Source organism: Aurantibacter crassamenti (assembly GCF_016811105.1).
In the GTDB taxonomy this organism is placed as follows: Bacteria; Bacteroidota; Bacteroidia; order Flavobacteriales; family Flavobacteriaceae; genus Aurantibacter_A; species Aurantibacter_A crassamenti.
The window spans coordinates 1,406,168-1,487,125 of record NZ_JAFBGM010000001.1 but is presented as its reverse complement, the minus strand read 5'-3'; the positions used below and the strand labels follow the sequence as shown (position 1 = coordinate 1,487,125).

Here is an 80,958-nt window from a genome sequence, read left to right as displayed (position 1 = left end):
TCATTATGCACACGATATTGTGGTCCTACAACCCCGATTTTGCCGAAACAAAATCGGTTTGGACTAATCCAGTTTCGCTCGCCGCTACTCCCGGAATCACTTTTGTTTTCTCCTCCTCCGGCTACTTAGATGTTTCAGTTCACCGGGTTTGCTCCCGCCTTACGGCGGGTACTATGTCTTCAACATAGTGGGTTGCCCCATTCGGATACCTGCGGATCATATCGTGTGTGCCGATCCCCGCAGCTTTTCGCAGCTTATCGCGTCCTTCATCGCCTCTGAGAGCCTAGGCATTCCCCATACGCCCTTTTCCAGCTTGTCGCCAGACCTTTTATATTCTAATTCGTACTTCTTACTTAAAAAATTCGTGTTTCTTTTTTCAAAATAATATTAATCACCTAAATGATTTATATATTCTGTCCCAATATGTCAATGAACGTTGTGGTGAGTCACCACTAATATTTAAATTAGTGACTTCTCTATGCAATACGATGGAGATAAATAAATATCTCCAGGCATTGCCTGGTGGAGAATATCGGAGTCGAACCGATGACCTCCTGCGTGCAAGGCAGGCGCTCTAGCCAGCTGAGCTAATCCCCCATTTTCTATAAGTTGGCAGTTGCCAGTTTATAGTTGACAGATCACAACTTCTAGAATTTCCAATACTTTTATTCTCAATGAACGTTTTTCAAATCTAAACTCAAACCAATGAACTAACAATTTGAAAATTGTAGTCCCGGGCAGACTCGAACTGCCGACCTCTACATTATCAGTGTAGCGCTCTAACCAGCTGAGCTACGGGACTGTCCCGGATGCACTATAAAGCACACCGTTCCTTTATATTATGATTATAGAGACATACAGATAAAAGTTTAATATAAATCGAAAGAACAGGACTGTTAGACTTTCAAAAGTCAGGTCTATGTCTTACCGGATGGTAAAACAATGCTCTAGAAAGGAGGTGTTCCAGCCGCACCTTCCGGTACGGCTACCTTGTTACGACTTAGCCCTAGTTACCGATCTTGCCCTAGGCCGCTCCTTGCGGCGACGGACTTCAGGCACTCCCAGCTTCCATGGCTTGACGGGCGGTGTGTACAAGGCCCGGGAACGTATTCACCGGATCATGGCTGATATCCGATTACTAGCGATTCCAGCTTCACGGGGTCGAGTTGCAGACCCCGATCCGAACTGTGACCGGTTTTGTGGATCCGCTCTGCGTTACCGCATGGCTTCCCGCTGTACCGGCCATTGTAGCACGTGTGTGGCCCAGGACGTAAGGGCCGTGATGATTTGACGTCGTCCCCACCTTCCTCACGGTTTGCACCGGCAGTCCCGCTAGAGTCCCCATCATTACATGCTGGCAACTAACGGCAGGGGTTGCGCTCGTTATAGGACTTAACCTGACACCTCACGGCACGAGCTGACGACAACCATGCAGCACCTTGCAAATTGCCCGAAGGAAAATCTATCTCTAGACCTGTCAAAATGCATTTAAGCCCTGGTAAGGTTCCTCGCGTATCATCGAATTAAACCACATGCTCCACCGCTTGTGCGGGCCCCCGTCAATTCCTTTGAGTTTCATTCTTGCGAACGTACTCCCCAGGTGGGATACTTATCACTTTCGCTTGGCCGCCCAGATCTCAAGGATCCGGACAGCTAGTATCCATCGTTTACGGCGTGGACTACCGGGGTATCTAATCCCGTTCGCTACCCACGCTTTCGTCCATCAGCGTCAATAAATAGTTAGTCACCTGCCTTCGCAATCGGTGTTCTATGTAATATCTATGCATTTCACCGCTACACTACATATTCCGGCAACTTCACTATTATTCAAGACCATCAGTATCAAAGGCAGTTCCACGGTTGAGCCGTAGTATTTCACCCCTGACTTAATGGCCCGCCTACGGACCCTTTAAACCCAATAATTCCGGATAACGCTCGGACCCTCCGTATTACCGCGGCTGCTGGCACGGAGTTAGCCGGTCCTTATTCTTACGATACCGTCAGCCATCTACACGTAAATGGGTTTCTTCTCGTATAAAAGCGGTTTACGACCCATAGGGCCTTCTTCCCGCACGCGGCATGGCTGGATCAGGCTCTCGCCCATTGTCCAATATTCCTCACTGCTGCCTCCCGTAGGAGTCTGGTCCGTGTCTCAGTACCAGTGTGGGGGATCCCCCTCTCAGGGCCCCTACCCATCGTAGCCATGGTAAGCCGTTACCTTACCATCTAGCTAATGGGACGCATAGTCATCCTTTACCGTAACCTTTAATATTTCTATGATGCCATAAAAACATACTATGAGGTGTTAATCCAAATTTCTCTGGGCTATCCCTCAGTAAAGGGTAGATTCTATACGCGTTGCGCACCCGTGCGCCGGTCGCCGGCAAGTAGCAAGCTACTCCCGCTGCCCCTCGACTTGCATGTGTTAGGCCTGCCGCTAGCGTTCATCCTGAGCCAGGATCAAACTCTTCATTGTCGATTCTTAAATATGTTAAAGCTCCGACTTCTGATTAATTCTCCCAGCCCTGTTTCTCGATCTAATTCTTATCCTAAAAATTGAATTTTTAGAATTACTTTTTATCTCTTAACCTAACCTTATATTACTATATAAAAATTAAGTTGTCTCTACAATATGTGAATGAACTTCTTGAAATTTGCCTCGACACGTTTGTCTCAAAGCGGGTGCAAATATAAAACTGTTTTTTAAACTGCCAAACTTTATTTTGAAAAATATTTATCCTCCATTATTAAGCCAATTTAACAGTATTTTTATGAACGTTTTTTTACCCCTTTTCCACATTCTCGATAGCTACCTATCTCGCTTGCGGGGTGCAAATGTAACACCCTTTTTCAGTTATCAAACAAGTATTCTCATTTTTTTTAAAAATAAAATTCAATTAACTGCGATCCAGATCATTACAAATCAATAAATTTTAAATAATATTCACCCAGCAGCTTTTATGCCTTTTCATAAGGCGATTTCAATCTTATAACAGCAAACTCAATCATTACAAAACAACCTACTAATCTTATTCAAATCACCCTTCTTTTTCTTGCCTTAAACAATCATTCAGAAAAAAAACCTCAAACTAATTATAATGAAGGTGTTATTTGGGAGTAGAAAAACGCTAGTACAGAAGAAATATTTATGAAAAGAAATTCCAAACAACACCAAAACGGATTACAAAATCTCGATATGGATAGTTGGGCGCAGCATAAAATTTATTGGTTTCACCAAAACTTGAATTGAAATGTTCGGCCTTAAGGTAAATTCGTGTCTGCTGTACTCTTGCATTTATAAAAAAGTCTAACATAGGGAAATCACCTAACTTCTCATTGTTCTGAATATAAAACTCACCAAGCACAGGATTGTATGAATCCATAGTATAGGCCGTGAAATATTTTAAAGTAATACCTGTTTGTAAATACATCGCCTTCTTAAAAACATTAGAAGAGAAATACAGTGTGTTTCTCGTTACTAATTGTGGCAAGTTTAAAACTTGATTTGCTTGTGAGACATTCTGATACATTACTGTATTGTTTAAGGCAAACCCACCCAATCTAAATTCTTTACTGTATTTAACCTTTGTATGATTGAGCACATTATTCTCTTGAAAAGGTTTTATGGCTGATTGCTCAAACCCCTCTTCTATTTCATTTTGATCCACTCCGAAATACGAATAATTATCAACGGTACTGTAATCAATTGAAAGATTACCGAAGAATGTAGATTCTAAATCTAATTGAATACCATTGATTTTCTCATTTTCAAAAACCTCTGTATTCTGCCAATTATAATTTGCGTACTCACTCTGATATAACAAGAAGTTAAAATCAGGCATTCTTGCAGAAGCATGTACTGTTGCTTTTATCTTGTTGTTTTCATTTAATTGATATTGCGCAGTTGCCTTCATTATATTATTGGTCAATTGACCGGAAAGTGTATACTTGACTTCTGCATTCAATTTAAAACCACCGATTTGGTTTCTGTACTTAGCACCCAAAATAACCTCTTCTCCTTTCAACTGATTCTGTATAACTTGATCTTCTGTAATCAACTTACTATTAAAGTAATAATTATAGTTATATAAGGATAGACTACCTTCTAACATGCCTAGTGTTGCATTACTAAATTTTACATTGAATTCATTATTCATTGTCTTCAGCCTTGCCCTATCACTAATCGCCTCTAAGAAAGCAGAACCAAAATATTCATTTTGAACAGCATCATCAAATTGATAATAGCGTGTTTCATAATTAAAGACATGCCCTAAAGCCAAGGAAGTTTTCTCAGTTCTACTCGAATCTTTTGTTTTTCTTACTAGCTTATATTGATGATCCCAATAATATCTTTTACCTAATATTTTATTACTCACATCTGCAAATAGTATATCAATTCGCTTGCGATCAGAAAACTCTGTATTACCAGACTCAAACTGCTCAACCTTGCTGTTAATACCACCGTTTTCTTCTGCTTCAATATCTTGTGCAACAACATGCCCTCTTAAACTGTATCTCCTATTTTTGGTTTCATAATTAAAGGTCGTTCTAAAATTACCAGACTGTGCTTGATTGTATTGATACTTACCTAACGACCGAAATCCTTTGTAAGCTATTGAAAAATTCAATCGAGGTGAGGTATTGAACGTTAAAAGCGCATCAAGCAATTGACCTTGTTCTAGTGTTGTTTTAAAAAACAAATCTGACACTGGAGTTGGCACATTATAATAAGTAATATCTTCAGTTTCAAAATAATTATAATGCCTACCCTTTGCTCCTATCTGCGGAAACATATTTGTACGTTCAAAGTCTACCCCTAACTTATTATAGGGTTGCCCTATATTTGCAAAAGGCATCAACTCAAAGAGATCTTTTCTTAAATAGTTGTATTTATACTCCTTTTGAATAGTCAGCGTGGTATCAAGAAAAGTTGTGTCACGCGCGTGGGAAATAATCTTATAATCCTTAATAGAAATTTCTATTTCTTCTTTCTCATCTGCAGCAGCTGATGTTGGTCGGTCTCTTCTTTCTAGTTGTGTTGAATCTTTTTCTTTTCTCGGCGGACGTGGACCTTCTTGCGCGAAAAGAGAAACTCCGAAAAAAAAGGAAATAAAGAATAAGAAATATCTCATTAATATAAATGAATCCTCAGTTGGAGGAAATTAGACTCGACCTGATTTTCAAACAGGTTTTCATTCAACAGCACAAATACTTTCAAAACATAAATTTCGAAATGCTCTCTAGAGAACAAAGTTAATTTTTTTGATGTTAATGCGGTGTGAAAGTTTAATAACTAAATAATTAAGATACTATTAATCTTATTCTGTAATTACATAATCACCATGCACTAACATAAATTAACATTAACAAAGACCAAAGATAACCCCTCATTTACATAGCAAACAATTACAAATCACTATTAATTAAATATCATTCAACATCAAATCTGTTTTGTTTTAAACTTATCTTGTGACTTTTACCATAAACCTATAATTTAGTCTTCTCGAAATAATCACCCTTATATTTGAGTATATAAGAGCATTATCTTTAATCTCCAAAACAGATAGAATACATGAAATATATTGTTTGCAAAGAACCTGGTACATTTTTATTAGAAGAAACAAACGTTCCGGTTCGCAAAGCGGGTGAGGCTTTACTAAAAATTACAAAGGTTGGCATTTGCGGAACAGACCTGCATGCCTTTCAAGGTAACCAATCATTTTTCACATACCCTAGAATATTAGGACACGAATTGGCGGCTGAAATTATAGAGATTGACGAAAACGAGCAAGGCTTAAAAACTGGAGACCATGTTATCATTATGCCATATTTAAGTTGTGGTACATGTGTTGCTTGTAGAAATGGAAAAACCAATTGCTGTACAGATATAGCTGTTTTAGGAGTTCATACTGACGGCGGAATGCAAGAAATTATTAGTCTACCAACTGACATTCTAATAGCTGCAGGCACATTAACAGACAAAGAAATTGCAATAGTTGAACCTTTAGCCATAGGCGCACATAGTCTTAGAAGAGCAGAGATAAAAAAAGGCGAATCAGTTTTAGTTATCGGCTGTGGCCCAATTGGTTTTGGCATCATAAAACTAGCGCAAGTTGCTGGTGCAAATGTCATCGCCATGGATGTAAATAATCAGCGCTTAGAATTTGCTAAAGAAGCATTTGGCGTTGAACACTTAGTAAATGCAATTGATAATCCGTTAGAAACATTACTTGCGTGTAATAACAATGAACTACCAACCGTAGTGATTGATGCAACCGGCAATAAAAAGGCATTAGAATCTGGAGTGAATTATATGGCGCACGGTGGCAAGTATGTGCTTGTTGGCCACCACAAAGGCGAACTTACTTTTAATCATCCTTTTATACATAGTAAAGAAACCACTTTAATGTGTAGCAGAAATGCAACCATGGAAGACATGCTCAAAGTAAAAGAAGTTCTTGAAAGCGGTGCATTTCCAACAGATGCTTATGTCACACATGAGGTTCCTTTTGAAGAAATGATTGAGAATTTTGATTCTTGGTTAAAACCTGAAACTGGTGTCGTTAAAGCAATGCTAACCTTATAATAAAATAATAGTCTCGTTAAATTCGCGGCTCGTTCAACCATTTAATTATCATTTTTTTGACATGATTGAAAATGGTTTCACTATTAAAATAAAACATAATGGCTCTTGTTACCTATAACAAATTGATAGAAGTTTTTGAACAGATACTTACTGATACAGGATTTACTAAAACCGAAGCTGAACTTTGCGCAAAGATATTTGCTGATTCTACTGCCGATGGATACCTGTCACATGGTGTAAATCGTTTTGAGGTTTTTATAAACACGATTACTGATGGATATGTTCAATTGGGAGTAGAACCAGAAAGAGAACTAGCATTGGGAAGTTTTGAAAGATGGAACGGAAAACTAGGTGCTGGACCATTGAATGCAGATTTCAGTATGAAACGCGCAATTGAACTTGCAAAAGAATCTGGAATTGGGTGCGTAGCATTACGAAATGGAAGTCATTGGATGCGTGGTGGAACCTATGGCTGGCAGGCTGCAGAGGCAGGATGTATTGCCCTTTGTTTTACGAATACTATGCCAAATATGCCATCATGGGGAGCTAAGGAAGCTAATACAGGCAACAACCCTTTAATTGTAGCTGTGCCCCAAGAAGAAGGTCATATTGTTCTTGATATGTCTCTTTCTCAATTCTCATATGGCAAAATGCAGCAACTTGAAATGGACGGCAAAGACCTGCCGTTTACAGGAGGATATACTGCTGAAGGTGAACTTACCACAAATCCGAAAGCTATTCTAGATTCTAAAAGACTATTACCAACAGGATATTGGAAAGGCTCTGGACTTTCAATATTAGTTGATTTATTAGTAACCTTATTATCATCTGGAAAGTCAACCGCAAAAATTGGCGAAATGGAAGCAGAATACGGTCTTTCTCAAGTGTTTATTTGTTTTGATGCAAAACAAATGAATAGTGACAATAGACACAAAGAATTGGTTGATGAAATCATTAATCATGTTACAAGTGTTGCGCCAGTAAAAGAAGGGGGCACCATAGAATACCCAGGTAGTCAGACGAGAAAAAGAAGAGAACAGAATATGAAAGACGGCATCCAAATTAATGATGAAGTTTGGAATACCCTATTAGCAAGAATTTAAAGTGCTCTTAATTACACATGCTTAAAAACTATTTTAAATTCTTTGATGAAGCAGGTACGGATGAAGCAGGCCGTGGTTGTCTTGCTGGTCCCGTAACCGCTGCGGCAATAAAGCTTCCTGAAGATTTTTTAAATGAAATACTCAACGATTCAAAACAACTTTCTGAAAACAAAAGAAATCAATTACGCCCACTGCTTGAATCCTTAGCAATTGAATTCGCTGTAGCTCATGTTTATCCCGTAGAAATTGATACCATAAATATTCTGAATGCATCTATTTTAGCAATGCATAAATCAATTGATCAATTCAAAACAAAAACAAAATTCATTGTTGTTGACGGAAACAGATTCAAACCCTACAAAGAAATTCCGCACGCATGTATTATTAAAGGTGATGCAAAATATATGAATATTGCTGCCGCATCAGTTTTAGCAAAAACCTACCGTGATGCATACATGGAAAAAATACATTTAGAATATCCCATGTATAATTGGAAACAGAATAAAGGGTACCCAACTAAAGAACATCGCGCAGCTATTCGTGAATTTGGCATCACAAAATATCACAGAAAAAGTTTCAGATTACTTCCAGAACAACTTGAACTTAAACTGAATCATTAGGGCAACATTCTTACATGTAAGAAAAAGTGCTTTTTTACCATTTATACAATATCTACTACCAAATAGACAATTTTCAGGTCCAATAAATACATAATTTTATAATTAAAAGCTGGGTTCAATTAGTTTTGATGTTAACCTTTTATGGTTTTTATCATTAAAGTATTGTAGCGATTACTCTTTAATTCAAGAATAATATGTCATTACTTATTTACTAAACCCCGTTTGAAATGAAAAAACATAGCATACTATTAAAACAATTATTACCAATTATTGGCTTTCTGTTCTTTTGCCAAACTGGTGAAGCACAATTTTTAAAAAAATTAGGAAAAGCTGCTGAAAGAGCAGCTGAAAGAACTGTTGAACGCAGAGTAGAACAAGAAACTTCAGAAAAAACTGATCAAGCTTTAGATAGTATTTTTGAATCAGGAGAAGGTAAAAAAAACAAGAAACAGCCTATTCCAAAAGAAAGTGAGAATCCTACACAAGTAGATACGAATTCTGAAAATGACCAGAACAATTCTACTTCTTCAGTAGAAAAAAAAGAAAACACTCCTCAGACCATAAAAGTTTATAGTAAGTTTGACTTTGTGCCCGGTGACACTCCAATTTTTGTTGATGATTTCTCTGATGACTTTATTGGTGATTTCCCGGCCCGTTGGAATACCAATGGTAGTGGTGAATTGGTAACCGTTGACGGACAACCCAACAAATGGCTAAAAATACTACCAGGGTATAACTCCGCATATATTCCTGATGTAACAAATTTACCAGAAGAATTCACTTTTGAGTTTGATGTTATTGCAACTGGCATAGACAATAAAACTTCGTCACAATCCTATATTGGCATTGTAGTAAGTGATAACAATACTTTTAAAAAAGGTGCAAATTTTGGAATGGTTGAATATTCTTTTTGTCAATTTATTGCTCGTGGTGTAGTTGTCGAAAATAACATTGATTCGAAAAGGATTATTCGAAACGATGTAAACGCGGATATTCGAAATATTGTTAAAGAAAAACATCATATCTCTGTAGCAGTTAATAAAGAACGATTTAGATTGTGGATAAATGAAAACAAATTTATAGATGTGCCACGCTTATTACCCTCTAATAAACAAATGCAGGGTATTAAATTCAAACTTCGTGGCACCGACACCGAAAAAGAATCTATACTTATTGGAAATATAAAAATTGCAAAAGGCGGTGTAGATTTACGTAGAAAATTACTTTCGGATGGGAAAATTTCAACAAATGGTATTTTATTTGATAGTGGTTCAGCTAATATTCAACCACAATCTATGGGTATAATTCGTCAAATTTACCAGGTGCTTCAACAAGATAGCTCACTAAAATTAAAGATTATCGGTCACACAGACTCCGATGGCGATAATGGTAAAAATATGCAGCTATCCGAAAAAAGAGCCGAAGCTGTAAAAAATGCATTAGTTTCTGTTTATAATGTATCTTCCGAAAGACTTTCAACTGATGGGAAAGGAGAAACAGAACCTGTAGGAGACAACTCATCTACAGATGGCAAGGCACAAAACCGACGCGTCGAATTTATTAAACTATAAAAAACACAATAACATGAAAAATTTTGCACTAACTTTCTTACTAACCATATTATTCATAGGAACAACTTTTGCCCAAGACAGTTGTAGTAAATTCTATCCACTTAAAGAAGGTAGCTCATTTGAATACACGAATACGGATAAAAAAGGAAAAATTGATGGCACAATAAACTATACTATTAGTGATGTTCATTCTGACGGATCGGCTACCGTCGCGACCTTCAACCTAAACCTAAAAGACAAAAAAGGAAAAGAATTATTTGAAACCAATTATTCTTTTAGCTGTGAAAACGGATTGGTCAAAGTAGATTACAAATCACTTTTCCCTTCACAGATGATGAAACAATACACCGAAATGGGCCTAGAAATGGATATTACAGGTACTGATATAGAATTACCTAACGATTTGTCTGTTGGGCAAGAATTACCAGACGCAAATGTTACTGTTGCCATGAGTATGGCTGGCATCAATATGAATGTTTCTGTAAGTCAAACGAATCGAAAAGTTGAGAAAAAAGAAAGTGTAACTACATCTGCAGGTACTTTTGATTGTTATGTTCTTTCAGAAAATAGCACTTCAAAAGCAATGGGTGCAAATTTCGAATTTCAAACAAAGACTTGGTTGGCCGAAGGTGTTGGAATGATAAAGAGTGAAACTTATAAGAAAAATGGAAACTTAGAGAGTAAATCTGAATTGACTAAGTATAGTAAATAGATGTACTAGACATTTCGTTTTCTAACAAACACAAATACTGCAGCTACTATAAGAAGGACTATAATCACCCATTTTAAATTACCATTTAAGAGACCCACATTTTGAATGGGTGAATTATCACCAATAACAATTAATGCACCCCAATAGGCCGGCGAAATATTCGTACCTCTATATTTGTTTATATAAGCAACTTTAGCATTTCTAAGCGCAGCTGATTTTGTTAAGCCTTTATCCAATTCTTTATAAAAGGCAGTCATAATATCTTTACTGGCCTTGTCATTGGTTGTCCAAAGTGATGAGACCACACTTTTTGCTCCAGAGTGAAAAAATCCTCTAGCGAGACTCATAACCCCCTCTCCTTTTTTAAGCTCACCTAAAGAAGTATTACAGGCACTTAAAACCACCATCTCAGCCTGATTTTTATTTGCATATATTTCATTTAAATAAAGTTTTTCATCATTCAGAGCTATCCAGTGGTTTTGCTTTTCACTAATATCGGCGTGGGTAGAAAGATGAATAATGCGATAATCATTTAAATTATCTAAGAGTTGTCGTTTAGTGGCTTCATCTCTTAATAATGACCGGCCCTCAAATATTTTTTCAGCCTCCGTAATTTCTTCTCCACTAAAAGTTAAATCTGGCAATTGTAATGCGGCAAAACTAACAGGGGCTACACCCAGCATTTCATTTTTCGCCTGCCCACTTATTTGATTTTTAGCTTGTAAATAGGAAATGGAATATGCATATCGAATATCAGTATCTTCAATTAAATAATGACTTGTATCAATATCGGTAACCATAGTTTCTAAAGGTAGTTGCTGCAAAATATAGTCACTAACTACGGTTAATTTTTTCCCTTTTATTTGTTGATAAACCTTATCGGGAATTAACTTATTAAATACAAAATTAGAGTTTGTATTAAATTTTTTAATTTTCTCTCGACTAGAAACCAAATCGGTTAATTGCCCATACAATTCTATTATTCTCTCATTTAAATTTTCGACATTTTCTAACTCATAAAAAACAGTTTGGGTATCAGAACTTAAAAGTCCATATCCTTTTTCGTCGTTTAAAATAAATTGTAAGACTACCTCATCTTTAGAAATAAATTTTTTTTTAAAAGATTGATGTGATAGTATTTCTACGTTTTTTTTAAGATTCGCGTAATTTGGAAAATTCGCTATCATCGAATCTGAAAATTGTTCGAACCGTCTTTTGCTTTTATAAATTTCATCTTTCATCTCAGTTTTCTTTTCCTCAGCCAATTCACTATTTTGTAGTTCATTCTCAGCCAAAAAAATAGCCCTCTTCAATTCATATTCTTGTTTGGCTATAGAATCTGGTAGGCTTGCAATTTCTTTAGCTTGTTCGTTGGTTACATTTTCTAATAATAGTAGCGCCTTATTACGTTCCATAAAGTAATATGCTCGCTCTGGCTTTTTCAAATGATAACATGCTTCAACAGCCTTCATATATAATGAAGACCCTTTTTCACGCCAAAATAATTTAGACTGTTCTTCGGAACTCTCTGAACGAATAATATCAACCAATTGATCCGCAAGATTAAAAGTTTTTAAGGCATGTTCGAGATGGTCTCTATTATCATCATGCTCATAGTATTGCATCCAACCATTTGCTTTTGTTACAATATGATTTAAAAGTGAGACTTTATTCGAAGCAAGTTCTAATTCACTTTTTGTGAGTAGTTCGTCATACAAGATTTCCTTTTTCTTGCTAGACGCCAATACTATTGCCTTTTGATAAAAATAAAGGCCCTTTTCATATTCATTTTGGGCCAGATGCCAATCACCTAAGTTTTCATATGGATCGCTATAGGTTGTATCAAGTTCAATAGCTTTAAGTAGGTTTTCTTTGGCTAAATCGAAATTCTCAAGCTTCATTTGAGAAAATGCAATACTATTGAAAACTCGTGCTAAATCATATGATGACAGCTCTAAATGTTCACCAAGCATTTTTGAATGGTATTGAATTGCTTGATTGTAATTGCCTATACTCAGCAACCGATTCCCTTCAATTTGCATTGTCTGAAGTTGTTGGTAAATATCGCTATCAACCGCTTGAATTTTAAACAAAGCATCTACCTTTTCAACTTGAGTTTTTATTTCAACTGAATATTCTTCATAACCCATTTTTTCATAGGTGCCGGCTAAATCTATATTGGCATCAATATACTTATAGCTATTATGTGAATCATTTTTATAAAAATCGGAAACCTTTTGAAAATTCTCAATAGATTTATGAAAATCTCCAATTAATCGATAACACCTTCCAAGTTCACGTCTTGCATTTTGTGTTCTTCTCTCATCATTCCCTAAATCAATCAAATCAGTATAAGCGTCAATAGCCTCAAAAATATTACCATTTACTGAATTAAAATACCCTAGATTATACAACGTCTTCTTTAGGGAATCGTAGTCTAAACTATCTAAGTTCTTTTTTAAGGCGGATGCCTTTTCAGTAACTTCAATAGCATTCTGAATATTCTCAATCTTCCCATTTTCGTGCCAAATTGAATAGTACCATTTACTACCTAAATCATGGTAGCAGTCTGCCAAAACACTTTTTGTCATACTTGCTTGATGCACAATGAAAAACGAATCTATTTTTTGCTGTATCACATCAATTTCAGCATCCGAATCAATAATGCTTAATAACTCGTCATGTTGGCCATAACAAACAGTTGATATAAATAAAAAACACAGCATTAAGTTCTTCATATGTTAAATATAATAAACGTAAAAAGCCCATGCAATTTGCACAGGCTTAATACTTTGTATGAAAGCAATTAATTTACAATAATTGCTTTGTTGTCCTTAATTTTTCCATCTAAACCAGGTTCAATATCCGTGAAGTTGCCATCATCTAAGATTTCATTCTTTAGTTCTACGCCTACAGGTCCACGCATTATAGAATAATTACCTGCAAAACCACTAATATATGCTGCACCATACGAAGTTCCGTTTAATGTGGCCTGTACAATTTCGTTTGAGGCATTTATAAGTTCTATCCCATAGCCTCCAAAAGGAACAGCTACGTCAATACTTTTATTACCATAATTTGATTCTGACGATACTTCTATGGTTCCACTAGTATCATCATAACCACCAACTGCGAATATATTGTCCGCAGAATTACCTGAAATAAAATGCCCCATTGTACCTGCATCATTATCTATTCCTTTATTCCCAGCCGAAGCAACAACTAAAACATTTTTATTCTTCAAATCCTCTAAAATTTGATTCAAAACAACATGATTTTCAATGTCTTCTTGTAACATGGCACCACCAAAACTAGCGTTTACAATATTAATATCACCCCCTTTATCTTGTATGTCACGCACATACCCTAGGGCACAGATTACATTAAATAACGAGCCTTCTCCACTACCATTAAAAGCCTTTAGTGGTAAAATATTATATCCGACCCCCGCGTCTTCCAAAACGGACATCGTTAACTTGGTAACATAAGTACCATGCCCATGCTGATCCAAAACATTATCCGTTCCTTCAGTAAAATTCCATCCTGAAAAAGTATCAAAACAAACTGAATTTGGTACTCCGTATAACAAATCAGTACCAAAATCATAATTCAAATAATCAAGGCCTGTATCAATTACCGCAATATTCACATCATTTGCACCGGGCACAAAATTGACTATTCCCTCCTGTTCGTTTGGATCAAAGTCGTTTGCTGTGGCGAAAGTCCCTAATACTCGTGGTAAAACAATTTCAAAATCTTGATCACCTTCCACATCATTTCCACCAGAACTACCTCTTAACCTACTTACGGCTCTTTCAATTTCAAGCACATCAGTATCAATGGTCCAGCGCTCAATATTGGTATCACCACAATTACAACTCTCTGTTACGGTAACAGAAAATTCTTCGCGTATTGCTTGACGTTCAGGGTCGCTTAAAGATGGATCAAAACTAATGACTAACTTATTTGGTGACATAATGATATTTGGACCTTCGTCTTCTAATCCTTCATCAACAACAACTCTAATAATATCGTCGTCGTCATGACCGTGACCGTGTCCATGATGTTTCCAAAAATCTTTGGTACAACTTTGTAGACATATAGCCCCAATTGCAAGTACTACTAATACACTCTTTCTCATAATTTAATTTTTAAGGTTGACTAATTATAACACACTTAAAATGATATACTTTTTCTTTACAAAAATGCGAGGTTGTGTTTATAGAGTACCACGACTCCATCCGCTATTTTGCAGTTCTATATATAGTTAATTTTAAGAATGCTACTACTTAATGGGAGAATCTTTGTGGGGTTAACAAGTAGTGCAGTGAAATATATGAATTTAATTTTAAATACACCTTGCTACGGCCTTCTTTTAAAGCCATTTAGCCCGTTTCGCAGTTGGCTGTAAGAAATAACTCCAATTTATTATTATCCAATAAAAAGGCTTTTCTTAAGAATACAAATATGTTAAATACAATTAATTGAAAAATGAATTTTAAAACTAGTTTCAATTTAAAACCTATTCCAGTTCTTGAAGTAATACCAATGCCTTTTCTTTTTGATAATCATATTCAGAAGTAAGAATTTTTAAATGCTGTTTGGCATTCTCTTTATCCTTTTCCTTTATTGAAATCAATGCTAGGTACCAATGCGCTTCAGGTGTAAATTCAGTATCTGAAGAAATAACACTATTGAGAAATGTTTTACTTTCTACTTGTTGTTCAAGATTCATATGTGACAAGCCCAAATAAAAGTCATAATAATCTTTTCTATCAGTTTCTGGTATTTTATTAAAATTCTCAATTGCTGTTTTATAATCGCCAGATTCATACGCAGAAAACGCATTCCTTTCAATAGATTCAACTGATTCGCCACGTGTAATTGCATACACGGTATTAGGGTATTCACTAAAATTAGATTCGTAAAGTTTTCCGTAATTGGGTCCAGAGAAATTATTATATCCTAACCAACCCATTGCAATCAATAATGCGATTGATGCAGCCATAGCCCATTTTTGGTAATTAGGTCTTAAGGTTCGAACTGGGACATCTTCTGTAATATCTTTTTCAAAACCGACTAATTTTGATTTTAGCGCAGAAGCTTCCTTGTCGCGAATTACAACCTGAAGATTCTTTTCAAAATTAAATTGCGCTTTGAATTCAGCATCAGTAGCTAATAATTCATTGAATAGCTGTTCCTGCTCCGGTGTCAGGTCCTTTGAAAAATAATTTAATAATAACTGATCTTTATCCATCACTTACCTATTTTCTGTAATTCGTTCTTTTAAGGTTTTCATGCAACGCGATTTCTGGCTTTTTACCACATTTTCGCTATTGTATCCGCCGGTCTCCATAATTTCTTGTATGGTTAATCCGCGATAATAAAACAGGGTTAACAATTCTTGACATTTCTTTCCAAGCGTTTCGAAATATTTCCGCAAAAGTTGCTGCTCGGTGGTAAGACCTGGCTTTTCTATTTCAAAAGTACTTACCAGTTCATCAGACTCACCTACCCTTGAAAGGTCAAAATTATTACCTACTGTTTTCTTGTTCTTTCTCATTTGATCAAAAATCAAATATTTACCGATTCCGAACAGATAGGTAGAAATACTACTTGTAAAACTTTCTACTTTTCCACTCATTACATTATCATAAAAAATGACGTAAGCATCTTGATACACATCTATATTCTCTTCTTCTGTAAGATTGTATCGTTTAGCAAAATTTAAAAACTTCTCTCTATTCTCTTCATATACTTTTTTAAGTACAGAATCAGAACCTTTTCTTAAGTCTTCTAATGTTACTACTGCCGTTTCATTTTCCATTTAATGTGTTTCAATTGAGAAGGTTAACAATGGATGAAGCTAATTTAATATTTTTTGTTGGCGATAATCTTCATAATATGTGATAATTGCAACGAATACTGATACTTGTAGTGTTTTTACTACAATAAAAATTTCAATTTTAATTCTAAATAATCATAATCCATGTTAACCCTATAGTATATATCTACATAAAAAAGCGAATTAAAATATACTACAATGGAAAATTATGAAAAACTAGAAGTGCTAAAACATTTACTTTTTGCTGCCCTAGGAGCAATACTATTACTATTGCTAATTGTATTGACTACCTAAATACTAATCGAAGACTAAATTATTTAAATATGAAAACCACAATAACAGTATTACTAGTTTGCTTTTTAGCGGCTTTCTCAGCCTGTAATGCGCAATCAACGAAGGATATTTCTACACCAGACACCTTAAAACAAATGAATTTATTAGATGAACAAATCAAAATGTATGGACAGGTTTTTACCCTTGCAGGCATGAGTGATGATGAAAACCCAACTGGAGGTGCCGATAATTATCTTGAAATGGTAGAGAATATGGATGTATCAGAAGAACTAAAAGAACAAATTAGAGAAATGTATGATGTCTACGACACTAGCTTAGACCCTACAAAAAAAGAAGAACTAAAAATTAAGGTTTCAAAAATGTTAAATAAAGGGGTTGTGGATGCACAAAGCGAATAATAAAACATTTAAATTTTAATAACCTCGGTTTAGTGCCGAGGTTTTTTATGCCTAAATGTTAACCTATAAATTTTATGCTCATTAAAGCGCTATAATCTTTAAAAATAAAATAAGATGAAAACAAAAATGAAATTTATGATGAGTCTAATTATGGTTTTATCCATAGCAATTACTTCATGCTCTAAAGAAGGAGATATTGGACCTGCAGGAGTAGCAGGAACAAACGGAGCTGATGGCACCGATGGTATAGACGGAGTTGATGGCGCTGATGGAATTGATGGTGTAGACGGAACTGATGGTGTTGATGGGGCCGATGGCAATGCCAATGTAGAAACTTACGTGTTTGACACATCAGATGTAGCTGGCACAATAATCAGTCTTTCCGTTCCTGCCATCACGCAAACTGTGCTTGACAATGATGTTATTTTATCATATATAGCCGCAAGTAATAACTTTACTTATCAAACGCCTGGTGGTGGACCTACGGGTGACTATATCACAAGAGCTTATGAAGAAGTAGGTAATTTTTATATTAATTTCCATAATTGGGATGGAACAAGTTATTCTATTGTTGCAGGTGATATTTTAGCTGTAAAATTAATAATCATAGAATCTAGCAATACAATTGCTGGCAAACAGTCTTCGTCTAAACAAACAGTGCTAAATGAATTAGCTAATGCAGGTGTAGATGTTGATGACTACCATGCTGTTCTTGATTACTATGAACTTAATAATTAAACAAATTATAATTCAAAAAAACCTCGGTCTATACCGAGGTTTTCTATTTTACTATTTCAGCCTCAAAAAGCGTCCCAAAATGTTTTAAAAGCTTTTGCTTTACCTCTTCAACATCTACTTCTTTTTTTCCTAATTCTACATTTAAAGAAGTAACTGCTTTGTCCTTTATGCCACAGGGTATCATTAAATCAAAATAGCCCAAATTCGTATTCACATTTAAAGCAAACCCATGCATGGTTACCCAACGCGAAGCCCGAACACCCATCGCACAAATTTTACGTGCAAACGGAGTACCAACATCAAGCCAAACACCGGTTTCTCCTTCTGATCGCTCTGCTTTAAACCCATATTCTGCCAACGTAAGAATCACCATTTCTTCTAATAACCGCAGGTACTTATGAATATCAGTAAAAAAATTATCTAAATCTAAAATAGGATAGCCAACAATTTGTCCAGGACCATGATAGGTAATATCTCCACCTCTATTGATCTTATAGAACTTCGCATTTTTCTTTGCCAATTCAACCTCATCAACTAAAAGATTATTTATATCGCCACTTTTACCCAATGTATACACATGTGGGTGTTCAACAAATAAAAAATGATTGGGAGTTTTATGCTTTGTATTCTCGTGACGATTTTTAATCTTAAGGTCTACAGTTTTCTGAAAAAGGGCTTCTTGAAAATCCCAAATTTCTTGGTAATCTTTCAAACCTAAATCTTGTAATTGAACCTTCTTATTCATTAAAACAAAGATACAGTGATCAATTCGGATTATTTAATATGATAAGGGCAGCAATGACTCCAGGAATCCATCCGCAGAAAGTCAACAGCAAAACAATTAAAAATGAACCACATCCTTTACCAATTACAGATAACGGTGGAAAAATTATTGCTAATAGTACTCTAAAAAAACTCATAATAGTAGGATTTTGATTGATGATGTACTTATTGGTCGTTAGCACCTTTATTTTGTTACAAAAACCAGTTGTAATTAACTTTAATGTATTTTATACTTGAATTAAAACCTATTGCATTAATTTACGTAGATAATGCATGAATCGAGTTAAAATGACCTTAAACAACATCAATATTATAACAATATTACTGCTTTTATTCGCTTGTAATGTTCAGGAAGAAGTAGCACCCATAACTACTGTTAAACAGGAACAAAATTCAGCAGCAAAATTATCGTATTTGGCTTTGGGCGATAGTTATACGATTGGAGAAAGTGTATCGAATAACAAGAATTTTCCGAAACAACTTGAAAAAACCTTAGAAAGTACCCTAAATTCTAGCATTAAAACTACCATAATTGCCCGAACTGGTTGGCGTACCGACAATTTATTAGAAGCCTTAGAAACAGCCGACTTAGAAAATTCATATAGCTTTGTAACCCTATTAATTGGAGTAAACAACCAATACCAAGATGCATCATTTGCGCAGTATGAAAAGGAGTTTCCTGAATTATTAGCTAAAGCAATCGCACTTGCAGGCAATAACTCAAAACGTGTTGCTGTAGTTTCTATTCCTGATTGGGGTTTTACCCCGTTTGGCGAAAATCGTAATCGACAAAAAATAACTTCAGAGATAGATAACTATAATAGTTTTGCGCAATCTAAAGCTAAAGATTCTCAAGTTAGTTTTGTTGAAATTACAGACATTACGCGTGAAGGTCTTGACAAACCAGAATTGGTAGCAAAAGATGGTTTACATCCTTCAGCAGAAGCCTATAGATTATTTGCCGAAAGAATAGCTCCGATTATTTCGAATGGATTGAAAGATTGACCTAGACTACCTATATTTGCAGCCTTAATTCAAGGCATATGCAACTTTCGGAACAAGAAATAATCAGAAGAGAGAAATTATCCAAATTACGCGAAATGGGTATTGACCCATATCCTGCGGCTTTATATCCTGTGGATGCGACTGCAACACAGATTAAAGAAAATTACACGGAAGGAAAGAAAGTTGTTATTTCCGGAAGATTGATGTCTCGAAGAATTCAGGGTAAGGCTTCTTTTGCTGAGTTGCAAGACAGTTCTGGTCGTATTCAAGTTTATTTTAACAGAGATGAGATCTGCGCAGGTGATGACAAAACCTTATACAACGACGTTTATAAAAAGTTACTTGATATAGGTGATATCATCGGTATTGAGGGTGAACTATTCACCACCCAGGTAGGGGAAAAAACCGTTATGGTTAAAAACTTCACTATTTTATGTAAAACATTACGTCCGCTTCCGTTACCTAAAAAGGATGCTGATGGTAAAGTTTTTGACAAGTTTAATGACCCTGAAATGCGTTACCGTCAACGGTATGTTGATTTAGTTGTAAATCCGCATGTAAAAGAAACTTTTGTAAAGCGCACAAAAATCACCAATAGTATTCGCCAGTTTTATAATGAAAAAGGATATCTAGAAGTTGAGACACCTATTCTTCAACCGATTCCTGGTGGTGCTGCGGCTCGTCCTTTTTTAACACATCACAATGCACTAAACATTCCATTGTATTTACGAATTGCGAATGAGCTATATTTAAAAAGACTCATCGTAGGTGGTTTTGATGGTGTTTATGAATTCTCTAAAGACTTCAGAAATGAAGGAATGGATCGTACACACAACCCAGAATTCACGGTAATGGAGTTGTATGTTGCTTACAAGGATTACCATTGGATGATGGATACAACAGAACAATTGCTTGAAAAAATTGCAATTGATTCAAACGGAAAATCAAAAATCACAGTTGGTAAAAATGAAATAGAATTTAAAGCACCCTATGCAAGAGTTCCTATTTTAGAAGCCATAAAAATTCATACGGGTGTTGATGTTGCCGGCATGGATGAAGTTGAACTGCGTGCTGCTGCTCGTAAATTAGGTCTTGATGTTGATGAGACAATGGGTGTTGGTAAACTTATTGATGAAATTTTTGGTGAAAAATGTGAACACCATTATGTACAGCCAACTTTTATAACGGATTACCCAAAGGAAATGAGTCCGTTAACTAAAGAACATCGTGATAACCCTGCGCTTACTGAGCGTTTTGAATTGATGGTTAATGGTAAAGAATTAGCAAATTGCTACTCAGAGTTGAACGACCCTATTGATCAACGTGCGCGTTTTGAAGACCAATTAAAGCTTTCTGAAAAAGGTGATGATGAGGCCATGTTTATTGATCAAGATTTTCTTCGTGCTTTAGAATATGGAATGCCGCCAACATCTGGTATCGGAATTGGTATTGACCGCCTAGTCATGTTAATGACTAACAATTCATCTATTCAAGAAGTTCTTTTCTTCCCGCAAATGCGGCCTGAGAAAAAACAAGTAGAATTAAGTGATGAGGCTAAAGTGGTTTTAGAATCGCTTAAAAAATCGCCAAAAATTCTATTAGACGACCTAAAATTGCAGTCTGGTTTATCCAATAAAAAATGGGATAAAACCATTAAAGAATTGACAAAAAATAATGTAGCCAAGGTCAGTAAAACTGACGAAGGGCTTTTTGTGGAGATAGTTTCATAAGAACTGTAAACTATTTTATTCCTGACTTGTAGTTTAACGAAGTTCTCTTTAGTTTAGAGTATGAACTTCAAGAAAAAACAATGCCTATTTTTGACGATGTTTTTCTTTGCAATAATTCTGCAAGGACAAACCACTCGTAATCTTAAAAAGTCACCACACGACCTACATTTTGACAACCTAGCCAGCACTTGGGATGAAGGCATACCCCTAGGCAATGGAATGATTGGCGCCTTAATTTGGAAAAAAGATGGCAAACTTCGATTTTCATTAGATAGAGCAGACCTTTGGGATTTACGCCCGATGAAAAACCTTCAAACACCAGAATGGAAATACGATTGGGTCTATGATCAATGGAAAAACAATACGTATAAAGAAGTTCAAGACCGTTTTGACGTACCCTATGATAAAAGTCCAGCTCCTTCTAAAATTCCTGGTGCAGCCTTAGAATTCGATATTTCAAAACTAGGTGAAATAGAATCAGTGCACTTATATATTAACGAGGCTATTTGTGAAATTAAATGGAAAAACGGTGTTCGGTTATTGACCTTTGTACATGCCACCGAACCTACTGGCTGGTATCGTTTCGAAAACATTGAAGAACAACTTGAATATCAATTATCACCTCCGGCTTATACCGTAAATGGTGAAAACGCAGATAATAATCCGGTATCTGGGCAAGATTTAAGAAGACTGAATTACCCTTCTGGAAAAATCTCAAGAAAAGACAATACAATTACCTACAACCAAGAAGGTTGGGGTGGTTTTAAATATCAAGTGCATACTGCACAAGTAATTAACAAAAATAAAATTGAAGGCGCGTGGAGTATTAGTTCAGAATTTCCTGATTGGCCTAAAGCTGAAAATGCCACAACTTTAGTTACAACCCAATTACAGAAACAATTTAACGGTGCGATTGAAGCTCATTTAGATTGGTGGAAAAATTTTTGGTCAAAATCATCAATTCAAATCCCCGATACAATACTAGAAAAACAATGGTATTTAGAGCAATACAAATTTGGCTCAGTAGCCCGAGCAACCACTCCTCCAATTTCTCTTCAAGGGGTTTGGACAGCTGACAACGGAAAATTACCTCCATGGAAAGGAGATTTTCATCATGATCTTAACACACAGCTCAGTTATTGGCCTGCCTATTCAGGTAATCATCTAGATGAAGAAATAGGCTTTACGAATTGGTTGTGGAAATATAGAGATACCTTTAAAAAATATACTTCATCATATTTCGGAACAGAAGGCTTAAATGTTCCTGGTGTTACAACTCTTACAGGCGAACCCATGGGTGGATGGATTCAATATTCATTCGGCCCAACCGTATCTTCTTGGCTAGGACATCATTTTTACCTGCATTGGAGATATTCAATGGATAAAGATTTTTTAGCGCAAAAAGCATATCCATGGATAAAAGATGTAGCAACTTATTTAGACTCCATCGCTGAAAAAGACGAAAACGGACAGTTTAAATTACCCATTAGCTCAAGCCCAGAAATACACAACAATAGTAGAGAAGCTTGGTTTAAAAAAACTACTAATTTTGATTTAGCTTTAATCCGATGGACTTACGAAAAGGCCACTGAACTCGCGTTGGAATTAGGAAAAAATGATGAAGCCGATAAATGGGAAAAAACACTTTCAAGTTGGCCTGAACTGGTTTTCGATGAAACCGGCCTTCTATTTGCACCCAATGCTCCTTTTGACGAATCACATCGACATTTTTCACACCAAGTTGGGTATCATCCATTGGGCATTATTGATTTCTCAAAAGGTGAAAAAAATAAAAAAATTATAGAAAATACTATTTCAACATTAGATGAAATGGGATCATCACAGTATGTGGGTTATTCATTTAGCTGGCTGGCAAATTTAAAAGCGCGAGCGTTTGATGGTAAGGGTGCTGCAGAAGCTTTAAAGATATTTGCTACAAGCTTTTGCCTGCCAAATAGTTTTCATGTAAATGGTGATCAATCAGATAAAGGTTACTCTAACTTTAAATACAGACCATTTACCTTAGAAGGAAATTTTGCTTTTGCTGCTGCCGTACAAGAAATGTTACTACAGAGTCATACAGGTATTGTACATATATTTCCTGCAATACCAGAAGAATGGAAAAAGATTTCATTTGATAAACTAAGAACTGAAGGTGCTTTTCTAATTTCTGCCACCTTAGAAAAAGGAAAAACAAAAAAAATAACAATCATTTCTGAAAAAGGAGGTCCTTTGAAACTTAAAAACCCTTTTAATAATTCAAATTTTAAAAGCACTTCTCAATTTGAAATCGAAAAAGAAAACATCATACATATTGAAACTAAAGTTAACGAGGTCATAGTTTTAGATTTGAATTGAATTGATAAAATACAACTTAGTGTAAAGCTTGTAAATCGCATTGCCGTCTGAACATCACACAATTTAGACACTACCTATGTACTATTGGGCAAAACTGAAAATTGCCTATATTTATGAACACTAGCATCACAAGCTTTACTTATACATGAAACACAAAATTTTCGAACGATATATTCAAATACTTTTCTCAGTATTTGGACTTATTATAATACAATCGTGCCAAACATCTGACCCAGTTGATTTTAGCACGCAGATAAAACCTATACTCAACAATAAATGTATTACCTGCCACGGTGGGGTAAAGAAAAATGCCGGGTTTAGTTTGCTCTTTGAATCTGAAGCTTTCGCTGACACCAAGTCGGGTAAACCTGCTATTATTCGTGGAGATGCTTCGGGCAGTGAATTTATTAAGCGTTTGCATGAAGAAGACCCAGAGCTTCGTATGCCTTATGAAAAGCCTAAACTTACTGACGAAGAAATTGATTTACTTACAAGATGGGTAGACCAAGGTGCAAAATGGGGTGAACATTGGGCTTATTCATTACCTGAAAAAGTGGCGGTGCCAGCATTACCTTCTGAAGCTGGTTTTACCCCAAATACCACTACTGATTTTTTTCAAAATGATATTGATTATTTTATTGCTGCTCGTTTAGAAAGCGAACAAATTACACCTAACCCACCAGCCGAAAAAAATAATATAGCTAGAAGAGTAGCATTGGATATTACTGGATTACCACCAAGCCTAGATTTATTACAACAATTTGAAAAAGAAGAACTAACCTATGAGGTCTATGTAGACTCACTTTTAAACCAAAAAAATTATGGTGAAAAATGGGCAACATGGTGGCTAGATTTAGCGCGCTATGCCGACTCTAAGGGCTATGAAAAAGATATGGGACGTTCTATATGGCAATATAGAGACTGGGTAATCAAAGCATTAAATAATGATATGCCGTATGACCAATTTACAATAGAACAATTGGCAGGCGACCTTTTACCTGAACCCTCAATGGATCAGTTAATTGCCACTGCCTTCCATAGAAATACAATGAATAATGATGAAGGTGGTACTGACGATGAAGAATATCGTGTTGCTACTGTAATGGATCGCATAAATACTACTTTTTCGGTTTGGCAAAGTACAACAATGGAGTGTGTTCAATGTCACAGTCATCCGTATGATCCTTTTCTACACAAGGAATATTATAATTTGATGGCATTTTTTAATAACTCTAGAGATGAAGATACCCCCAGCGAATCTCCTGTACTCAAATTTTACACGGCAGAGCAACAAAAGAAAGTTGATCAAATTCTTAATTGGGTTAAAAAACATGGAAACGAAGAAACGCTTTTAGCCTACAAAAACTTTATGCAATATACAGAACCCGTTTACAAAGCACATTTTTTCAAAGAATTTAAGAATAGTGTTTATGACGATCATGCATCCGTCGTTTTTTGGGATAACGGAAACTTAATCATAGAAGATGCATTTACCAATAATGCCAATTATGTGTATTTAAATTATCGTTCACATTTTAACGGCACCAAAATGGTAATTAAAGAAAACAATGCGGAAGGGGATGTTCTTGCTGAATTTATCATTAATAAGGCTAAAGAGAATACTACATCTCAATTTCCTATAAGAAAAATAAACAAAAAGACTAAGCTATACATTGAAACTCAAAACAATGCTGCAGCAAAAGAAGAAAACATTCTCAACTTATATTGGGTAGGTTTTATTGATGGTATACCAGGTTCTAACCAACCCGGGTGGTTTAAAATCAACTCAGATTTCATCACACTTCTCAATGCACCAACTGAAACTGTACCCATAATGTCTGAAAACCCTGAGTACATGAAACGTACATCACAGGTTTTTGACCGTGGTAATTTTATGTCTAAAACAGACACTGTAGAACCTGGCACTCCGGCCACACTTAATTCATATAATCAAGAATGGCCTAAAAATCGTTTGGGATTGTCTAAATGGATTGTGGATAAAAAAAACCCACTTACAGCGCGCACCCTTGTAAATCGTGTGTGGCATCAAATTTATGGACGCGGTTTAGTTTCAACCATTGAAGATATCGGTTCGCAATCAGACGCCCCTTCACATCCGGCGCTTCTAGATTGGCTTTCACTTCGTTTTATGAATGAACACAATTGGAGCATCAAAGAATTAGTCAAAGAAATTGTACTATCTGGCACATACAGACAGCAATCTGAAGGCACACCTGAATCCTATCAAATTGACCCTGAAAATGAATTATATGCTCGTGGCCCTAGAATACGATTGGGTGCAGAAGCAATTCGCGATCAGGCTTTAGCTGTATCCGAACTTTTAAGTCAAAAAATGTATGGGCCCGGTGTTCGACCTCCACAACCTGACGGTGTTTGGCAAGTTGTTTATAATGGCGAAAAATGGAATGAAAGTAAAGGTGAAGATCGCTATAGAAGAGGTATTTATACTTATTTAAAAAGAACAAGCCCCTACCCTTCTTTTTTAACTTTTGATGCTGGCAGTAGAGAAGTTTGCACCATAAGACGAACAGTGACCAACACCCCATTACAAGCACTAGTCACCTTAAACGACCCGGTGTATATCGAAGCATCATACCACTTAGCTAAAAACACACGAATAGTAGATCAAGTTGAAAAAAGTATTTCACAGGCGTATGAAAGAGCTACTTTTTCAGAAATTGATCCTACAACCTTAAATGCGCTGCAAGAACTTTATCAGAATTCACTAAAAACCTTTAATGAAGACCCTGAAGGAACCGCACTTTTTCTGCATTTTGATGAAAAACCAACACCCGAATTGAGTGCTTTGACTATTGTGGCCAACGCCATAATGAACTTAGATGAATTTTTAACGAAGGCATAATGAAAGACCTAATAGACAAACTCATACAAGAAAAATTAGCTCGTGAAACTGAAGCTAAAACTCGACGGCATTTTATTAAAAATTGCGCTCAAGGGCTTGGTGGCCTTGCACTGAGTTCAATTTTTGCTGGCTGCGACCCATTGAGTAGCCCACCTAAAAAAACACTAGCTAATTTTTCTGAACGTGACTTGAATCCTTTAGCAACATTGGCGCCCCCGTTTAGTTCAAAGGTAAAATCTGTAATCTACTTACACATGGCTGGGGCTCCGTCTCAATTAGAAATGTTTGATTATAAGCCTGAACTTCAAAAGTTAGATGGACAAGATTGTCCACAGTCATTATTAGAAGGTAAAAAATTCGCCTTTATTAAAGGTACTCCCAAATTATTGGGATCACAGGCTGAATTTAAACAAGAAGGTGAATCAGGCAATTGGGTTTCTAGTTACATGCCCCATTTCAAAAAAGTTGTTGACGATGTTGCTTTTCTAAAGGCAGTCCACACAGATCAATTTAATCACGGACCAGCGCAGCTCTTTATGCATACTGGAAGTGCGCGTTTAGGCAGACCTAGCATAGGCTCGTGGGCCACATATGGTCTAGGTTCTGAAAATCAAAACCTACCTGGATTTGTAGTTTTAACTTCAGGAGGTAACACACCAGATGCTGGTAAAAGTGTTTGGGGAAGCGGATTTTTACCATCGGTTTATCAAGGTGTACAGTGTCGATCAAAAGGTGACCCCGTATTGTATATTGAAGACCCTGATGGTGTAACGCGCGATTTAAAGAAGAGTACTATTGATGCCATAAACAAAATCAATAAGCAGGAATACTTAAAATATGCAGACCCAGAAATTCTAGCCCGCATCAACCAGTATGAAATGGCGTATCGCATGCAAATTGCAGTACCTGAGGTCATGAATATTAATAGCGAACCGGAAAATATCAAGGAAATGTATGGCGTTGAACCGGGCAAAGAATCTTTTGCCAACAACTGCCTATTGGCTAGAAAATTAGTTGAAGATGGTGTGCGTTTTGTGCAACTTTTTGATTGGGGATGGGATAGTCATGGCAACGCTGCTTCTGTTTCACTTAATCACGGATTACGAAATAAATGCCGTGAAATAGACCGACCTATCACTGCACTAATTCTTGATTTAAAACAAAGAGGACTTCTTGATGAAACATTAATAGTTTGGGGTGGTGAATTTGGCAGAACACCAATGCAAGAAAATAGAGGTAATAAAAAAATGGCATTTAAAGGTCGTGATCATCATGGAGACGCTTTCACCATGTGGATGGCTGGTGGTGGCATCAAAAAAGGAGCTTGCCACGGAAAGACTGACAATATTGGTTTTTCAGGTGTTGAAGGTAGAGTTTCTGTACATGATGTGCATGCCACAATTTTACAGCAACTCGGTTTTGACCACGAGCAATTTACCTATGAATTTCAAGGAAGACCCTTCCGCTTAACGGATGTTGAGGGCGAAGTAATTAAAGAAATTCTGGCCTAAATAGTAACATGAAAAATGTATCAACCTACAACCACTAACTATTCATGGACGTTTTAAAACAACTTTTAGGCAGACTGCATCCGCTCTTAGTTCATTTACCTATTGGCTTTATTGTCTTCGGATTACTGATGCAATGGCTTGATCGAAAAAAGAACGAATACGACAAATTGATTCCTGTTGTATATTTCTGGGGAGGTATTAGCGCTATTGCTGCATGCATAACTGGGTACCTTCAATATTTAGGTGAAGGCTATGCTTTTGAAACCATTAAATGGCATTTATGGTCAGGTATTGCAACCGCCTTGTTTTCTTTTTTGATGTATTTTAAATTGAGTGGCTTAAAGTTTTCTACAACACTTACCAAAATACCTATCGTTGTACTTTCAGCTATCTGTTTATTGTTGATATCCTTCACAGGCCATCAAGGTGGTAACATTACACATGGTGAAGATTATTTAATTGAACCGTTACCAAATTCTATAAAATCAGCATTAGGATTCGAAATTTTTGAAATAAAAGAGATTCATCTTACTGATGAAAATTGGGAGTCTGCTCTACTATATGATGATGTAATTCAGCCAATCATAAACAATAAATGTGTTAGTTGTCATAATCAAAAAAAATCTAAAGGAGAATTGCTTTTACACACAGCTGAAGGTATTTTAAAGGGAGGTGAAAGTGGCGAAGTTATGCAAGCAAACAATGCTGCAAATAGCGACTTATTTGTGCGCATGAAACTCCCTATTGAAGACGACAATCATATGCCCCCGGAAGGAAAAACACAACCAACAAAAGAAGAGATTAAATTAGTTGGCGCTTGGATAGATGCTGGCCATCCGTTTGAAGGAACCATTAAAGAATCAGGACTAGAGAAAGATTTGTTTTTGTCATTTTTCCCCAATGTAGAAGACAATGACTATCCTGACATTGAGATTACAGCAGCGTCACAAGATAGTATTATTGCAATTGAAAAAACTGGTGTGCATATAGATATTATTAGTAAAACATCTAACTTTTTAAGTGCTTCTTGCATCAACAAACCTGATTTCTCAGATGCCGATTTTGAAAGTCTTCTACCCATAAAGTCGCAAATCGCAAGATTAGATTTAGGCAACACGCAAGTAACAGATGCTATTTTTAATAAATTGGCTTTACTATCTAATTTAACCATATTAAAATTAGACAATACATCTATTAGTGGAAAAAACATAGAGCAGCTGGCTACCTTAAAAAATTTAAAAACAATTAACCTTACCGCTTCTGATTTTAATGGTGAATATTTAAATCAATTTTCAAGTTTTGAAAAATTACAACAAATCTATCTTTATAAAACCAATGTTGTTTCAAAAGAAATTAAATCGTTAAAAGATGGACAAATACAAATCGATTATGGCGGTTATGAAATTCCCCCATTACCATCTGACTCAATTGTATATTGACAATTTCAATAATTATCATGAACGTCATTATTTGACTTTCTAAAACCAAAGAAAAAACATAGCTTAGGGCTTGTTATATTTAATCTTATGGAATTCAGCAAAAAAGCTGGCTTATTTATTGGCCCAATACTTTTTCTTATTCTTTTAAATTTACCCTTCAACCTTATTTCTGAAAAAGGTGACGCAGTAATAGCTGTGGCTGTATGGATGGTTATTTGGTGGATTACCGAGGCCGTTTCTATTTCTGTTACCGCACTATTACCATTGCTGCTATTTCCAATATTAAAGATTATGGATATAGGAGAAGTAGGTGCGAATTATGGCAGTCCCATTATATTTCTCTTCTTTGGTGGTTTTGTTTTAGCACTTGCATTAGAAAAGGTAAATCTGCATAAACGTATAGCCCTTAATATTATAAAATTAACAGGTACAACCCCTAACAAGGTAGTACTCGGTTTTATGATTGCTACAGCTGCTTTAAGCATGTGGATTAGTAATACCGCCACAACGGTTGTTATGCTACCCATTGCCATGTCAGTAATTGGTTTATTGGTAAATGATGCTGACGGATTCACCAAAAGTGATCAAAATTTTGCGTTATGTGTTATGCTAGGTATTGCATTTTCGGCTAATGCAGGTGGTATCGCCACAGTAATTGGAACCCCCCCAAATTCGGTGATGATCGGACTTTTAGAGAATGAATATAACATTGAAATCTCTTTTTTAAAATGGATGGTGATTGGTGTACCCTTTGCTGCAGTGATGATATGGATAAGCTATTTGGTTTTGGTAAAACTGATGTACCCAAATAAACAATTAAAATTTAGTGCTTCAAAAGAGGTAATAAATGACGAGTTGAAAAAATTAGGTGCTATGAGTGGTAAAGAAAAAATGGTGCTTATCATTTTTGGAATCACTGTTTTTCTCTGGATTTTTAGAACTGTGATAAATGGCATATTTCCAGAACTCAAATTAAACGATACTATTATTAGTATCATGGCAGCTATAGCTATGTTCTCAGTCCCTTACAATCTAAAAAAAGGAGACTTTATTATTAATTGGAAAGACACACAAAAGCTTGCATGGGGTATTTTGATACTTTTTGGGGGCGGACTCGCTCTTGCCAAGGGAATGTCTGTAAGCGGTATCGTTGACTTAGTATCTAATGCTATTGCAAATAGTAATATCAGTATCTTATTTACGGCTATTCTGTTAATTACATTAATGCTTTTCATGACCGAATTAATGAGCAACGTTGCACTTGTAGCTGTGTTGGCACCGGTTGTAGCCGGTATCGCAATCGGACTTGAAATTCCGGTATTGTATCTTTTAATCCCAGTTACCATGGCTAGCAGTTGTGCTTTTATGTTACCAATGGCCACGCCACCAAATGCCATTGTTTTTGCAAGCGGCTACATCAAAGTAAAGCAAATGGCAAGAGCAGGTATTCTACTAAATCTGATTGCAATTGGTTTACTGATATTAATGTTTCAATTTGTAGTGCCGTTTTTCTTTTAAAAGTTCTTTAAACAAAAAAGCCGCGACAAAATGTCGAGGCTTGACTACTAGTTGTTCTTTTATTTATTTGAAGGCATTGAAACCTTTAGGTAAATATTGTTTTGTATTGAAACCTATTACGATCTCATCATTTAAATCAATATAATTAACACCTTCTATTCCTTCTGGATTAGAATATGCATCAAATTCTGAAGGTAAATTATTTTCAACCTCAACATTTTCAACCTTTGACTCATCAACATACTCAACCCAATTAAGGTTAAAATAATAAGTATTAGGATTAAAATCTTCAGGAAGATAATCAGCTGTATTAAAGCCTAAATCTATCACTTCTTCATCTTCTATATATAGAATTGAATTAAGGTCAAACTCTTCTACTTCTTTTTTGATATCACTCGCGAAAGCACCTTGAATTAACAATCCAATAAATGCAAAACTTAAAATTATATTCTTTTTACTCATAACACTAATGGTTAAATTCTATTACTACAATAACAGGCCTTATGTCGCAATATTGCATCAACCTTAATGCACACCAATGCTTAAAATTGATGATTTTATCAAATTCGTAATTTCAGAGATAAAACACTGATCATTTGGTATTTTAACACTTATACTCTTATGGAGACACCACTTTAAGCGCTTGATTTTTATCACCTAATATCAGAACTTTTTTTCAAATCAACGCTTTGACATTAGGGTACTTAAGCCGTTCACCGACAATATTGCATTTCATCCGATTTTATACGAATCACAATTAATCTAATTCTGATTAACATTCTGCTAAATAGGCAACTACTTCTGATTTCATTTCTATCAATACAAATTGATTGCTACTTCTACTTAAAAGTCAACTTAAAAAAATACTACAGTTTTTATTAAAGCTAATGCAGCTCAATCATCCAAAAAAAATAATAACTTCGCAAAAAGTAATTTTTTGAATCGATTAATCGCCATTCTACTACTAGTAAGTTTTCATGCCCAACCGGCCATGGTTATTTCTGTATGGGCTGATTACTGCATGAATAATGAATATATAAGAGAAGTACTTTGCATCAACAAAGAAAAGCCAAAATTAGAGTGTGATGGCAAATGCTATCTTGCTACTATGCTTAAGAAGGAGTCGCAAAAAAAAGAATCTGATGAAAAAATGCTTTTCAGTGAAGTAAGTGTTACCCCTGTTTTTTTTGTTACCAATCAAGATATTACTTTCAATACAATAGAATTTCTGACAACTGTTGAAAATTTCTTTTATTCAGATCATTATCATTTACTATCACACACAGATAGAGATAGACCACCTATTGTCGCATAATTTCTTCTAGTTTCCGGAATCTTATCCGGTCAAATAACATCCGAATACTTTTAAAATTTAAACAAACACATCTGTGAATGGAGGTTCGTACGACTTCTTACCACTTATCTATAATATTTATCCAAATGAAAATCACTAAAATTTTTATAACCCTTTTGCTATGCGCAACTGTTATCTCATGTTCAAATGATGATAATATGGTTGAATCATTAGTAGGACAAACTGGAGATTTAATCGTAAAATTTGATAATGGTGTTGGTGACCAAGACCTCATCTTTGACGTATCTTATGACAAATCATCTAACGAATCATACAAACTAACATCGGTTAAATACATAGTTAGCAACATCGAATTAACAAAATCAGACGGTTCAACTTTTATGTATCCTGAAATTGAAAATGCATTTATAGTTGACGAAGCAGATGCAAATAATGCCGGAGAAATCTATATTACTTTAAATGATGTTCCTGCAGGAGATTATACCAAAATTTCTTTTGGTGTAGGTATCGACCAAGAAAGATTTCAAAAAGGTGCTGATGGTCAAGGCAATTTATTAGCTGAAGCACAAGAGAAAGAAATGCTTTGGTCTTGGGCTACAGGTTTTAGATTTATTCGTCTAGATGGTGTTTATTCTGATGCTACAGTAACTGATGAGGCCTTAAATATACATATGGGTAGTGTAGGCACAAGTTTAGACAACTATCGTGAAGTAAGCCTAGACGCGCCAAATACTGTTATTGTTAGAGAAGCAAGCACCCCTGAAGTACATATCAAAGCTGATATTGCTAAAGTATTTGACGGGCAAACTTCGGTACTCTTTGCAGATGGTTACAATCAAGTTCATACTGATGAAACAACTACACCCGTTATTGCAGACAATCTCATGGGTATTTTTATGATTCACCATGTTCATAACGAATAGTTATTTAAATTTTGTACCACAAGGCTTTACCTTGTGGTACTTTTTCCTTTTTCTATGAACAATAAAATCTATTTAGTAATAAGCTGTTTGGCTATTTTATGGAGTTGTGATTCTGATTCACCAGAAATCAGTTATACACCTACATATTTACAAGTAGAACAACCAGCAAATTTTCCTGAAATACAATATAACTTAAGCAACAACCCTGTCACACAAGAGGGTTTTGATTTGGGTAAAGCATTATTTTATGATGGAAAATTATCAGCTAACAATTCAATACCATGTGCTTTTTGTCATGAGCAGGCTTTTGCGTTTACGCATCATGGTCACACCCTAAGTCATGGCGTGAATGGCGGAATAGGATTTCGCAATTCACAACCTATGCAAAATTTAGCTTATTTCTCTGAATTTATGTGGGATGGGGCTGCTTCGCATCTAGACCTACAACCTATTATTCCCTTAACTAGTGAGCTAGAAATGGGTGAAACTTTAAGTAACGTTGTCGACAAATTAAAAGCTGACACCTATTATCAATCGCAATTTCCGCTCGCATTTGATGATGGTGAAATTAATAGTGAGAACATTCTTAAGGCGCTTTCTCAATTTATGTTAATGATGGTATCATCAAACTCAAAATATGATAAGTATGTTAGAAATGAAGAAGGTGTCACTTTAACCGAGGTTGAATTACAAGGGCAAAATATTTTTGAAAATAAATGCTCGTCATGTCATGCTACTGATTTATTTACAGATCAAAGCTACCGCAATACAGGTTTACCGATTAATGCGAAGTTAGACGATACAGGCCGTTTTAAAGTACTTGAGAATCCTGAAGATTTGTACAAATTCAAGGTACCTAGTTTACGAAATGTAGAGAAGACTTTTCCGTACATGCATGATGGCCGATTTGCAACATTAACAGCTGTTTTAAATTTTTATGATAGCGGTATGGTAGACAACGGAAATGTAGATGAGAGCCTAAAAAGAAGTGACGGGAGTTTTGGTATTTCTCTTACCGAAAATGAAAAAGTGCAGCTCATTGCCTTTTTAAAAACATTTACTGATAACGAATTTTTAAACGATACACGTTTTGCAGAATATTAAAATATACATACCCACATTTTTATTGTTTCTTATTGGTTATTGTGGCTTAGCGTCAGAACCTGACCCATGTAATTACAATCATGAATTCATGCTACTAAAACCTTTTTGTGATTTGTGTGGTTGCGCCACTAGTAGCGGAAGTTCAGGATTCGGCACACTTGCTAATTCGAATTTTATTGGTCTTCGTTATACGCACCAGAGTTTTGAATCGAAAGACGGAATATTCGCAAACTCCCCAAGCAGTCATGAATATTTAAACACTTATCAGCTATGGGCACAAATACCAATCACACAGAAATTCTATGCTTCAGCAAGTTTGCCCTATCAAGATTTAAATAGAACATTTGAAAGTGGATCAGCAAATGAAGCTTTAAACGGTATTGGCGATGCTAGCGTAGTAGGCTGGTTTAAATGGCAATTTTACTCGAATAAAGAAAACGACTCTATACCATATCCGGTTACAAGACCACTTTCCAAACACTCTATACAAATAGGTGTTGGTGCAAAATTACCAACTGGCGAATTTGAAGAAAGTTTAACCGATAGAGTTAATCCTGGATTTCAAGTTGGCACTGGTAGTCTAGATGGAATTTTCTCTTTAGGTTATAATTATGGAGGAGACAAAATAGGATTCAGCTCTATGCTCACCTACTATTTAAAAGGTGAAAACAAGAACGATTATCGCTATGGCAATCAGTTCAATTATTCAGGTAACGTCTATTATAAAATACCATTTACACGCTCTTCATTAATGCCTTTCGTAGGTGTTTCAGGTGATTCATATCAATCTATAGAACAGTATGAAGAAGCACAGGCAGATACTGACGGACGCCTCTTAAACGGAACATTTGGAACAGAATATGCCACAGGCAAATTCATATTAGGGGCTAATGCTGCTATACCCATCTCACAAGACTTATTTGGTGGAAATGTAAAGGCAAGTGAACGACTGACTATTTATGTAAATTTCGCACTGTAAAATTGTATACCCTTAGAACCTAATGTTCATTGTTTTAAACACTATTTTGGTAGCACAGTTACAATAACTCGCTTATACCTAGATAAGGATGGTGTGCCTTTATCAGAAAGTTTAAGAATAAAATGAAGTGTTTCCTTTTTGGCTACTTCTGGTGCTTTTAGATTCACAATATGAACATTTTGTGCACCTAAATCAATTTCCTTTTGATATGAACTTTCTTCAGGATAATGAAACCACAAATAACTTAGATTATCGCCATCAGGATCTGTAGAATTGAACGCATCCAAACTAAAAGACTCCCCTGATTTTACGGTAAATTTATCAGGATGCAACAAACCAGGAACGGGCGGATGATTGGCTTCTTCATAAGACATTAAGCACCAATCCATTCGAGCAGCAAAATCATTTTGAAAATCATCTCGCCAACGCCATAAAGTAGCCTTAAAATCATTAAATGTTACGGTATCTTTTTTTGTAGTTCGCCCATATTCTTTTGCTACATATGGTGTATAATTATCATAAGCATTTGTCCATATTGGTCTGGTCTCAGGAGCTATCTCTACAACCGACCCACCTTCTTTAGTCTTTGAAAAATCGGGTTTATACAACTCATATCGACCACCCCATGCACCCCATTCTGGATGTTCAGACTCATTAAGACCATTGGGTATTAACGATAAAAAAGCTGGTGTATCACCTTCTACGCCCCATGCCACATCGGGGTATTCTGCACCTAAAGGACCATGCGATTGTTGTATATTATCTGCAATCCACTGGTTGCTAATTGTAGTATTGTCAATTCCTTTAACAAAGGTGTTCACACCTGTCCATGTTGCATTAGCATAATAATCACCCGGACTAACAATGTAAAATAAATCAGGAAAATTATTTCGAATCCAAATACCACTATCATCTTGGTCTGAAATGGTATACACCCGTAACTTAGAAATTAGTCTTTTAGCCTCTTTCTTACTTTTTGTCTTCTTTATTTTATCCAGCGATTGGGCTAAGGTATTTACACCTCCCCAAACAGAAATCCATAATGGACGATCATCATCCTCTTCAAGCGTTTTAATAATCCATTCCGAACCTTCTGAATCTTTTCCATCACCTACACCTTTCATTCCATAAATAGGTAATCCTTTTTTAATTAATGCACTTAAATTTTCTGATGTAGGATAACCTTCTTCATGTTTTATAAGATTTGGTTGTACCTTTCCATAAGCCTTTACTACTCGCTCGATAGATTCTGGAAAAATTCTGCTTTGTAACCAACACGACGTGGTCGCAACAATGCCCTTAATGTCAATTTGATTTGAATATAAAAATAAGCGCACCAATGATTGTGTATCATCTGGATCAGCTTCAATATCGGTTAAAATAATTACACGTTCTTTCTTCACTTCTTGTGCCATAAGAGTAAAACAAAAGAAATACAACACACTAAAAACGAGTGTTGTTTTAAAAAAAACTGAATTTGAAAAGCACGTTTTTGATGTGATCATTAGGTTGTGTGATTAAAAAAATGGTGGTCTTAAATTTACATTGTTTTTTTGAATTGATTTTAACTAAATCTATATCCGCCTAATTTTAATTTCGTTACAAAATAGAAAGCCAAATAAACAAACTTTAAAAACAGCTGTTTCTTTGGCTTTCCTTTGCGAAGATTTTCGCATTATATGGTTTGACTATTTATTTCCATTTAAATGCAAAATACGAACATGTTTCATCCGTTGCATTTCTTACTCCATGGAATAATTGCGAATCCATAAAATAAAAATCGCCAGCTGACGCCTCGTATTCTTTACCATCTATTGTCATTTCAGTTTTACCCGAAAGCACCATTATTATCTCAGTTTCATCATGTGCATGTGGTTTATGACTAGGTCCTTTTTCATCCAATTGTGTTATATGCATTTCAAATCTATCGCACATTGCCGTCGGTCGATCAAAATAAGCAATACCCCCACCACGTTTGCTTGGCTTGAATGTTAATGAATCTTTATTAATTGTAAGTGAACCTCCTGCAGCCACACCTCTTTCAATATTCATTTTCTTTTTTGACTTATACTTCATCACTGTGTAAGTTAAATTGGTATCGCCAACATTTGCCAGTGAATGCATTTGCTGCGGCATTAATAATATTACTCCACCTGCCTCTAATATGGTACTTTTTCCTTCGATTGTAACCTTCATTTTCCCTTCTTTCACAATAATGCATTCTTCATATTCTGCATTTGCATGGGCTGTACTTGGCTCTGCTCCAGGAAATTTAGTTGTAGCATGCATTTCTAGATATTCAAAATGAGGTGAAGTACCTTCCATTATACTTCTAGACTCACTAAGATTTCCATATTTCACCGGATAGTCTTTCCACTTATAAACACCGGACCTTACTGGTTTCAACTCTTTCATAATATTGCTTTTTTCATTATCCACATTGTGGTTTTTAAATGCTTTTACTGATTGTGAATTCGAATCATTTAAAGCTAATGGCATTGTTTTTACAATGTTATTCAAACTTTCATCAAGATGATTTTTGGATAAATCTTGAGCAAAAACCAAACTTGATGACAGGGAAAGAAGTACTATCGAAACAAAATTGATATTTTTCATAATCTGTAGTGATTAGTGTTTAATGGTTATAGCGATTAACTTTAATAGTTTTAATTTCTAAAATACTATATATTAAATCTTAAAAAAAATAGCGTTTGCAACTCATTCTCAGAAAATTAAAACGTTTTAAGATACGTACTTTTCACTTTCTCACAAAAAATATTTAATTACCACACTGGCTAATTAAAAAAGGTACCAATCAAAATAGTAACTATTTAACGCCTTAGAATTTTAACAATACGATTAATTATAATCTCAGACAAATTCCAGTTATACCCATTAAAATCTGTAGTATTCATAAATTGAACAACAACCGTATCAATATCTTCATGATACTCTGATAAACTTTGGTAGCCAGGAATTAATCCACCGTGTTCGTAAACATAAATACCCGAATAAATTTCTTTTTCACCTTCTTCAAAAACAGAACCATCATTTAGCGCCCTCAAGAATATACCTACATCTTCCGCCGTCGCAATCATACAACTATAATCATTTGCCTTTAAATCTTGGTCATAACCAACATAATAACCACTCATTAAGTCATCCATATTTATTTCACTCAGGGAAAAAAAGGTGTTATTAAGTTTAAGTGGTCTTAAAATTTCTTCTTTTATAAATTGATGATGACTATACCCTACTACTTTTTCAATTAACCTAATGAGTAACAAATAATTCGTATTACAATATTCATAACCTTTATCGGGTTTAAAACTAGCTGGTAAGTCTAGTGCATATTCAAGCACATCTATATCGCTTTCTTGTGGGTTATCCCAAAATCCGGGATGATCTGTAAAATTTGGAATACCACTTCTATGCTGCACCAGTAATTTTAAGGCTATTTTATCTGCATACTCTATTCTTCCAACCAATTCCGGAAAATAATCTGCTACGGTTTTATCTAAATCCAAGCGTTTGTCTTTAACCAATTTGGTTATTGCAACGGCCACATACAACTTGTTTATACTACCTATTTTGAATAAACTTTTAGGATTGGCTGGTATTTTTTGCTCCCTATTATTATAACCAGCAGCATAGAAAGCTGGTGGTTTCCCTGCTTGATCTACATATACAATCATACCATCAAATCCATAACTAATAGCCTCATCCAATTGTTCTTGAACAGTTTCTGGCAAGGGTAAAATCCATGCTTTCACCAAAACCCAAGGCACAAAATACAACGAACCTACACTAATCATAATAAATACTATTCGTAGTATTCGTTTTGTCTGATTTTTCATTATTTAATATTTAATTGTTTTAAACTGGTACCATTACTCAGTCTGTTTTCTCGTTTTAATAATTGGATTAAATATCCATTTCAATCCAAATAATGGTCTTAAAAAACCAATTCTTCTGATGATAAATTCATAAATAAGATAACATGTAAGGCAAGTAAATGCAACGATACAAACGAATTTTACTAGTACGGGGATTTCCAGCGGCAATATTAACATTGCACCGGCAAACAAAGCAAACATGTGAATAATATACACAGGATACGCAGCTTTACTTAGGTAATTTAATAATTTACTCGATTTGTTTAAATATTTATATCCAAAACCAAACACCCCAAAAATCCAACAATTAGATTCCAAAACCATAAGATAGCCAGGTGCTTCAGTCATAAACATCACCAGTCTTAATCCATATAAAACGATTGCAAAACCAACATATAACCACTTCCATTTTAACACAGTAAGCCAAAATGCTTTACCACTGTACATTAATAGAAATCCAAAAAAGAAGGCAATAAATCCATAAAAAAATCCGTGCCATGTTTGTGCGTATAGTGCAAATAATTGAGGAGTTACCAATTGGATTTCAATAACAAAAAAGAGTGTTATTACTAAGGGTCCACCAACGTGGCTCATTAATACGGATAAGGCTTTGTGTAACCGACTACCTTCCTGTTTTTTTAAGTAGTTAAAAAGAGGCAAAAGAAGAAGAACGTAAACAAAAATATTTCCTAAAAACCACAAATGGCCTTGATGAGGAAAATAACCCATGGGCATATTATAATATTTTTGAAAAATAAACATATGTATAGGTGTTATTACCAAAATACCAAAAACGAAGGGTAATAAAATTCGTTTTGTACGTTCAACAAGCAATTGCCTCCAGTTTCTCTTGCGCATAGCAAAATAAAGTCCCATTCCCGACACATAGAATAATAGTGGTATTCGCCAAACATTTAGCATTGTCATAGGCTTCCAAAGCACTTCTGCGGTTTCCTCACTTTTTATAAAACCAATGAACATAGCCCATGGCTGAAAAATTATTGCTATATGATAAATTAATAACAAGCCAATTGCAATAACCCGTAACCAATCTATATCGTATCTTCTTTCTAGTGTCATTTTGGTGAATTTTTAAATTAATTATTGCAACATCATTGCGACAACTGGTCTCGCTTTTTCAATTTCGTTTAAATCTATTTGCAAACCTATAGGTTGCAATTGTTGCTTTAGCATTTCATAGACTGGCTTTATCTCTGTAAATGAACTCATAACAGACTCTCTAGCCGTTTGCCCAAAATTGTTTTTTATAGATTTATCTACTTTGGCGTCAATAAGTAATTGTACAATCTCGATTCTACAGAAAAAAGCAGCAGTATGTAAAGCTGTTGCTCCGTCATTATTTTTTGCATGCAAATCTGCACCCGCCGCGATAAGTTCCTGCGCAATTTTACTTTTACCAAAGCTGGCCGCAGTAATTAAAGGTGTGGATCCGCTCATAGCATCTCGTTGATCTAAATCAGTACCGTATGCAATGTGTTGTTTTACTGATTCTAAATCATCCGACAAAATAGCCGTTTGAAAATCTATAAATGGTTTATCTACAGCCGCATTATTATGAACTATTGCTTCATCTCCTTTCAACTTCTTATTCGTTTGACCACAAGCCACACAAAATATTAATGACATAGCTGAAGTGAATACCCATAATTTTGATACTTTAATTCTTAATGTTTTCATTTTTTTTAAAATTTAAATTATTGTTTACATTTTTGTTTCTACAAAGGTCTTTCACAACATGAAGCAACGTTTATGAGCTATGCGGACAAATCTGTAAAGTTTCGTGAGGGTATATAAATTATGACGCAAGGCATAACAATTATGATGCAATGGACAAATAGGTGCTGCTAAAATAGGGTAAGTAGATAATGTATATTTCTTTACATTTTACCTAAATTAGTACAAGTTAAAATCCGCATGTCTGACCAACCATTAAACAATTCAAACTTTATTAAACAAGCAGAGTCTATTCTTCTTGAAAATATATCTAATGAACAATTTGGAGTATCGGAGTTAGCAAATGCTATGCATATGAGTAGATCTAATCTGCTCAGAAAAATTAAAAAACAAACACAGCTTTCAGCCAGCCAATATATTCGACAAATTAGACTGAAAGAAAGTATTGCGCTACTTAATGAAAATTCATTAACCATTTCGGAGATTTCGCATCAAGTTGGTTTTGGTAGTACCTCTTATTTTATCAAATGTTTTCGCGAGCATTATGGACATCCACCAGGTGAAATAGGAAAAGTAGCAAAAATTAATACTGAAAAAGTTGAGGCAAAATCGATTAACAACTACAAATGGCCCCTATTAATTCTTGTTTCAGTAGGAATTTTAATAGGCCTCTTTTTACATTTTGGCAAAAATGAGACAAAAGAACAAGTAACTATTGAAAAGTCAATTGCTGTTTTACCATTCAAAAATGAAAGTAATGATTCTACCAATATATATTTTGTAAATGGATTAATGGAATCCGCTTTAAACAACTTGCAAAAAATTGAAGATCTTCGAGTAATTAGCAGAACCTCAGTTGAAAAGTACAGAGCCTCTTATAAAGGTGTTCCTGAGATTGCTAGCGAACTAAATGTAAATTATATTGTTGAAGGCAGCGGACAACGCATAGACAATCAAGTATTATTAACGGTACAGTTGATTGAGGCCGCTACGGATACACCGATATGGGCAGAGCAGTATAACCAGGAAGTGGTCAACATTTTTACCTTGCAAAACGATATTGCTAAAAAAATTGCTGCAGCAATTAAGGCGGTTGTCACCCCAGCGGAGTTGGAACAAATAGAAAAAAAACCAACCAATAACTTATTGGCGTATGACTTATACCTTCAGGCTCTGGAACCTTATAATTCGAGAAGTAAAGAAGGTTTAGAAAAAGCAATTGAATTACTTAAAAAAGCTGTTGAACTTGACTCTCAATTTGCTCATGCCTATGCTAAATTGGCTATATCTTATTATTTTCTAGATGAATTTCAGAAGCAAAAACACTACACAGAGATTATTAACAACTATGCAGATAAGGCATTGTTATACGATACAAAATCTGACGTGAGCCTCATCGCTAAAGCACTGTATTATATGCATACGGAAGAATATAGATTAGCATTGCCTCATCTAGAAAAAGCGTTGGAATATAATCCTAATTCTAATGCTGTAGTTCAAGTGCTATCGAGCCTATATTCTAATTTTATTCCGAATACAGCAAAATACCTAAAGTATGCACTAATGGGTGTTAAGCTAGATATTGCCGCTAATGATTCCATTTCAAAAAGTTACATTTATCTAAACCTGAGTAATGCTCTAGCTCAAAGTGGTTTTACTGAAGAAGCTATGACTTATATCAATCAGTCGTTAGATTATGACCCTAATAACTATTACGCACCTTACGCAAAAGCTTACATTCAGTACGCTAAAGATGGTAATCTTGAACAAACTAAAAAATCTTTAATTAGAGAATTATATAAAGATAGTACTCGATTAGATATCATGCAGGAAATTGGAAAACTTAATTATTTCCAAGAAGATTATAAGAGTGCATATAAGTACTATGATAAATTTTCTAAGACAAAAGAAAAGCTTAATTTAAATATTTACCCACATGAAAATCTAAAAATTGGATATGTATATGAGAGAATGGGTTTTAAAGATAAATCAGCTACATTTTATAATGCTTATGCGGCGTATTGCAAAAATGACAAATCTATTTATAAAAGTGCCAGCACAGCAATGCTTTATGCCCATGAAGGTAAAATTGATGAAGCCATTGAACAACTCAACATTTTTGCGACACAGGACCATTATCAATATTGGGTTCTTTTATTTATAGAAAAAGACCCACTTATATCACCTTTAAAAAGTCACCCAAATTATAACAAGACAATTCAAAAAATTAAAGATCGTTTTTGGGAAAATCAAGCCAAATTAAAATCTTCACTTGAGAAAAATGATCTTCTTTAAAATTTTTGATTTACTCAACCTTCATTTCCTAAACAAGATGCTGCATAAAGGGCAGCACCAACAATTCCGGCATCGTTTTCGAAATGTGCAACTCTTGTAGGTGTATCAATAGAAAGGTGCTTACTAAACTTATTAAATTTCTTACTTAAACCTCCACCAATTATAAAATAATCAGGAGACATTATTCTTTTTACATGCGTAAGAAAATAATCGAATCGACTTGCCCATTCTTTCAATTTCAAATTATTTTTTTTCCTTGCCAATCCAGAAGCAAAAAATTCAACGGGTAATCCATCCTTGTATAGAACACGACCCATTTCAATATTCGGAATTAAATTACCATTGTAGAAAACTCCCGTACCCAAACCAGTACCTATAGTAACCATGATTACTTTACCTTTTAAACCATTCCCAACACCTAATTTCATTTCTGCTAACCCGGCCAAATCTGCATCATTACCTATATAAAAATTGGTATTCACACATTTCTTTTGAAAGAGTTTAGCTATTTCTATATCAACCCAATTATTCGTCATATTTCCTGCAGTTTTACAGGTGTCGTTAACAACTACCATTGGAAAACTACATCCAACAACACCTTGCCAATTTAATTGACGAACTAATTGTTGAACTGTTTTAGCTACTTCTTCTGGGTGTGCAGGTTGCGGTGTTTCGAATCGAATTCTCTCGGTAACCAATTTACCATTTACTGTATCAACTACAGCACCTTTTATTCCAGACCCACCTATATCTATTCCTAATATTTTCATTTTATCTAACAGAAATTCATGAAAAAAGCACGGGAAACAACACCCGTGCTTTCAAAAACCAACTCAACTAATTCAGAACACTGAATTTTCTCAATTTATTTAATACCCTGGGTTTTGCGCGTACACGCCACCTGTAAAATCAATTTCTCTTTGTGGTATTGGGTAATACTCATCTCTACCAGCAGTAAATTGTGCACTCGCTAAGAAATCTCTTTTAGTCTTTTCCGTAGCTAAATAAGCATTAAGCACTTCAGCTGCTTCGCCCCACCTAACCAAATCAAAGAATCTTGGTCCTTCCATTCCAAACTCTAGTCTTCTTTCAAACTTTAATGCCTTAAGCGCAAACTCTTTACTTGGAAAATCTGTATAGGTACCAATGTTGTAAATATCATCTGCACCAGCAGCAATAGGCCTTGCGGTACTTGCAGCAGCACGAGTTCTAATCTGATTTATTATTGGCAATGCTTCATCCCATCTGTCTAACTGAATTAAAGCTTCGGCCTTAAATAAAAGCACATCGGCATAGCGTATAAAATCAACATTTTTAGATGTACCAACAAACGGGCCTTCTTTAACATAACAAGAACAATCGGGTGCTTGTTGTTCTTTCATATTACCAAAGTATCCATATACCCCAGGATCTCTAGCCCAACTAAAATTATACACCATATCACCCGTTTCGTTAACCGTATTTCTATATTTAAATGGTCTTCCAGGTAGTCCAACAGTATGGTCGAGCCTCGGATCAATAGTAAGACCTGCAGCAGGAACAGAAGTTCCATCATCTTCTACTGTATTAAAAATATCCTCATCATTAAAAGTATCTAATAATGGAAGCCCGCTTGCGTCTGTTCTAAAGGCATTAACCATGTTCTGACTTGCCAAATGGAAACCACAACATCCGTATAAACCAGTTCCGTGCGGAGAATTTAGACCAGTTACAAAACTTACACGACTAACTATTGTACCATCGTTTATTGAGAATTGTGCTGCCCAAATTGATTCTGGGCCATTGTCAAAACCATCTAAATAATTATTTGCATAATCTGGTTCTAAGCTGGCAGTTACTGCATCAGCAAAAGTGATAACTTCTTCTAACCGAGCAGTGTTGATATTTGTAACTTGGTGCGTTTCATTTTGCTCATAAGCTTGATACAAACGTAGCTTGGCTAGATATGCCGCAGCTGCATTTTTATCAGCTCTTCCAACTTGATCTTGCGATTGAGGCAAATTATCAAATGCGAATTGAAAATCTTGAGCTATGGTATTCCATAATTCATCATTTGAAAGATCATTAGAAACTGAGGCAATTTCATCTTGTGTTAGCTCTTCAGTTATATATGGAATTTTCTTGAACAACTGCTTCAAAATAAAATGCGAATGAGCCCTTAAAAAACGAAGCTCTGCTTGTCGAATGGTTTTATTTGGGTAATCACCATCAGGAATTTCGTTAATTACAGACAATGCAAAATTTGCTCTCGAAATTGCAGCATAATAGTTGGTCCAAGTCCTTGGTCCCATCCAATCTGTACCATTATCGGCTTCCGTTAGGTTGTATTGTTCGTATTTATCCACAATATCCACATCACCACGGCCACCTCCGCCTTTATATGCATCATCAGATCGAACGCTACCATAAACCCACATTTGCGTAAGTGGACCAATCATATCATCATTCGCGATTCCTGCATAAGCCGCCACTACTAAGGCCTCTGCATTATCTGCTGTAGCCACATTTTCGTTGGACAGCACACCTTCTGGCTCATACTCTAAAAAGTCATCTTCACAAGAGACGAAGAGTATTGAAACCAACATTACTAATAAATATATTTTTCTATTTTTCATGATTTCAATTTTTAAAAATTCACGTTAAGTCCTAGTGATAATACAGTTGGTACTGGAATTCTATTTACATCAGTACGCTCTGGATCAGATCCGATATAATCGTTAGGAGTAAACCAAAAGAGATTCTCTCCTTGAAAATAGATTCTTAACTTACTCATACCTCCCCATTTGTTAATTAAATCTTCTGGCAAGGAATATCCGATTTGCATATTTCTAATTTTGAAATAAGAGTTATTTCTATATAAATAATCGGACACTCTTAAATCGTTAAATGCTAATGAAGTTGATGGAATATCAGTATTCGTGTTAGTCGGTGTCCAAGAATTTAAGACTCCTAGACCAGCATTCTCACGACCTTGCACAAAATTGTTCCAAAGGATATATGGATCTTGACCAATTCTTCCGGTTACCCCAGAACCAAAAACAGAAAAATCAAAGTTTTTGTAGCCTAAATCTATACGTACACCATATTCCAAATCTGGTAAAGTATTACCAATGAAATCTCTATCTTCAGTACCAATGCTTCCATTTCCACTTATGTCTTTGAATTTTAATCCACCTGGTCTAGCACCAACTTGTGTAGGGGAGTTAGCAACATCTTCTGGGCTTTGGAAAAGACCATCTGTTTGATATCCGAAGATTGAAAATTGCGATTGACCAACAATAGAGTTCTCGGCAGTTCCTGGAAAAGCAGGTCTAACTTCTTCAGGTAAGGCAGTTATCTTATCTTTAAATGCACCAAAATTTGTTGAAACCCCTAAAGAAAGGCCATTGTCGAAAGTTTTTGCATAATCTAACGATAGTTCCCAACCTTTGGTTTCTGTAGAAGCTCCGTTCAACACACGTTGTTGTCCTTCACCAATGGCAGAAGCTATAGGTGGAGTTGTTAATATATCGTCTGTTTGTCTAGTAAAATAATCGAAAGATCCCACAATTTTATTTTGGAATAAGCCAAAATCTAGACCTACGTTAATTTCTTTTGTAGTCTCCCATTTTAAAGCTGGATTTGCTGCTTGTGTAGAAACAAAACCAGAAGGAAGTGTACCTCCATTATTTCCATTTAAATCATAGGCTGTACCTACATTGTAATAGATCTCAAAGAACCCAGGTGTAAATTGCACCTCATTATCACCATACCTTGCTTCATAAATTCCAAAACGTGCTAAATCACCAATATTTTGATTACCTACCTCACCGTAACCACCTCTTAACTTTAAATTGCTAATTAGCTCATTGTCCTTTAAAAAGTTTTCTTCACTAATTCTCCAACCTAAAGAAACTGCTGGAAAAATACCGTATCTATTATCTGATCCAAATCTTGAAGAACCATCGCGACGTACCGTAACAGATGCAATATATTTATCGGCATATGAATAATTAAATTTACCGAATTGAGATAGTAGTCTACTTCCTGTTGAACTACCATTTGAAGTTCTTGCCCCTGTAGCAGCACCGAGTACAAAATAATTTTCAGTCTCCACTGCAAATCCGTCAGCGGAAGCAAATACATTATCAGAATCATTTCTAACAGATTCAGTACCCACAAGTAAACCAAATCGATGATCTCCTAATTCCAAATTATAATTCAACGTGTTTGTAAAAATTAAACTTGTAAACTTATTAGAATCTATTATTAACCTATTATTACCTCTTGTTACAAATCCATTATTAACAGTGGTTTCAATGTCTTTACGTTTAATATCATTATAATCAAGGCCAACACTTGTTCTAAACGTTAGGTTCTTAGCTAAATCTAATTCAGCAAAAACATTACCAAAAATTGAAGTACGTTCGGTATTATCCCAACGGTTTAAGAACTGCATTAACACAGGGTTATTACGATCGGAATATCCAGCTCCAAGAGGGCCACCATATTCACCATCTAAACCAAATAGCGGAATAGTTGGCGCACTTGTAATTGCTAAACCTGGTGTGGGGGCACTTCCAACATCAGGAGAAGCCAAGGTTTCATCGGAGGTTGAAAATTGTGTATTTACACCGACACGTAACTTATTGTTAAAGAAATTGAAGTTCGAATTTAATTTTGCACTGTATCTATCATAATTTGTGTATTGTAGTATACCGGTGTTCTTTAAATATCCAATATTTAATAAATGAAAAGAATTTTCTGTACCGCCAGATACACTAACATCGTTATTAAAAACATATCCAGTTTTATAAGTCTCATCTTGCCAATCTGTATCGCCTGCAGGAAAATTCGGATCTCCACCAACAAATGGTTGAACACTAACACTGTTTAGTACAGGGTTATTAAAATCTCCGTTCCAATCAAAATTATATATTTCACCGTAGCCTCCATTAGGATCAGCTCCGTCATTAACAGATGCTTGCCATAAAACCTCACCACGTTGTTGCGCGTTTAGCATATCATAGCGCTGTTTCTTCTCAGATAAAACAGACATGTTTGAATTAATAGAAATACTTAATTTTTCGCCACCTGCTGCTCTGGCTTTGTTTTTGGTAGTTACTATAATAACACCATTACCTGCTCTTGCACCATATATAGAAGATGCGGATGCATCTTTTAATACTTGAACCGATTCTATTGCACTAGGATTTAAACTTGAAAATACTTCTTGACGTACCGTTGGTACTCCGTCAATAACATAAAGTGGATCATTGTTACCCAATGTAGTAACACCTCTAATGAGAATACGATTACCATTACCTGTAGGGTCGCCAGATTTTTCGATAAAAAGCCCTGGCACTCTACCTTGTAATGATTGTACAGCACTACCAGAACTCATGCTCTGACCTTCAACGGGACCTAATTTTACTACAGTTACCGCGCCTGTTAAGTCCGCTTTTCTTTCCGTAGCATAACCTGTTAGAACTACTTCATCTAATTGCTGCGCATCTGCTTGCATTGCTAAATCTATAGTAGTTTGCCCATCAACGGCCATTTCTGTAGTTAAAAATCCGATATAACTAAATATCAAGATTGCATCTGATTCGTCAGTTTCGATGGTATAGTTTCCATCAAAATCTGTGGTTGTTCCTGTGGTTGTTCCCTTAACAATGACCGTAGCGCCCGCCAAAGGCATTCCGTCATCGGCAGAAATCACCGTACCTGTTATTTGATCCTGAGCTAATAGCCCCAACGGAACAAATGATAGAAATAATAATAAGAGTTTTAGTTTCATAATAATTGAGTTTTAGTTAAAGTTAAATTCATGAATTTCAAGTTTATCAAGTGTAAAGTTTTTAATATCCGACCATGTAGATAGGGTTTGAAAAGGTACTTTCGGAAAGAAAATTTCTGTCATTACTGTTTCACCTTCATCAAAGAATATTTCAATAGAAGTTTTGTCTAGTATAATTTTACCGGTCAATGTATCTGAGTTTGCAGTTCTCACTGCTTTGGAAATTCTATCAGAAAATTTTTCTGAAAAGCCATTTTCACCAGTTTTATTTCGATCTACGAAAAAACTATTTTCAGTAGCTTCATAACCAAAGGAAAGCTCGTCTCCTTTATCATTTGACAACACAAAAGTGTATGTACCATCAGCTAAATCGGGTATTTCGAAATTTATTTCAGTCTTTGTTAGATTAACCGTTTTGGAAGTAACCAAAATTGTTTCGCCTTCAATAGCTATATTCTTATCTGCTACTTTTTTTCCGCGGTAGCCCTTTAATTCATTTACTGGGTTTGATATTAACCTATAGGTACCATTAGACTTAATCAAGCTAAGTTCGCGTGCTATGGTCATAGCACTTCTCCAATTATCAGTGGGTACATTATTTGCATAAAGCCAATTGGACATCCATCCAATAAAAAGTTTACCACCATTGGCAGTTGTTACATTCGACCATGTAACACCAGCATAATTATCTCGTCCATGATCTACCCAAAAAGTATGATCATCTGCTTGCTGCTCTTTAAAATTTTGGTCAATTGTAAAAACTTTACCATCAAAGTCACCAACAAAATACTGGGTTGCCGAACCTCCATTCGGACCACCGGGATTAATGCTAACCAACAAGACCCATTTGGTTTCTTCGGAATCTTTAACCGGTAGTTGAAAAAAATCGGGGCATTCCCAGACGCCACCATGGTTTCCAATTCCTTCTCCAAATGTGGAAATTAGCTCCCATTCTTTAAGGTCTTGCGATGCATAGAACATAATTTCTTGGCCTGCGGCCAGAACCATGGTCCATTGCTTGCGTTCTTCGTCCCAATTAACCTTAGGGTCTCTAAAATCTCGAATATCAGGATTTTTCACTACTGGGTTTCCTTCATATTTTTCATAGGTTAACCCTTCATCTAAAGAATAAGCAATAGCCTGAGTTTCAACATCTATTTTATCTGCTTTTTCTTTTTTCATGTCGTGATATGTAAACATTGCAACCACTGGAGTTTTACTTTTTTCAGAAAATCCCGATGTGTTATCTACATCCACAACCGCACTACCAGAAAAAATATATCCCTTATCATCTGGGTAAAGTGCTATTGGTTTTTCAACCCAACTTATTAGGTCTTTACTGATGGCATGACCCCAATGCATTGGCCCCCAGGTTGTACCATCTGGGTAGTGTTGATAATAGAGATGGTAATAACCATTATAATAGAACATACCATTGGGGTCGTTCATCCATCCTTTTTTTGGAGTAAAATGAAAATTAGGTCGGTATAACTTTTCGTTTTCACCATTTGGTACTGAATCAGTTACTATACTCACGTTTTTACTATTTTTTGGCTCTCCCTTACATGAAACAAGCATGCAAAAGACTGTTATAAAACCTATTAGTATTGAAAGGGTATTTTTCATTTTTGTTGATTTTTTAAAGCTCACGCCTTCTTTTTAATTAGTTTTTCACTTAATACTTCGAGGGAAACCCCTTTTGTTTCGGGCATGGCAACTGCCACAAAAATCAATTGTAGAATCATCATAAAGGCAAAGAATGCGAATACCGCGCCGGCACCAACCGAGGAAAATAACACTGGAACCAATGATGGTATAATTGCGGCCAAAACCCAATGAACAGAACTACCGAAAGACTGACCCGAACCCCGTAAATGATTTGGAAATATTTCTGAGATAAATACCCAAATAACCGTACCCTGTCCGATAGCATGGGCGGCTATAAAAAGAAACAAGAAAATTGGCACCGCCATGCCTGTCCAATTAAAGAAAAAGGCACAGGCAACTAATGATAAGGAAATTATATATCCAACTGAACCTATATACATCAGTTGTTTTCGGCCTAGTTTATCAATAAGAAAAACTCCTAAAAGAGTAAATATCATATTGGTGACACCTATGCCAATACTGCTCAACAGTGCAGTGCTTTCACCTAGGCCTGCTTCTTCGAATATTCTGGGTGCATAGTAGAGAAATGCATTTATTCCCGAAAATTGATTGAACAAAGCAATTAAAAAAGCCAACATAAGTGGAAACCTATATTTTTTAATAAAAAGTGTTTCCCCAGAAACTGTATTCTCACTTTCTGTTTTTAATGCCAACATTAAGACCTCTGGGTCTTGTCCTGGATTGATGAGCTGTAGTACTTTTTTCGCCTCATCATTTCGCATTTTAGTTAATAGCCATCTTGGGCTTTTTGGCACACTAGCCACAAATAGGGTATATATTAGTGCAGGAATTGCCTCAACGCCAATCATCCATCGCCATGCATTCTCACCAATACCACTCAATAAATAGTTTGATAAGAAAGCTATTAGAATGCCAAATACTATATTAAATTGATAAAGCCCGACCAATTTTCCTCGGTCTTTAGCTGGAGCTATTTCTGATATATAAGCTGGGGCCGCAATTGTTGATGCGCCAACACCAAGACCACCTATAAATCTAAAGACCGCAAATGTTATGGGATCATTTGCAAATGCCGAACCAATTGCAGATACTGTATAGAATATTCCTATCCATAATAAGGTTTTTTTTCTGCCAATTTTGTTGGTTGGAATACCACCCAATATTGCTCCTATTACTGTTCCCCATAGTGCCATTGCCATAACAACTGTACCATGAAATACATCGGAAGAATTCCATAATGATTGAAGTTTTTTATCGGCACCCGAGATTACAACGGTATCAAACCCAAAAAGGAATCCTGCTAGTGCAGCGGTTATAGACCAAACCCATATTTTTTTCATAATCGTAATTCTCTAGTATGGCAGCTAAAGTATTCGTAAAAAAAGAGGGTGTATTTTGATGATGTATCAATGTGTTATGATTTCGTTAAGAATTACGTCTAAAAATCATAAATAATTGAAATACAGTTGTTTATGTAAAAAAATTAACATGCTCTATAAAAACACAAGTATAATTATGTTACATGATGTTTAAAATTGTTACATGTAAATAAGTACATACAATACAAAAGAAACAGCGTGTGGTATTTTAAATGGATTTGCGAAAGGCAGCAGGAGAAGTTCCGTACTTGTTTTTAAAAGTTGTAGAGAAATAGTTTGGGGAAGAATAGCCGTTGGCATATGCAATTTCTGCTACTGTCAATGTACTTGTTTCAAGCATTAATTTGGCTTTCTCTAATCTAATATTACCAATATAATCACTTATACTAATACCCATCATAGCCTTAACTTTTCTGTATAATTGAACTCTAGAAATATTAAGGTTTTCGGCAAGATGTTCAACTGAATAGTCTGAATTACCCAAATTGTCGTTTATAAGGGTGTTAAGTTTACTTACAAATTGCTGCTCTATATTACCAAAAGAACCAATCTCTTCAATTTTATGAATGTTGCTGGTATAATAATAGCGAAGCTTCTCTCTATTATAGAGTAATGATTTAATTGACTGAACCAATATTGCGTAACTAAACGGCTTAGTTAAATATAAATCGGCACCCGATTGCAACCCTTTAAGATATGATTCTTTATTGCCTAAAGCAGTAAGTATTATTGTGGGAATATGCGATGTACGCAAATCTTTTTTTAGTAGCTCGCAGATTTCAAAACCATTTTTATCGGGTAAATTGATATCACAAAGTATAATATCTGGAATAACTTCAAATGCCTTTTCAATAACATCTGTTCCGTCTGACAAATGTATCTCATATTCAATTTGTAATTTGTTTTTAAGAAAAAGGGATAAATCTCTGTTATCTTCAATAATAAGCACCGAGTATTTTTCATTGTCTGTACTTGGAGTTTGCAACAAATAATTATCATCCATTAAATGTTCTGATGTAAAATCGATAATATTAGTATCTACCAAATCTTGCTCGGTAACTATTTCCGTTTCATTAAAATGTGCTTGTCCTTTATAGAGGCTAATACTAAATTCGGCACCATGTATAGATTTCACTTGTATTGTGCCTTTGTGCATTTCAACAAACTCTTTGCTTAAATGCAACCCAATGCCTGAGCTGTTTTTATTATTATTAGAACCTTGAAAAAATGCTTGAAAAACGCCATCCATGTCTTTTGCTGGTATACCAATGCCGGAATCATTAAATCGAATATTTACTTTATTTCCGTTCACATCATCTTCAATATCTATTTCAATTTTACCATTATCAGGGGTGAACTTAAATGCATTAGATAGTAAATTAAAATATACTTTATCCATTAAATTTCTATCTATAAAAACATCTAAGTCCTTATTATTCGAATTTAATTTGAAATCAATATTTCTTTTCTTGGCTTCACGTTCAAAATCTTTAAATATTATTTTCGAAAAACCATACAAATTTGTTTTCGATGCCTTTAAATTGAATTTGCGATCCTCAATTTTTCTAAAATCAAGTAGTTGATTGATTAATCTTAATAATCGATTAGAGTTGTTATAAATTAACTCTACTTCGTTTCTAACATTTGAACCCCTCTCTTTAACAAATTCGCTCATCGATTCAATTGAACTTAATATTAAGGTAATTGGGGTTTTGAATTCATGAGAAAGTCCTGTGAAAAAATTAAGTTTTGCTTCGTTACTAACCTTAACTTCTTCTGCAATTTTTTCTATTTGATTGCGCTGTACTGTTATCTTATCATTGGTTAATTCTAGCTGTCTATTTTTCTTGCGAATGGCAAAAATGGAATAGATACTATATATGGCTAAACTTAATACAACTGCTAAAAGCGACATTGTAAGTTTTAGTAAATTATTTTGCGAGTAGTAAAGTTCTTTCTGTTTTTTTATGGCATCTAATTGAAGTTCCATTTCTGCTTGCTGATCTTTTATTTTTTCGAACTGATTGTTCATTATATCAGCATTCAACTTATTTATTATAGTAGTTGACAACAAATTGTTCTTCGGAACTGATTCTTTATTTAAAATTTTTAACGCTAGTTTTATTGCTTCGTCACCACCTGTGGGATATAATATAGTTGCCTGTAAAATCCCATTTTTAACCGCTTGTATGCCTCCTTGCACACCTGAGAGGCCATCTACGCCGATAATATTTATACTTTTTTCAATTCCTAAATCTCGAGCTACTTCCCAGGCCCCAATGGCCATTCTATCATTGTGAGCAAAAATGTAATTTGGAAAAACACCTTTCGTTAATAATGCCTTTAATTTATTTTGAATTGATTCTTTCTCCCAATCTCCCTCAATTTCGGCTTTAACTTCTGCGTAGTTATATTGGTCAATTATTTGATGAAAGCCCAAGGTTCTTTCCTTGGCAGGCGATGAGCCCTTTAAACCTCTTATTTCGATAATTGAAATTGAATCTTTTGAATTGGATGCAATAATTTCTTTAGCCGCATTTCGCCCTACTTCAATGTTATCTGCACCTAAATATGAAGTATACTTTTCATCTTCAGTTTTTCGATCTACCACTAGCACTGGTATTCCTAATTTAAGAGCTTTTTGTACAACTGGCGTAATTGGTTTCGATTGAATTGGAGAAACAATAATTATATCCAAACTATCAGCAATAAGACTTTCTAATTGTTTAATTTGTTTTTCAACGTCATAATTAGCATCATAAATTGTAAGCGATATATTAGGATTTAATGAGGCTTGCAATTTCATAGAATTGTTCATTGAACGCCTCCAATCATCATTAGTCATTGCTTGAGCGAAACCAATTCTTATCCTATTATCGGGAAATTTATCACGACATGAAAAAAATATTGACTGTAAAGCCAATAAAAAAAATAAATATGCTTTAAACTTAAGATTCATCAATAAATGTTGGTATTCGTAAACATAGTGAAAAATGAATTAATTATAGGGAATGGCTACTTTTCTATAATGTAGAAATACAAAATTATAGAATATCAAATTAGGAGATAGTTTATTCTATTATTACATTGTGTAAAAGACCTATAAAAAAGATACATGTTAATCAAACTTCATCTATCAACTATAAAAAACCACCATTTTAATTGAATTAACAAATACTATTATATGAACTTTGTAAGCTTTGGAGAAATTTTATTACGCCTAACACCAACATTTAATGCCGTCAAAATAGGCTCGACAGACACCTTAGAAATGAACTTTGCCGGCTCAGAATCTAATGTAGCTTCTTCTCTTGGTTTTCTAGGAAATCGTGTGAAATTTATTTCTAAAGTACCCGACAATTCTTTAGGCGATGCTGCCTGCGCTTCTCTACGTAAATATGGAGTTGACACCAGTCAAATCGCAAAAGGTGGTAATAGAATAGGGATATACTTCATTGAAACCGGCAAATCAATTAGACCTTCTAAAGTAATTTATGACAGAGCTGGTTCAGCCATAAGCGAAATCAAACAAGGAGCATTTAATTGGAATGAAATACTACTCAATCAAGATTGGCTTTTTGTATCTGGTATCACTCCTGTTCTTTCAGCTTCATGCGCTTCAGAAACCTTAAAAGCGGTTACTACTGCAAAAAATATGGGTGTAAAAGTAGCCTTCGACCCTAACTTTAGACGCTCACTTTGGTCTTCTACCGCAGCGGCGCGAAAAATATTTTTACCTATTCTTGAACAAACTGATTTACTATTCGGTAATTACGGCATGATGATGGATGTTTTTGATTACACACCCAAAGGAGATTCTTCACTAGAAAAATCAATGCACAGCATAGAAAAAGCTTCTGAAATATTTACAATTCCGAGAATTGCCTTTACCGTTCGAGACCACTCCTCTGCGAGTAAAAATAAAATATCTGCAATTTTAAGAGCTGACAATTCAATACTACAATCGAACAATACTTACGATGTTGAGATTATGGATCGCTTTGGTACGGGTGATGCATTTGCCGCAGCTTTCTTACATGCTTATGGAAAAGAATGGAAAAACCAACAAGCTTTAGATTTTGCTACCGCAGCCTTTGGACTTAAGCACACAATTAAAGGGGATCAGCACACAAGTACAGAAGAAGAAATAACATCTATTATGCATGGAAACACCCAAGGTCATGTAATTAGATAACAAAGCGGTTTGTATAAAACAAAAAAGCCTCTCAATTATGAGAAGCTTTTCTTTGTACAGGCGGAGAGACTCGAACTCTCACACCTTGCGGCACTAGATCCTAAGTCTAGCGTGTCTACCAATTCCACCACGCCTGCATTAGTCAAAATATATTTCTTTTACATCAATTCTGCAAAAGGTGTGCAAATATAAAGTAAAAATCCTATTTGATAAATATTTAAACAGGCAAAAAACTTCTTTTTTGTAACTTCGAATCGAATTCTAAAATTTATCAATGCAAGATATTTCGGCTTACATCAGTCAAAACAAAGATCGTTTCTTAAATGAACTTATTGAGCTTTTAAAAATTCCATCAATTAGTGCCGACAAGGCCTATGCTAAAGATGTTATTAAAACCGCAGCCGTGGTTAAAAAAAGTTTAGCGGATGCTGGTTGTGATACTGTTGAAATTTGCGAAACTGCAGGTTACCCAATTGTTTATGGCGAAAAACTAATAGATCCCAATTTACCAACAATATTGGTCTATGGCCACTATGATGTTCAGCCACCAGATCCAATAGAATTATGGGATTCACCACCGTTTGACCCCGTCATCAAAAAAACACAACTACACCCTGAAGGGGCTATTTTCGCGCGTGGTTCTTGTGATGACAAAGGTCAAATGTACATGCATGTCAAGGCTTTTGAGTATATGATACAAGCCAATCAATTGCCGTGTAATGTAAAATTCATGATAGAAGGCGAAGAAGAAGTTGGTAGTGATAACTTAGGGCTTTTTGTTGCGGCAAATAGAGAAAAACTGGCAAATGATATTATTCTTATATCTGACACTAGTATGATTTCTAATGATGTACCAAGCATTAGCACTGGTTTACGCGGATTGAGCTATGTAGAAGTAGAAGTTACTGGCCCAAATAAAGACTTGCATAGTGGTGTTTATGGTGGTGCTGTAGCCAACCCAATAAACATTTTATCTAAGATGATTGCTTCCCTTCAAGATGACCAAAACAGAATAACAATTCCTGGGTTTTATGATAAAGTAGAAAATCTTTCAAAGGCTGAACGAGCGAAAATGGCAGAAGCGCCTTTCTCGTTAGAAGCATATAAAAAAGACCTGGGCATAGATGCTGTTTATGGTGAAGAAGGCTATACTACAAACGAGCGTAATTCAATCAGACCAACACTAGACGTAAACGGTATTTGGGGCGGTTACATAGGTGAAGGAGCAAAAACAGTTTTACCTAGCAAAGCTTTTGCTAAAATATCAATGCGTTTGGTGCCGAATCAAGACTGGAATGAGATTACGGATCTATTCACAAAACATTTTCTTTCACTCGCCCCTAAAGGTGTAAAAGTAAAAGTTACACCGCATCATGGTGGTCAAGGTTATGTTACTCCTATTGATAGCTTAGGATACGCTGCAGCTGAAAAAGCATATGAAAAAACATTTGGCAAAAAGCCATTACCACAACGTGGTGGTGGTAGTATTCCTATTGTAGCACTTTTTGAAGAAGAATTGAAAAGTAAAACTATACTAATGGGATTTGGTCTAGACAGTGATGTAATTCACTCACCCAATGAACATTTTGGAGTATGGAACTACTTAAAAGGCATTGAAACTATACCTTATTTCTATAAGTATTATACTGAAATGAGTAAAGGGTAAGTATTGAATAGGGGGTTCTGATTTGCAATTAACTAATCAGAACCCTAATTTTTACTTTATAACTTCTTAACGTATTTTGTAATAATAACAATTTGAGTAGGCCCTACTTTTCCTTCAATAAATTCTGCATTTTCTCGGTCTAGTGAGATTCTTCTAACCGCTGTACCTTGTTTAGCAACTAAACTACTACCTTTTACTTTTAAATCTTTCACCAATACAACAGAATCACCGTTCTCTAAAATTACGCCGTTGACATCTCTATGTATAATTTTATCTGCTTCGGCTACTCCTTCACCTGTTGCTTTGGCCCATTCTAATGCATCCCCTTCTAGATACATCATATCTAACAAATCTTTAGGCCAGCCTTCGCTTTTCAAGCGAGAAAGCACGCGCCATGCTATTACTTTTACCGCATCATGTTCGCTCCACATACTATCATTTAAACAGCGCCAATGATTGGCATCTGTTGTATCTGGATCTTCAATTTGCCCAATACACGTACTACAAGCTAAAACACTACCGTCAATACCACCTGTTGACTTTGGTTGTACCTCATAAACTTCTAACTTTTCTGTAGCAGCACACAATTCACATATTGAACCACTTCTTGCTTGTAAACCTTCTAATAAACTCATCAATAATTTTTTTAACGGTATAAACTTATGGCTTTAAAAGTAATCGCAGCGATTGATGCGTATCTAATTTTTATTTGATCGCACTATACTTCACTTTTTTTCGTTCTTAACAGACTGTAAATAACCTACTTCTAATGACAATTTCAGATCAAAAAACCAATCTATTTTTTAAACTAAGTATTTCTATTACTGTATTTGGTGCACTTTTAAAATACAACGCATGGCCTTTGATTTTACTAGGTTCATTTGGAATGGTCATTTTTCATGGTATCCAATTTTTTCAAAAAAAACAAAAATCACCCCTAGATTATTCTAGATACATACTCATTGTAACATTTTTATCTAATTATTTATTCAGTGCTTTTAACCTACCATATAGCACTGTAAGTAGTTTGCTTACAAAGGTTGCACTTATAGCTTTTCTTTTACTTTATATCAAAGAACTAATACCTACGAAGCAGGGGAGTACAGAAAACATTCAATTTCTATCAAACTATAGTACTGAAAACTTATCTCTTTTGCTAGCTGATTTGGCAACGGTTTATATTGTGTTGGCTTCGTTATTTAAAATTTTTCATTGGGAATTTGGAATCATAAACACCAATACTTTACTTGTTATTGGCCTTTTATCTGCCCTAATTTCTATTATGACCAATTCAAAAGAATTTGGAAAATAAACATCCTTAAAAAGATTCTCAACTACCCAATCTACAGAAAAATTAGCATCTCATAGTTCAGCTAATTACGCCTACAAACGCAATATTTACAGTAGACTAAAATCGATAACTACTGGTAATACTCTTTCTCAGTCAAACGAACCACACTAATATTTAAACTCTACATTTGTAGAATTAAAATATTTACTCTATGTTTGTAGAACACATTCTAAAACTGTAGAAATGCAATTATCTAAATCTGAAGAAGAATTAATGAATATTTTATGGAAGCAGAAAAAGGCTTTCATGAAAGATTTACTTGATGCTTATCCAGAACCAAAACCCGCTACAACAACTGTAGCTACTCTTTTAAAAAGAATGACCGATAAAAACTTTATCACCTATAACAGTTTTGGCAGGTCTCGAGAATATTATCCGCTTGTGAAAAAGAAAGATTATTTCTCGAAACATGTAAACGGACTTATCAAAAACTTTTTTAATAATAGTCCGGGGCAATTTGCTTCTTTCTTTACCCAAGAGACTAACCTCTCAAAAGAAGAGTTGGAAGATTTGAGAAAATTAATCGACAGCGAAATTAAAAATAAGTAGTCATGCTAATCTATATCGTAAAATCTGCAGCCTGTTTAGCCCTATTACTCCTATTCTATAAAATATTTTTAGAAAAGGAAAACATGCATGTGTTTAAACGCTTTTACTTAATAGGTTCTTTAGTTTTATCATTAGCTATTCCGGCACTGGTGTTTACTGAATATATAATAGTATCATCTACACCAACTATCAACGAATTAGTTCCTATAGGCGTTCAGCAAAATACCAACGCTGAATTCGAAAAAACCCAAAATACAGAATCATTTGTTCTTAACTACGAACCTATTTTATGGATTATTTATGCCTTAGGATTGTTTTTCTTCGGATACAAATTCTTTAAAAATCTGTTTCGAATAGTACATCGAATTAAACGGAATCCGAAATACAAAAATGCTAGCTTCATACAAGTGCTACTGCAAGAAAAAATTGTACCGCATACGTTTTTCAACTACATCTTTTTAAACAAAACCAAGTTTGAAACAAACACTATCCCGAAGGAAGTATTATTACATGAAGAAACACATGCACGCCAAAAGCATAGTACAGATGTATTGCTAATTGAAATGCTACAAGTCGTTTTTTGGTTTAATCCGTTGTTCTATTTCTTTAAAAAAGCTATAAAACTAAATCATGAATTTCTAGCTGATCAAGCTGTTCTTACCAATTCCGTTGATATAGTAACTTATCAAAATACATTATTGTCGTTTTTGTCATCAGAAAACGAAAATATATTTCAACCATCAGTATCGAATGCCATCAATTATTCATCAATCAAAAAACGAATTACAATCATGAAATCAACAACATCAAAAAAAGCAGTACTCTTTCGAAGTCTGCTGCTTCTACCCTTGCTAACAGTTTTACTTTACGGATTTAGTAATAAAAAAACTATAACTATTATTGAAGCTACACCTGTTAACTCAATACAGGTAAAACAACAAAAAGAGAGTGCAGTGGTTTATACCAACGCAACACCTCAAGAAATTAAAAAGTACAACAGCCTTGCTAAAAAATATAATGCAATATCTGTGGAAAAAAGAGTGATTCCATTGAAAGATTTAAAAACACTGGAAGTCATTTACAGAAAAATGTCTGATGACCAAAAAACAAAAGCACTGCCTTTTCCTGAATGCCCTCAAGATGGAGCTACCAAAGAACAAGTTACCGAATACAATGCCCTAGCAAAAAAATACAATCTCATGATGGAAGAGGAAGTAAACATCAGGATAAAAAAAGGAGATGTAAATCGACTAGAATATCTTCATAATCAGATGACCGAGGACCAACGTTCGAACGCTGAACCTTTTCCAGATTTTCCGGAACCACCAGAACCACCCATGCCTCCTCATCCTATGAAAAAAGACAAGGCGGAAGAAATCATTAAAGAAATTATTGCACATCAAGATCCAAATGATGTAGTTGGTTCAAAATTTTATAGTCCAATAAAACCAGTTGCTCCTAATCGAGTATCATTAAATTATTATCGCAATGAAATAGAAAGTATAAATTCTATTGATGATATAATTGCGGTGGAAGAAAAAGGAGAACAGTTTTACATGCCTGCTCCACCAGCGCCACCCAAACCAAAAACACCCTTAGACCATATCATTGAAATGGCCAAAAAAGATGCTATTTTTTACTTTGAAAAAAAAGAAATAAGTGCTGATGAGGCCATCAAGCTTCTAAAAGAAAATGATGAAATCAACATAGAGTCAAAAAAATCAAAAGACAATAAACCAATAGTTAAACTTACAACTGAGCCAATTGAAATTGGCAATTAAAAGAAACTATCACCAAGTATAAGCCTCATTTTATTGAGGCTTTTTTGTAACTTTTTATGCTGGGCGAAGTCTAATACTACTTAAAGGCATTGTTCTATATGGTTTGGCATCTTTAAATGAGTGCTGTAACCGCAGTGTTTTTTCATTCATCAATCAAAATAAATCACAATGTTACAGCAATTTTTTATTCGCTGTTCAGGTGCAGATTCTGTAATTCTAGCAACCTGTTCGGAAGGTGAACAAAACAAATATGCCGGCATAGGCGCTACTGTTTTCTTCACCGCTGTTATGGCTTTTATTGCCTGCAGTTATGCTCTTTTCACAGTTTTTGATACCATCTATTCTTCCGTTTTCTTCGGATTATTATGGGGGTTGCTCATTTTTAACCTAGACCGTTATATTGTCTCTACTATTAAAAAAAGAGATAGTTTTAAAAGCGAATTAGTACAAGCCAGCCCTAGAATAGTTCTTGCACTTATAATAGCCGTTGTTATTTCGAAGCCATTAGAAATGAAAATTTTTGAAAAAGAAATTAATCAAGTGCTTTTAGAACAAAAAAACGAAATGACGCTAGCCAATAAACAACAATTGGCATTACAATACACTCCAGCAATTGAAAAATTAAAGCAAGATATTGCTGCTTTAAAATCTGAAATTATTACAAAAGAAGCTGAAACAAATGCACTATATGATATTTATATTAATGAAGCTGAAGGCACAGCAGGCACCAAACTTTTAGGCAAAGGTCCGGTTTATGCTGAAAAGCGTGTAAAGCATGATGCTACATTGGCTGAGTTAACCCAATTAAAAGCCACAAACGCTGAAAAAATAAACGGCATTGAAACCCAGATTAAGGTATTAAATGATGACTATGCAGAAGTAGTAAAAAATTCGCAACCGGTAATTGATGGTTTTGACGGACTCATGGCTCGTATTAACGCACTCAAACAATTACCACTAATGCCTTCATTGTTTATCTTTTTGCTATTCTTAGCCATCGAGACCTCACCTATTATTGCAAAACTACTGGCGCCAAAAGGCGAATATGATTTAAAATTAGAAGAGGAAGAAAGTATCCTCCAAACTTGGATTAGACAAAAAGTAACACAGCGTGAAAAACTATTAGCTACGGACACATTTTTAAACGAAAGGATTTACACTGAAATTGAAGAGGAACACGAAGTTTACGCCTATAAAAAGAAAAAAACAGAAGCACTTTTAAAGAGCCAAGCTGATGCTTTTCACGAAATACAATTAAAAAATTTATAGGAACAGTTAATCTTCTAAAGTTTTAAGAAACTCATTTATTTTTCTCAAATACTTCTTAAAATCTTCATCCAAATCCGAGTTACCTACATGCAACCTGGTTTCATAATATTCTGAAAATGCAAACGCATGGTTCATTCCTAAAATACTAAACTTAAATTTAATTTTATGCACCACTTCAGCAGCTGCCCTTGGTTCATCCTTTTTAATATGATATAGGTAATTTCCTAATTGCCATGTAAACTCTTTTTTAAGGATAGCAATGAACTTCTTCTCGAAATCGAAATCGGTTCCTCCGAGATGAATCACATAATCCATATTCGGAAACTCTTCTATATATTCCATTTCGACCTCCATAAATACACGTAAGTAATCTTTAGTTTGGGGAATTATTACTTTTACATGATAAATGTAAGAATTATACTACTGATCTAAAAAATTATGTTGTGAAACCGCAATTTTAGGAAGGTTAAATTACAAACTTTGTTGTATAACATATTTTACAAGCGTTATAATGACACCATTAAAATCTTGTCATATTCGCTTTATTAATTCTTTTTCTTGATTAAAACAACCCAATCTTGCTTATCGGAAGTATTATTAACTTCTGGAGGAAGACCTAAAAGTCGCTTACCACCCCCCATAATTGCATTTACAGAACCTTCATGAAGACCATCACCGCTTAACGGATTATACCATTTTACCTCAAAATCACCTGTAATATCAGTTAAATCGATTGAATAGGTTGACTTATTATCTGGAATATAAACGGCATAAATTTCACCTGGTTTACTTAAGCAATACGCTTCTTTAGAATTGATTAAAGTTGGTGATGCACTCATATCCCAATACGGAATATAATTTTCAAAAAAATGAAGTGCAAAATCGGTAATTTCCCACAAACGGTCTCTGCTACGCCAATCTTCCGTATTAAGATCATGATAGCGATTATTAGCCCCAAAGTACCATTCTACACCTGCAGCACCAGACAATAAGCTTCCCCACAAAACATAACGCCGTAATGAATCGTGATTTCCGTCTAAAGAATCAGATCTAGCCCCTGTATGCCACATCCCTATTTCATCCATAGTAATCATCCATTCATTACCAGATTCTTTCGATTTACGCTTCCACGTCTCAACAACATCTGCTACTTCTTCTCGTTTGTCTACCTGCAATGAAAGTCCATCTAACTCTTTAAATCCAACAATAGAGTCTAAAATATCTGCTCTAGCTGGCTCGTGTGAATGCGTATGTAACAGCACCGGATGATTAAAAGGATCAATTTTCTTAATAAAACTAGTCATTGACCTTCTTTGTGCATCGTTCTGTGAAATGGGTGTAAATTCTGCATAACCATTTTCTTCTCCTAAATTAAAATTCATACCCAAATGATGACCAAAACGTGCTATTAGTTCATGTAAATATAATTGACGCATTGGCCCAGTATCACCACCATCTAGCATGGTTTCATTTTCTGTTTCTTGTAACACCATATGCATTAGAATACCCTTAGACTGCATGTATTCAAAAACTATTTCCCATTGATCTAGCTTACTTACATCAAACCTTGTAAAATCATCCGGACTCACATAGGGCCATACATCTTTGCCATCCCCTAAAATGTTATTTGTTAAAAAATAAACCACATTCATTTTCTTTGAAGACAAATAATGGAGTGCCCCAATTAGGCCCTTACCTTTTCCATCTTGCCAAGTTGGATCACCTGCTTCCCAATCATTTACATGGGGCGCATAACTATGAATGGTATCATTGGTTTTAGCCTCGCCATCATCACTAGAGGTTTGCATGCGATATGTACCGTCAAAATCTTTAAAAGCCAATAAATTTTCAGGACTATCAGCTCCTCCCTTTAACCAATACTTACCTGATTCCTTAAAACGGAAATATCCGTTGTCATTTACCAGCCTCCCGTTTGCTCTAAAATCTTTTCCTTTTTTATCTGAAGCAATCACTTTAAAAGCTCCGTTAGCATTTGTGATTTCAATTGCTTCGCCACTACTTTCAGTTTTCAACGCAATTGAATCACCTTTAAATAATTGAGCTGTATAGTGCCATTCTCCTTCTTCTTCCGGATTAAAACGCACCTGCCAAACCTTACCACTGTTTGCACTGCTTTCAGCTGCGTTACCATCAGCTGCATAAAAACCACGGACAGTATATTCGCTGTTTTCATTTTTAAAATTAACATTTAATCGATAGTCTAAAAATGGATTCTCACTGGCCTCCTCTGAAGTTTCAGGACCTTCAAAAGACAAAGTAACCGTGTGGTATTTTTGATATTCAACTAATTCTTGGGTTTTGGTTTCCTCTTTACAGGAGGATATTATTATCACAAGTATCAAACACAATAAACTATTCTTAAACATAATTACTTTTTTGAAGTTCGAAACATAAAAAAACTGGTGGAAATCACCCACCCCAGTATACTTGATTCAATTATTCTTTGAAACAAACCAATATATAAGCTAGAGGTATTATTAAATAAAAGTACCACAAAAACAAGAGACAGTATTCCGCTTATCAACGAAAACCGTGATAAAGAAATGGTGTTCGGGTCACTTTTAAAAAACAGCCCAGACCCTATAATGCAAAAGGGAACTACCGTATAGGTAAAAAAAGCTGTAGTATTATGTATAAATTGAGCAATGCTTACCGTTTCAACATCAGTTGGACAACCAAAATCACAGGGGAAAATTGAAACAATAATAGTACCTAGACCATAAAAAATAGCAAATAGGTAAAAGCTCAATTTTATCCCTTTTAACTTTGGTAAAAATGACGGAGCTAATACACCAAAAACCAACAATAAAAATCCACTAATAACATACATCACTCTCAAATACCCTGTATTTGGCAAACCGCTTGAGAAACTTTCGCTTATGTATTGACCAATAAAACTATAACCTTCTATTTGTAGTCCGCCTAAAATACTTGCAATTACAAATAGCATTGCTCCCATAATCCCACTAACAAACAACAGATATCTAATCATATTAAATATTAAAATAGGATTCAACTTAAAGCCTAATTGAATAGGGCTATTCAATTTCCAATAATACGATTTAAAAGCGCGGAAAAAAGTTTCTTGGCATCGGTTTTGTATTTGGGCATTTCAGTCACATTGACAGTATTATTAACTTCTGTTAGTTGGTATGTAAATGCAAATTTTTCTTCATCTTGATTGAGACTCATTAGACCGAATCTCAAATCATTAAAAAATAATACTCCTTCCTTTTCTGTAATTGTAAACCATCCTTCACTAATAGCAATTAACCTTTCAACATTTTCATTTGATTTTAAACTACCCAATAATTCGTGATTTTTAGGATATGCTGTAAATTCTATTTCCTTTGAATCGAAGAATGAATAGTTGCCAATTAAATACGCATCACCAACATCAATATTGGCTGTCCACAAAATTGTATTAAAAGGTGTTGGGCGTGTGTCAATTGCAATATATGAAATTCCTTGAGCATCAAGACTATTGGTAAATTTCTGATATGAAATTCCTTTTAAAATTAATGTGATTAGTAAATATGATGTGCTTAATAGCAACCCTAACTTATTATATTTTCTACGTTTTTCTGAAGTCTTTTTTTGACGCATTGCTAAAATCAAACACACTAAAAAAGGTATCGTATAAAGTGGATCAATAACAAATATATTCTGAAACGCCAGTCGAGTTTTAAATGGCCAAAAAAGTTGTGTACCCCAAGTTGTAAATGCATCAAGAATAGGGTGTGTGAATAGGCCCCAGAAAAACAACCAAGACCAATCTTTAAAAGATGCTGTTTGATTCCGATTTAATTTAAAAACCAACCAACCAAATACCGGAGCAAATAATACCGAAAATAAAATGGAATGGCTAAAGCCTCTATGCCACTCAATTGCCGAAACGGTATCTAAGAAAAACCTAGTGAGTACATCAAGATCCGGAATAGTACCGGCAACCGCACCCCAAAGCATGACTCTGTTACCTACCTTTTTACCCAGCACGGCTTCACCGACAGCTGCACCTAGTACAATTTGAGTTAACGAGTCCATAAATTTAAATGTATACTATTCTACTATTTCCATCTTCTTCAATAAAAAAGAAGCGTTCATATTTTTACAAATTCCATCTTTAAATTTATAATCAAAATGAAGTTCGTTATTGATTATTTCAGCGTCAAAATAATGATTCTCAATCATTGGCAATTCGTTAGCAACCTCACATAAACTTAAATCGTGGGTAGCTATAATACCCGTAGATTTTGATTTAACTAAACGTTCTACAAACTTTCGAGACCCAATTGCCTTATCTGTACTGTTTGTACCTTTTAAGATTTCATCGAGAATGATAAAATATTTATCGGTCTGAATTTCATCAACAATATATTTTAAGCGCTTCAATTCGGAGAAAAAATACGACTCATCATCCGTTAATGAATCGGTAGTACGCATACTCGTAATTAATTTAATAGGATTGTAAACTACTTGCTGTGCACAAACTGGCAGACCAATATTCGCCATAACAATTTGCAGTGAAACCGTTCTTAAAAATGTGCTTTTGCCAGCCATATTAGCTCCTGTAATGATAAAAAACTGTTCATCATCAATTTTAAAATCATTTAAGACACATTTTTCTGGATCCATTAACGGATGGCCAGCTCCTTGTGATTGGAGCACAATATTTTCTTTCGTTAACTTCGGAAATGTATACTTCGGATGATTGAAAGCGAAATTTCCCAAACTATTATAGGCATCAAAAAATGCTATAGTTTCAAACCAATTTTGAACAGAATTACCATGGGTTGCTATCCATTTTTCGATATGATACACATGCGTTAAACTTCGAAGAAAAAAACCATTAGCAAGAATCACATAAAGCATGTTATTGTTCTTGTCTAAACTATTCAACAAGTTTGAAAAACTCTTAATTATCTCAGATGTCTTTTTACCCTCATTTAAAATTTGTTTCTTCTTTGCTACTAAAAGTTCAGCAGTAAATTCATGCTTTTCTATTTGTAATAATAATTCATTGTATTGCTGAAATGTGCTTTGAATTTTTGATGCAAAACCAGTTAGCCCCATAATTTTTTTAAAGAATGCACCTGAAATAATCACCCCTATAAACAACCATAATATCAAAGCTGATTCGGGTAAAAAATCAAAAAAATACAAACCGAAAACACTTAACGAGGCAATGGAAAACACCATAGGAAGCCAACCCATAATTTTAGGAATAAATGGCTTATAACCATGTAACCAATCCACTATTTTATTGGTGCTTGTTTCCGTTTTAGTCAATGATGCCGTCGCCGAAAAATCTTGACGCCAGTCGGCCATTTTTGAAAGTTCAGCTATTGCTTCTTGTTTTCTTAGAATAGCATCTATGGTATTTTCTTTAAAGATTTTCGCTAGGGTTTCTGCGCCTTGCACCAAACCTGCTCTATTCACATATTGAAAAAAAGACCCTCTACCAAAAAGGTCAATATCTTGACTATAGAAATGCAATGGGTCTTTAAATTCATCACCTGCTGGCATTTCATGAAAATCACGATTTAAAACTTTAATTTCAGTTTCATTAATTTTCAATAGCGCCTTTGTTTTATCTCTTTTGTGCTGCAAATTAGAATGCCTTGACACCAAAAAAAGAAAAGCGACAATTGTTAACAGCACAATTGCTAATGCCAATTTTGTGTTTCCTCCAAAAAAATAAAGGACTAATGCTGCGACACAAAAAATAACCAAACGCAACATACTTGAAGCAAACAAAACTTGTTTAAACTTTTCTAAAGCCTCTTTATGTACTAGTATTTTACTTTGATAAAAGGACTTTATATCCTGCATTCGATATGAATTAATTTAAAAATAATTAGTTTGATTTTGTTTCGAAACTAGTCTAACTTTTTAAGTTCGGCCTGTAACTTTTTTGTCATTTTTGAAACAACTAAATCATATGAATGATCCGTTAATTCGAGAGTTAATTTTGGTGAAATATTTTGAATTATAACCGTATTCCAATGCACTTTACTCATATGATATCCGGGTATAATATCACCATCAAATTCTTCGCGGAGTTGAATTGCACGCTCTGGATCACATTTTAAATTTACTTGAGGTGGAAGCCTTTGTAAACCAGACAATGCAAACATTTTGCCCATGACTTTAAAGACTAAGGTATGCTCATCAAAAGGAAATTCTTCAGTAACACCTCTCTTAGATAAACAGTATTGTCTGAATTCTTCAATATTCATTTTAATTCTTTTCGAAAATCTTCAAATTAGACCAGTGATATCTTGTTTTCGTAATTTCGCGGTCTCCTATATCAAAATCATTTATCGTCTCTACTGCATTACCACCTGCACGCTCATAAAATTTAATTGCTCGCTTATTTTGTGCAAGTACCCATAAATACATTTCTTGCTTTACCTGATTCTGCATAATCTCTCGAGCTACAGCAACCAATAAGTTCTCACCTATTCTTTGACCAGCATAATCCGAATGAACATGCAAATTATCTACCAAGGTACCGTAGGTAGCATCTTTATCAAAATAGGCACATACAAAACCGACAACAACATCTTCATCCACTACTACATGGACAAACTGATTTTCTGCACTATTTTCAAAACGCAGTCTCCAAGCCGATAAGCGATCCTCAACAACTTCAACATCTAAAAAATTATCACTAAAAATACCGCGATAATTCTGTTGCCAACTTAATGCATGAAGCCTAGCAATAGATTCGGCATCTTTAAAATTTGCTTTTCGATATGTAAACATTCATTAAATGCTCATAGAATCATATACAATAACTTTAGACCAAAGCGAACTTGACTCCTCGATAAACACCTTATGTGGCTCTTCATCTTGATATGCTTTCTGTGCTTCAGCGGATTCAAAAGTAACAATCAATGAATACGTAAATGAACCATCTACAACATCACGACTAGCACTTGGTGGTCTTCCAATAAAACTAGTTTTAGCATATGCCGAATTGTCTAAGAATTTTTGCAATGAAGTTTCAAAAGCTTTTTGATCTTCAACACTATCTGGATTATTAAACCAAAAGTAAACGGTGTGTGCAAAATTAGGGTCAAATTCTCTCATTTCATTTTTTGTTTGACTATAACCTGTAAAGGTCAGTGTTAATATTAATACTGCGGTTAGTGTTTTCATAGTTGTTTTAAAATATTATTTTTCTAATAATTCTTTTTGCTTTTCGGTAAGTTCTATAGCTGAATAATCTAATTTCCATCCAATAGTTTCAACTATTTTTTCAATCAATAAAACGGTTTGTAATGCCTCTTTTCTAGCGGTTTCCATCAGGCCACTTTCTGGAATTTTTTCTAAAATATGCTTTTTGGCTTCTGCATTTAAACTGGTTAAATCATTTGGAGTAAAAGAATTAAATAGTCCATTCTTAATGTCATAAAAATCTAATTCAGGTTCAACAGAAAGCACTTCGGGCTGGGGGAAATTTGTTAAGATTATTTTCTTTTTTCCCTCATCAGCATGCATTAATATCTTTTTTAAATCATAGCCAATTTGGGCTTTTGCTTTTATTACAATGAGCGCTTTTTTTTTGCTTATCACCAAGCTCATAAAATGCTCTTTGGTATTCTCATATTTGTAAATTTCAGCAAAATCACCTTCCACAGAAATTAGCTTACAAACACTTTTAATACGTTCTAATAGCACTGTTGACTGATGTGAAGTAAGCTCTTTTTTTTGCTTTTTTCTAAAAAAAGAATACACCCAATAGGTTGCAATAGTACCTAATATTAAACCTAGAAATACCTCTAAAATACCATCCATAGTATTGCTAAATTAACCATTTCCTATTTCACCTAAATGTGTAAACCTAAATCCCTTTTCATATTTAAGTCCATAACCAAAAATGCGATCCATTGAAGCGTGTGAAAATAAGATTACCCCTATCAATTGCAACAAAGGCTCAGACAGGTAAATACCAATAAGGTAAATGACAATTGCCAAACCTCTGTGATGAAATATATTATAAACTAAAGCTCCGATTTTTGAATTAATGAGATACCCTAACATTCCGAAATCTGGCGTTAAAATCAACACTAAAAACCACCACCATTTATAATCTAGCAAACTAAAAAGGTAAATACCCAAAACAAAGAGTAGCACTTCTTCTAATTTAATTAATGCTTTCATTAATCTTCTATTTTATACAATACTGGTCGGCTAGGGCTTGCATCATTTTCAAAGGGTGCTACTTGTAAGTTGAGAAAATAAGTACCATCAGGCACTTTATTAGGCACATAAATGAATTCTGTTATGGTTGCATTTTTCCGCACTTTACCTTTTGTATTCCAAAAGGCACGATGCGCTAAAAGTGCACCCTCATCTTTCTCTTTATCAACAGAAGGCAAATCAATTAGCACATGATTAATGTTTTTATCTACAAACAATTCAGCAGCATCTTCTAGTAGATAAGGCGGATTAGTATTTGAATACTGAACAGACTTTTTTTCTTTTAAGTTTGGTAGCGTTCTAATTATTACTGCTTCTCTTTTTTTATTCCCGATAGCATATTGCAATTGCTTTCTAGAAATCACAAAATCACTTTCATACATTTCAGGAGCTATTGTTATTACTTCCGCAAAAAAGAAAAAACGATTTAGATTTTTGTTTACCGAATGAAATTTCTCAGTAATATGCCCAACACATTCTGTATGGGTACCATGCGCATGCGGATTAAACCAAATATCATTAAAATTGGTGGCAGAACCTTCTGATACTTTACCTACAAATTCACCCTCTGTGTGCGGTTCAATTTTCGAATGCTCAATATACCATGCGTTCACATCTGATTTAGCACCACTTATAGGTATCGAAATATCTAAGGGTTTAGATAAGTCTATTTTAAAATTTCTACTATTATGTTTTATGGTTGCAATCATATTAAACAGGTCTCATTTATGGTTTTTATCAAGAAACTTCCTGATAAAAGCTAAGTATACAAATTTACTTCAATTATACCATAAACAAATCCGATGCTAATCCATCTACTAAAAACCTGCCTTTCTTCGTAACCTTTAGTGTATTATTTTCTATTTGCAACAATTCTTTAGTAATCGGCTCTACCATCTGTTTATTTAGATAACTTAAATACTGTTCTCCAAATTCTTTGTGGATTTTCTCTAAGGATACGCCCCAAATAGTTCGCAGGCCTGTCATTATATATTCGTTATATCGATCAACAATGGTTAGCATTTCAGTTTCAATAGGAAGTATTCCTTCTTCAATTGATTTTAAATACTTTGAATTGTTACTGATATTCCAACCTCTACGTTGTCCATCAAAAGAATGTGCTGACGGTCCAATACCTAAATATTTTTTACCCTGCCAATAGGCTGAATTATTTCTCGAAAAATAACCTTTCTTACCAAAGTTAGAAATCTCATAACAGATATACCCTGCCTTTTCTAAAACTGTATTGAGAATATTATATTGATTATGCGCTTGTTCATCATCAACATTTTTAATTGTGCCTTTTTTAATCATATGCGCCAAAGCTGTTTTTGGCTCAACCGTTAATGCGTAACTTGATATATGTGGAATATTAAAAGACAATGCTTTATCAATGTTTTGCTTCCATCGTTCGTTTGACATTCCGGGAATTCCGTAAATCAAATCAAGCGAAATATTTTGAAAGTGCTTTGTAGCTTCTGTTAAACAATTTTCGGCTTCTTTTGCAGAATGCGCACGGTTCATCATTTTTAAATCTTCCTCAAAGAAAGATTGAATACCAATACTCAATCTATTTATGGGACTTTTCGACAACTCCTCAATTCGTTCTTTAGACAAATCATCAGGATTTGCTTCTAAGGTTACTTCTGGATTTTCAGCAACTTTATAATATTCATAAACGGAAGTAATAATTTGATTTATTTCTGCTGCAGTTAGAATAGACGGGGTTCCACCTCCGAAATAAATGGTTTCAACTTCAACATCTTTAAATTCATCTTTTCGTAATTCTAGCTCTTTTAATAAAGCGAGAACCATAGGCTCTTTCTTCGCCATTGAAGTCGAAAAATGAAAATCACAATAATGACAAGCTTGCTTACAAAAAGGTATGTGAATGTATATTCCGCTCATCTATTCGCAGAATTATCAATTATCAGAAAACAATTATCAATGATCAATACCTGAAATTTAAAATTCAATTCTTTTTAATCCTTGTATTTTTAAGAATGGCAAACATAATCCTAGACAATTCATCTGCATTTTCAATTAACTCTTGGGCTCTTGGTTCAATCAAATAATCTGCATCTTTCAATAATCTAAGCCAATATTTAGTCTCTAAACTTTCTTTATAAGCAATTGATATTTTCGCAGAAAAATCAGCAGTAGAAATTGCCCCATTTGCTTCAGCAATATTAGCCCCAATTGAAGTGCCCGAGCGTAGCAATTGTTTAGAAATCACATACTCTTTCTTATCGTTAATTATAAACTTGTACACTTTCACAATTTGCAATGCGAATGCATATGACTTATCAGCTAACGGATTTTTGTCATAGCTCATAACCTATTGTTTGTTGATAATTGCTTACTGTTAATTGTTTTTTGACATTTACTTCTTACTTCTTAACTCGTGACTCATTCTGTTTCACAAAGGCTCCCCAGCCAGAATAATTCTTTCCAACCTCAACACGACCTGAATTATAGAAATGACATACAGCTGCTGCAAGTCCGTCTGTACTATCCAGATTTTTCGGAAGCGTTTTAAGCCCTAATGTACTTTGCAACATTTTGGCCACTTGTTCTTTACTAGCATTACCGCTACCTGTAATGGCCATTTTTATTTTTTTAGGAAGATATTCTGTAATCGGAACTTGCCGTGAAAGTCCGGCTGCCATTGCAACACCTTGCGCACGACCTAGTTTAAGCATCGACTGTACATTTTTACCAAAGAATGGCGCCTCAATTGCGATTTCATCTGGGTGATATGTGTCAATAAGCTCAATGGTACGTTCAAAAATAAGCTTCAACTTGGTGTATGGGTCTTTGTATTTATTCAATAACAATTCATTCATTTGAACAAATTCCATCTTTTTACCCACCACTTTAATGATACCAAAACCCATGATGGTTGTACCAGGGTCAATGCCTAATATTATTCTCTCCGTTTTCAATAGTTATTCGGTGTTGTTCAAGACAATTGGAATGCGAAATTTAGCTTTAACCGGAATGCCTCTTTTTAATGCTGGTTGCAAAGATGGTAATTCTTCTAAGCCTTGCGTAATTAACTGATTAAATTCGGGCATTAAATCGTCAATTTGACTATCCTTTTCTATTTTTAAAACGGATACTTTGCCATTCTGATCCACTAAAAAATCAACGAGTACGTTTTTGTTTGTTTTTTTATTGAGCACAAATTTATATTGCTCTAAGATTTTTGCACAGTTTAATAAAACCTCTTGTTCAAAACATTGACGTTGTCCACTTTTACTTAGCGTTTCATCGCAATTCTCAAATAGCGGATAGTTATCAACTTCATTAAAGTCAATTTCAAGCAATTCTTGTTGAACAAGTTCTTGGGTTCTTTCCTCTTTAGAAGTAAGCCATCCGCAAGAAGTCATCAAGCAAAAAACAAGTAAAATGAAAAATTTTCGCACTACCCGATTTTTAGATGAATTTTAAAAAAACTGTTTAAAAAAATCCCTCGGATAAATTACAACTTTTCAAGGACATCATTCAGCATTCAAATGTATTTCCTCTTTTAGCTGTGAGATACGTTTTGAAACCATGGTAGTATAATACAAAGCTTGCCTATCTCTTAATTTACCATATTTCTCTAAGTACTTTTCGTAGTACTCTAATTTTAGATTCAGGTCTTTATAATTACGATCGACTAAGGTGCAAATATTATGATACAAATGAGGATCTGATGGGTCCTCAGCATGAGCACGCTTATAAAAATCAAGGGCGGTTTTAAAATCTTCACGTTCTCGTGCCATACTGCCCAATGAACTATACCCTTGGGCAAATACTGGTTTTTGAATATTCATTGCCTCATTGATATAAATTTCAGCACTATCTAACACCTTGTCTTTTCGGTATGCTTCTGCGAGCTTGAAATATGTATCTGAGTTGCCATCATCAATTTCAAGCATCTTTTTATAGTTGGCCCTAGCCTTTTCAAATTCCCAATTTTTATAATAGCAATAGGCTAATTTATCATAGACATATTCTTTGGTTTCACCCAAGGCTAAAACCCGCTCAAAAAACGGAATTGCTTCTTCATAAGCATTATCATTAAAATGTGTAAGTGCTTTAAGATTGATTAATGAAACATCATCTGGATAGAAATTCAAACCTTTCTCTATATAATGTAGTGCTTGATTCTTATCGTTTTTGATAACAAAATACTTCGCTAACTTAAATAAGCTTCTCAAATGAGTTGAATCATTTTTAATGGCATTTTTATAGGCTATTATACTACTTGCTGGCTGATCTATTTCAGCATAAATTTCACCGAGATAAAAATAGTACTCAGGATTATCTTTGGTTTCACTAACCAATTTTGCAAAGCGTTTTCTCGCCGCATCATAGTCTTTTGTTTTGACCAAAAGTTTACCCAATTCAAAACTCGCAATTTGAAAATCAGGATTTTTCTCAACTACGCTACGGTATTGTGTAATTGCTTTTTCACTATTACCGATAGCATTGTAAGCTCTAGCAATTTGCAAGGCACCTTTTACAGAACCCTCTTCTGCATATTTATTGATAGCTTTGGCATAATTGCCCGTTGCATACAAACTGTCTGCTATGGCGGTTGTTTGCGCTTTTGTTTGACAATAACTTATAAAAAATAGAATTAATACTAACTTTCTCAATCTTTATTTTTCATTTCAATTTCTATAACACCGTTGGTAGCTGTAGAACCGTGTTTTTTAATTGCTGATTCATCTTTTAAAACGTTCATCGATTTTACATCTTCAGGTTTAATTTTCTCAAATTTTTCTTTGGTAGTTACTTTGCCATCAACAATATAAATGGGATCCAAACCATTTTTCGATTCAATGTTTTTAATCTGAATTTTATCATTTTTCAAATTAATTACCACTGCCCCATTTATTGCTTCTGAACCATATAATTTAGTCGCAATTTCATCTTTGTAAACATTAATTGTTGCAATATCGTCAGGATTTATAGCTGCCAATTTTTCTGAAGTAGATTTTTCACCATCGATAATATAAATTGGTTCCAAGCCATTTTCGCCTTTTATTTTAAATCCTTTCTCATTAACTTGAATTGCATTCCCATTAGTTTTGGCATGTAAGGTAGATGGCCCTTGTAGTTTAAAAGTAATTGGAATAGAAAACGGCACATTTACTACTTTACCATCCTGCTTACCGGGTGTCATTGTAGGCAACTTACTGATTATTCGAGCCACTTCTTCCTCCAATAATTTATCTGGGCCGCGCATTTTTACGTTTTGTATCAAACCATCTGTACTAATTGTAAACATTACACTAACCCTACCTTGAATTCCTTTTTCTTGTGCTTCTTCGGGATATCTAAAATTCTTACTAATATGCTTTTGTATACTTTTTTGAAAGCACTCCCGTGGATTTCCAACATTCTCACAGCCCGGAAAAATTGGCACCTCATCTACTACAGCGAATGCAATTGCAATTCCTAAAGAATCGCTTCCTAGAAGACTTACGCTGTCTGGCCCTTCTATAACCATAGTTGCCCAAATTTTCTCGTCGCGGCCATCAAATTTTATATATGACTTTTCCGCTGAACTTGTATATTTAATTGAAGAATCGTCATCTTTTAAAACAAATTCCCAATATTCACCACTATCTGAATATGCTTTTAAGGTTGCAAATAGTTTTTGATCTTCAATTTCGGACATATTACTTATGTCTTCTACTACCATCTCGGTATCTTTTGTTACTGTTTCTGTATGCTCCATTTCACATGAAGAATAAATCAACATAACCACAACCATTGGCAATAGAGCTAAATATTTAAGTTTAAAGATTTTTTTAGATTTCGTTTTTTGTAACATGACGATTCGTTTTTTGATTAATGATGAATTAAAAAATTGATTGATGAATGATATATTTTGTGTTTGAAAAACTTGTGAAAGCAAAAATTCATACTGCTCATTTTTACTTGTCTTGGCAACTTTTGCATCGGCGATGAACTCGTGCAACTCAGCTATTCTACTTTGATAGACATATACTAACGGATTAAACCAACCCACAATTCGCATAATCTCAAAAAAGAATAAATCATACGAATGCTTTTCTCTTATGTGTACTAACTCATGTTCTAAAATATTTTGATGCTCTTTTTCAAGCACTTGATCTCCTAAAAAGATGGACTTGAAAAATGAAAAAGCCATTGAGCTATTCTTGATAACAACCTGCGTAAAGTCCTTAAAATATTGAACCTCCCCTTTCTGTTTAAGCGCATACAGTTGAAAAAGTTTGTATCCGAAGAAAACAGTGGCCAACAACATTCCACCAAACAGAACCATATATTCCCATGAAATACTAAAGCCCGTTTGCTGCGAATTTGCAACTATAATTGCCGCATCATTTGCATTCCACATAAATTCAGGATACCCCTGAAACACCTCAGGAGCTCTAGTCTTTAAGGCTTCAATTTTTATCCACGGCAAGAGCAATGACAAAACATACGTACCCAAAAGATACACCCGATTCCACTGAAAAAAAGTTTCCTTTTTTAAGAATAGGTCGTAAATAAGAAGAAATACTAGCTGAAAGGCGATGCACTCTAAAATATACTGTACCATGAGATTTCGTTTTTAATACTACTTTGTTTTCTTATTTGTCTTAGCAGACGCGTCACTTTTTTTAATTTCATTCAAAACAGATTCTAGTTCTGATAGGCTCATATCATTTTTCTTCATAAAAAATGAAACCATACTTTTAAAGGAACCCTGAAAATAACCATCAACCAATTTATTAATGCTTTGATTACTGTAGTCAGACTTCTTAATTAACGGAAAATACAAGTATCCTCTACCCTCTTTTTCATGCCCAACAAAACCCTTATCTTCTAAAATGCGTACAATTGTTGACACCGTATTATAAGCGGGTTTGGGCGTTGGCAATTCATCAATAATGCTCGCGACATTGCATTTTTCTAATGTCCACAATTGTTGCATTACCTCTTCTTCTGCTTTTGTTAGCTGTTTCATATGCTTCTATTCTTTGACTTTATTGCTGAGAAAATAATTATATAACTAATTTAATAGTTGAAATAAAAATCAAATATAACTAAAATATTAGTTTAAACTAATATTTTAGTTAAAAATCTGTAACAAATCCTTCATATCTTCGTCAAATAGAAAAATATTGAAATGGATATTGCTTTATTAGTAATTGGTTTTATTTTAATGCTTGTTGGTATTATCGGTAGTTTTTTACCGGTATTGCCTGGCCCACCCGTGAGCTGGATTGGACTTCTGTTATTACACCTAACTAAGGCAGTGCCCGATGATTGGTGGTTTTTAGGTATTACAGGTGTTGTGGCCCTAGTTATTTTCGCATTAGATTATATAATACCTGCAATGGGAACCAAAAAATTTGGTGGCACAAGAGCCGGAATGATAGGCACAACTATTGGTCTAATTGTTGGACTTTTAGCACCCATACCTGGTGGCATTATAATAGGTCCTTTCGCAGGTGCCTTTATTGGTGAACTTACGGCAAAAGCTGATAATAAAACAGCATTAAAAGCTGCCTTTGGTTCGTTTTTAGGATTCTTAACTGGTGCTTTTTTGAAATTTGTAGTTTCAATTATTTTTATCGGACTATTTATCGGTAAGGTTTGGGATAATAGCGCTACCCTATTTCCATTTTTAAATTAATCGAGCCAAACCACTTTTTCATCAATTGAACCTCTTGTTGCTTCTGCTGGCTCATCATCCGAATAGCCCATATAGAAAAATCCAAGACATTTTTCACCATCATTAAATTCTAAGAATTCATTCATATATTTTAGGAGACCGGGTGAACTCCAATAGCTGCCAATACCCAATTCAGTACAACATAACCACATATTCTGAACAGCCATTGCCGTAGCTGCAATTTCTTCCCATTCAGGTACACTTTCATTAGGATCTCGTTGCATACAAATAACAATTATTGCCCCTGCCCTTTTAGGATTTTCTATTAACTTTTTTACTTTAATCTCCTTTGGTTTTGGGTCGGTTTCCATATATTTCAATGAAAGAAATAAACCCAATTTTTCCTTAGCTTCACCCTGCATTACCTTAAATCGCCATGGCTCAGTTTTTCGGTGACTAGGCGCCCAATTTGCCGCTTCTAAAACCTTTTCAATATCCGATTTTGAAATTGCTTTATCAATATATTGTGCTGGAAAAACAGAACGCCTTTTTTGTATTAAATCGAAAATCATAAATTGAATTTTAATCCTATAAAGTTAGCACATTCATTTCGCTATTTTATAACGGAATCAATACTTTTAAAAATTGGTTTATAAAGCTAATAGGATTAATTTCCGCAAAAGCGGGAACACAAAACAGTAATAATGAAACTAATTGGCCCTTTCAAACAACTTTTACCAATGACCGGTTTACCGCTTAAAGGTGCATTAGCTGATAATCAACTTGTGATTCTCAAGGATGCCGGAATTTTGATTGAAGGCGAAATAATAGTAGCGATAGATTCATTTATCGTTCTAAAACAAAAATATGCTAATGCGGAAATTCATGAACTAAAAGGAGACCATACCTGCCTACCCGGCTTTATAGATTCACAAACACAAATCTGTTTCGGTGGTTCTGGTATTACAAAAGACTTTTGGGAAATAGTAGTCGCTACACGAAATACAAGCCAAGAAATTCTGAGTAAAAAGACTGCTAAACTAGCAAACAGACATCTAAAAAATGGTACCACAACTATTGAAATAAAAAGTGGTTTCGGACTCTCAGTAGCTGAAGAATTAAAAATGCTTCGTGCAATTAAAGATGCGGCAACACAAACCAAGGTCGATATAATTACTACTTGTTTTGCCGCGCAAAGGTCTCCTAAAGATGCTACAAAAAACAAATCAACCTATTTACAAGAAATCAGTTCAGAACTTTTTCCTGTTTTAAAGGAAGAAAAATTAACCGAAAGAATTGCAGTAACAGACACTTCAGGTTTTAATGAAGACCAAATAGCATCTCATTTGGAAAAAGCTAGAGCCATGGAATTCAATATAGTTACAATCGAAAATGGACTTTCAAAATGCAATACCACAACTTTAGCTTCAACTCATGAAGAAGTTATTTTCACTGCACTTGCAGGAACTTCAATTGGTTTAGGAACAAATTTCACACCTGCTAGAAAAATCTTAGACAATGGCGATTCATTAGCCATAGCTAGTAATCACAACCCATTAACAGCACCCATGGGCGATTTATTAACGCAAGCAACAATCTTAGGTGCTTTTGAAAAATTAACAAATGCTGAAGTTCTTGCTGCAATTACCGTTCGAGCCGCTGCGGAATTAAACTTAAAAAACAGTGGTCAATTAGCAACTGGTAAATTGGCTGACTTTATTTTATTTCACACGAATGATTATAAAGATATTTTATACAATCAAGGGGCATTCAAGCCTTGTGTGGTTTACAAAAAGGGTGAAGTAGTTTTTGATAAGCATTAATAAATGTTTAAATTGAAAATGAATATTTTGAACACTGTCAATATTCGGGCACTAATGAAATGGACAACTACTAAAATGAAATACTGCCATGAGAGGATTAAACAAAATTAAAACTGAAATTGAGGCTTTCGCAAGTGATTCTAAAAATTCAGAATTAGAAATTATTGAAGCTTTAAAGAATTATTATTTCAATAAGGCGGTGACGGCAGAAATAAAATTATACAAGAAGAAAAAGAAAAAAGTCGCTCAAATCACCAAAGATTTAAAAATATCACATCGTCGTTTTTATGCAATTTTAGAAGACAAGAAAATTAGCTTTACCAAGTACAATAAATCAAAACCGGAAACCGCTTAAAAGTGG

Annotated in this window: 67 protein-coding genes, 3 tRNA genes and 2 rRNA genes (1 of these 72 running past the window's edge); 28 read left to right on the top strand and 44 right to left on the bottom strand. The window is 34.8% G+C overall.

Annotated features, from left to right (window positions below; all coding sequences use genetic code 11):
- The 5 genes from JQC67_RS06125 to JQC67_RS06105 form a co-directional block, all read right to left on the bottom strand.
- Positions 1-320: ribosomal RNA gene (locus tag JQC67_RS06125) — 23S ribosomal RNA — on the bottom strand (it extends 2,520 nt beyond the left edge of the window).
- Between the two features lie 200 nt (positions 321-520).
- Positions 521-597: transfer RNA gene (locus tag JQC67_RS06120), tRNA-Ala, on the bottom strand.
- A 131-nt stretch (positions 598-728) separates the two neighbouring features.
- A tRNA-Ile gene (locus JQC67_RS06115) sits at positions 729-802 on the bottom strand.
- Between the two features lie 149 nt (positions 803-951).
- A 16S ribosomal RNA gene (locus JQC67_RS06110) occupies positions 952-2,476 on the bottom strand.
- Together the 16S and 23S rRNA genes with 2 tRNA genes alongside form the textbook arrangement of a ribosomal RNA operon.
- A 670-nt stretch (positions 2,477-3,146) precedes the next feature.
- On the bottom strand, positions 3,147-5,132 hold the full coding sequence (locus JQC67_RS06105; RefSeq protein WP_203251957.1) for a putative porin: 1,986 nt from the start codon (positions 5,130-5,132) through the stop codon (positions 3,147-3,149).
- Positions 5,133-5,572: 440 nt separating this feature from the next.
- On the opposite strand from JQC67_RS06105, the gene JQC67_RS06100 reads away from it, so the two are divergent.
- The 5 genes from JQC67_RS06100 (at position 5,573) to JQC67_RS06080 (ending at position 10,592) form a co-directional block, all read left to right on the top strand.
- Complete coding sequence (locus JQC67_RS06100) at positions 5,573-6,586, top strand: zinc-binding alcohol dehydrogenase family protein (RefSeq protein WP_203251956.1); 1,014 nt, start codon at positions 5,573-5,575, stop codon at positions 6,584-6,586.
- A 98-nt stretch (positions 6,587-6,684) separates the two neighbouring features.
- Positions 6,685-7,689 (top strand): 3-dehydro-L-gulonate 2-dehydrogenase, encoded by a 1,005-nt coding sequence (gene yiaK, locus JQC67_RS06095; RefSeq protein ID WP_203251955.1) that lies wholly within the window; start codon positions 6,685-6,687, stop codon positions 7,687-7,689.
- Between the two features lie 17 nt (positions 7,690-7,706).
- On the top strand, positions 7,707-8,309 hold the full coding sequence (locus JQC67_RS06090) for a ribonuclease HII (protein WP_203251954.1): 603 nt from the start codon (positions 7,707-7,709) through the stop codon (positions 8,307-8,309).
- A 227-nt stretch (positions 8,310-8,536) separates the two neighbouring features.
- Complete coding sequence (locus JQC67_RS06085; protein ID WP_203251953.1) at positions 8,537-9,880, top strand: OmpA family protein; 1,344 nt, start codon at positions 8,537-8,539, stop codon at positions 9,878-9,880.
- 13 nt (positions 9,881-9,893) lie between these two features.
- Positions 9,894-10,592, top strand: coding sequence for a TapB family protein (locus JQC67_RS06080; RefSeq protein ID WP_203251952.1), 699 nt, complete (start codon positions 9,894-9,896; stop codon positions 10,590-10,592).
- Positions 10,593-10,597: 5 nt separating this feature from the next.
- On the opposite strand, the gene JQC67_RS06075 is transcribed toward JQC67_RS06080, so the two are convergent.
- The 4 genes from JQC67_RS06075 to JQC67_RS06060 form a co-directional block, all read right to left on the bottom strand.
- The gene (locus tag JQC67_RS06075; RefSeq protein WP_203251951.1) at positions 10,598-13,330 is read right to left on the bottom strand and encodes a CHAT domain-containing protein; all 2,733 of its coding nucleotides are present in this window, start codon (positions 13,328-13,330) and stop codon (positions 10,598-10,600) included.
- A gap of 68 nt (positions 13,331-13,398) precedes the next feature.
- Positions 13,399-14,733, bottom strand: a complete 1,335-nt coding sequence (locus JQC67_RS06070) for a S8 family peptidase (protein ID WP_203251950.1) — start codon at positions 14,731-14,733, stop codon at positions 13,399-13,401.
- Between the two features lie 381 nt (positions 14,734-15,114).
- A complete protein-coding gene (locus JQC67_RS06065) occupies positions 15,115-15,849 on the bottom strand; it encodes a tetratricopeptide repeat protein (protein WP_203251949.1) in 735 nt (244 codons plus the stop codon).
- Positions 15,850-15,852: 3 nt separating this feature from the next.
- Positions 15,853-16,419, bottom strand: coding sequence for an RNA polymerase sigma factor (locus tag JQC67_RS06060; RefSeq protein ID WP_203251948.1), 567 nt, complete (start codon positions 16,417-16,419; stop codon positions 15,853-15,855).
- A gap of 341 nt (positions 16,420-16,760) precedes the next feature.
- On the opposite strand from JQC67_RS06060, the gene JQC67_RS06055 reads away from it, so the two are divergent.
- Both JQC67_RS06055 and JQC67_RS06050 read left to right on the top strand, forming a co-directional pair.
- Positions 16,761-17,129, top strand: a complete 369-nt coding sequence (locus JQC67_RS06055; protein WP_203251947.1) for a hypothetical protein — start codon at positions 16,761-16,763, stop codon at positions 17,127-17,129.
- A 114-nt stretch (positions 17,130-17,243) separates the two neighbouring features.
- Positions 17,244-17,867 (top strand): collagen-like protein, encoded by a 624-nt coding sequence (locus tag JQC67_RS06050; RefSeq protein ID WP_203251946.1) that lies wholly within the window; start codon positions 17,244-17,246, stop codon positions 17,865-17,867.
- A gap of 43 nt (positions 17,868-17,910) precedes the next feature.
- Here JQC67_RS06050 and lipB read toward each other — a convergent pair whose 3' ends face one another.
- Both lipB and JQC67_RS06040 read right to left on the bottom strand, forming a co-directional pair.
- Positions 17,911-18,612 (bottom strand): lipoyl(octanoyl) transferase LipB, encoded by a 702-nt coding sequence (gene lipB, locus JQC67_RS06045; protein WP_203251945.1) that lies wholly within the window; start codon positions 18,610-18,612, stop codon positions 17,911-17,913.
- 19 nt (positions 18,613-18,631) lie between these two features.
- Positions 18,632-18,787: a YqaE/Pmp3 family membrane protein gene (locus JQC67_RS06040; RefSeq protein WP_153755708.1), complete on the bottom strand. Its 156-nt coding sequence runs from the start codon at positions 18,785-18,787 to the stop codon at positions 18,632-18,634.
- A gap of 136 nt (positions 18,788-18,923) precedes the next feature.
- On the opposite strand from JQC67_RS06040, the gene JQC67_RS06035 reads away from it, so the two are divergent.
- The 7 genes from JQC67_RS06035 to JQC67_RS06005 all read left to right on the top strand — a co-directional run bounded on the left by JQC67_RS06035 (position 18,924) and on the right by JQC67_RS06005 (position 31,095).
- Positions 18,924-19,655 carry an SGNH/GDSL hydrolase family protein gene (locus JQC67_RS06035; protein ID WP_238934498.1) on the top strand — a complete coding sequence of 244 codons (732 nt, stop codon included), beginning with the start codon at positions 18,924-18,926 and terminating at the stop codon, positions 19,653-19,655.
- A 38-nt stretch (positions 19,656-19,693) separates the two neighbouring features.
- Positions 19,694-21,385, top strand: coding sequence for a lysine--tRNA ligase (gene lysS, locus JQC67_RS06030; RefSeq protein ID WP_203251944.1), 1,692 nt, complete (start codon positions 19,694-19,696; stop codon positions 21,383-21,385).
- A 60-nt stretch (positions 21,386-21,445) separates the two neighbouring features.
- Positions 21,446-23,743, top strand: coding sequence for a glycosyl hydrolase family 95 catalytic domain-containing protein (locus JQC67_RS06025; protein ID WP_203251943.1), 2,298 nt, complete (start codon positions 21,446-21,448; stop codon positions 23,741-23,743).
- Between the two features lie 145 nt (positions 23,744-23,888).
- The gene (locus JQC67_RS06020; RefSeq protein ID WP_203251942.1) at positions 23,889-26,627 is read left to right on the top strand and encodes a PSD1 and planctomycete cytochrome C domain-containing protein; all 2,739 of its coding nucleotides are present in this window, start codon (positions 23,889-23,891) and stop codon (positions 26,625-26,627) included.
- Positions 26,627-28,138 (top strand): DUF1501 domain-containing protein, encoded by a 1,512-nt coding sequence (locus JQC67_RS06015; protein WP_203251941.1) that lies wholly within the window; start codon positions 26,627-26,629, stop codon positions 28,136-28,138. Before JQC67_RS06020 ends, JQC67_RS06015 begins: the two co-directional genes overlap by 1 nt.
- A gap of 44 nt (positions 28,139-28,182) precedes the next feature.
- Complete coding sequence (locus JQC67_RS06010) at positions 28,183-29,577, top strand: c-type cytochrome domain-containing protein (RefSeq protein ID WP_203251940.1); 1,395 nt, start codon at positions 28,183-28,185, stop codon at positions 29,575-29,577.
- A gap of 87 nt (positions 29,578-29,664) precedes the next feature.
- Positions 29,665-31,095: an SLC13 family permease gene (locus tag JQC67_RS06005; protein WP_203251939.1), complete on the top strand. Its 1,431-nt coding sequence runs from the start codon at positions 29,665-29,667 to the stop codon at positions 31,093-31,095.
- A 63-nt stretch (positions 31,096-31,158) separates the two neighbouring features.
- Here the strand turns inward: JQC67_RS06005 and JQC67_RS06000 are convergent, their stop codons facing one another.
- Positions 31,159-31,557, bottom strand: coding sequence for a hypothetical protein (locus tag JQC67_RS06000; protein ID WP_203251938.1), 399 nt, complete (start codon positions 31,555-31,557; stop codon positions 31,159-31,161).
- 475 nt (positions 31,558-32,032) lie between these two features.
- Here JQC67_RS06000 and JQC67_RS05995 point away from each other — a divergent pair, with 475 nt between their 5' ends.
- The 4 genes from JQC67_RS05995 to JQC67_RS05980 all read left to right on the top strand — a co-directional run bounded on the left by JQC67_RS05995 (position 32,033) and on the right by JQC67_RS05980 (position 35,416).
- Positions 32,033-32,410, top strand: a complete 378-nt coding sequence (locus tag JQC67_RS05995; protein WP_203251937.1) for a hypothetical protein — start codon at positions 32,033-32,035, stop codon at positions 32,408-32,410.
- Between the two features lie 125 nt (positions 32,411-32,535).
- Positions 32,536-33,333, top strand: a complete 798-nt coding sequence (locus JQC67_RS05990; protein WP_203251936.1) for an MbnP family protein — start codon at positions 32,536-32,538, stop codon at positions 33,331-33,333.
- Positions 33,334-33,387: 54 nt separating this feature from the next.
- Complete coding sequence (locus tag JQC67_RS05985; RefSeq protein WP_203251935.1) at positions 33,388-34,437, top strand: cytochrome-c peroxidase; 1,050 nt, start codon at positions 33,388-33,390, stop codon at positions 34,435-34,437.
- The gene (locus JQC67_RS05980; RefSeq protein WP_238934496.1) at positions 34,424-35,416 is read left to right on the top strand and encodes a transporter family protein; all 993 of its coding nucleotides are present in this window, start codon (positions 34,424-34,426) and stop codon (positions 35,414-35,416) included. The genes JQC67_RS05985 and JQC67_RS05980 overlap by 14 nt, the downstream gene beginning before the upstream one ends.
- A 41-nt stretch (positions 35,417-35,457) precedes the next feature.
- On the opposite strand, the gene JQC67_RS05975 is transcribed toward JQC67_RS05980, so the two are convergent.
- The 5 genes from JQC67_RS05975 to JQC67_RS05955 form a co-directional block, all read right to left on the bottom strand.
- A complete protein-coding gene (locus JQC67_RS05975) occupies positions 35,458-36,831 on the bottom strand; it encodes a DUF1593 domain-containing protein (RefSeq protein WP_203251934.1) in 1,374 nt (457 codons plus the stop codon).
- A gap of 277 nt (positions 36,832-37,108) precedes the next feature.
- Entirely contained in the window at positions 37,109-38,032 is a 924-nt protein-coding gene (locus tag JQC67_RS05970) for a cupin domain-containing protein (protein WP_203251933.1), read from the bottom strand.
- A gap of 215 nt (positions 38,033-38,247) precedes the next feature.
- Positions 38,248-39,273, bottom strand: coding sequence for a serine hydrolase domain-containing protein (locus tag JQC67_RS05965; RefSeq protein WP_203251932.1), 1,026 nt, complete (start codon positions 39,271-39,273; stop codon positions 38,248-38,250).
- A gap of 33 nt (positions 39,274-39,306) precedes the next feature.
- Entirely contained in the window at positions 39,307-40,392 is a 1,086-nt protein-coding gene (locus JQC67_RS05960; protein WP_203251931.1) for an acyltransferase family protein, read from the bottom strand.
- Positions 40,393-40,413: 21 nt separating this feature from the next.
- On the bottom strand, positions 40,414-41,010 hold the full coding sequence (locus tag JQC67_RS05955) for an ankyrin repeat domain-containing protein (protein WP_203251930.1): 597 nt from the start codon (positions 41,008-41,010) through the stop codon (positions 40,414-40,416).
- Between the two features lie 237 nt (positions 41,011-41,247).
- Here JQC67_RS05955 and JQC67_RS05950 point away from each other — a divergent pair, with 237 nt between their 5' ends.
- Positions 41,248-43,302 (top strand): helix-turn-helix domain-containing protein, encoded by a 2,055-nt coding sequence (locus tag JQC67_RS05950; protein ID WP_203251929.1) that lies wholly within the window; start codon positions 41,248-41,250, stop codon positions 43,300-43,302.
- A gap of 14 nt (positions 43,303-43,316) precedes the next feature.
- Here the strand turns inward: JQC67_RS05950 and ppgK are convergent, their stop codons facing one another.
- The 6 genes from ppgK to JQC67_RS05920 form a co-directional block, all read right to left on the bottom strand.
- Positions 43,317-44,072 (bottom strand): polyphosphate--glucose phosphotransferase, encoded by a 756-nt coding sequence (gene ppgK / locus JQC67_RS05945; RefSeq protein ID WP_238934495.1) that lies wholly within the window; start codon positions 44,070-44,072, stop codon positions 43,317-43,319.
- A gap of 99 nt (positions 44,073-44,171) precedes the next feature.
- Positions 44,172-45,917, bottom strand: a complete 1,746-nt coding sequence (locus tag JQC67_RS05940; RefSeq protein WP_203251928.1) for a RagB/SusD family nutrient uptake outer membrane protein — start codon at positions 45,915-45,917, stop codon at positions 44,172-44,174.
- Between the two features lie 11 nt (positions 45,918-45,928).
- Positions 45,929-49,081, bottom strand: a complete 3,153-nt coding sequence (locus JQC67_RS05935) for a SusC/RagA family TonB-linked outer membrane protein (protein ID WP_203251927.1) — start codon at positions 49,079-49,081, stop codon at positions 45,929-45,931.
- Positions 49,082-49,093: 12 nt separating this feature from the next.
- Positions 49,094-50,707, bottom strand: coding sequence for a glycoside hydrolase family 32 protein (locus tag JQC67_RS05930; RefSeq protein ID WP_203251926.1), 1,614 nt, complete (start codon positions 50,705-50,707; stop codon positions 49,094-49,096).
- Positions 50,708-50,727: 20 nt separating this feature from the next.
- A complete protein-coding gene (locus JQC67_RS05925) occupies positions 50,728-52,050 on the bottom strand; it encodes a sugar porter family MFS transporter (protein WP_203251925.1) in 1,323 nt (440 codons plus the stop codon).
- A 247-nt stretch (positions 52,051-52,297) separates the two neighbouring features.
- Positions 52,298-55,048: a hybrid sensor histidine kinase/response regulator transcription factor gene (locus JQC67_RS05920; protein WP_203251924.1), complete on the bottom strand. Its 2,751-nt coding sequence runs from the start codon at positions 55,046-55,048 to the stop codon at positions 52,298-52,300.
- A gap of 225 nt (positions 55,049-55,273) precedes the next feature.
- On the opposite strand from JQC67_RS05920, the gene JQC67_RS05915 reads away from it, so the two are divergent.
- Entirely contained in the window at positions 55,274-56,284 is a 1,011-nt protein-coding gene (locus JQC67_RS05915) for a sugar kinase (RefSeq protein ID WP_203251923.1), read from the top strand.
- Between the two features lie 55 nt (positions 56,285-56,339).
- Here JQC67_RS05915 and JQC67_RS05910 read toward each other — a convergent pair.
- Positions 56,340-56,421 (bottom strand) — tRNA-Leu (locus JQC67_RS05910).
- Between the two features lie 137 nt (positions 56,422-56,558).
- Here JQC67_RS05910 and JQC67_RS05905 point away from each other — a divergent pair.
- Positions 56,559-57,950: a dipeptidase gene (locus JQC67_RS05905; protein ID WP_203251922.1), complete on the top strand. Its 1,392-nt coding sequence runs from the start codon at positions 56,559-56,561 to the stop codon at positions 57,948-57,950.
- A 56-nt stretch (positions 57,951-58,006) separates the two neighbouring features.
- Here the strand turns inward: JQC67_RS05905 and JQC67_RS05900 are convergent, their stop codons facing one another.
- Entirely contained in the window at positions 58,007-58,585 is a 579-nt protein-coding gene (locus tag JQC67_RS05900; protein ID WP_203251921.1) for a PhnA domain-containing protein, read from the bottom strand.
- A gap of 134 nt (positions 58,586-58,719) precedes the next feature.
- On the opposite strand from JQC67_RS05900, the gene JQC67_RS05895 reads away from it, so the two are divergent.
- From JQC67_RS05895 to JQC67_RS05880, 4 genes are all read left to right on the top strand, one after another.
- A complete protein-coding gene (locus JQC67_RS05895; protein WP_203251920.1) occupies positions 58,720-59,262 on the top strand; it encodes a hypothetical protein in 543 nt (180 codons plus the stop codon).
- 222 nt (positions 59,263-59,484) lie between these two features.
- Positions 59,485-59,850: a BlaI/MecI/CopY family transcriptional regulator gene (locus JQC67_RS05890; protein WP_203251919.1), complete on the top strand. Its 366-nt coding sequence runs from the start codon at positions 59,485-59,487 to the stop codon at positions 59,848-59,850.
- Positions 59,851-59,852: 2 nt separating this feature from the next.
- Positions 59,853-61,631 carry a M56 family metallopeptidase gene (locus tag JQC67_RS05885; protein ID WP_203251918.1) on the top strand — a complete coding sequence of 593 codons (1,779 nt, stop codon included), beginning with the start codon at positions 59,853-59,855 and terminating at the stop codon, positions 61,629-61,631.
- A gap of 168 nt (positions 61,632-61,799) precedes the next feature.
- Positions 61,800-62,900, top strand: coding sequence for a DUF4407 domain-containing protein (locus tag JQC67_RS05880; RefSeq protein WP_203251917.1), 1,101 nt, complete (start codon positions 61,800-61,802; stop codon positions 62,898-62,900).
- Between the two features lie 6 nt (positions 62,901-62,906).
- Here JQC67_RS05880 and JQC67_RS05875 read toward each other — a convergent pair whose 3' ends face one another.
- The 18 genes from JQC67_RS05875 to JQC67_RS05790 all read right to left on the bottom strand — a co-directional run bounded on the left by JQC67_RS05875 (position 62,907) and on the right by JQC67_RS05790 (position 78,123).
- Positions 62,907-63,242 carry an Hpt domain-containing protein gene (locus tag JQC67_RS05875; protein WP_203251916.1) on the bottom strand — a complete coding sequence of 112 codons (336 nt, stop codon included), beginning with the start codon at positions 63,240-63,242 and terminating at the stop codon, positions 62,907-62,909.
- A gap of 203 nt (positions 63,243-63,445) precedes the next feature.
- Positions 63,446-65,287: a DUF5060 domain-containing protein gene (locus JQC67_RS05870; RefSeq protein WP_203251915.1), complete on the bottom strand. Its 1,842-nt coding sequence runs from the start codon at positions 65,285-65,287 to the stop codon at positions 63,446-63,448.
- A gap of 2 nt (positions 65,288-65,289) precedes the next feature.
- The gene (locus tag JQC67_RS05865; protein ID WP_203251914.1) at positions 65,290-65,913 is read right to left on the bottom strand and encodes a DUF998 domain-containing protein; all 624 of its coding nucleotides are present in this window, start codon (positions 65,911-65,913) and stop codon (positions 65,290-65,292) included.
- Between the two features lie 50 nt (positions 65,914-65,963).
- On the bottom strand, positions 65,964-66,965 hold the full coding sequence (locus JQC67_RS05860; RefSeq protein WP_203251913.1) for a metal-dependent hydrolase: 1,002 nt from the start codon (positions 66,963-66,965) through the stop codon (positions 65,964-65,966).
- A gap of 15 nt (positions 66,966-66,980) precedes the next feature.
- Entirely contained in the window at positions 66,981-68,753 is a 1,773-nt protein-coding gene (locus tag JQC67_RS05855; protein WP_203251912.1) for a MutS-related protein, read from the bottom strand.
- A gap of 47 nt (positions 68,754-68,800) precedes the next feature.
- On the bottom strand, positions 68,801-69,160 hold the full coding sequence (locus JQC67_RS05850) for an MmcQ/YjbR family DNA-binding protein (RefSeq protein ID WP_203251911.1): 360 nt from the start codon (positions 69,158-69,160) through the stop codon (positions 68,801-68,803).
- A 1-nt stretch (position 69,161) separates the two neighbouring features.
- The gene (locus JQC67_RS05845; protein ID WP_203251910.1) at positions 69,162-69,689 is read right to left on the bottom strand and encodes a GNAT family N-acetyltransferase; all 528 of its coding nucleotides are present in this window, start codon (positions 69,687-69,689) and stop codon (positions 69,162-69,164) included.
- A 3-nt stretch (positions 69,690-69,692) separates the two neighbouring features.
- A complete protein-coding gene (locus JQC67_RS05840; protein WP_203251909.1) occupies positions 69,693-70,085 on the bottom strand; it encodes a Dabb family protein in 393 nt (130 codons plus the stop codon).
- A 15-nt stretch (positions 70,086-70,100) separates the two neighbouring features.
- A complete protein-coding gene (locus JQC67_RS05835; RefSeq protein WP_203251908.1) occupies positions 70,101-70,724 on the bottom strand; it encodes a DUF4230 domain-containing protein in 624 nt (207 codons plus the stop codon).
- A 12-nt stretch (positions 70,725-70,736) separates the two neighbouring features.
- Positions 70,737-71,090, bottom strand: coding sequence for a DUF4260 domain-containing protein (locus JQC67_RS05830; RefSeq protein ID WP_203251907.1), 354 nt, complete (start codon positions 71,088-71,090; stop codon positions 70,737-70,739).
- Positions 71,090-71,839 (bottom strand): cyclase family protein, encoded by a 750-nt coding sequence (locus JQC67_RS05825; RefSeq protein WP_203251906.1) that lies wholly within the window; start codon positions 71,837-71,839, stop codon positions 71,090-71,092. Before JQC67_RS05825 ends, JQC67_RS05830 begins: the two co-directional genes overlap by 1 nt.
- Before the next feature lie 73 nt (positions 71,840-71,912).
- Entirely contained in the window at positions 71,913-73,037 is a 1,125-nt protein-coding gene (gene hemW / locus JQC67_RS05820) for a radical SAM family heme chaperone HemW (RefSeq protein ID WP_203251905.1), read from the bottom strand.
- A gap of 64 nt (positions 73,038-73,101) precedes the next feature.
- Complete coding sequence (locus JQC67_RS05815; protein ID WP_203251904.1) at positions 73,102-73,464, bottom strand: four helix bundle protein; 363 nt, start codon at positions 73,462-73,464, stop codon at positions 73,102-73,104.
- Between the two features lie 55 nt (positions 73,465-73,519).
- Positions 73,520-74,074, bottom strand: a complete 555-nt coding sequence (gene ruvC, locus JQC67_RS05810) for a crossover junction endodeoxyribonuclease RuvC (RefSeq protein WP_203251903.1) — start codon at positions 74,072-74,074, stop codon at positions 73,520-73,522.
- A gap of 3 nt (positions 74,075-74,077) precedes the next feature.
- The gene (locus JQC67_RS05805) at positions 74,078-74,557 is read right to left on the bottom strand and encodes a hypothetical protein (RefSeq protein ID WP_317198360.1); all 480 of its coding nucleotides are present in this window, start codon (positions 74,555-74,557) and stop codon (positions 74,078-74,080) included.
- Positions 74,558-74,632: 75 nt separating this feature from the next.
- A complete protein-coding gene (locus tag JQC67_RS05800) occupies positions 74,633-75,778 on the bottom strand; it encodes a tetratricopeptide repeat protein (RefSeq protein WP_203251902.1) in 1,146 nt (381 codons plus the stop codon).
- Complete coding sequence (locus JQC67_RS05795) at positions 75,775-77,715, bottom strand: TonB family protein (RefSeq protein WP_203251901.1); 1,941 nt, start codon at positions 77,713-77,715, stop codon at positions 75,775-75,777. Before JQC67_RS05795 ends, JQC67_RS05800 begins: the two co-directional genes overlap by 4 nt.
- A gap of 18 nt (positions 77,716-77,733) precedes the next feature.
- Positions 77,734-78,123: a BlaI/MecI/CopY family transcriptional regulator gene (locus tag JQC67_RS05790; RefSeq protein ID WP_203251900.1), complete on the bottom strand. Its 390-nt coding sequence runs from the start codon at positions 78,121-78,123 to the stop codon at positions 77,734-77,736.
- A gap of 162 nt (positions 78,124-78,285) precedes the next feature.
- Between JQC67_RS05790 and JQC67_RS05785 the strand changes: the two genes are divergently transcribed.
- The gene (locus tag JQC67_RS05785) at positions 78,286-78,795 is read left to right on the top strand and encodes a DUF456 domain-containing protein (RefSeq protein WP_203251899.1); all 510 of its coding nucleotides are present in this window, start codon (positions 78,286-78,288) and stop codon (positions 78,793-78,795) included.
- On the opposite strand, the gene JQC67_RS05780 is transcribed toward JQC67_RS05785, so the two are convergent.
- On the bottom strand, positions 78,792-79,346 hold the full coding sequence (locus tag JQC67_RS05780; protein ID WP_203251898.1) for a nitroreductase family protein: 555 nt from the start codon (positions 79,344-79,346) through the stop codon (positions 78,792-78,794). The two genes, JQC67_RS05785 and JQC67_RS05780, sit on opposite strands and share 4 nt — an antisense overlap.
- 132 nt (positions 79,347-79,478) lie before the next feature.
- Here JQC67_RS05780 and JQC67_RS05775 point away from each other — a divergent pair, with 132 nt between their 5' ends.
- Positions 79,479-80,597 (top strand): amidohydrolase family protein, encoded by a 1,119-nt coding sequence (locus JQC67_RS05775; protein WP_203251897.1) that lies wholly within the window; start codon positions 79,479-79,481, stop codon positions 80,595-80,597.
- 88 nt (positions 80,598-80,685) lie between these two features.
- Positions 80,686-80,952 carry a hypothetical protein gene (locus JQC67_RS05770; protein WP_203251896.1) on the top strand — a complete coding sequence of 89 codons (267 nt, stop codon included), beginning with the start codon at positions 80,686-80,688 and terminating at the stop codon, positions 80,950-80,952.
- The last annotated feature ends 6 nt before the right edge of the window (positions 80,953-80,958 follow it).

Excerpts from the sequence above, each read along its gene's own strand:
- JQC67_RS06105 (WP_203251957.1), bottom strand. The coding sequence starts at position 5,132 with ATGAGATATTTCTTATTCTTTATTTCCTTTTTTTTCGGAGTTTCTCTT.
- JQC67_RS06100 (WP_203251956.1), top strand. The coding sequence starts at position 5,573 with ATGAAATATATTGTTTGCAAAGAACCTGGTACATTTTTATTAGAAGAA.
- yiaK (WP_203251955.1), top strand. The coding sequence starts at position 6,685 with ATGGCTCTTGTTACCTATAACAAATTGATAGAAGTTTTTGAACAGATA.
- JQC67_RS06090 (WP_203251954.1), top strand. The coding sequence starts at position 7,707 with ATGCTTAAAAACTATTTTAAATTCTTTGATGAAGCAGGTACGGATGAA.
- JQC67_RS06085 (WP_203251953.1), top strand. The coding sequence starts at position 8,537 with ATGAAAAAACATAGCATACTATTAAAACAATTATTACCAATTATTGGC.
- JQC67_RS06080 (WP_203251952.1), top strand. The coding sequence starts at position 9,894 with ATGAAAAATTTTGCACTAACTTTCTTACTAACCATATTATTCATAGGA.
- JQC67_RS06075 (WP_203251951.1), bottom strand. The coding sequence starts at position 13,330 with ATGAAGAACTTAATGCTGTGTTTTTTATTTATATCAACTGTTTGTTAT.
- JQC67_RS06070 (WP_203251950.1), bottom strand. The coding sequence starts at position 14,733 with ATGAGAAAGAGTGTATTAGTAGTACTTGCAATTGGGGCTATATGTCTA.
- JQC67_RS06065 (WP_203251949.1), bottom strand. The coding sequence starts at position 15,849 with ATGGATAAAGATCAGTTATTATTAAATTATTTTTCAAAGGACCTGACA.
- JQC67_RS06060 (WP_203251948.1), bottom strand. The coding sequence starts at position 16,419 with ATGGAAAATGAAACGGCAGTAGTAACATTAGAAGACTTAAGAAAAGGT.
- JQC67_RS06055 (WP_203251947.1), top strand. The coding sequence starts at position 16,761 with ATGAAAACCACAATAACAGTATTACTAGTTTGCTTTTTAGCGGCTTTC.
- JQC67_RS06050 (WP_203251946.1), top strand. The coding sequence starts at position 17,244 with ATGAAAACAAAAATGAAATTTATGATGAGTCTAATTATGGTTTTATCC.
- lipB (WP_203251945.1), bottom strand. The coding sequence starts at position 18,612 with ATGAATAAGAAGGTTCAATTACAAGATTTAGGTTTGAAAGATTACCAA.
- JQC67_RS06040 (WP_153755708.1), bottom strand. The coding sequence starts at position 18,787 with ATGAGTTTTTTTAGAGTACTATTAGCAATAATTTTTCCACCGTTATCT.
- JQC67_RS06035 (WP_238934498.1), top strand. The coding sequence starts at position 18,924 with ATGAATCGAGTTAAAATGACCTTAAACAACATCAATATTATAACAATA.
- lysS (WP_203251944.1), top strand. The coding sequence starts at position 19,694 with ATGCAACTTTCGGAACAAGAAATAATCAGAAGAGAGAAATTATCCAAA.
- JQC67_RS06025 (WP_203251943.1), top strand. The coding sequence starts at position 21,446 with ATGAACTTCAAGAAAAAACAATGCCTATTTTTGACGATGTTTTTCTTT.
- JQC67_RS06020 (WP_203251942.1), top strand. The coding sequence starts at position 23,889 with ATGAAACACAAAATTTTCGAACGATATATTCAAATACTTTTCTCAGTA.
- JQC67_RS06015 (WP_203251941.1), top strand. The coding sequence starts at position 26,627 with ATGAAAGACCTAATAGACAAACTCATACAAGAAAAATTAGCTCGTGAA.
- JQC67_RS06010 (WP_203251940.1), top strand. The coding sequence starts at position 28,183 with ATGGACGTTTTAAAACAACTTTTAGGCAGACTGCATCCGCTCTTAGTT.
- JQC67_RS06005 (WP_203251939.1), top strand. The coding sequence starts at position 29,665 with ATGGAATTCAGCAAAAAAGCTGGCTTATTTATTGGCCCAATACTTTTT.
- JQC67_RS06000 (WP_203251938.1), bottom strand. The coding sequence starts at position 31,557 with ATGAGTAAAAAGAATATAATTTTAAGTTTTGCATTTATTGGATTGTTA.
- JQC67_RS05990 (WP_203251936.1), top strand. The coding sequence starts at position 32,536 with ATGAAAATCACTAAAATTTTTATAACCCTTTTGCTATGCGCAACTGTT.
- JQC67_RS05985 (WP_203251935.1), top strand. The coding sequence starts at position 33,388 with ATGAACAATAAAATCTATTTAGTAATAAGCTGTTTGGCTATTTTATGG.
- JQC67_RS05975 (WP_203251934.1), bottom strand. The coding sequence starts at position 36,831 with ATGGCACAAGAAGTGAAGAAAGAACGTGTAATTATTTTAACCGATATT.
- JQC67_RS05970 (WP_203251933.1), bottom strand. The coding sequence starts at position 38,032 with ATGAAAAATATCAATTTTGTTTCGATAGTACTTCTTTCCCTGTCATCA.
- JQC67_RS05965 (WP_203251932.1), bottom strand. The coding sequence starts at position 39,273 with ATGAAAAATCAGACAAAACGAATACTACGAATAGTATTTATTATGATT.
- JQC67_RS05960 (WP_203251931.1), bottom strand. The coding sequence starts at position 40,392 with ATGACACTAGAAAGAAGATACGATATAGATTGGTTACGGGTTATTGCA.
- JQC67_RS05955 (WP_203251930.1), bottom strand. The coding sequence starts at position 41,010 with ATGAAAACATTAAGAATTAAAGTATCAAAATTATGGGTATTCACTTCA.
- JQC67_RS05950 (WP_203251929.1), top strand. The coding sequence starts at position 41,248 with ATGTCTGACCAACCATTAAACAATTCAAACTTTATTAAACAAGCAGAG.
- ppgK (WP_238934495.1), bottom strand. The coding sequence starts at position 44,072 with ATGAAAATATTAGGAATAGATATAGGTGGGTCTGGAATAAAAGGTGCT.
- JQC67_RS05940 (WP_203251928.1), bottom strand. The coding sequence starts at position 45,917 with ATGAAAAATAGAAAAATATATTTATTAGTAATGTTGGTTTCAATACTC.
- JQC67_RS05935 (WP_203251927.1), bottom strand. The coding sequence starts at position 49,081 with ATGAAACTAAAACTCTTATTATTATTTCTATCATTTGTTCCGTTGGGG.
- JQC67_RS05930 (WP_203251926.1), bottom strand. The coding sequence starts at position 50,707 with ATGAAAAATACCCTTTCAATACTAATAGGTTTTATAACAGTCTTTTGC.
- JQC67_RS05925 (WP_203251925.1), bottom strand. The coding sequence starts at position 52,050 with ATGAAAAAAATATGGGTTTGGTCTATAACCGCTGCACTAGCAGGATTC.
- JQC67_RS05920 (WP_203251924.1), bottom strand. The coding sequence starts at position 55,048 with ATGAATCTTAAGTTTAAAGCATATTTATTTTTTTTATTGGCTTTACAG.
- JQC67_RS05915 (WP_203251923.1), top strand. The coding sequence starts at position 55,274 with ATGAACTTTGTAAGCTTTGGAGAAATTTTATTACGCCTAACACCAACA.
- JQC67_RS05905 (WP_203251922.1), top strand. The coding sequence starts at position 56,559 with ATGCAAGATATTTCGGCTTACATCAGTCAAAACAAAGATCGTTTCTTA.
- JQC67_RS05900 (WP_203251921.1), bottom strand. The coding sequence starts at position 58,585 with ATGAGTTTATTAGAAGGTTTACAAGCAAGAAGTGGTTCAATATGTGAA.
- JQC67_RS05895 (WP_203251920.1), top strand. The coding sequence starts at position 58,720 with ATGACAATTTCAGATCAAAAAACCAATCTATTTTTTAAACTAAGTATT.
- JQC67_RS05890 (WP_203251919.1), top strand. The coding sequence starts at position 59,485 with ATGCAATTATCTAAATCTGAAGAAGAATTAATGAATATTTTATGGAAG.
- JQC67_RS05885 (WP_203251918.1), top strand. The coding sequence starts at position 59,853 with ATGCTAATCTATATCGTAAAATCTGCAGCCTGTTTAGCCCTATTACTC.
- JQC67_RS05880 (WP_203251917.1), top strand. The coding sequence starts at position 61,800 with ATGTTACAGCAATTTTTTATTCGCTGTTCAGGTGCAGATTCTGTAATT.
- JQC67_RS05875 (WP_203251916.1), bottom strand. The coding sequence starts at position 63,242 with ATGGAATATATAGAAGAGTTTCCGAATATGGATTATGTGATTCATCTC.
- JQC67_RS05870 (WP_203251915.1), bottom strand. The coding sequence starts at position 65,287 with ATGTTTAAGAATAGTTTATTGTGTTTGATACTTGTGATAATAATATCC.
- JQC67_RS05865 (WP_203251914.1), bottom strand. The coding sequence starts at position 65,913 with ATGATTAGATATCTGTTGTTTGTTAGTGGGATTATGGGAGCAATGCTA.
- JQC67_RS05860 (WP_203251913.1), bottom strand. The coding sequence starts at position 66,965 with ATGGACTCGTTAACTCAAATTGTACTAGGTGCAGCTGTCGGTGAAGCC.
- JQC67_RS05855 (WP_203251912.1), bottom strand. The coding sequence starts at position 68,753 with ATGCAGGATATAAAGTCCTTTTATCAAAGTAAAATACTAGTACATAAA.
- JQC67_RS05850 (WP_203251911.1), bottom strand. The coding sequence starts at position 69,160 with ATGAATATTGAAGAATTCAGACAATACTGTTTATCTAAGAGAGGTGTT.
- JQC67_RS05845 (WP_203251910.1), bottom strand. The coding sequence starts at position 69,689 with ATGTTTACATATCGAAAAGCAAATTTTAAAGATGCCGAATCTATTGCT.
- JQC67_RS05840 (WP_203251909.1), bottom strand. The coding sequence starts at position 70,085 with ATGAAAACACTAACCGCAGTATTAATATTAACACTGACCTTTACAGGT.
- JQC67_RS05835 (WP_203251908.1), bottom strand. The coding sequence starts at position 70,724 with ATGGATGGTATTTTAGAGGTATTTCTAGGTTTAATATTAGGTACTATT.
- JQC67_RS05830 (WP_203251907.1), bottom strand. The coding sequence starts at position 71,090 with ATGAAAGCATTAATTAAATTAGAAGAAGTGCTACTCTTTGTTTTGGGT.
- JQC67_RS05825 (WP_203251906.1), bottom strand. The coding sequence starts at position 71,839 with ATGATTGCAACCATAAAACATAATAGTAGAAATTTTAAAATAGACTTA.
- hemW (WP_203251905.1), bottom strand. The coding sequence starts at position 73,037 with ATGAGCGGAATATACATTCACATACCTTTTTGTAAGCAAGCTTGTCAT.
- JQC67_RS05815 (WP_203251904.1), bottom strand. The coding sequence starts at position 73,464 with ATGAGCTATGACAAAAATCCGTTAGCTGATAAGTCATATGCATTCGCA.
- JQC67_RS05795 (WP_203251901.1), bottom strand. The coding sequence starts at position 77,715 with ATGGTACAGTATATTTTAGAGTGCATCGCCTTTCAGCTAGTATTTCTT.
- JQC67_RS05790 (WP_203251900.1), bottom strand. The coding sequence starts at position 78,123 with ATGAAACAGCTAACAAAAGCAGAAGAAGAGGTAATGCAACAATTGTGG.
- JQC67_RS05785 (WP_203251899.1), top strand. The coding sequence starts at position 78,286 with ATGGATATTGCTTTATTAGTAATTGGTTTTATTTTAATGCTTGTTGGT.
- JQC67_RS05780 (WP_203251898.1), bottom strand. The coding sequence starts at position 79,346 with ATGATTTTCGATTTAATACAAAAAAGGCGTTCTGTTTTTCCAGCACAA.
- JQC67_RS05775 (WP_203251897.1), top strand. The coding sequence starts at position 79,479 with ATGAAACTAATTGGCCCTTTCAAACAACTTTTACCAATGACCGGTTTA.
- JQC67_RS05770 (WP_203251896.1), top strand. The coding sequence starts at position 80,686 with ATGAGAGGATTAAACAAAATTAAAACTGAAATTGAGGCTTTCGCAAGT.